The sequence below is a fragment of the Rahnella sp. RFA10(1/100) genome (genome assembly GCF_004195115.1).
GTDB lineage: Bacteria > Pseudomonadota > Gammaproteobacteria > Enterobacterales > Enterobacteriaceae > Rahnella > Rahnella perminowiae.
The window spans coordinates 1-112,868 of sequence record NZ_SEWR01000009.1 but is presented as its reverse complement, the minus strand read 5'-3'; the positions used below and the strand labels follow the sequence as shown (position 1 = coordinate 112,868).

113 protein-coding genes, 3 tRNA genes, 1 rRNA gene and 1 pseudogene (1 of these 118 running past the window's edge) are annotated in these 112,868 nt (G+C 53.9%); 39 read left to right on the top strand and 79 right to left on the bottom strand.

Going from position 1 to position 112,868, the window contains the following annotated elements; genetic code table 11:
- Positions 1-190, bottom strand: the start of a protein-coding gene (locus ETV65_RS21530; RefSeq protein ID WP_235173780.1) for a hypothetical protein. The gene continues 209 nt to the left of window position 1, outside the view; 190 of the gene's 399 nt are visible here — the first part of the coding sequence; it begins with the start codon at positions 188-190; its stop codon lies beyond the left edge, outside the window.
- Between the two features lie 193 nt (positions 191-383).
- Here ETV65_RS21530 and ETV65_RS21525 point away from each other — a divergent pair, with 193 nt between their 5' ends.
- The 3 genes from ETV65_RS21525 to ETV65_RS21515 all read left to right on the top strand — a co-directional run bounded on the left by ETV65_RS21525 (position 384) and on the right by ETV65_RS21515 (position 3,115).
- The gene (locus tag ETV65_RS21525) at positions 384-1,160 is read left to right on the top strand and encodes an alpha/beta hydrolase (protein ID WP_129955102.1); all 777 of its coding nucleotides are present in this window, start codon (positions 384-386) and stop codon (positions 1,158-1,160) included.
- 365 nt (positions 1,161-1,525) lie between these two features.
- Positions 1,526-2,776: an OFA family MFS transporter gene (locus ETV65_RS21520; RefSeq protein WP_129955101.1), complete on the top strand. Its 1,251-nt coding sequence runs from the start codon at positions 1,526-1,528 to the stop codon at positions 2,774-2,776.
- A 135-nt stretch (positions 2,777-2,911) separates the two neighbouring features.
- The gene (locus ETV65_RS21515) at positions 2,912-3,115 is read left to right on the top strand and encodes a hypothetical protein (RefSeq protein WP_129955100.1); all 204 of its coding nucleotides are present in this window, start codon (positions 2,912-2,914) and stop codon (positions 3,113-3,115) included.
- Between the two features lie 52 nt (positions 3,116-3,167).
- Here ETV65_RS21515 and ETV65_RS21510 read toward each other — a convergent pair whose 3' ends face one another.
- A complete protein-coding gene (locus tag ETV65_RS21510; RefSeq protein WP_129955099.1) occupies positions 3,168-4,514 on the bottom strand; it encodes an enolase C-terminal domain-like protein in 1,347 nt (448 codons plus the stop codon).
- Positions 4,507-5,844, bottom strand: a complete 1,338-nt coding sequence (locus tag ETV65_RS21505; RefSeq protein WP_129955098.1) for an MFS transporter — start codon at positions 5,842-5,844, stop codon at positions 4,507-4,509. The genes ETV65_RS21510 and ETV65_RS21505 overlap by 8 nt, the downstream gene beginning before the upstream one ends.
- A gap of 675 nt (positions 5,845-6,519) precedes the next feature.
- Between ETV65_RS21505 and ETV65_RS24960 the strand changes: the two genes are divergently transcribed.
- Positions 6,520-6,657, top strand: coding sequence for a hypothetical protein (locus ETV65_RS24960; RefSeq protein ID WP_165383765.1), 138 nt, complete (start codon positions 6,520-6,522; stop codon positions 6,655-6,657).
- Between the two features lie 643 nt (positions 6,658-7,300).
- Here ETV65_RS24960 and cspA read toward each other — a convergent pair.
- Positions 7,301-7,513: an RNA chaperone/antiterminator CspA gene (gene cspA, locus ETV65_RS21500; RefSeq protein WP_013574336.1), complete on the bottom strand. Its 213-nt coding sequence runs from the start codon at positions 7,511-7,513 to the stop codon at positions 7,301-7,303.
- A 352-nt stretch (positions 7,514-7,865) separates the two neighbouring features.
- Positions 7,866-8,921: a DUF1615 domain-containing protein gene (locus ETV65_RS21495; RefSeq protein WP_165383766.1), complete on the bottom strand. Its 1,056-nt coding sequence runs from the start codon at positions 8,919-8,921 to the stop codon at positions 7,866-7,868.
- Between the two features lie 182 nt (positions 8,922-9,103).
- Between ETV65_RS21495 and ETV65_RS21490 the strand changes: the two genes are divergently transcribed.
- Both ETV65_RS21490 and ETV65_RS21485 read left to right on the top strand, forming a co-directional pair.
- The gene (locus ETV65_RS21490; protein ID WP_238483361.1) at positions 9,104-9,829 is read left to right on the top strand and encodes a DUF3053 domain-containing protein; all 726 of its coding nucleotides are present in this window, start codon (positions 9,104-9,106) and stop codon (positions 9,827-9,829) included.
- Positions 9,830-9,919: 90 nt separating this feature from the next.
- Positions 9,920-10,192, top strand: coding sequence for a hypothetical protein (locus ETV65_RS21485; RefSeq protein ID WP_129955095.1), 273 nt, complete (start codon positions 9,920-9,922; stop codon positions 10,190-10,192).
- Positions 10,193-10,256: 64 nt separating this feature from the next.
- Here the strand turns inward: ETV65_RS21485 and ETV65_RS21480 are convergent, their stop codons facing one another.
- The 4 genes from ETV65_RS21480 to ETV65_RS21465 all read right to left on the bottom strand — a co-directional run bounded on the left by ETV65_RS21480 (position 10,257) and on the right by ETV65_RS21465 (position 13,972).
- Positions 10,257-11,819, bottom strand: coding sequence for a sensor domain-containing diguanylate cyclase (locus ETV65_RS21480; protein ID WP_129955094.1), 1,563 nt, complete (start codon positions 11,817-11,819; stop codon positions 10,257-10,259).
- A gap of 131 nt (positions 11,820-11,950) precedes the next feature.
- The gene (locus ETV65_RS21475) at positions 11,951-12,430 is read right to left on the bottom strand and encodes a 2TM domain-containing protein (RefSeq protein ID WP_129955093.1); all 480 of its coding nucleotides are present in this window, start codon (positions 12,428-12,430) and stop codon (positions 11,951-11,953) included.
- 114 nt (positions 12,431-12,544) lie between these two features.
- Positions 12,545-13,036, bottom strand: a complete 492-nt coding sequence (locus ETV65_RS21470) for a GNAT family N-acetyltransferase (RefSeq protein WP_129955092.1) — start codon at positions 13,034-13,036, stop codon at positions 12,545-12,547.
- A 27-nt stretch (positions 13,037-13,063) separates the two neighbouring features.
- On the bottom strand, positions 13,064-13,972 hold the full coding sequence (locus tag ETV65_RS21465; protein ID WP_129955091.1) for a LysR family transcriptional regulator: 909 nt from the start codon (positions 13,970-13,972) through the stop codon (positions 13,064-13,066).
- A 114-nt stretch (positions 13,973-14,086) separates the two neighbouring features.
- Between ETV65_RS21465 and ETV65_RS21460 the strand changes: the two genes are divergently transcribed.
- From ETV65_RS21460 to ETV65_RS21440, 5 genes are all read left to right on the top strand, one after another.
- Positions 14,087-15,238: a serine hydrolase domain-containing protein gene (locus ETV65_RS21460; RefSeq protein ID WP_129955090.1), complete on the top strand. Its 1,152-nt coding sequence runs from the start codon at positions 14,087-14,089 to the stop codon at positions 15,236-15,238.
- On the top strand, positions 15,235-16,479 hold the full coding sequence (locus ETV65_RS21455; protein WP_129955089.1) for an MFS transporter: 1,245 nt from the start codon (positions 15,235-15,237) through the stop codon (positions 16,477-16,479). The genes ETV65_RS21460 and ETV65_RS21455 overlap by 4 nt, the downstream gene beginning before the upstream one ends.
- Before the next feature lie 97 nt (positions 16,480-16,576).
- Positions 16,577-16,726: a hypothetical protein gene (locus ETV65_RS21450; RefSeq protein ID WP_217137925.1), complete on the top strand. Its 150-nt coding sequence runs from the start codon at positions 16,577-16,579 to the stop codon at positions 16,724-16,726.
- A 24-nt stretch (positions 16,727-16,750) separates the two neighbouring features.
- Positions 16,751-16,858: a small membrane protein YniD gene (yniD, locus tag ETV65_RS21445; RefSeq protein WP_013574326.1), complete on the top strand. Its 108-nt coding sequence runs from the start codon at positions 16,751-16,753 to the stop codon at positions 16,856-16,858.
- Between the two features lie 123 nt (positions 16,859-16,981).
- Positions 16,982-17,224 (top strand): hypothetical protein, encoded by a 243-nt coding sequence (locus ETV65_RS21440; protein WP_205951619.1) that lies wholly within the window; start codon positions 16,982-16,984, stop codon positions 17,222-17,224.
- A gap of 20 nt (positions 17,225-17,244) precedes the next feature.
- Here ETV65_RS21440 and recD read toward each other — a convergent pair whose 3' ends face one another.
- The 3 genes from recD to recC are packed head-to-tail and all read right to left on the bottom strand — an operon-like array spanning position 17,245 to position 26,470.
- Positions 17,245-19,299, bottom strand: a complete 2,055-nt coding sequence (gene recD / locus ETV65_RS21435; protein ID WP_129955087.1) for an exodeoxyribonuclease V subunit alpha — start codon at positions 19,297-19,299, stop codon at positions 17,245-17,247.
- Entirely contained in the window at positions 19,296-23,027 is a 3,732-nt protein-coding gene (recB, locus tag ETV65_RS21430; RefSeq protein WP_129955086.1) for an exodeoxyribonuclease V subunit beta, read from the bottom strand. The genes recD and recB overlap by 4 nt, the downstream gene beginning before the upstream one ends.
- Positions 23,024-26,470 carry an exodeoxyribonuclease V subunit gamma gene (gene recC / locus ETV65_RS21425; RefSeq protein ID WP_240782867.1) on the bottom strand — a complete coding sequence of 1,149 codons (3,447 nt, stop codon included), beginning with the start codon at positions 26,468-26,470 and terminating at the stop codon, positions 23,024-23,026. The genes recB and recC overlap by 4 nt, the downstream gene beginning before the upstream one ends.
- Positions 26,471-26,736: 266 nt before the next feature.
- On the opposite strand from recC, the gene ETV65_RS21420 reads away from it, so the two are divergent.
- Positions 26,737-27,042: a SelT/SelW/SelH family protein gene (locus ETV65_RS21420; RefSeq protein WP_129955084.1), complete on the top strand. Its 306-nt coding sequence runs from the start codon at positions 26,737-26,739 to the stop codon at positions 27,040-27,042.
- Positions 27,043-27,178: 136 nt separating this feature from the next.
- Complete coding sequence (locus tag ETV65_RS21415) at positions 27,179-28,966, top strand: methyl-accepting chemotaxis protein (protein ID WP_129955083.1); 1,788 nt, start codon at positions 27,179-27,181, stop codon at positions 28,964-28,966.
- 80 nt (positions 28,967-29,046) lie between these two features.
- Here the strand turns inward: ETV65_RS21415 and ETV65_RS21410 are convergent, their stop codons facing one another.
- The 3 genes from ETV65_RS21410 to ETV65_RS21400 all read right to left on the bottom strand — a co-directional run bounded on the left by ETV65_RS21410 (position 29,047) and on the right by ETV65_RS21400 (position 31,496).
- On the bottom strand, positions 29,047-30,204 hold the full coding sequence (locus tag ETV65_RS21410; protein WP_129955082.1) for a M20 aminoacylase family protein: 1,158 nt from the start codon (positions 30,202-30,204) through the stop codon (positions 29,047-29,049).
- A 191-nt stretch (positions 30,205-30,395) separates the two neighbouring features.
- Entirely contained in the window at positions 30,396-30,629 is a 234-nt protein-coding gene (locus tag ETV65_RS21405) for a DUF333 domain-containing protein (RefSeq protein ID WP_129955081.1), read from the bottom strand.
- Between the two features lie 120 nt (positions 30,630-30,749).
- Positions 30,750-31,496, bottom strand: coding sequence for an SDR family oxidoreductase (locus tag ETV65_RS21400; RefSeq protein WP_129955080.1), 747 nt, complete (start codon positions 31,494-31,496; stop codon positions 30,750-30,752).
- 96 nt (positions 31,497-31,592) lie between these two features.
- Here ETV65_RS21400 and ETV65_RS21395 point away from each other — a divergent pair, with 96 nt between their 5' ends.
- Together ETV65_RS21395 and ETV65_RS21390 are read left to right on the top strand one after the other, a co-directional pair.
- Positions 31,593-32,516: an AraC family transcriptional regulator gene (locus tag ETV65_RS21395; protein WP_129955079.1), complete on the top strand. Its 924-nt coding sequence runs from the start codon at positions 31,593-31,595 to the stop codon at positions 32,514-32,516.
- 65 nt (positions 32,517-32,581) lie between these two features.
- Complete coding sequence (locus ETV65_RS21390; protein WP_129955078.1) at positions 32,582-32,809, top strand: hypothetical protein; 228 nt, start codon at positions 32,582-32,584, stop codon at positions 32,807-32,809.
- 62 nt (positions 32,810-32,871) lie between these two features.
- Here the strand turns inward: ETV65_RS21390 and ETV65_RS21385 are convergent, their stop codons facing one another.
- On the bottom strand, positions 32,872-33,129 hold the full coding sequence (locus ETV65_RS21385) for a DUF1471 domain-containing protein (RefSeq protein ID WP_129955077.1): 258 nt from the start codon (positions 33,127-33,129) through the stop codon (positions 32,872-32,874).
- Between the two features lie 332 nt (positions 33,130-33,461).
- Here ETV65_RS21385 and paoA point away from each other — a divergent pair, with 332 nt between their 5' ends.
- Genes paoA through paoC form a run of 3 tightly spaced genes read left to right on the top strand, consistent with a single transcriptional unit; the run spans position 33,462 to position 37,159 of the window.
- Positions 33,462-34,010 carry an aldehyde dehydrogenase iron-sulfur subunit PaoA gene (gene paoA, locus ETV65_RS21380; RefSeq protein WP_129955076.1) on the top strand — a complete coding sequence of 183 codons (549 nt, stop codon included), beginning with the start codon at positions 33,462-33,464 and terminating at the stop codon, positions 34,008-34,010.
- A complete protein-coding gene (locus ETV65_RS21375) occupies positions 34,007-34,957 on the top strand; it encodes a xanthine dehydrogenase family protein subunit M (protein WP_129955075.1) in 951 nt (316 codons plus the stop codon). Before paoA ends, ETV65_RS21375 begins: the two co-directional genes overlap by 4 nt.
- Before the next feature lie 3 nt (positions 34,958-34,960).
- Positions 34,961-37,159, top strand: coding sequence for an aldehyde oxidoreductase molybdenum-binding subunit PaoC (gene paoC / locus ETV65_RS21370; protein WP_129955074.1), 2,199 nt, complete (start codon positions 34,961-34,963; stop codon positions 37,157-37,159).
- A gap of 174 nt (positions 37,160-37,333) precedes the next feature.
- On the opposite strand, the gene ETV65_RS21365 is transcribed toward paoC, so the two are convergent.
- The 6 genes from ETV65_RS21365 to ETV65_RS21340 form a co-directional block, all read right to left on the bottom strand.
- Positions 37,334-37,585, bottom strand: coding sequence for a colicin E3-like toxin immunity protein (locus tag ETV65_RS21365; RefSeq protein ID WP_113877978.1), 252 nt, complete (start codon positions 37,583-37,585; stop codon positions 37,334-37,336).
- Positions 37,586-37,593: 8 nt separating this feature from the next.
- Entirely contained in the window at positions 37,594-39,153 is a 1,560-nt protein-coding gene (locus tag ETV65_RS21360; protein WP_129955073.1) for a colicin E3/pyocin S6 family cytotoxin, read from the bottom strand.
- Between the two features lie 3 nt (positions 39,154-39,156).
- Complete coding sequence (locus ETV65_RS21355; RefSeq protein WP_240782866.1) at positions 39,157-39,348, bottom strand: hypothetical protein; 192 nt, start codon at positions 39,346-39,348, stop codon at positions 39,157-39,159.
- Positions 39,349-39,905: 557 nt separating this feature from the next.
- On the bottom strand, positions 39,906-40,160 hold the full coding sequence (locus ETV65_RS21350; protein WP_129955072.1) for a bacteriocin immunity protein: 255 nt from the start codon (positions 40,158-40,160) through the stop codon (positions 39,906-39,908).
- Positions 40,161-40,197: 37 nt separating this feature from the next.
- Positions 40,198-40,461 carry a colicin immunity domain-containing protein gene (locus tag ETV65_RS21345; protein WP_129955071.1) on the bottom strand — a complete coding sequence of 88 codons (264 nt, stop codon included), beginning with the start codon at positions 40,459-40,461 and terminating at the stop codon, positions 40,198-40,200.
- Between the two features lie 26 nt (positions 40,462-40,487).
- Positions 40,488-40,748, bottom strand: a complete 261-nt coding sequence (locus ETV65_RS21340; RefSeq protein WP_129955070.1) for a helix-turn-helix transcriptional regulator — start codon at positions 40,746-40,748, stop codon at positions 40,488-40,490.
- Positions 40,749-40,859: 111 nt separating this feature from the next.
- Here ETV65_RS21340 and ETV65_RS21335 point away from each other — a divergent pair.
- A pseudogene (locus ETV65_RS21335) lies at positions 40,860-41,119 on the top strand (helix-turn-helix transcriptional regulator).
- 32 nt (positions 41,120-41,151) lie between these two features.
- Here the strand turns inward: ETV65_RS21335 and ETV65_RS21330 are convergent.
- The 3 genes from ETV65_RS21330 to ETV65_RS21320 form a co-directional block, all read right to left on the bottom strand.
- Positions 41,152-41,227: transfer RNA gene (locus ETV65_RS21330), tRNA-Thr, on the bottom strand.
- A gap of 123 nt (positions 41,228-41,350) precedes the next feature.
- Positions 41,351-42,328, bottom strand: a complete 978-nt coding sequence (locus ETV65_RS21325; protein ID WP_129955069.1) for an alpha/beta fold hydrolase — start codon at positions 42,326-42,328, stop codon at positions 41,351-41,353.
- A 13-nt stretch (positions 42,329-42,341) separates the two neighbouring features.
- On the bottom strand, positions 42,342-43,220 hold the full coding sequence (locus tag ETV65_RS21320) for an MBL fold metallo-hydrolase (protein WP_129955068.1): 879 nt from the start codon (positions 43,218-43,220) through the stop codon (positions 42,342-42,344).
- 132 nt (positions 43,221-43,352) lie between these two features.
- On the opposite strand from ETV65_RS21320, the gene ETV65_RS21315 reads away from it, so the two are divergent.
- Positions 43,353-44,246 (top strand): LysR family transcriptional regulator, encoded by an 894-nt coding sequence (locus ETV65_RS21315; RefSeq protein WP_129955067.1) that lies wholly within the window; start codon positions 43,353-43,355, stop codon positions 44,244-44,246.
- Positions 44,247-44,310: 64 nt separating this feature from the next.
- Here the strand turns inward: ETV65_RS21315 and proA are convergent, their stop codons facing one another.
- The 5 genes from proA to gpt form a co-directional block, all read right to left on the bottom strand.
- On the bottom strand, positions 44,311-45,564 hold the full coding sequence (gene proA / locus ETV65_RS21310; protein ID WP_129955066.1) for a glutamate-5-semialdehyde dehydrogenase: 1,254 nt from the start codon (positions 45,562-45,564) through the stop codon (positions 44,311-44,313).
- 10 nt (positions 45,565-45,574) lie between these two features.
- Positions 45,575-46,678, bottom strand: a complete 1,104-nt coding sequence (gene proB / locus ETV65_RS21305; RefSeq protein WP_129955065.1) for a glutamate 5-kinase — start codon at positions 46,676-46,678, stop codon at positions 45,575-45,577.
- A 122-nt stretch (positions 46,679-46,800) separates the two neighbouring features.
- Positions 46,801-47,202, bottom strand: a complete 402-nt coding sequence (gene crl, locus ETV65_RS21300; protein WP_015696183.1) for a sigma factor-binding protein Crl — start codon at positions 47,200-47,202, stop codon at positions 46,801-46,803.
- Positions 47,203-47,265: 63 nt separating this feature from the next.
- Complete coding sequence (frsA, locus tag ETV65_RS21295; protein ID WP_129955064.1) at positions 47,266-48,516, bottom strand: esterase FrsA; 1,251 nt, start codon at positions 48,514-48,516, stop codon at positions 47,266-47,268.
- Positions 48,517-48,691: 175 nt separating this feature from the next.
- Entirely contained in the window at positions 48,692-49,150 is a 459-nt protein-coding gene (gene gpt / locus ETV65_RS21290) for a xanthine phosphoribosyltransferase (RefSeq protein WP_013574288.1), read from the bottom strand.
- 293 nt (positions 49,151-49,443) lie between these two features.
- On the opposite strand from gpt, the gene pepD reads away from it, so the two are divergent.
- The gene (gene pepD / locus ETV65_RS21285) at positions 49,444-50,904 is read left to right on the top strand and encodes a beta-Ala-His dipeptidase (RefSeq protein WP_129955063.1); all 1,461 of its coding nucleotides are present in this window, start codon (positions 49,444-49,446) and stop codon (positions 50,902-50,904) included.
- Positions 50,905-50,959: 55 nt separating this feature from the next.
- On the opposite strand, the gene dinB is transcribed toward pepD, so the two are convergent.
- A complete protein-coding gene (gene dinB, locus ETV65_RS21280) occupies positions 50,960-52,048 on the bottom strand; it encodes a DNA polymerase IV (RefSeq protein ID WP_129955062.1) in 1,089 nt (362 codons plus the stop codon).
- 281 nt (positions 52,049-52,329) lie between these two features.
- Between dinB and dpaA the strand changes: the two genes are divergently transcribed.
- Positions 52,330-53,055, top strand: coding sequence for a peptidoglycan meso-diaminopimelic acid protein amidase (gene dpaA, locus ETV65_RS21275; RefSeq protein WP_129955061.1), 726 nt, complete (start codon positions 52,330-52,332; stop codon positions 53,053-53,055).
- Here dpaA and ETV65_RS21270 read toward each other — a convergent pair.
- Positions 53,026-53,793, bottom strand: a complete 768-nt coding sequence (locus ETV65_RS21270; RefSeq protein WP_015696178.1) for a class II glutamine amidotransferase — start codon at positions 53,791-53,793, stop codon at positions 53,026-53,028. The genes dpaA and ETV65_RS21270 overlap by 30 nt on opposite strands.
- 141 nt (positions 53,794-53,934) lie before the next feature.
- A complete protein-coding gene (lpcA, locus tag ETV65_RS21265) occupies positions 53,935-54,513 on the bottom strand; it encodes a D-sedoheptulose 7-phosphate isomerase (RefSeq protein ID WP_129955060.1) in 579 nt (192 codons plus the stop codon).
- Between the two features lie 269 nt (positions 54,514-54,782).
- Here lpcA and fadE point away from each other — a divergent pair, with 269 nt between their 5' ends.
- The gene (fadE, locus tag ETV65_RS21260) at positions 54,783-57,251 is read left to right on the top strand and encodes an acyl-CoA dehydrogenase FadE (RefSeq protein WP_129955059.1); all 2,469 of its coding nucleotides are present in this window, start codon (positions 54,783-54,785) and stop codon (positions 57,249-57,251) included.
- A 264-nt stretch (positions 57,252-57,515) separates the two neighbouring features.
- Here fadE and ETV65_RS21255 read toward each other — a convergent pair whose 3' ends face one another.
- The 3 genes from ETV65_RS21255 to mtnK all read right to left on the bottom strand — a co-directional run bounded on the left by ETV65_RS21255 (position 57,516) and on the right by mtnK (position 60,975).
- Positions 57,516-58,913, bottom strand: a complete 1,398-nt coding sequence (locus tag ETV65_RS21255) for a carbohydrate porin (RefSeq protein WP_129955058.1) — start codon at positions 58,911-58,913, stop codon at positions 57,516-57,518.
- Positions 58,914-59,209: 296 nt separating this feature from the next.
- Positions 59,210-59,680: a DUF1456 family protein gene (locus ETV65_RS21250; RefSeq protein ID WP_015696175.1), complete on the bottom strand. Its 471-nt coding sequence runs from the start codon at positions 59,678-59,680 to the stop codon at positions 59,210-59,212.
- A 95-nt stretch (positions 59,681-59,775) separates the two neighbouring features.
- Entirely contained in the window at positions 59,776-60,975 is a 1,200-nt protein-coding gene (gene mtnK, locus ETV65_RS21245) for an S-methyl-5-thioribose kinase (RefSeq protein ID WP_129955057.1), read from the bottom strand.
- Positions 60,976-61,091: 116 nt separating this feature from the next.
- On the opposite strand from mtnK, the gene mtnA reads away from it, so the two are divergent.
- The 4 genes from mtnA (at position 61,092) to ETV65_RS21225 (ending at position 64,154) form a co-directional block, all read left to right on the top strand.
- Entirely contained in the window at positions 61,092-62,120 is a 1,029-nt protein-coding gene (gene mtnA / locus ETV65_RS21240) for an S-methyl-5-thioribose-1-phosphate isomerase (protein ID WP_129955056.1), read from the top strand.
- 307 nt (positions 62,121-62,427) lie between these two features.
- A complete protein-coding gene (locus ETV65_RS21235) occupies positions 62,428-63,099 on the top strand; it encodes a CsgG/HfaB family protein (protein ID WP_015696171.1) in 672 nt (223 codons plus the stop codon).
- 18 nt (positions 63,100-63,117) lie between these two features.
- Positions 63,118-63,495: a DUF4810 domain-containing protein gene (locus ETV65_RS21230; RefSeq protein ID WP_129955055.1), complete on the top strand. Its 378-nt coding sequence runs from the start codon at positions 63,118-63,120 to the stop codon at positions 63,493-63,495.
- Complete coding sequence (locus ETV65_RS21225) at positions 63,492-64,154, top strand: DUF799 domain-containing protein (RefSeq protein ID WP_129955054.1); 663 nt, start codon at positions 63,492-63,494, stop codon at positions 64,152-64,154. The genes ETV65_RS21230 and ETV65_RS21225 overlap by 4 nt, the downstream gene beginning before the upstream one ends.
- Before the next feature lie 485 nt (positions 64,155-64,639).
- Here the strand turns inward: ETV65_RS21225 and ETV65_RS21220 are convergent, their stop codons facing one another.
- From ETV65_RS21220 to ETV65_RS21210, 3 genes are read right to left on the bottom strand one after another with little or no spacing between them, the layout of a single operon-like run.
- Positions 64,640-65,185, bottom strand: a complete 546-nt coding sequence (locus ETV65_RS21220; RefSeq protein ID WP_129955053.1) for an acireductone dioxygenase — start codon at positions 65,183-65,185, stop codon at positions 64,640-64,642.
- An 11-nt stretch (positions 65,186-65,196) separates the two neighbouring features.
- Positions 65,197-65,883: an acireductone synthase gene (gene mtnC / locus ETV65_RS21215; protein WP_129955052.1), complete on the bottom strand. Its 687-nt coding sequence runs from the start codon at positions 65,881-65,883 to the stop codon at positions 65,197-65,199.
- A complete protein-coding gene (locus tag ETV65_RS21210; protein ID WP_129955051.1) occupies positions 65,880-66,494 on the bottom strand; it encodes a methylthioribulose 1-phosphate dehydratase in 615 nt (204 codons plus the stop codon). Before ETV65_RS21210 ends, mtnC begins: the two co-directional genes overlap by 4 nt.
- Positions 66,495-66,701: 207 nt before the next feature.
- On the opposite strand from ETV65_RS21210, the gene ETV65_RS21205 reads away from it, so the two are divergent.
- A complete protein-coding gene (locus ETV65_RS21205; protein ID WP_129955050.1) occupies positions 66,702-67,862 on the top strand; it encodes a pyridoxal phosphate-dependent aminotransferase in 1,161 nt (386 codons plus the stop codon).
- Entirely contained in the window at positions 67,850-68,623 is a 774-nt protein-coding gene (locus tag ETV65_RS21200; RefSeq protein ID WP_129955049.1) for an amidohydrolase, read from the top strand. Before ETV65_RS21205 ends, ETV65_RS21200 begins: the two co-directional genes overlap by 13 nt.
- Positions 68,624-68,721: 98 nt before the next feature.
- On the opposite strand, the gene ETV65_RS21195 is transcribed toward ETV65_RS21200, so the two are convergent.
- Entirely contained in the window at positions 68,722-69,228 is a 507-nt protein-coding gene (locus ETV65_RS21195; protein ID WP_129955048.1) for a DUF1993 domain-containing protein, read from the bottom strand.
- A gap of 223 nt (positions 69,229-69,451) precedes the next feature.
- Here ETV65_RS21195 and ETV65_RS21190 point away from each other — a divergent pair, with 223 nt between their 5' ends.
- Entirely contained in the window at positions 69,452-70,720 is a 1,269-nt protein-coding gene (locus ETV65_RS21190; protein ID WP_129955047.1) for a glutamine amidotransferase, read from the top strand.
- Between the two features lie 12 nt (positions 70,721-70,732).
- Here ETV65_RS21190 and uraH read toward each other — a convergent pair whose 3' ends face one another.
- The 9 genes from uraH to ETV65_RS21145 all read right to left on the bottom strand — a co-directional run bounded on the left by uraH (position 70,733) and on the right by ETV65_RS21145 (position 78,088).
- Complete coding sequence (gene uraH, locus ETV65_RS21185; RefSeq protein ID WP_129955046.1) at positions 70,733-71,083, bottom strand: hydroxyisourate hydrolase; 351 nt, start codon at positions 71,081-71,083, stop codon at positions 70,733-70,735.
- A complete protein-coding gene (uraD, locus tag ETV65_RS21180; RefSeq protein ID WP_129955045.1) occupies positions 71,080-71,577 on the bottom strand; it encodes a 2-oxo-4-hydroxy-4-carboxy-5-ureidoimidazoline decarboxylase in 498 nt (165 codons plus the stop codon). The genes uraH and uraD overlap by 4 nt, the downstream gene beginning before the upstream one ends.
- Positions 71,574-72,848, bottom strand: coding sequence for an allantoate amidohydrolase (hpxK, locus tag ETV65_RS21175; RefSeq protein WP_129955044.1), 1,275 nt, complete (start codon positions 72,846-72,848; stop codon positions 71,574-71,576). The genes uraD and hpxK overlap by 4 nt, the downstream gene beginning before the upstream one ends.
- Positions 72,848-74,086, bottom strand: coding sequence for an alanine--glyoxylate aminotransferase family protein (locus ETV65_RS21170; RefSeq protein WP_129955043.1), 1,239 nt, complete (start codon positions 74,084-74,086; stop codon positions 72,848-72,850). The genes hpxK and ETV65_RS21170 overlap by 1 nt, the downstream gene beginning before the upstream one ends.
- An 18-nt stretch (positions 74,087-74,104) precedes the next feature.
- Complete coding sequence (locus ETV65_RS21165) at positions 74,105-74,857, bottom strand: amino acid ABC transporter ATP-binding protein (protein ID WP_129955042.1); 753 nt, start codon at positions 74,855-74,857, stop codon at positions 74,105-74,107.
- Positions 74,857-75,510 (bottom strand): amino acid ABC transporter permease, encoded by a 654-nt coding sequence (locus ETV65_RS21160; protein ID WP_165383764.1) that lies wholly within the window; start codon positions 75,508-75,510, stop codon positions 74,857-74,859. Before ETV65_RS21160 ends, ETV65_RS21165 begins: the two co-directional genes overlap by 1 nt.
- Positions 75,507-76,175 (bottom strand): amino acid ABC transporter permease, encoded by a 669-nt coding sequence (locus ETV65_RS21155; protein ID WP_129955041.1) that lies wholly within the window; start codon positions 76,173-76,175, stop codon positions 75,507-75,509. Before ETV65_RS21155 ends, ETV65_RS21160 begins: the two co-directional genes overlap by 4 nt.
- Positions 76,176-76,198: 23 nt before the next feature.
- Complete coding sequence (locus tag ETV65_RS21150) at positions 76,199-76,990, bottom strand: transporter substrate-binding domain-containing protein (protein ID WP_129955040.1); 792 nt, start codon at positions 76,988-76,990, stop codon at positions 76,199-76,201.
- 258 nt (positions 76,991-77,248) lie between these two features.
- The gene (locus tag ETV65_RS21145) at positions 77,249-78,088 is read right to left on the bottom strand and encodes a MurR/RpiR family transcriptional regulator (protein ID WP_129955039.1); all 840 of its coding nucleotides are present in this window, start codon (positions 78,086-78,088) and stop codon (positions 77,249-77,251) included.
- A 191-nt stretch (positions 78,089-78,279) separates the two neighbouring features.
- Between ETV65_RS21145 and ETV65_RS21140 the strand changes: the two genes are divergently transcribed.
- From ETV65_RS21140 to hpxZ, 4 genes are read left to right on the top strand one after another with little or no spacing between them, the layout of a single operon-like run.
- Entirely contained in the window at positions 78,280-79,866 is a 1,587-nt protein-coding gene (locus ETV65_RS21140) for a gamma-glutamyltransferase (protein WP_129955038.1), read from the top strand.
- 36 nt (positions 79,867-79,902) lie between these two features.
- Positions 79,903-80,097, top strand: a complete 195-nt coding sequence (gene hpxX / locus ETV65_RS21135; protein ID WP_129955037.1) for an oxalurate catabolism protein HpxX — start codon at positions 79,903-79,905, stop codon at positions 80,095-80,097.
- Positions 80,094-81,497 carry an AtzE family amidohydrolase gene (locus ETV65_RS21130; RefSeq protein ID WP_129955036.1) on the top strand — a complete coding sequence of 468 codons (1,404 nt, stop codon included), beginning with the start codon at positions 80,094-80,096 and terminating at the stop codon, positions 81,495-81,497. Before hpxX ends, ETV65_RS21130 begins: the two co-directional genes overlap by 4 nt.
- A gap of 53 nt (positions 81,498-81,550) precedes the next feature.
- On the top strand, positions 81,551-81,934 hold the full coding sequence (hpxZ, locus tag ETV65_RS21125; RefSeq protein ID WP_129955035.1) for an oxalurate catabolism protein HpxZ: 384 nt from the start codon (positions 81,551-81,553) through the stop codon (positions 81,932-81,934).
- A gap of 647 nt (positions 81,935-82,581) precedes the next feature.
- Here hpxZ and puuE read toward each other — a convergent pair.
- From puuE to ETV65_RS21110, 3 genes are read right to left on the bottom strand one after another with little or no spacing between them, the layout of a single operon-like run.
- Positions 82,582-83,520 (bottom strand): allantoinase PuuE, encoded by a 939-nt coding sequence (puuE, locus tag ETV65_RS21120; RefSeq protein WP_129955034.1) that lies wholly within the window; start codon positions 83,518-83,520, stop codon positions 82,582-82,584.
- A complete protein-coding gene (locus ETV65_RS21115) occupies positions 83,513-84,271 on the bottom strand; it encodes an aspartate/glutamate racemase family protein (RefSeq protein WP_129955033.1) in 759 nt (252 codons plus the stop codon). The genes puuE and ETV65_RS21115 overlap by 8 nt, the downstream gene beginning before the upstream one ends.
- A complete protein-coding gene (locus tag ETV65_RS21110) occupies positions 84,271-85,005 on the bottom strand; it encodes a GntR family transcriptional regulator (RefSeq protein ID WP_129955032.1) in 735 nt (244 codons plus the stop codon). Before ETV65_RS21110 ends, ETV65_RS21115 begins: the two co-directional genes overlap by 1 nt.
- A 177-nt stretch (positions 85,006-85,182) precedes the next feature.
- On the opposite strand from ETV65_RS21110, the gene ETV65_RS21105 reads away from it, so the two are divergent.
- Positions 85,183-86,685, top strand: coding sequence for an NCS1 family nucleobase:cation symporter-1 (locus ETV65_RS21105; protein WP_129955031.1), 1,503 nt, complete (start codon positions 85,183-85,185; stop codon positions 86,683-86,685).
- An 87-nt stretch (positions 86,686-86,772) separates the two neighbouring features.
- On the opposite strand, the gene ETV65_RS21100 is transcribed toward ETV65_RS21105, so the two are convergent.
- The 4 genes from ETV65_RS21100 to aguB form a co-directional block, all read right to left on the bottom strand.
- Positions 86,773-86,849 (bottom strand) — tRNA-Asp (locus ETV65_RS21100).
- Between the two features lie 139 nt (positions 86,850-86,988).
- Positions 86,989-87,726, bottom strand: a complete 738-nt coding sequence (dnaQ, locus tag ETV65_RS21095) for a DNA polymerase III subunit epsilon (RefSeq protein WP_129955030.1) — start codon at positions 87,724-87,726, stop codon at positions 86,989-86,991.
- An 82-nt stretch (positions 87,727-87,808) separates the two neighbouring features.
- A complete protein-coding gene (gene aguA, locus ETV65_RS21090) occupies positions 87,809-88,894 on the bottom strand; it encodes an agmatine deiminase (protein WP_129955029.1) in 1,086 nt (361 codons plus the stop codon).
- Between the two features lie 3 nt (positions 88,895-88,897).
- Complete coding sequence (gene aguB / locus ETV65_RS21085; RefSeq protein ID WP_129955028.1) at positions 88,898-89,782, bottom strand: N-carbamoylputrescine amidase; 885 nt, start codon at positions 89,780-89,782, stop codon at positions 88,898-88,900.
- A gap of 271 nt (positions 89,783-90,053) precedes the next feature.
- Here aguB and rnhA point away from each other — a divergent pair, with 271 nt between their 5' ends.
- Positions 90,054-90,521 carry a ribonuclease HI gene (rnhA, locus tag ETV65_RS21080; protein WP_129955027.1) on the top strand — a complete coding sequence of 156 codons (468 nt, stop codon included), beginning with the start codon at positions 90,054-90,056 and terminating at the stop codon, positions 90,519-90,521.
- 141 nt (positions 90,522-90,662) lie between these two features.
- Here the strand turns inward: rnhA and ETV65_RS21075 are convergent, their stop codons facing one another.
- The gene (locus ETV65_RS21075) at positions 90,663-91,388 is read right to left on the bottom strand and encodes a class I SAM-dependent methyltransferase (protein WP_129955026.1); all 726 of its coding nucleotides are present in this window, start codon (positions 91,386-91,388) and stop codon (positions 90,663-90,665) included.
- 43 nt (positions 91,389-91,431) lie between these two features.
- On the opposite strand from ETV65_RS21075, the gene gloB reads away from it, so the two are divergent.
- Both gloB and mltD read left to right on the top strand, forming a co-directional pair.
- On the top strand, positions 91,432-92,187 hold the full coding sequence (gloB, locus tag ETV65_RS21070; RefSeq protein WP_129955025.1) for a hydroxyacylglutathione hydrolase: 756 nt from the start codon (positions 91,432-91,434) through the stop codon (positions 92,185-92,187).
- 69 nt (positions 92,188-92,256) lie between these two features.
- A complete protein-coding gene (gene mltD / locus ETV65_RS21065; protein ID WP_129955024.1) occupies positions 92,257-93,642 on the top strand; it encodes a murein transglycosylase D in 1,386 nt (461 codons plus the stop codon).
- An 86-nt stretch (positions 93,643-93,728) separates the two neighbouring features.
- On the opposite strand, the gene ETV65_RS21060 is transcribed toward mltD, so the two are convergent.
- Both ETV65_RS21060 and ETV65_RS21055 read right to left on the bottom strand, forming a co-directional pair.
- Positions 93,729-94,529 carry an endonuclease/exonuclease/phosphatase family protein gene (locus ETV65_RS21060; protein ID WP_129955023.1) on the bottom strand — a complete coding sequence of 267 codons (801 nt, stop codon included), beginning with the start codon at positions 94,527-94,529 and terminating at the stop codon, positions 93,729-93,731.
- A gap of 194 nt (positions 94,530-94,723) precedes the next feature.
- On the bottom strand, positions 94,724-95,899 hold the full coding sequence (locus ETV65_RS21055; RefSeq protein WP_129955022.1) for an MFS transporter: 1,176 nt from the start codon (positions 95,897-95,899) through the stop codon (positions 94,724-94,726).
- A gap of 106 nt (positions 95,900-96,005) precedes the next feature.
- Here ETV65_RS21055 and yafC point away from each other — a divergent pair, with 106 nt between their 5' ends.
- Positions 96,006-96,902: a DNA-binding transcriptional regulator YafC gene (gene yafC, locus ETV65_RS21050; RefSeq protein WP_129955021.1), complete on the top strand. Its 897-nt coding sequence runs from the start codon at positions 96,006-96,008 to the stop codon at positions 96,900-96,902.
- A gap of 41 nt (positions 96,903-96,943) precedes the next feature.
- Here the strand turns inward: yafC and dkgB are convergent, their stop codons facing one another.
- The 20 genes from dkgB to rrf all read right to left on the bottom strand — a co-directional run bounded on the left by dkgB (position 96,944) and on the right by rrf (position 112,864).
- Complete coding sequence (gene dkgB, locus ETV65_RS21045) at positions 96,944-97,747, bottom strand: 2,5-didehydrogluconate reductase DkgB (RefSeq protein WP_129955142.1); 804 nt, start codon at positions 97,745-97,747, stop codon at positions 96,944-96,946.
- 113 nt (positions 97,748-97,860) lie between these two features.
- Positions 97,861-98,547 (bottom strand): 4'-phosphopantetheinyl transferase superfamily protein, encoded by a 687-nt coding sequence (locus ETV65_RS21040; RefSeq protein ID WP_129955020.1) that lies wholly within the window; start codon positions 98,545-98,547, stop codon positions 97,861-97,863.
- A gap of 2 nt (positions 98,548-98,549) precedes the next feature.
- Positions 98,550-99,779, bottom strand: coding sequence for a beta-ketoacyl-ACP synthase (locus ETV65_RS21035; protein WP_129955019.1), 1,230 nt, complete (start codon positions 99,777-99,779; stop codon positions 98,550-98,552).
- Complete coding sequence (locus ETV65_RS21030; protein WP_129955018.1) at positions 99,776-100,507, bottom strand: 3-ketoacyl-ACP reductase FabG2; 732 nt, start codon at positions 100,505-100,507, stop codon at positions 99,776-99,778. The genes ETV65_RS21035 and ETV65_RS21030 overlap by 4 nt, the downstream gene beginning before the upstream one ends.
- On the bottom strand, positions 100,504-100,983 hold the full coding sequence (locus tag ETV65_RS21025; RefSeq protein WP_129955017.1) for a hotdog family protein: 480 nt from the start codon (positions 100,981-100,983) through the stop codon (positions 100,504-100,506). The genes ETV65_RS21030 and ETV65_RS21025 overlap by 4 nt, the downstream gene beginning before the upstream one ends.
- Positions 100,980-102,152, bottom strand: a complete 1,173-nt coding sequence (locus tag ETV65_RS21020) for a beta-ketoacyl-[acyl-carrier-protein] synthase family protein (protein ID WP_129955141.1) — start codon at positions 102,150-102,152, stop codon at positions 100,980-100,982. Before ETV65_RS21020 ends, ETV65_RS21025 begins: the two co-directional genes overlap by 4 nt.
- 1 nt (position 102,153) lies before the next feature.
- A complete protein-coding gene (locus ETV65_RS21015) occupies positions 102,154-102,729 on the bottom strand; it encodes a DUF3261 domain-containing protein (protein WP_129955016.1) in 576 nt (191 codons plus the stop codon).
- Positions 102,726-105,032: an MMPL family transporter gene (locus ETV65_RS21010; RefSeq protein ID WP_129955015.1), complete on the bottom strand. Its 2,307-nt coding sequence runs from the start codon at positions 105,030-105,032 to the stop codon at positions 102,726-102,728. Before ETV65_RS21010 ends, ETV65_RS21015 begins: the two co-directional genes overlap by 4 nt.
- Positions 105,022-105,627, bottom strand: a complete 606-nt coding sequence (locus tag ETV65_RS21005; protein WP_129955014.1) for an outer membrane lipoprotein carrier protein LolA — start codon at positions 105,625-105,627, stop codon at positions 105,022-105,024. Before ETV65_RS21005 ends, ETV65_RS21010 begins: the two co-directional genes overlap by 11 nt.
- The gene (locus ETV65_RS21000) at positions 105,624-106,067 is read right to left on the bottom strand and encodes a thioesterase family protein (RefSeq protein WP_129955013.1); all 444 of its coding nucleotides are present in this window, start codon (positions 106,065-106,067) and stop codon (positions 105,624-105,626) included. Before ETV65_RS21000 ends, ETV65_RS21005 begins: the two co-directional genes overlap by 4 nt.
- A gap of 1 nt (position 106,068) precedes the next feature.
- Positions 106,069-107,784 carry a glycosyltransferase family 2 protein gene (locus tag ETV65_RS20995; protein WP_129955140.1) on the bottom strand — a complete coding sequence of 572 codons (1,716 nt, stop codon included), beginning with the start codon at positions 107,782-107,784 and terminating at the stop codon, positions 106,069-106,071.
- Positions 107,781-108,125: a hydroxymyristoyl-ACP dehydratase gene (locus tag ETV65_RS20990; protein ID WP_129955012.1), complete on the bottom strand. Its 345-nt coding sequence runs from the start codon at positions 108,123-108,125 to the stop codon at positions 107,781-107,783. The genes ETV65_RS20995 and ETV65_RS20990 overlap by 4 nt, the downstream gene beginning before the upstream one ends.
- Positions 108,122-109,501 carry an AMP-binding protein gene (locus ETV65_RS20985; RefSeq protein WP_238486003.1) on the bottom strand — a complete coding sequence of 460 codons (1,380 nt, stop codon included), beginning with the start codon at positions 109,499-109,501 and terminating at the stop codon, positions 108,122-108,124. Before ETV65_RS20985 ends, ETV65_RS20990 begins: the two co-directional genes overlap by 4 nt.
- Positions 109,468-110,058: a hypothetical protein gene (locus ETV65_RS20980; RefSeq protein ID WP_129955011.1), complete on the bottom strand. Its 591-nt coding sequence runs from the start codon at positions 110,056-110,058 to the stop codon at positions 109,468-109,470. The genes ETV65_RS20985 and ETV65_RS20980 overlap by 34 nt, the downstream gene beginning before the upstream one ends.
- 20 nt (positions 110,059-110,078) lie before the next feature.
- The gene (locus tag ETV65_RS20975; RefSeq protein ID WP_129955010.1) at positions 110,079-110,333 is read right to left on the bottom strand and encodes an acyl carrier protein; all 255 of its coding nucleotides are present in this window, start codon (positions 110,331-110,333) and stop codon (positions 110,079-110,081) included.
- A 10-nt stretch (positions 110,334-110,343) separates the two neighbouring features.
- Positions 110,344-110,601, bottom strand: a complete 258-nt coding sequence (locus ETV65_RS20970) for a phosphopantetheine-binding protein (RefSeq protein WP_129955009.1) — start codon at positions 110,599-110,601, stop codon at positions 110,344-110,346.
- 3 nt (positions 110,602-110,604) lie between these two features.
- Positions 110,605-111,417 (bottom strand): lysophospholipid acyltransferase family protein, encoded by an 813-nt coding sequence (locus tag ETV65_RS20965; RefSeq protein WP_129955138.1) that lies wholly within the window; start codon positions 111,415-111,417, stop codon positions 110,605-110,607.
- Complete coding sequence (locus ETV65_RS20960; RefSeq protein ID WP_129955008.1) at positions 111,417-112,142, bottom strand: beta-ketoacyl synthase chain length factor; 726 nt, start codon at positions 112,140-112,142, stop codon at positions 111,417-111,419. Before ETV65_RS20960 ends, ETV65_RS20965 begins: the two co-directional genes overlap by 1 nt.
- A 431-nt stretch (positions 112,143-112,573) precedes the next feature.
- Positions 112,574-112,650: transfer RNA gene (locus ETV65_RS20955), tRNA-Asp, on the bottom strand.
- A 98-nt stretch (positions 112,651-112,748) separates the two neighbouring features.
- Positions 112,749-112,864: ribosomal RNA gene (rrf, locus tag ETV65_RS20950) — 5S ribosomal RNA — on the bottom strand.
- Between the last annotated feature and the right edge of the window lie 4 nt (positions 112,865-112,868).

Below are 112,868 nucleotides of genomic sequence, written 5' to 3'. Positions count from 1 at the left end.
CATAAACCTGTGCATTTTTATTGACGACCTCAGAAACATCGTTGCCATCATCGGACTGAGTATGATGCGTTAATACACATTGATACTGAGTGACAGCAGATGCTGAAAACGACGCCAGCACCAGGGAAACCGCCACATAACTGCCTAACCTGACCATCAGATAAATCCATAAAGTGAGCAAGAGTTCCATGCTATCACTTGTCTGACTGATAGAAAGCGCTCGCGAAAAAAATATTCGCAAGCTGAATGACTTAACTAAAATCCGCCATCATTTATGATAACCCCGTTCAGGGAAGCGCGTTTACTCGTTTTTTGTGCTGCCACCTGGAAAGATCCTGCCTATAATCCGCAGATTGCATTTAAGTTGTTAACAAAGGATTGAGATGAAATCGTTCAAAGTTCCCGGTACGGAAATGCATTTACGTTTCCATGAATTGTCAGGGCTGGGCGTCCCGCTGGTTTTCTTACACGGTCTGGGCTGTGCGGCCTCATGCGATTTCCCCCGGGTGGCGACAGATGCCTTCCTGCGTCCGCGACGCTCGCTGCTGTTGGATTTCGCCGGTTCAGGTTACAGCGATAAACCCGATAATTTCAGCTACAGCCTGCAGGCGCATACTGATTGTGTGATTGCCTGGCTGGAGAGTCTGAGTGTGCCGCAAGTCAATTTAATCGGTCACAGCATGGGCGGCAGCATCGCCATTATGGTGGCAGCGCAACGTCCTGATCTGATCCAGCGTCTGATTGTCGCCGAGCCAAATCTGGATGCCGGCGGTGGCACCTTCAGCCGCGCGGTTGCTCAGTACTCAGAAGAAGAGTATCTGCGCGAGGGCCATGCACACCTGATTAATGTCGCAGTACGCGGTAACGATCACATTTGGGCAGGGTGTATGGGCATCGCCTCGCCGCTGGCTATCCACCGTCAGGCAACCGGGCTGGTCAGAGGTGAAGCGGTATCATGGCGCGAACAGCTTTATCAGCTGGAAATGCCTGCGACGGTACTGTTTGGTGAATTTTCACTGCCTGAACCGGATGTCGCCGTTCTGCCGCAACAGGGTATTCAGACCGCCATTGTGCCGCAAGCCGGTCACTCAATGATGTGGGAAAACCCGACCGGCGTCGCGGCTGCGATTAATGCTGCGCTGAATGCCGGGGCATTGTAGGTCAAAGCGTAGAAACGAAAACGAGCCAAAACGGCTCGTTTTTACAGCGTAATGATTTAAATCTCCCGGGCCGGACATCTCCGACAGCACAACAATGCCTTCCAAAAAAGTTTGTTACCCTGCCCGAAAAAACTAAATGACGGATTAGTGATCCAGATCAACTAAAACCCGCGTCCCGCAAGGCCTGCAGCGGTGCTTTAAGTCCAATTTTGGGATGAATTTAGCCCGAAAATGGCGACTCATGCCGTCATGGATGCATTTCATTCCGCAACTCATGCATCTCACGCCACAAATCATCCGCATCCATTCAGCAGACTTATCATAGCCACAGTTAATTGAATCTACTTCGCTCGGGAGAACCCACTATGAGTGACAAATCTGGCATGCAGAACAACAACCGTACCCGCTGGCTCACACTGGCCGGTACTATTCTTACTCAGCTGGCGCTGGGTTCCGTTTATACCTGGAGTCTGTTTAACGGTCAGTTGTCTGAAAAACTCGGCGAACCGATCAGCCGCGTAGCGCTGACTTTCGGTATCCTGAGCCTGTGTCTGGCTCTCGCCTCTTCCGTTGCGGGTAAACTTCAGGAACGTTTTGGTGTGCGTACCGTCACCATCGCCGCCGGTTTACTGATGGCTGCCGGCTTCGCACTGACCGCGCATTCCGATAACGTCATCATGCTATACATCAGCGCAGGTGTGCTGGTCGGTCTGGCGGACGGTGCTGGTTATCTGCTGACCCTGACTAACTGTGTGAAATGGTTCCCTGAACGTAAGGGGATGATTTCAGCCTGTTCAATCGGTGCTTACGGCCTGGGCAGCCTGTTATTTAAATTTGTCTGCGGTCACCTGCTGGCGACAGAAGGTCTGCAAAACACCTTTATGATCTGGGGCGGTGTGGCGATGGTCATGGTGATTGCCGGCGCACTGATGATGAAAGATGCACCGAAACAAGAAACGGCCGCAGTAACCCGCGAAGAAAATAGTCTGAATGACAACAGCAACGACAGCCGTGATTTCACGCTGGCCGAAGCGATTCGTGCGCCGCAATACTGGATGCTGGCGCTGATGTTCCTGACCGCCTGCATGAGCGGTTTGTATGTGATTGGTGTGGCGAAAGATATCGGTCAGAGCCTGGTCAAACTGGATGCGCTGACGGCGGCTAACGCAGTGACCGTGATTGCGATTGCCAACCTGAGCGGTCGTCTGGTGCTGGGTGTATTGTCTGATAAAATGCAGCGTATCCGCGTTATCTCTATTGCACAGATTGTTTCACTGGCGGGTATGAGCATGATGCTGTTCACCCAGATGAACGAAATGATGTTCTTCCTCTCCGTGGCCTGTGTCGCTTTCAGCTTCGGCGGTACCATTACCGTTTATCCGTCACTGGTCAGCGATTTCTTCGGCCTGAACAACATGACCAAAAACTACGGCCTGCTGTATCTGGGCTTCGGTATCGGCAGCATCTTTGCTTCCCTGGTGGCTTCTCTGTTTGGTGGTTTCGCAGTGACCTTCAGCATCATCACCGCATTATTGATTGTGTCATTGGTTCTTTCTGCCACGATTCGCTTACCGAATAAGTCACAAGAAGCGCATAATACGCTCCAGCACGTGTAACACAGCAGCTGAGCGCAGCATAAATGATGAACGGGAGCACAATTTGCTCCCGTTTATTATGAATAAAGCATATAAAATCGGCCGCTGAATCACACCCCCTTATGACAAAATGTGAACAGACCGGACACCCGCAAAATGAAACGCACCACCCTCGCTCTTTTTGGCCTGATGATAGCCATGACCACTTTCAACAGTTTGGCTCAGGCTTATCCTTCCAGCGCACAGGAAGTGGCTTCTGAACTGAACCGTAAAGCCAGCGAAAGCGGCACCAGACCGTCCACGACGATCGATGCAGGCGCACATACCAAACTGAACGCCAGCACCGACTATCTGAAGTAATCTTTTTGAAAGCGAAAATACCGGCCGTAACCCCACGCCGGTCAGCCTGACGTCAGCGAACCAGTGTGGCGCGCTTGCCGTCAAACGCCCATCCGCGGATCAGATACTGCATGGCGATCGCATCATCGCGATCTTTGTGCCGCAGGTTGTTGTAACGCTGATGGGCAATGCCGACCGCATCCATATCCAGTTCAACGCCCAGCCCCGGCAGTTCATTCAGCGCCAGTTTACCGTCTTTAATCTGTAACGGATTTTTGGTCAGATGTTGACCTTCCTGCCAGATCCAGTGCGTATCGAATGGGGTGATTTCACCGGGCGCGGCGGCTCCGAGATGCGCCAGCATCGCCAGCGATACATCAAAATGATTATTCGAATGACAGCCAAGCGTCAGCCCCCACGCATTGCATAACGTACCGATAATATTCGCCCCGCGCATCGACCAGTAATGGGGATCAGCCAGCGGGATATCGATCGCATTCAGTTGCAGCGCATGGCTCATCTGCCGCCAGTCGTTAGCAATCATATTGGTCGCGACCGGTAATCCGGTGGCGCGCTTAAATTCCGCCAGCGTTTCGCGCCCGGAAAACCCCTGCTCTGCGCCGCACGGATCTTCCACGTAAGACAAAATCCCGTGCATGTCTTTGCACAGCGAAATCGCCTGATCCAGCGACCAGGACGCATTCGGATCCACCGTGATCCGTGCCTGCGGAAAGCGTTTTTTCAGCGCCCTTACCGTTTCAATTTCGACTTCGCCTGCCAGTACACCGCCCTTGAGTTTGAAATCTTTAAAGCCGTATTTATCCTGCGCCGCTTCCGCCAGTTGTACTACCTTGTCGTGGCTCATCGCCTCCTGATGGCGCAGGTGGTACCACGGATGCTGCCCCTCCTGCCGCTTTCCGTCCTGATATTCCAGATCGGTTTTCTGCCTGTCAGCGATATAAAACAGATAACCAAGCACCGGAACTTCATCGCGCTGTTTACCAGGCCCGAGCAGTTGCGCGACTGGCTGATTGAGAAACTGTCCCATCAGATCCAGCAGTGCGGTTTCCAGCACCGCGACAGCATTATGATGACGTTCGAGATCCCACGGACGGAAACCTGGCAACACAGGCTTCGGCTGGCGGTTTTCCTCCAGATCGCGTTTGTGTAACTCACTGACCAGCTGATTCATGATGCCAATTTCCTGCCCGACGATATGCGGGATGGCATCCGTGAGGATCTTCAGCACCACGCCGGTGGCGGGCGCTTCCCCCACGCCGGTATGCCCGGCATTGTCCTTGAGCACCAGCAAAATACGGGTGAAATAGCAGTGATGCGCACCGGCAATGTTCAGCAGCATACTGTCGTAACCGGCAACCGGAATGACCTGCATTTCGACAATTTTTGGCGTATCAGACATGATGTTTTGGCTCCATTCCCTGCGGGGCGTGATATTCGGGTTGAGTTGGCGTGCGATGAGTTTTGGTGAAGAACAGTGTGATAGCGGCAAAAACTGAAATCCCGCTGAGGATATACAAGCCCGCCGTGGTGCTGCCGGTGGTTTGTTGCAGATAGCCAAACACCGCCGGTGCGAAGAAACCGCCAAGATTGCCAAGAGAATTGATCAGCGCAATCCCCGGCGCCACGATCGATGACGGCAACTGGCTTTGCGGGATCGGCCAGAACAACACGGCACTGGATTTTGTCCCGATACACACCACACACAGTGCAAACAAGCCAAACCACGGACTGCCGACAGTGCACAGACAGGTGCCGACCGCCGCCACAATCAGCGCCAGTGCCAGAATGGTTTCACGACTGCCACGGAAACGGTCGCTGACGCGACCAAGAATATTGATAGCGATAATCGCACAAATCCACGGCACGGAATTCAGCATGCCAATCTGGAAAGGGGACAGCCCCGGAATACGTCCGATGATCTCCGGCTGCCAGAACACCAGCGTGTAACCGGTCATACACATCACAAAGAACAGAAAACACAGATACGCCATTTTCCCGTCAGTGATCAGCTTCCACCGCGACTGCCCCTGTGTATGTAAATCACGCGAACTGGATTCCGTGTTCAGCGCCGTACTCAGTGCCAGTTTTTCCTCGTCAGTCAGCCATTTTGCCTCTTCAGGTTTCGACACCAGAAAGAATGCCGCCACGATCCCGACCAGCACCGACAGTGCACCTTCAATAAACAGCACCCACTGCCAGCCGGGCAATCCCATAAAGTCATGCAGTTCCAGCAGGCCACCGGTAACCGGACCGGAAAGCAAATATGCCGCCGCCGAACCGGTGAGGATCAAAGCCGTGGCACGGCCGCGGTAAATATTTGGCACCCATTTACGAAAGTAAAACAGGATCCCCGGGAAGAAACCGGCTTCGGCGACGCCGAGCAAAAACCGCAGCACGTAGAATTGCATCGGTGTCGTGACAAAGCCCATGGCAAAAACTACCGCACCCCAGGTGATCATGATGCGTGTCAGCCAGACGCGCGCACCATACTTGTCCATCAGCATATTGCTGGGGATCTCAAACAGCGCGTAGCCGACGAAGAACAACCCGGCACCGAAACCAAACGCGGCGGTACTGATGCCCACGTCAGTTTCAAGGCTGTGTTTGATAAAGCCCACGTTGGTGCGGTCGATTTGATTAATGATCAACATCAGGATGAGCATAGGAATGGTGCGGGCAAAGAATTTGCGGTTTGCACTGCGTACCGCTTTGTTTTCATGACCGTTCATGGTGTTCCCTTAGCGTTGAAATTATGAACAACTGCAACACTAAGTAAGATGGGAACACCGGGATTTGCCATTGTGCAGCCGCCCAAGCTTTGATCACCAGCAAGGAATAACTCACACAGTTATTGCATATTATCAACGCATTAAACGATGTGCATAAGCACAACCCCCCGCTCAGCTTCATCATTGCTTTTAGACAGATTAGCGAGGAACTTCACAGTTCAGAAAGGGATTTCCAGACGGATTGCTTAAAATAAGAACACATATTTATCCATACGGATTATATGATTGTTATAATTTTATTCTCTGACAAATTGTTGGGACATACCGTCCCGCACAAGGAGTGTGACATGAAGGCAACTGCTTTTTGGCTAATGATGGCGGGAGGTTCCGTCGGCATCGGTTATGTGATGGCTTTGATGATGGAACTTCGCGGATGAAGCAGCATTGACGACGGATAAATAAGGACATTTCATGGCATTTTACAGCCCGAAGCGCATCATTCTCTATACTGCAGCCGCCATCGCGCTGCTGGTTATCGTTGGTCTGGTAACTTATTTCACCGTCGGCCATTTAGGCGCATAACATCTTTCCCTGCGTTTTCCCCTGCCTTGTGGCGATACCGTGAGTATCGTCGCATAATGCTGCCATTGATTGAGAAATGCGAAAGGGCAAGCCATGACATACAAAGGATTAATGATTGTTGCCGTCGTTATCGTGCTGGCAGGCATCGGTTCAGAGTCGTTGATACAGAAAGGAATTGCGCTGGCGGACGCCAAAATTGATCAGGTGATTACGCATTATGCGGACAAATAAGGCTTACATCTGCTGGATTAACCTTACCGGGTGATGACAAAACCATACACAAGGTTTGGTATCTTAAATCCATCAAATGTTGTGTGATGTCCCTGTGTAATACCCCTGTAGAACCCTGTTATTTTGCCCGCCGCGTGCGGGCTTTTTTTTGCCTGTTTTCCGGCAAAGGCATCAATGGGGATTTGGAATTTGGGAAGATGAGCGATTTGCTCTTATTCACGAATAATTCGAGTTGCAGGAAGGCGGCAAGAGAAGGAGTCCCGATGAGCTTACTTATGTAAGTGATTCGGGTGACTGAGTGCGGCCAACGCATCTGCGGCTTGAAGTATGAAGGGAAGAAGTGCCGGTGCTTTCCCGGCCGTCATATTATGGCGCAAGCGTCCATCGAACACTCCGACATTGCGCGGCCTGAGCACGACCTTTTCATAACAGAAAAAACGACTGGGGGGGAATAATAATTCAACCGGCTTTTCTGTTATGGCTCCGGAAATAAATTCAGAAGCTTAATAAATAATAAACCCCGGCGTTGGCCAGGGTTTATTTTTGTCATTAATAATGTCGATATTGAAACAATTATTCTGGCTGCTCCGGGTTTAACCCATCTTCGCTATTGCAGAGTGTTTGCCTTCAATATCAGGCGACATTACAGAACGACAACGTTACCCGCTGATGGGCCTTTCTGACCATTTTCGATGGTGAACTCAACGTTCTGACCTTCGTCCAGGGTTTTGAAATCATTGCTCTGGATTGCAGAGAAGTGAACGAACACGTCTTTGCTGCCGTCTGCAGGGGAGATGAAACCGAAACCTTTACCAGCGTCAAACCATTTTACTAAACCAGTCATTTTATTAGACATAGGAAATACCTTCTTCGTTTTTATTTTATGATGCCATAGGGCAATATAGGTCTGTTTTTATTTGAAATACTTATGGATGCATCAGAGAAGGAAATTCGTCGGAGAAAGGATTTGCTATATCACTTGAACCAGGAACTGCTTTACTAAAATGTCTTACATAAATAGGTCTTAACCACAAACCGTTGACGCTATTTACACACAGGCGGATTTATTAAGCAAGCTTTTATTTCAACACAATGATATTAGCGGTGTTTTTATTCCAGGGGAAAATAACGCTCAGGCCGCCCGTGACAACGGCTGTAGTCCGATTAAATAATGAGAAAGCCCACCCTGCTCCGGCAGGCTTTAAACCTTACCCTCCCGCTCTTTTCATACAATCTGCGCGGCGGCCGTCCACCCGTTTGGCAAACCAGGCGGTGGTCAGCTTGCGGGTAATCTTCGGACTTTCCAGCGTGATACCCGGCAGCATTTCGCGCGGCTGACGTTTGCCGGTGGTTTTATCTGCCAGCGCAAAGACCTGCTTATAGAGCCGGGTATCTTCAAACCCCAGTTGCTCTCCCTTCTCCAGGGCCTTACGGATGGCCGAATTGCTGATGTCCAGACGTTTGCTCAGTGTGCGTACCGCCAGCTCTGTGCCGCCCGGTTTATCCGTGCCGTAGTTAATCAGGTCACCGTCCAGTGCCAGCGGAATGCCCGATATTTTACTTACCGCGCTCTGAAACGCGGCGTTACGGCTGGCATACCAACCGGCATTGAAATCGGCAAAGCGGTACAGCGGTTGCGTGTAATTCGCCGGATATCCCAACAGGTGTCTGACGCCAAAATACACACCGCCACGGCGGCTGAACACTTCGTTACGGATCGAATCCTCGACTTTATACGGGTAGCCTTTGGCGTTTTGCTCGGCAAACGCGATGCTGACCTGCATCGGCCCGCCGGTATGCACCGGATTCAAATTACCGAACAGCTTCTGTCCCATCGGCACCATATCAATAAAATCATCAAAAATAGCGCTCAGCTGTTTCTCGGTTTTTACGTTATCCAGCCGCTCACTGTAGGATTTTCCGTTCGGGGATTTCAGCAACAGCGCTGTGTGCACCAGGAAATTAGGCACATGAACCGCATCGGCGCGCCGGTCAATCTCTTTCCAGGCAATTTTGCCTAATCCCGGCACCGGCGCATCGGCGTTGAAATTGGATTCCTGTTGCGCCACCGCCAGCACGGAACAGATGTTTTCGGTCGTCGCCGGGATGCCCTGCGTCGTAAAAGCGGCCGTAATATCAGTCGCCCAACCTTTTCTGTCAGGGGCCGATGCTGGCATCAGCCTCACAATATCCGCTTTCACATCATGCGGATTTTGCACCGGCGTTTCGCTTTTTTTCGTCGATGTACATCCGGCCAGGATCATTATGGCCAGCGCGGGCGCGAACTGTTTTATCGAAAATGACTTTTGCTTCAAAGTTATACATTCCCTGAATAAATGACTCTGAGGGTGACGTTAGCGAAGATAGCTATACCGATCTAGCAAAAAATTATCTTTATGCGTTAAGGTTAAGACTCTGATGATGGAGATAAAGGAACACGGAAATTATGCATTCAGCGCCCCGCTCTCAGGCTTTCCACCGCGTATTTTTGCTGCCTTTTATGTTGTTGCTGATGATGTTTGCCCTCAGCGGCTGCGGTGATAAAGAACCCGCGCAACGCAAAGCTTTTATAGATTTTCTTCAGTCGCGGATCCTCGATAAACCCGCACTGGCCGTCCCGCAACTGACCGAAGCGCAGAAAAAACAGTTTGGCGATTACACCCAAGATTACGCGATCATCACCGGTTTTCATCATCAGATGAATATCGAACTGGATTCTTCGCTGGTACCGGTTTTTGCCGGCATGAACGGCGTAAACAGCGTCAGTAATCTGCTGGAACAACGCGATGATCTGAAAAAAATGGCTGACAGCAGTGAAAAATGGAAAGAAAAAATTGTGCTGCTCAAAACCCAGGCCGATACCCGGCATGCGGCACTGAAACAGCCAGATGACCTGAAGAAGATTTATGATCAGGCCTACGAGAAAACCATCGTTAAACCGACACAAATCACGGAACAGGTATTCGATTTATTGCCGCAGGTGTTGAACCTGATTGTGGCGAAAGCCGACTTCATCAAAAATCAGGGTAAAAATGTCACCATCACCGGCAATCGTCTGCAATTCGCCAACCAGAAGCAGCTGGATAAATACAATGCCATTCAGCAACAGCTGGTGCCGCTGAATGCACAACTGATGCAACTCAGCCGTCAGATGCAGCAAATGGTGCGTTAATCCGTCAGGCAAAGCCTCCGCCACCGTAAGACGGTTTTTTCATGGCAGTGCTTTTGTTATGGTGTGCGGCAATTAAATAAGGAGACACCTATGAGTGATGAAACCCTGAACAAACGTGTTGACCAGCTTGAGCGCGTAAACCGTGAGCTCCTGGTGCAGATTTCCGCCATGCGTCTGCTGTTCGGCAGCGTGGGTAATGTGCTTAATGCCAGCCAGGAAAATGCCTTCACCCTCGCCGTCAATCAGGCGCTGGAAGCCAACCGTGCAGATGTCGCCAACCAGGCTGATCTGGATGACGCCTCACGAAAATTCCGCGAAGACGTCTTCAAATGCACGGAATCCCTGCTGCCGGGTTCCCGCTAAAAATAAGCTCAGGCACGGTGCCTGAGCCTTTTCTCCCCATTGAGCCTGATGCGTACAGTCGTACTTATAGATTTACCACGCGGTTACGCCCTTCATTTTTGGCCTGATACAGCGCTTTGTCTGCCGTTTTCAATGCCCCGTCAATATTGACTTTGCCAGGATAAAACAGCGTTACTCCGAGTGAAATCGTCACCTGACCGGCGCCCTCAAACTGCTGCACTTCAACCTGTTTACGCAAACGTTCAGCAAGCTGAATAGCCTGTGTCAGTGATGCATCAGGCAGCAGTAACAGAAACTCCTCGCCCCCCATGCGGCATAACAAATCGCCCTCCCGCGAATTACTCAGAATATGGCGCGCCAGCTGGGTGATCACCACATCGCCCACATCATGCCCGCAGGTATCGTTTATTTTTTTGAAGTGATCGATATCGAGTGTAATAACCGCGATGCGCGACGACTCCGTTAGCTGTTTATCCACGGCCTCATAAAAGCCGCGCCGGTTCAGCAGCCCGGTCATCGGGTCAGTATGGGCTTCGGCACTCAGTTGTTCGATGCGTTGATGCAACAGCCTGATCCCCTGCAACATCACCGTTTTCAGCTTCGACGCTTCATAATACCAGGCATTGATCTGCTGAATTTCCTCGGAAACATCGTGTGAATCCATGGTGTCAGCTTTCGAGGCCAGCTGTCGCAGCGGGCGTGAAATATAGCGCGTCAGCAGCCAGATGCAGATGAACACCAGAATGACAATCGGCAGCGTGTATAACAAAACCTGCATCATGACGTGATATAACAGCACCACATCATCTTTTGCCGGGTGCAGCACCAGTACCGTCCAGCCCGCCACTTCCATCGTGGAAAAACCGGCCAGGGATTCCTCGCCCTGCAGGTTATTCATACGTAAAAAACCCTGTTCCCGGCCGTCCAGCAATGCCTTGTTCACATGCCCCTGCGGCGCACTCTCGATCCAGCCTGACGCGGCGCGATACAACACGTCACCTTCACGGTCGATGACATAAATGTAGGCATCTTTGCGGTAATTGCGGGCATTAATCAGCGTATCCACAATACTGTTTTTACCCAGATCAATTTCAGTCGCCAGATACCCAAGATAGCCGCTTCGCGCATTACGGATGGGGGAGGAAAGCACAATTATGTGATTGTTCTGCGGGGTGCGAAAGGGCGAGCTGAGCACCGGATTGCGGGTTTTCAGTGCAACGGTATTGGCCTCAGACACCAGAGTTAAACCGACCATCGCCGCAGAGTTTCGTGAAGCCGCGCGCACAACGCCGGTTTTATCCACCACCAGCACCGAACTGAAGCGCTTACTTTGTACCTGCAAACGATCAGCTTCTTCGGTCAGCGCATCAACATTATTAAACCGGTCACCGAGTAAATCAGCGCTATAGGTAACCTGCTTCTGTGCCGCATTGAAAAACAAATCGGCCGTGAGCGACAGCCGGGTTGCAAACGACTGACTCGCCCGCAGGGAGGATTCGATGAGGAGTTTCTTCTCTACCTGGAAAATTGCCAGATAGCTGCTGAGCAAGGTGACAAGCGTACTCATCAGTGCAAGAAGCAATATCAGTCTTTTAAGATTAAATGCAAACCGCCACTGCTGATCCATTCTCTGTCCGTTGAGCTAATAACCCTGAATATTACAGAGGATAGCAGCATGTCAGGCAAGGGTTTTGATATGTCTCAGTCAGGGCGGTTTTGCTTGTGACTAATCATGGCGCTTTAGCTGAACGTCTCCCCTCAGGGCTTGCGTATTAATTTTTGTAAACGCGCCTTCTGCCAGCGCTCTAACGTTCCACGAAATACAAAGATGCGTAAACCACGTAATAATAAAATGCCACCCCAGATACACAGAGGCCAGACGAACCAGTTTGAATCCGGTGAGGTGTAATGGTTTAGCGCGAACAAACCTGCGTTGATCACCGCCCACAACAGAACGGAACGATAAAAACCGCTTTCTTCCACCACCTGATATCTGGCTTTTTCTATCTGTTCGTCAAGCGCCTGCCCCGGCGAACTGCCCGTTTGCACATCGTTTTCTGTCAGTTCAGACACCTTGATATCAAAGGCTGCCGCGATAGCGCCGAGAGTCTCAAGGCTGGCCTGCTCGCCATTTTCGATACGCTGTACCGTGCGCACGCTCAGTGACGAAAGTTCTGCCAGTTGCTCCTGAGACCATGCGCGGGAAATGCGAAGTTGCCTGATTTTGCTCTGATGCATAAGTTTTACCTGTAGAGTGAATGTTGAACACCCAATCAGCATGCAACGTAAGATTGGAAATCAACACGACAGCAACCTGACACGGACATGACAGCAACCTGACAGCCTTACAAATCAGAATGTTAGACGGTAAAACTTACTGTCTACCGCCATCAGCGGGAAAGCTGACGGGAGATCCGGCACCCTGATTTCCTTAAAACCGTTTTTTTCATAAAAACGATGCGCCGCCAGAAACTTGTCTGTCGTGCCGAGAAAAATATCTTTCACATTTTTCGTCTGCGCATGGTGCAGCAACGTGTTGAGTAACAATGCGGCGACGCCGTATTCCCTGCCACGAAAAGGTGCGCTGACAAACATTTTGCGCAGTGCCGTCTGCGCGTTGCCGATATCTTTCAGCCCCAGCGTGCCCACGACTTTCCCTTCATAGCGTGCCACCCAGAAATCCCCTGTGCCGCACTGATAAAATTGTGGGATATCATGCAGATCAGGCTGCTGCGCTTCGGTGATGGCAATACCAAATTCGTGATTCTGGATCGGTAGGATCACTTCAACCACACCGCGCTGATCGTCGGCACAAAAGCGTTCAATTAAGACAGAATGACTCATCACACACTCCCTCAGTTAAAGATAGGTTTAATTAGGACATCGCAGCGCCAGCTCAGGCTTTTCAGGGAAAACCCGTTCGCTGAGAAAATCAATCAGCACCCGTAACTTCGGTGTCATATAACCGCCGGACGGCCATAAAATATAAAAGTCACCGCTGCGCTTCACATAATCATCCAGCACGGTCACCAGTTGCCCGCGCGCCAGCTCTTTGCGGATACTGAAATCAGGCAGACAAGCGATGCCCAGCCCCTGCAGCGCAAAGCATTGGCGGGTTTCAATATTATTACAAACCATTGATACCGGTAGCGCCAAATCCTGATATTCCGGCAGCGGCCATATCTCAAGCTTGCCGCTGTTGGGAAAACGAAAATGCAGACAACAGTGATCAACCAGTTCCTGGGGCTTCGCAGGCGTACCGTGCTGTTCAAAATAGGCAGGCGCACCGACCAGTAAATGATGGAAAGTGCCCAGCTTACGCATCGACAATCGGGAGTCAGCCAGCTGGCCGGTGCGCACCACAGCGTCAAACCCCTCTTCCACCACATCAACAATCCGATCGGTGAAATCCAGATCCAGTTCGATATCGGGATAACGGCGCATAAACTCCCCCAGCACCGGCAAAAGTAATGTGCTGACCTGCGGCAAACTCAGCCGCAACCTGCCACGCGGGCATTCCGCCAGTTGCGACAGCTCGCTTTGCGCGGCTTCAAGTTCCGCCACAATCCTGCGGCAGCGTTCGAGAAACAGCGTCCCTTCGGCGGTCAGCGCCACGCTGCGGGTACTGCGGTGAAACAGCCGCACATTCAACTTGTTTTCCATGCGCGCAATACTTTTGCCCACCGCCGACGCCGACACGCCCAAAATCCGCCCTGCCGCGACAAAGCTTCGGGTTTCTGCCACATGGACGAACACATTCAGGCTACTGAGATTTTCCATTGTCGCTCCCGATTACGGACATCAGCGTCCGTATATTATGGAAATCTACCCTACTTTTTCCGCACTGAGGAGATCTCTATCGTGATTTAACACTTTCTGAAACTGAGATATCTCATGAATTCCTCTTCACTGAAATCCCGGCTTGATTGCGTTATCGCACAAGCCATTGACTCACAAAGACTGGTCGGTGCCGTTGCCCTGGTCGCCCTTCACGGTGAGATTGTTTATCACCAGGCTGCCGGTTTTGCCGACCGGGAAAGCCGCCAACCAATGACTGAAAACACGCTTTTTCGCCTGGCATCGGTCAGCAAGCCCATTGTGACGACCGCAGCAATGACGCTGATCACTCAGGGAAAGCTGGCGCTGGATGACAATATTGAAACCGTGTTGCCACAGTTTCGCCCTGTCCTGCCAGACGGACAACCGGCACGCATTACAGTACGGCAGTTATTAAGTCATACCGCCGGGCTGAGTTACCGCTTTTTTGAGCCGGACGAAAATGGCCCTTATGCACGTGCAGGCGTTTCTGACGGAATGGACAGCAGCGGTATTTCGCTGGCGGAAAATCTGCGGCGTTTATCGGGCGTGCCTTTGTTGTATACACCGGGCACGTCATGGGGTTATTCGCTGGCCGTCGATGTATTGGGCGCAGTGCTGGAACAGGTAGGCAAACGGCCTCTCCCTGAAGTGGTAGAAATGCAACTGACCGGCCCGCTGAACATGCATGACACCGGTTTTGTCGCCCGTGACCCGGCGCGGCTGGCTACGGCGTATGTCAGTGATGTGCCGCAACCCCACCGGCTGTGCGAAGGAGAAAAGGTCGCCGCTTTCGACAATACCGTGGGGATTGAATATTCTCCCTTACGCGCACTCAACGCTCAGGCTTATCCTTCCGGCGGCGCGGGTATGGTCAGCAACGCGGCTGACGTACTGAAGATGCTGGAAATGCTGCGTTGCGGCGGCGCTCCGTTAGTCTCAGCGGCGCTGGTCGATGAAATGGGACGGGATCAGACCCGTGGTGCCGAACTGCCGGAATCGCCGGGACTGGGCTTTGGATTAGGTTTTTCGGTATTACGGGATCCGCGGGCCGCCGCTTCACCGGAGTCGGCCGGCACATGGCGCTGGGGCGGGGCTTACGGCCATTCCTGGTTCGTTGACCGTAACGCCGGACTGAGCGTCGTCGCCTTCACCAATACTCTGTATGAGGGCATGTCAGGCCCGTTCGTTACACAACTGCGCGATGCTGTGTATGGAGTTCAATCATGAATTCCCCTGTATTGAAATCCCCTCTGCCGCTTTCGGCTTTACTGGCGATGGCGCTGACCGGTTTTATCGCCATCATGACGGAAACCCTTCCCGCCGGACTGTTGCCTCAGATCGCGGCCAGTCTCGATATTTCACAGGCGATGGCCGGGCAACTGGTGACGCTGTATGCCGCCGGTTCGCTGATGGCCGTCATCCCGCTGGCGGCTCTGACACGGGGCTGGAACCGCCGCACGGCGTTGCTGACGGCAATCTTTGGCTTTCTGATTTTTAATACCCTCACCACGTTTTCAACGAATTATTTCCTGACGCTCTTCGCCCGCTGGGTAGCCGGTGCGTCAGCCGGGCTGGCGTGGGGATTACTGGCCGGTTATGCACGGCGGCTGGTGCCGGTACATCAGCAAGGGCGCGCATTATCAGTGGCGATGGTCGGCACACCGCTGGCGCTGTCTGTCGGCGTCCCGCTGGGCACCTGGATGGGTTCCGCACTCGGATGGCGGATGGCGTTCGGCGTAATGTCTGTTATTACGGTGCTGCTGATTGTCTGGGTGGTGCGGAAAGTGCCGGACTATCCTGGCCAGTCCGCCGGTGAGCGCCAGCCTTTGAGGCAGGTGCTGATGTTGCCCGGCGTACGCAGTATTCTGATGGTGATCCTGTTGTGGATGCTGGCACATAATCTGCTTTATACCTACATCGTGCCATTCCTGCGCCTGTCCGGGCTCGACGCCAGTGCCGATCAGATATTGCTGGTTTTCGGCCTCGGTGCGCTGGCAGGCATTGGCATTACCGGCATGCTGGTGGATAAGCATTTGCGGCGCACCCTGCTGACCAGCCTGTTTATGTTTGCCCTGCTTTCCCTGATACTGGCGCTGAACCCCTCTTCTCCGCTGACGGTAGCGGTGTGTGTCGCGCTATGGGGGCTGACTTTTGGCGGCGCCGCCACTTTGCTGCAAACGGCAATTGCTGACGCCACCGGCGAGCATGCCGACATGGCGCAATCGATGGTGGTGGTAGCGTGGAATCTGGCGATTGCCGGTGGCGGGTTAACCGGAGGCATTGTGCTGGAAACCGCAGGCATTACTGTTTTTCCGTGGGCCATGCAGTTGCTGATCGTCGCCGGGCTGATGATTGCCATCTGCGCCCGAAAGAACGGTTTCCGCCCCGGAGCACGTCATGCAGAGACAGTACTCATCCCTGAAGAGCAGAAACAGGATCAAAGTTTCGGAACCGGCGAAAAGGTATAATTTATTAAATTTTTCCGGAACCGGAACATCGAAGCCGCGCAGGGTGCGGCTTATTCTGATAGAGTAAAAAACAGGCAATTCAGAACCAATGAGAATCATGGAAGCACGTCACAAAACCCTTATACTTTTGTCCGTTATTGCTGCGGCGGCCCTGCTGCTGATGGTGTTTGAATGGCTCGCCGATCAGGCCGTTCCTGAACTGAAAGAACATGTTGTTCACTATGTGAACCAGCACATGGCGGGCTAAAACGCCCGGATGGCAGGAGGAGAAATGGTAACTAAACGGATGATGACCAAGCACTGGAAAATGGTTGTGGTACTGCTGTGTATCTGTGGCGCACTGATGCTGTTACGCTGGGCGGCGATGATCTGGGGGTAAAGTTTTGCAAAGGATCCCGTTTAAAACCGCTTAAATAAGCATCAACCCGGCCAGGGGGTTGAAACCTTCCGCAACGCGAGCCAGAATATCCTGAGTGATTTTTAAGAGCCCGTTCGCCCGTTTATGAAAACACCGAAACCTCGTCGTCCACATGGACGATGGACTTATTACATCATGCATGAAGACATTCTGTGGCCCTGCCCGGTTCGCTGGGAGTGGGAGAATGGCTACGGCGGCTGGTTGCCTTTTTACTATTCACCGACGCTGGAATTTGTCGCCGGCGATCCGGACAAAGCCACAAAAGTGGCGGGCAGTAAATCCCGCACTTTGCGTAAACCCGTCAGGGTTCACGCGTACGAATACTGATTTCTGCCTTCAGACACGCCTTACGCACTTTCAATTAATCCGCTGGCACGTAACACCCGACGCTTCACCGCATCCGGTAACACAGCATTTATGCCGCCGACACATCCCAGACTGAACCAGTGACGCGCACGGGTAATGCCGGTATAAATCAGCTCGCGCGTCAGGATCGGGCTGAGATTCTCCGGCAACAGCAGCGCGGTATGGGTAAATTCAGATCCCTGCGATTTGTGCACCGTCATGGCAAATACCGTTTCCACCGCCTGCAAACGCCCCGGCATCACCCAGCGGATATCCTGCGTGCCGTCTCCGGCCGGAAATGCCACACGCAGGGTGGGCACTACAGTACCATCGGTAAGACGCTGCGGGATCTCCAGCGTAATGCCGATATCGCCGTTCATCAGGCGCTGACTGTAATCATTGCGGGTCACCAGTACCGGACGCCCCGGATACCAGCCGAGCGAGGCCTTAAGTAACCCTTCTTTTCGCAGGATGTCAGCGATACGCTGATTCAGCCCTTCCACGCCCCAGCGTCCGCCACGTAAGGCGCACAGCAGCTGGAACTGGCTGTAAGCAAGAAGTACGCGGGTCGCCCACCGGTTGAACGCTTCCGGCGGTTCATCGTCTGCCGGCCGTTCCCTGATCATTACGTTGAGGTAATGTTGATAGCCAGCCGGGGATTCCGCGCCCTCGCGTGTTGCCGATGCCGGGAAATGTTTCGCACCACCTTTCACCACCCAGTCACGCAGTCCGGCGTCATCATCTGCGCTCAATGTCAGTTGTGCCAGATCAGCGTATCCGTGTTGCCAGACCTGTTTCAGCGCTTTCACATCGCCGTCATTTACCGCTTCCGCCAGCTGACCGATCCCGCTTTGTGCATCAAACCGGTAACTGTGTCGCAGCATCACTACCGCCTGATCCATCGCCGTACCTTGGGGATCAACCAGCGCATCAGGGATCTGTTCGCCGGTCACACTTTGCAGCCAGTCGCGGGTTTGCGGCAGATAATGGCCGCTGCTGGCGCGCTGACATAACTCACTCAGCAAGGCACCCGCTTCCACCGACGCCAGCTGATCTTTATCACCAAGCAGGATCAGACGCGCCTGTTCCGGTAATGCCGCCAGCAATACGGCCATCATCTCCAGATCGACCATTGATGCCTCATCGACGACCAGCACATCCAGCATCAGCGGATTGCCCGGGTGATGGCGGAAATGCCGCGTATCCGGGCGGCTGCCGAGCAGACGGTGCAGCGTCACCACATCGGTGTTGATACTTTCGCGCACCGCATTGCCGTTGCTAAGGGCGCTGAGATCCAGCTTTGAGACCGCACCGGCAATGGATTCATTGAGCCGGGCTGCCGCCTTGCCGGTCGGCGCGGCCAGCCTGATACGCAGCGGCTGATTGCTTTCCTCCAGCGCCAGCGTCTGTAATAACGCCAGCAGTCGCACCACCGTGGTGGTTTTACCGGTGCCCGGTCCGCCGGTAATAATGCTGAACGCACTGCCCGCCGCCAGCGCGCAGGCCAGTTTCTGCCAGTTCGTGTGAGCGGATTGCCCCTCTGCCGGGAACAACGCAGTGAGCGGTGCACGCAGCGACGCCACCGGGAGCGTATGCAGCACGCTGCGTGCCAGACGTTGTTCAATTGCCGCCCGCACGTTCTGTTCGTACTGCCAGTAACGGCGCAAATACAGGCGCTGGCCGGTAAGCACCAGCGGCGAACATCCTTCTCCGTGCCCGACCAGCGTCGGGTGAGCCAGCGCCGCCAGCCATTCCTGCAAACTCAGATTATCCAGCACCGCAGCCGGGCGGATCACCGCACCGTCAGCATGATCGCCCTCCGGCGGCAGCGAAAGAGAAAAGGCGCAGTCATCAAGTGTGGCCTGTAAATCCAGACACACATGTCCCCGCCCGAGCTGATAACTGGTCAGCGCGGTAGCCAGTAATAACAACGGGTGGGCATCCGGCGTTGCTTTCGCCAGAAACGTTGCCAGCGCACGATCCAGTTCGCGCAACCAGCCACATTCCACCCAGCTCGCCAGCAGAGACTCAATGTCCTCACGGCTGTTGATTTTCATACGCGTTCCTCACTGCCGCTGAACAGAACGTCCAGTTGTTCAATCAGGGCTTTATCCGGCCGCTGAACGCAGATGCCGTTGCCCGGCGCATGGCTGCCGCGCAGAAAGAGATAGACCGCGCCGCCGATGTGTCGGTCGTAGTCATAATCCGGCAGGCGGGATTTCAGCAGGCGATGCAGCGCGAACAGATACAGCGTGAACTGTAAATCGTAGCGATGATCAAGCATCGACTGCATCATATTCTTTTGGTCATAACCGCTGGCATCATCACCAAGCCAGTTGGATTTGTAATCCAGCACGTAATAACGCCCGTTATGTTCAAACACCAGATCGATAAAACCTTTCAGCATGCCGTTGAGATCTTCCGGTAGCAGCGGCGCGCGCTCCGCGCCTTCCAGCGTGTATTGCTGAACCAGCATGTCGAGACGACGGGTCGGCACCTGTTTGAGTGAAAACCAGAATTCCATTTCGACCTGATAAGGTGGCAGTTCCGCCAGCATGAAGGCTTCGCCGTCCGGCAGGCCTAGCGGCTGCGTCAGTAGTGCTGTCAGCCAGCCGGTCAGCGGCACAATCCACTTTTCCCAGCCCCACCGGTTACAACGCCGGGCGATCTGATCGGCGATTTTCGCCGGATCGGCCGCCAGCGCCGCAAATCCTTCGTCACCCGCCCATTCCAGCAAACCGTGCAGAAAGTTTCCCGGCGCAGGACCGCGCGGGAACGCATACAAATTTTCACCGGTCATTGGTTGCAACAGAGCCGCCACCGGCTCTTTTTCTTCCACAAACACTTTTTGATCTTCTAAATAACTGTCCTGCGCCGCGCTTTCGATTTCACCAGGGAGTTCGCGGTTCAGAGACTCGCGGAGGAGCGTTTCCGGCAGGATATACGTACCCGCCGGGGCGATTTGCAGACCGGAGAAACTCGACACCCACCAGCGGGGGGCTTTGTGCGTACGCAGCGGCGGACGAGGCCCGAGCTCAGGCAACGTCTGTTCGCCACGATAGATTGCGCTATCAGCAACGGGCAGCGGCCAGGCGCGAATCGTGTCGGTTTCCAGCGCCTGCAAACTGGCAGGCAGTGTATCCGCAGCGATGGCCTCGCCGCCATGGAACAGATAGCCAGGTGCACTCTTTTCAAATTCTTTCAGCGGAGCCATTCCCAGCCACAATGCATAACGTGAACGTGTCAACGCGACGTAGAACTTACGCAGATCTTCCCCCAGACGTTCGCGGTCGGCCAGAGCCAGTTGCTCGTCGGAGGCACTGAGCCCCACTTTCAGCTCACCTTCCGGTGTATGCCATTTCAGCGGTGAGTCCTGTTTTTTCACTACGCGGAAAGCGCAGGCAAAAGGCAGGAACACCAGCGGATATTCCAGCCCTTTGGACTTATGCACCGTGACCACCTTCACCAGCGCAGCATCACTCTCAAGGCGCAGTTTACGCGCATCGCCCCCCTGATGTTCATCCTGACACTGTTGCGCCAGATAACGGATCAGCGCGTGCTCGCCGTCGAGCTGAACGCTGGCCTGTTGCAGCAGTTCGGAAAGATGCAGCAGATCGGTCAGCGCACGTTCGTCACCGCGCCCGAGCAGGCGGCGCGGTACGTCGAATTCCCACATCAGGCGACGCAGCATCGGTAAAATGCCCTGCCTGCGCCAGCAGGTGCGCAAATCCTGAAACTGTTTTACGTAGCGTTCCCACTCGCTTTCATCCTGGTTCAGCCTGTCGAGGGCTTCCCAACTCAGGTTCAGCGAAGGCGTACCGAGCGCAGCGCGCAGCAGACGATCGTTTTCCGGCGCGGCACAGGCCGCCAGCCAGTATTGTAATTCAGCCGCCTGGGCGCTTTTAAAAATTGATTCTTTATCAGACAGATACACGCTGCGCACACCACGTTTTGACAACGCAGCACGCATGGCCGACGCCTCACGGCCGGTATTCACCAGCACGGCAATATCGCCCGGCATCACCGGCTTTAGCGTTTCGCCGGGGATCCCAAAACCGGCAGCGCCCTGCTGACCAAGCTGCAGTAAGCGAACAATTTCCGTCGCACAGCCGTCCGCCATCAGCTGAATGTACTGCGTTTTCGGCAATGCTTCCGGCTGGTTTTCCGGATACCACAGCGTCAGCGCAGCGGCTTCGGCATGATCAATCACCAGCGTATCAGCACGTCCTTTGGCTTCCACCGGCAGGAACGGCACCTGATTCTCCATACCACGCCGGAACAGGAATGCGCCTTCACCGGCCAGACGTTTCTCGGCCAGTTCAAACACCTGATTCACCGCTGCCACCATCGCGCGGGTAGAACGGAAGTTGGTCGCCAGCGTGTAGTGGCGGCCACCGGTATCGCGGCGGGCACGCAGATAGGTATAAATATCGGCACCGCGGAAAGCGTAAATCGCCTGTTTCGGGTCACCGATCAGGATCAGCCCCTGCTCCGGCACGTTTTCCGCCACACGGTAAATGGCGTCGAAAATACGGTATTGCAGCGGATCGGTATCCTGAAATTCGTCGATCATCGCCACCGGGAATTGCGTGCGGATGATCTCCGCCAGCCGTTCGCCGTTATCGCTGCCCAGCGCAGCATCCAGGCGGATCAGTAAATCATTGAAGCCCATTTGTGCGCGCTTTTTCTGCTCGGCGTCAAAACGGTTTTTGATCCAGCGGCAGGCGTGTTGCAGCAACCCGCTGCGGGCATCCGGCAGGCTTTCCAGCCGGGCTTTCAGGGTTTCCATCGCAGTCAGCGCCGGGTGTACAGGCGGTTCACCCTGTTTCCAGCACTCTCTCAGACCGGCTGGCGTCAGGCGCGTCCAGCCGGTTTTCAGCTCAGGTATCACTTCGCCGGTTGTCGCCCAGAGATACAACTTTTCCAGCCACGGGTTGAAAAACCGGGCCTGAATTTTTTTGCCGTCAACCACTTTTGCCGCCACCGCGCCTTCCAGCAACGTACGCAGTTCCTCAGTCCATTGCGGCCAGTCTTGTTTGAGCGCCGCCAGTTCTGCCGCTTTCTGGTTATTCACCGTTTCGCACACATCGGCGGGCGTCTGATCTGAGCCCAGTTCTGCGGCATATTCCAGCAGCGGCATCACGCTGCGGTGCAGATCTTCAGGCGAACGCCACCATCCGCGCAGCGTACGGATTTCCTGTCCGCCAAGGGAGAAATAAAAACTGCGCCAGTAATCACGCACCACATTCATCAGCAGTTCGGTTTGATCGGTTTCCAGTGTCTGGGTGAACAGGCTGTCGCTGTCGAACGCGTGTTCGCCAAGCATACGGTTACACCAGCCGTGAATGGTCGAAACGGCCGATTCATCCATCCATTCTGCCGCCAGTTGCAGCTTACGGGCGCAGCCAGGCCACTGCTCCGGCGGATACTCCGCGCGCAAAGTTTGCAAAAATTCGTCGCAGGCAGACGGTGCCAGCGGATCGGTTAAGAAACACATCGCCGCAGTAGAAAGACGTTCGCGGATACGATCCCGCAGCTCTTTAGTGGCCGCATCGGTAAAGGTTACGACCAGAATTTCCGGCGGCGTCAGCGGGCGGCCGAAGGCATTGTTGCCGCCATGGCCGAGTACCAGCCGTACGTAAAGCGCCGCAATGGTGAAGGTTTTCCCCGTCCCGGCACTGGCTTCAATCAGACGACTGCCCGTCAGCGGAAAATTGAGCACATTCAGCGCTGATGGCACCACAGAAGGCACCGCTGATGCTGATGTTAAACATTGTTCCATCATTCCTTCGTTCCTTTTTTACTGCGGGAAAGATGATTTCTCAGCGGCGCCAGCAGCGTCTGCGCGAGGCGGGCAAATTCACCGTCAGACCAGAGTGCGCTGAAATCCGGCCAGGCGCGGGCCAGATAGCGATTACTGTCGCGCTCACCGAATTTCATGTTTGCCGGATCGTGATTTTCATAACTGTCACGGGCTGAAATCCAGGCGTCGCTGTCCGGTGGGTTGTTTTCTGTCCCTTCTTTTTTCAGCCAGACAAATGCAGTTTTCACCGCCAGCGGCAACGGACGCAACTGCCCCGCCTTCCAGGTTTCGATCAGTGTTTCCCACAGGGCACGCGCCTGTGCAATTTCCAGCGGCGGCAGTTCAGCCGTGCCATTCTTGCTGATAATGACGGTGTGCATAGGCTTGCCGCCAAGGTGACCGGCGAGATGCGCGACCCAATACGGCAGCAGCCGGTCGAAACGGTAGCTGCGTTCTTTGGTCATGATGCCGATGCTTTCCAGCACCACGCGCGCACGGTCACCCTGCGGGCTGGCGCGTAAATCCACCAGCCAGTCGGAGAAACTGACCTCGCCCGCATGCCATTCCAGCGCCTCATTCACCAGCGGCTGCGGCCATGCATCGAGGACCTGCTGATAACTGGCGAATAAGGTGTCCATCGGCTCAGCGAGATCTTCACTCAGTACGACGGCAAATTCGCCCGGTGCCAGCTCACCGCGTCGCTCAATGCGTTCGAGTTGCTGGCGCAACACCTCCTGACGCGAAACGCCCGCTTCCAGCGCCCGTTTTTGCGCACGGATCAGCTCGTCCTGCAACCGCCAGTTTACCAGCGCATTGATGTCGAACGGCTCCTGATCCTCACTGCCCGGATCTTCGAGCTCAAACCAGATGTTCAGCCGCTGGCGAAAGAAACTGCGCACCGGATCTGACAGGAAATCTGACAGCTGACGCAGCGTCAGTGCGCCTTCCTGCGCTACCGGTTGCAGCGGTTGTGTCGCCACGGCGGCGGCTTCAGCTTCCAGCCCCGCGCGCCATTCATGCGCATAACTGAACAGCGGACTGCCCTGACAGAAGTAGTCGCGGCTGAACGGTTGCAGACGATGTTCGGTGGTCAGTGCAGGCAATAATTTTTCGCCATTGTCTGCTTCCCAGCCTGCCGCCAGATGGTCGCGCAACTGGGCCACCAGCACGGATGGCGGGCGTTCGGTATTGTCATGAATGCTGCGGCCAACCCAGCTGATGTGTAAGCGCTCACGCGCAGAAAGCAGCGCTTCGAGGAACAAATACCGGTCGTCTTCGCGACGTGAACGGTCGCCCGGGCGGTAATCCCGCCCCATCAGGTCGAAATCCATCGGCACGCGGTTACGCGGATAATCGCCGTCGTTCATACCCAGCAGGTACACGTGGCGGAAAGGAATGGCACGCATCGGCATCAGCGTGGCGAACGTCACCGCGCCGCCGAAAAACGGCCGGGTCAGCCCCGACTGGTCAATCTGCGCCAGCCAGTGATCACGTACCACAGAAAGCGGCAGTTCGGCCTGTAAATCTACGCTTTCACAGGCTTCGAGCCAAAGTTCCAGTTCGCCGACAAGACGCACTAAAATAAAACCGTCTTCGTCGTCATCTTCGGCAAAATACCGGGAAAGGAGGGTACGCAGCCGCTCGCCCCACACCTGCGGTGCTGCGGGTTCACGTAACTGACGCCAGGTGTCATCGAGGCAGTTCAGCAGATGTGACAGCGGGCCAATCAGCGCCGCATCCAGCCCGCCGATTTCATCGAGTGGTTCGATATTTTTCCAGGCATCGCCGCTGCCTACGGCGTAACCCAGCAGCATGCGTTGCAGGCCAAAGAACCAGCTGTTTTGTTCCGGCGATAACGGCAGCTCAAGGCTCTGACGCTGTTCAGCATGCAGCCCCCAGCGTACATTGGCGGCTCTGAGCCAGCGGTGCAGCAGAGGCAGTTGTTGTTCTTCAATCCCGAAGCGCTGACGCACCGACGGTACGTCAAGTAAATCCAGCAAATCGCTGACTGCAAAACGCGACTGCGGCAGCGCCAGCAAGCTTTCCAGCGCACCGAGTAACGGGGTGTTCTGACGCGGCCCCTGATCGGCCACAGTGAACGGGATATAGCGCGGATCACTGCGCTCCGTCAGGCCAAATACCGCCTGAATGTGCGGCGCATAACCGTTGATATCAGGGACCATCACAATAATGTCGCGCGCTTTCAGCGTCGGGTCAGCGGCCAGTGCCGCCAGCAACCGGTCATGCAGCACTTCCACTTCGCGCTGAGCACTGTGGGTAATAAAGAAACGCAGGGAATCGTCATGCTGAACATCAACGGCCGGCCATTCATTGATTGTTTCGGCCAGAGGACGCAGTTGCAAAATGTCCTCCTGCAACTGATGCAACAGTGTATCGGTACCGTTTGAAGTAAAGAGGTCAATACGCGGGATCACCGGCGCCAGCTGTGACGCATAAGATTCGTGATTGTCATATTCATTCAGCAGGCCGATATAATCACGCCCCTGCTTGCCCCACGCCGCCAGCAGCGGATGTGCATGCTGATGGAGTTCATCTTCGGCTATCACCGGCGGCATTCCCGGTTTGCGTTGCTGACGTAGCCTTTGCGCGCGTAACAGATCTTTATCAGCGATGATATCGCTCCAGTCGTGTTCACACGGGTTATGTACGCACATAAAGATATGCGTCCAGCGGCCGAGGGCGGCCAGCACTTCAAAGGATTGTTGCGGCAGAGAGGAAATACCAAACACCACCAGCCGGGCAGGTAACCCGGCGGGACGCTGATCTTCAGGAATAGTTTGCGCGTGTTGCAGGAACCGCTGATGCAGCGCCGCACGGCTGGTGCCGCGTTCGCTTTCAGGGACATCCGCCAGTAATGCGCGCCATAACTGTGGCTGCCACAGCAGATTTTCGGGCAAAGGTTCGCTGCCTTTGCGGCTGGTGCGCAGAACATCCAGCCCGTTACCCCAGTCTTCCAGCCAGTCGGCGCGGTAAACCTGATATTGGTCAAACAAATCCGCCAGACGCTGCGCCAGCTGATGCAGTTTACGCATGTCGCCGTCATCTTTTAAAAAACGGGTCAGTGGCGCAAAAACCGGTTCGGTGAGCAGTTCGGGTAACAAGCGGATCAGCCGCCAGGTCAGCAGCGGACGGTCGAAAGGCGACGATTCCGGCACCTGGTCTTTGCCGAGCACCGCGCGGTATACCTGCCAGAAAAAGCGCGCCGGAAGGCTGATATCCAGCGCCGCTGCAATCCCGCAGCCCCCCTCGGCCACATCGCGTGCCAGCGCCAGTTTAAGCCACTGATTGATGCCGTTGCTCTGCACCAGAATCACTTCATTTTCCAGCGGCGACAGCGGATGCGCCGCCATCCACGTGACCAGCACGTCCCTCAGTGCTTCTGAGTGATTGCCATGTAATACCATCAAACCTGAATTCACGCCCGCATCTCTTATTATCGCCTGCCAGAATTGGGATTTTGCGTGGATTTGAAAAGGAATGAAAGGACAGAAGAAAAACAGGCAGAAAGCTTTTTCTGCCTGTACGCTAATTTGCTGATTTACGAGGATTATCAGCGGATACAACGTTCGGCCACATCTGCTGATGCAGAAAATCACATCGCATCATGCTATTTTCTGGGTTTTATCTGCTTTCTAAAAATTCGATAAAGCTGCGTTAAGAGGTTAATATCATGGAAAAACTTCCTGCCATCACCATCACTTACTGCTCACAATGCAACTGGCTGCTGCGCGCCGCATGGATGGCGCAGGAATTGCTCAACTCGTTCAGTACCGATCTGGCATCGGTGACGCTGATCCCCGGCACGGGCGGCATTTACGAGATTAAAGTCGATGACGAAGTCATCTGGGAACGCAAACGCGACGGTGGTTTTCCGGACGCCGCACCGCTTAAACAGCGTGTACGCGATATCTGTTTCCCGGAACGTTCACTGGGACATGCAGATAAGAAGAAAGCCGGCGGGGACGGTGAGGCGTAATGCTGCGCTAAACGCCAAAAAGGCAGGATATTCATCCTGACTTCGGACATTGATGCGAGATCGGGCAGGCGGAGGGTCAAGTTTTTTGCCCCTTTGCCGATACCTGAAACTTAAGATTCCTTCCAGGGAAACGCCCATGCTTAAGACTATCCGTTCGCGCATTATCACGGCCTGCATCGCCATCGTGGCCTGCTCACTGATTATCAATACCTTCCTGAGTTATACCGTTGCAAACAAGTACAACAGTCAGGCGACAGACAGCACGCTGAACGCCCTGACCATCAGCCAGACACAAGGGATCCGCGACTGGGTAAGTTCGAAAACAAGGATGATCGTTTCACTGCAACAGGTCGCAATGTCCGAAGATCCGATCCCGGTGCTCAAACAAATCGCCGGTGCGGGTGGGTTTACCAACGTGTACGTCGGTTACGCAAACCGCACCGCGAAGTTTTCCGATCCGGCCGGTGTGCCCGCAGATTACGACCCGACCGGCCGCCCGTGGTACAGGCAGGCTGAAGCCGCCGGCCATCCGGTGGCCACACCGCCCTATATCGACGCAGGCACAGGTAAACTGGTGGTCACTTTCGCCGTACCTGTGATGGAAGCAGGCACTCTGAAAGCGGTTGTGGCAGGCGATGTATCGATGGACAGCGTCGTTAACAACGTTAATACCCTTCATCCGACGCCGGGCAGTTTTGGCATGCTGGTGGATAAATCCGGCGTAATTATCGCCCATCCGGACGCCAGTCTGGCGCTGAAGCCGTTTACCGCACTGGCAGAAGGGGTGAATTTGCAGGATGTGTTTACCGCGAATGCGCCGGTGGATATTCGTCTGAATGGCGCGATCAAACGCGTCCGTGCAATGCCGGTGGCAGGCACGGAATGGTTCACGCTGGTGGCGCAGGATAAGAAGGAGTCCACAGCCGGAATGCGATCGCTGCTGACTTCATCGGTCGTTACCCTGCTGGTGATTGTGCTGATTTCAGCCACCGTCATCGGGCTGATAATCAGCAAATCGTTCCACCGCCTGTCGGTGGTGCGCGATACGCTCAATGCGATCAGTTCGGGCGAGGATGATCTGACGCAGCGCCTGCCGGTTGACGGACATGATGAAGTGACGCAAATCGCGCATGCCTTCAACACTTTCGTCGATAAACTCAGTAAGGTGATGTCGGAAATCCGCACCACCAGTGAATCCGTTAAAATCGCTGCCGATGAAATCGCCGCCGGGAATAACGATCTGTCCGGCCGTACGGAATCTGCCGCGGCCAGTCTGCAACAAACGGCTGCCTCACTTGAGCAGATCACGGCGACGGTTTCTCAGTCAGCCAGTTCAGCTAAGCAGGCATCCGATACTGCGAAAGCCGCTTCCGAAGCAGCCACACGCGGTGACGAAGTGGTGACCAAAGTGATAACAACGATGGAAAGCATCGAAAGTGCTTCGTCAAAAATCGGGGATATTACCGGTGTGATCGACGGTATTGCTTTCCAGACCAACATTCTGGCGCTGAACGCCGCCGTCGAGGCCGCGCGCGCAGGTGAACAGGGACGCGGTTTTGCGGTGGTCGCCAGCGAAGTCCGCAGCCTCGCACAGCGCAGCGCGCAGGCGGCGAAAGAGATCAAAGTGCTTATCGAATCGACAGTCAGCAGCGTGGCGTCCGGCTCAGCGCAGGTACGTCTCGCCAGCGACAGCATGAGCGAAATCGTCAGCAATGTGTCGAACGTCAGCAGTGTCATGCTGGAAATCACTCATGCGTCTGAAGAGCAGATGCTGAGTATTCACGAAATTAACCGTGCCATCACCCAGCTCGACGGCATGGTGCAGCAGAACGCGGCGATGGTTCAGGAATCCACCGGGGCGGCTGGCGCATTGCAGCAACAAGCCACCGGACTGGCCGTCGCAGTCGGACACTTCCGGGTGTAACTCATCCGACAGGCCGTTTGGTCCGTTAACAAAAAACCAGACACGGTAAAGCGTCTGGTTTTTTCCGACAGAGCGTCACATTACGCTTTCAGTTCGCGTTCCACCAGTGACGTCAGTACACCAATGCCGAGCGGAATAATGTCATCATTAAAGTCATAGCGCGGGCTATGCAGCGAGTCCGAAGGCGTGGCGCCATCGGCCCCCAGCCAGAAATAGGCGCCGGGACACGCTTCCAGCAGATAAGCAAAATCCTCTGCAGCCATCGACGGCGCATTGTTGAAATGCACTTTCTCAATGCCCGGCGTGTTTTTCGCCGCATCGCGCACAATTTCCGCCTGCACCGCATGGTTCTGCGTAACCGGATAGCCTAATTCCCAGCGCACTTCCCCTTTCACGCCATACGGCAACGGCACCGCATTGACGTATTCTTCAATCAGCCGCCAGCAGGTTTCACGGGTATGACTACTCAGGCAGCGCAGCGTACCCGACATATGCAGCGTTTCAGGAATAACATTGATGGCTTCGCCCGCCTGAAGCTGGGTCAGGCTGATTACCGTTTGTTCCAGCGGTGACAAACGGCGCGAAATCAGGCTTTGCAATGATAAAATCAGCTGCGCACCGGCAACCACAGGATCAGCTCCCCGTTCCGGCATCGCCGCGTGACAACCTTTGCCGGTCAGCGTGATATAGAAATTGTCCTGCGACGCCATCATCGGCCCCTGACTGACCGCCACCTCACCAACCGGCAGCCCCGGCCAGTTATGCAGCGCGTAAACTGCCTGCATCGGAAAACGCTCGAACAGCCCTTCTTTCACCATCATTTCACCGCCGCCGATGTTTTCCTCAGCAGGCTGGAAAATGAAATGGACAGTGCCACGAAAATGGCGATTCTCACTCAGATGTTTTGCCGTGCCCAGCAAAATGGAGGTATGGCCGTCGTGCCCGCAGGCATGCATCAGGCCCGGGTTTTGTGACCGGTGAGTAAAATCATTGAGTTCATGAATGGGTAATGCATCGATATCCGCACGCAGACCGATCGCGGGGCCTTCGCCATTTCGCAATGTGGCAACAATGCCAGTCACAGCAATGCCGGTGTGCACGTCAAGACCAAAAGACAATAACAGTTCGCTGATTATTTTTGCGGTGCCATGCTCATTCAGGCCAAGTTCAGGTCGCCTGTGAAAGTCGCGACGCCACTGCTTCGCCTGCTCGATAATCTGTCCGGAAATGACCGCCATAAACCCTCTGTGCTGTTCTGAATTCAACACGGTGAGAGATTCCCACCGGCACGATACTGTTCCAAAGTATCACATCCCGCCGTGAACCGATAAACGGGAAATCCACACATAATGGCTCACGGATAACGGGTGATTAAAAAAGGCTTTCCTCTTGCGGGGAAAGCCTGATTTTCAGCCTGCGGACAGCAGATTTACTGATGATCCCGGCGGTATAACTCCCATTCATCAATACCGCGGCCGTCAGGGAATACGCAGTCTGCACGAACGCCGTGAGGCGTTTGCACACTCACTGATCTCCCGCCTCTTTCATGACAATACACAGCGGCAGGATTCGCCATCCCGGTCTGGTGTCTTTCGGCTTTATGGTGATAACCCGCGCAACCCGCCAGCGCTGAAACCATGACAATGAGGAAGAGTTTTTTCATTCTGAGCCTTCGTAATGAGAGTAAAACGACGGGCAATTCTATTCCCCGCCGCCTGGCGTTATCTACTCCCGTATTCTTAAAAAGCGCCTTCTTTTTGCTTCGTTTATCAGGCGTTAAACTTTAGGAAAGGACCACCGCATCGGCTCCGGCTGGAATTCGCATCGGCGCATCAGGATCGGTGACCGCTGCCCAAACCGCATCGGCGACATCCTGTGAATAAGTCACCGGCGTGCTGGTGTCCTGCAACGAAGAAAAGACCGTGTTCCTGAATTCCTCATAGGCTTCGGGAAGGGTATCGGCAATCAGATGTCGGGCATTAGCGCCAAAGCGGGTGCCCGGCGCACGCCCCGGCAAAACCAGCCGCACGCGGATGTTAAACAGCGCCAGCTCCAGTGCGAGGGATTCAGTGAAAGCATTCACCGCCGCTTTGCTGGCGGTGTAAACCGAGAGCAGCGGCAGCGATTTCAGCGTCACACTCGACGTCACATTCACAATCACCCCGGACCGGCGCGCCCTGAACTGCGGCAATACCGCCTGCGTCATGGCAATCGTGGCGAAGGTGTTGGTTTCGAAAATCTGACGCACGCTGCTGAATTTTTCCCCTTCCAGCGGACCAATCAGGCCGATACCGGCATTATTGACCAGTGCATCTATTGGCCCGGCGTCTTCAAAACAGCGACGGATACTTTCGGGGTCGGTGACGTCAAGCGGAAGAATGCGCAATGCGTCGGATCCCGGCAACAGATCGTTTTTGGGTGTACGCATCGTGGCGATCACCCGCCAGCCTTTGTCAAGAAAATGACGCGCAATGTCGAGACCGAAACCTGAAGAACAACCGGTGATCAGTATGGTTGATGGTGATGACATGGGAAACTCCGTAACAGTGGACAAGATCTTTAAGATAGGCGACTCTTTCCGGGATCCCTATGTTCAGATATCCATCTTTTTGTCGAGATCGTCCAAATGGTAGATCCTTTAGCAGACGTTATTTCGTTACTTCAGCCTGGCGCTCCGTTCTCAAAACTGGTGGCTGCCTCCGCACCGTGGGCGGTTCAGCGCGCTGAAACAGGACGCCCTTTCTACTTCGCGGTGCTGGAGGGATCCTGTTACCTGACAATAGAAAACGATGATCATCGTGAAACGCTTCTGCTCAGCGAAGGCGATTTTGTGCTGATCCCGGAAGCAAAGCGTTTTTCAACCTCCAGCCTTGACCGCCAGCCGCCCGTTACCGGGGAAACAATCACCACACCCATCACACCTATGCCCGGTGGCGCACGTGTCGGTAACCCTGACAGCGTGGTGGATATGCGGATGCTGGTCGGAAATTGCGTTTTCGGTTCGCCGGATTCAGCGCTGCTGGTGTCGTTGCTGCCACAATGGCTGCATGTCCGCGGGGAAAAGCGTTTATCGACGCTGGTGCAGATGGTCGGTGAGGAATATCGCGCGGATAAACCCGCGCGGGAAATGGTGATGACCCGCCTGCTGGAAGTATTGCTGATAGAAGCGTTCCGCTCAGCGGCTGTGACCGCGGCGTCACCGGGCCTGGTGCGCGGATTATCGGACCCGAAACTGGCCATCACGTTGCGTTGTATGCACGGTTCGCCCGCAGCGGGCTGGACAATCGCACAACTGGCACGGGCAGCGGCGATGTCGCGATCCGGCTGGTGCGAGCGCTTCAACCGCGCCGTCGGCATGCCGCCGATGGCGTATCTGATGGCCTTACGAATGGCGATCGCCAAACGGCTGCTGAGAGAAGGCGAACTGCCCCTTGCCGATATTGCCGAACGCACCGGTTACCGTTCGGTCAGCGCTTTCGGTGTGGCATTTACCCGCTACACAGGGATGCCGCCGGGACGTTTTGCCAAAAAAGCTTTCTTACTCACATAACCTGCAAAAATTTATAGCTATTATTATTCAGGTCGTGAATGGCTTCATCAATCAGGAAGGGGAATATGGAAAAGTACCAAAACCGGGGGGGCAATTCGGGTATCATCGCTTTCACGACGACGGAAGATTCAATTACCGTAAAGTTCAAAGACGGCTGGCATTACATCTATAATACCATCCGCCCGGGGGTAACGGACGTTGACCACATGATCGCCATGGCAAAAGCCGGCAGCGGCCTGCATGGTTATATCAACCGGAAAATCCGCAATAACCACTTCCATAAATTCCGCTAATCGCAGACACGAAAAAGGCGGCAACCGCCGCCTCTTCTGCTTACTGCTTGTTACTGCTCAGCTTATTTATACATTTCTGCGGTACCGTAAAGCTGATTATTACCGGATGCACCGATAATACGGTATGAACTTGCGCCCGCCTGGGTGGCTTTAGCATTCAGTTCTGATTGCAGGCCTGACAGTGAACCGGTGGTTGACGCCCCGACGACACCCAGGGATTGCTGACCTGCAGGAGCTGACTGCACTTCAGTTGCTGCCAGGGTGGAGAAAGAAGCAGTTGCCAGTGTCAGAGCGGCGAGGGTCATTGCGATAGTTTTCATGATGTTAATTCCTGTTCTTCGAATTTTGATGGGATAGCCTGTTTCAGGTGTCCCGGTTTCAGGTCAACGTTATTTATTAATTAACGTTCGATAAGTAAATACTAAGCGCCTGCGAGAGGTTGCGCAAGCAATTTATTTAATGATCGTTAACTAAATGTGCGATCACAAGATGCAGGACGAAAAGAGGAACACACCGGAGAAACCGGACTTCAGGATTAATCCCAACGCCATCGCCGACTATGCTTAAAGCTTCGTGATAAAAAATTCCGGAAAAAAACCCGCGAGTACATCTCCCTTTTCCGATTTAATTTTTGTAATACCGGAGGTCTGGTATGAGCAACCATGACAACGATGGCAACGAAATACATCAGTCCCACCTGAAACTGAAAGTGAACGGTCAGATCCGCCAGCTGGTCGTTGATACACGTACCACCCTGCTGGATGCGCTGCGGGAGAATCTGCAACTGACCGGCACCAAAAAAGGCTGCGACCATGGTCAGTGCGGCGCCTGTACCGTTATTGTTGATGGCCGCCGCATCAATGCCTGTCTGACGCTGGCGGTTATGCATCAGGATGCCGATGTCACCACCATTGAAGGTCTCGGCACACCTGACAATCTGCACCCGATGCAGGCTGCGTTTATCAGACACGACGGCTACCAGTGCGGTTACTGCACGCCGGGGCAGATCTGCTCCTCAGTAGCGGTGTTGCAGGAAATCGAGGCAGGGATCCCGAGCCACGTCACGCCGGATCTGGTCTCACCGCCAGGGCGAACCGCAGAAGAGATCCGCGAACGCATGAGTGGCAATATCTGCCGCTGCGGCGCGTATTCCAACATCCTTGCCGCCATTGAAGACGTCGCCGGGGGGCAAAAACCATGAAAGCTTTTACCTATGAACGGGTGCAAACGCCCGCCGACGCCGCAGGCAGCGCACAACAACATCCGGGCGCAAAATTTATTGCAGGCGGCACCAACCTGCTGGACCTGATGAAACTGGAGATTGAGCAACCCTCTCACCTGATCGACGTCAACGGGCTGGCGCTGGATACCATTGAACCCGACGGTAACGGTGGCTTGCGGATCGGCGCGCTGGTGCGCAATACCGATCTGGCGGCAGATTTACGTATCCGCCGCGACTATGCCGTGCTGTCGCGGGCCCTGCTGGCCGGTGCCTCCGGCCAGTTACGCAATCAGGCCACGACGGCCGGTAACCTGCTTCAGCGCACCCGCTGTCCGTATTTTTACGACACCCATCAGCCGTGCAATAAACGCCAGCCCGGCAGTGGCTGCGCGGCCCTGAAAGGCTTCAGTCGTCAGCATGCAGTGGTCGGCGCAAGTACGGCCTGCATTGCCACCCATCCGAGCGACATGGCCGTTGCGATGCAGTTGCTCGATGCTGTGGTCGAAACCGTCAACCCTGACGGTGCGGTGCGCCGTATTCCGCTTGCCGGTTTCTACCGCGCACCGGGCGACACGCCGCATCTGGAAACCGTGCTGGCTGCGGGAGAACTGATCACCGCCGTCACCCTGCCGCCACCCGCCGGCGGCACCCATATTTACCGTAAAGTGCGTGACCGCGCCTCTTATGCCTTTGCGCTGGTGTCTGTCGCCGCCATCGTTCAGCCCGATGGCACGGGCCGTGTTGCGCTGGGCGGCGTCGCACATAAACCCTGGCGGCTGGCAGAAGCGGATGCGCAGGTGCCGCAAGGCGCGGGGGAAGTTTACGCGCGGTTATTCGCCGATGCGCAACCGACACCTGAGAATGCGTTCAAGCTGATACTGGCAAAGCGAACGCTCACCTCCGTGCTGACTGAAGCGAGGGCATAACAGATGAAATTCGATACGCCTGCAACAGACAATCCGATCGACCAGATGAAAGTGGTGGGCAAACCGCATGACCGTATCGACGGTCCGTTAAAAACCACCGGTACCGCGCCCTACGCCTATGAATGGCAGAATGACGTGCCGGGTGCCGCGTACGGTTATGTGGTCGGTTCCGCCATTGCCAAAGGCCGGATCACTGCCATGGATTTACATGATGCCGAAACCGCGCCCGGCGTGCTGGCGATTGTCACCGCTGACAACGCCGGTAAGCTGGGCAAAGGCGACATGAATGCTGCGACCCTGCTCGGCGGCCCGCAAATTGAACACTATCATCAGGCGATCGCCGTGGTGGTCGCGGAGACCTTCGAACAGGCGCGCGCTGCGGCATCACTGATAAAAGTGGATTACCTGCGCGGGAAAGGCGCGTACAGCCTTGCGGAGCAAAAGCCTGCTGTCACTACGCCACCGGAAGATACGCCGGATAAAACCGCTGGCGATTTTGGCCGTGCCTTCGCGGCCTCAGCGGTGCAGCATGATGCCCTGTACACCACGCCGGATCAGAGCCATATGGCGATGGAGCCGCATGCTTCGCTGGCCGTCTGGGAAGGGAATAAACTGATCCTGCGCACCTCGAACCAGATGATCGCCTGGTGTCGCAGCGAGCTTTCTAAAACGCTCAATATCCCTGAAGAGAACGTGCGGGTGATATCGCCGTACATCGGCGGTGGTTTCGGCGGCAAACTGTTCCTGCGCAGTGATGCCGTACTGGCTGCGCTGGCGGCCCGTGCCGCCAACCGGCCGGTCAAAGTCATGCTGCCGCGCCCCCTGATCCCCAACAACACCACGCACCGTCCGGCCACTATTCAGCACATCCGCATCGGCACGGATGAAAAAGGCCGGATCACTGCCATCGCCCATGAAAGCTGGTCCGGTAACCTGCCCGGCGGCACACCTGAGACGGCGGTGCAGCAAAGTGAGCTGCTCTATGCGGGCAAAAACCGTCTGACCGGACTGCGGCTGGCTCAATTAGATCTGCCGGAAGGCAATGCCATGCGCGCACCTGGCGAAGCGCCCGGCCTGATGGCACTGGAAATCGCTATCGATGAGGTGGCGGAAAAAGCCGGAGTCGATCCGGTGGCGTTTCGCATCCTTAACGACACGCAGGTCGATCCGCTCAATACTGAACGCTTCTTTTCACGCCGCCAGTTGATCGAATGTCTGCGCACCGGCGCGGAGAAATTTGGCTGGCACCGCCGTAATGCCATTCCGGCGCAGGTTCGCGACGGACGCTGGCTGGTGGGTATCGGCGTCGCGGCGGGATTTCGTAACAATCTGCTGGAGAAATCCGGCGCACGGGTGCATCTCGACGCCCGGGGCACCGTGACCGTCGAAACCGACATGACCGATATCGGTACCGGCAGTTACACCATCATCGCCCAGACTGCCGCCGAGATGCTGGGCATACCGCTGGAAAAAGTGGGGGTACGGCTGGGGGATTCCGACTTCCCGGTCTCCGCCGGATCGGGCGGGCAATGGGGGGCCAATACCTCCACCGCCGGTGTGTATGCCGCCTGCATAAAATTGCGCCAGGCCATCGCTGAAAAACTCGGTTTTGATGCGGATAAAGCGGTGTTTACCGACGGACTGATTTGTCAGGACGCCCGCTCCGCTCCGCTCGCACAGGCTGCTGCCAGCGGAACCCTCACCGTGGAAGACACCATAGAATTCGGCGGACTGGACAAGACATTCCAGCAATCCACTTTCGCCGCGCACTTTGCGGAAGTCGGCGTGGATATCGCAACGGGCGAAACCCGTGTCCGCCGGATGCTTGCCGTCTGCGCTGCGGGCCGGATACTTAACCCGAAAACAGCACGCAGCCAGGTGATCGGTGCCATGACCATGGGCATCGGCGCGGCGCTGACGGAAGAGCTGAATGTCGATACGAATCTGGGATATTTCGTGAATCACGATCTGGCAGCCTATGAAGTGCCGGTTCACGCCGACATCCCTGATCAGGAAGTGATTTTCCTCGACGACACCGACCCGATTTCTTCACCCATGAAAGCCAAAGGCGTCGGCGAACTGGGCCTGTGTGGCGTCAGCGCCGCCATCGCCAATGCCATTTATAACGCAACGGGCGTCAGGGTGCGGGATTATCCGGTCACGCTGGACAAACTGATTGAGGGGCTGCCGGAACTGGGTTGACAAGAAGCAATTGCTGAAAATTCAAAAGCCCTAATATGATGGATTAGGGCTAGTTATCTTTAGTCTGAGATTATTCATGATTTGAGGACCTGGAGATCTTAATCTCCAAATCTCATTACCGCCTTCTCATAGAAAGCTACTGTTTACAATAAGGGCATCAGCATTCACTACTTATTAACTATCTGTTCTTTTGAAAACCAACTGATAATCATATCGACTGAAATCAATTCTGTGCTGAAATAATGGCTGTAAATCACTCCTCCACGCCTGTAACACATCAAATCCACCATCGTAAATCCTTCCATTAAAAGGCAGGGAAAATTTCTTTATAAGGCTGCCATCATTGCCCAGGTCGACAGATACTTCTTTACCAACTAACAATTCATCAGCTTTATCAAACCATTCAAGTTTCAGAGCTAATCCCATCTCAAGCCTCACAGATACCGTTTAATATTTCGACCTTTAACAGCGGGTTTCAGCTGTTGTCCTGTTTTGTGATCTACGGAACCAAGATGTTCACCATCACTCGCTCGATATTCCTCAAGTTCACCATGCTGTGAATCCCACTCATAAATTCGGCGCCCTTTGCTATCAACCCAGCGCTCTCTTAATCCACCACCACTTTGCTTTGGTGTTTTCTTTTTGGATTGTCTCAATCCTGAAAGACCTGAGATTTCTTCTGTTTCAGGAGCCGGATGGTAATCGTAATCTTTATTAGGTATACCCGACCGGCTCTGGCTAAGATAAATATAAACCGGCGGCATGCCGTACGGCAGATTGACCAGGATGTAATCATCAAATGAGGATTCATCCGGGATCGGCAGCGAGGTTGAGGTACTGCCCATTTCTTCCGCGCCGGGTAACGGTAATACGGTGATGGTCGAAGGTAAATACGGCTCGTCACGATTACCGGTATTAGTGGGCGCTTTGAACTCCAGCTCGTCGGGTGTCCAGATGATGGTGGGCTTTTCCGCACCATCCGCCCAGAACTCATAGTTACCCGTGAATGTGTTCCGCTCCATCGGGCGCACGCGAACCTGATCCAGACCGCTGTCAGCGCCGGTGTGATAAGCCACGGGAATTAACCGCCCATATTTATCCTTCGTCCACTGAAAGCGGATCCGCGTCGGGGCGGACTTTCCGGCCAGTGCCGCAAGCTGGCTGTCGCTTAAAATATCTTTCTCACCAGCGTTCAGCTCGTTCGAATAAAAGGTTCCGATAACACCGACGGTTACCGGATTCACGAACAGGCTGCCGAGGCGGACTGACGTCACCCCGTGCAGTGCACTCATGCCCGACGCGATTAGCTGAGTGCTGCCCCCCGTTGCCACGGGGAGTGCCAGCGGCATGCCGGATTGCGCGGGCGCATCAGCCTTCGCGCCAAATATTTTTTTGTACCACGGCGTTTTATCACCGGCTGGCTTCTTACGCTTCGCCGCCTGCGCGTGCTGCTCAACTTCGGGCTTTATGCCTGCGACCGGCGTCGGTACGCCGTAAGACATCCGCCCGAAGTTATGATGTTGCTCCTCACAGGTTCGCGCTTCGGTATTCCCTGCGCCACATTCCGCGGATTTCGCAAACACCGGCATTGAGCGTCTGGCCTGTTCTGCCGCTTCTTTCTCAGCCTGAACCTGTAATACTGCGGCCCGCTCTGCCTCCCACTTTTCCTGTGCGAGTTTAGAAGGGGATTTACCTTTTCCCATCCACTGTCCGAGCGGTGCGATAACCCGGTTCGTCCCCGGCGGGCAACCACATAAAACATCTGAACCGTCCACGGCAGAAGCGAGGCCGTCAAAGGTGGAATGCGGTTCTCCGCTGGTGATTTTTCCGGTGAGGCCGCATTTCGGGCAGGCGGTCGTGACATCACCGATGCGGATCACGCCAAGCCCGTGTTCCGTCGCATTGGGCAGAGAGGTCAGACACACCGCGCCCGTCGTGGTTTTGTCGCCGTGCAGCGCCTGCCCGCGACCATAACAATTTGAGCGATACCCCATCCGTTATGCTCCGATGCCCGGAACCGCCAGCCGGTAAATCGCAATCACAGGATGCTGGCGGGCAAACGCGGTCTGTTCCTCAACCACCGCCCGCGCGCTATCATCCATTTCAGCCAGCTGTTCAGCGGTGAAAGGTGAGGCGTTGATGGCATCCAGTAATTCCTGATTCAGTTCATTAGTGAATTGCATTTCCATATTTATTTTTCGTCCATTGAGGTGAGTTTCACCGGTATGATAAGCAGCTAAAATAAACACCCACAACGAACAATATATATAAACCCATAAAGATTGAGCTAAATCATAAGAGATAAATCGCTTAGATTACCCGGTTCATTCATATAAAAAGATAAGAAAAAAAAGACCCATCATTACTAATAAGGGGTTATGGTAAATGTATATAAAATATTTATGGCACAAATACCCTTACAGGTTTCTTCATGTAAGATTACGTTCAACATTAAAATGCAGTCAGCGCATAAAATAACACATGATAATTGATGGATATAAAATGAAAATTGTCGTAACTGTTCTGTCACTCGCTCTCATTTCTGGCACTACTTCGATTCTACACTGGATACGGATGACCTGAATCAGATCATTACGCTGTCATCTGAATCCTGTCCCGCTGAAAGACAGGATTTATGCAGCAAAATTATTGCTGCTGCGAAAAGTGCAGAGAAATAACATTCGTGATAAATCACAGGCAACAGAAATATGATCTGCTGCCTGAATTCGGATGACATAGAGATTCATCAGATTCTAAACAATGCTTTCCCGACAGAAGTCCGCCACTGTTTAATTTCGTTAACTACACTCTCTGGAGTTACTGTTTTATCGCCTTCAGGATAAAAAATTAAATCAGTACCTGAAGGATGCCCGGTAACCCGGCTGAAATTTTCCAGTAAACTGTCCTGATATGACTCGCTGCCATGCACATCGAAAATATCTTTCACCAGCGCAATAAATTCGGTTTCCGAGTATTCTTCAAACGTATCTTTGAGCTGCATATTTTTCTCTTATCTGGATTCAGTTGAAACCTGAGGATCATTCGTTATCCAAAACGGCCCGAACCCGCGCTTTAAGTTCATCAGCATCAAATTCATCTTTCTCACGATCATTGTCAGGATTGAATTGATCTGCGAGACAAAAAATGGTCGAACATTTTTCGCTGTCCTGATAGGGATCTTTCAGCAAATCACCATTTTCACCCTCAGTTTTCCATAACATCTGATAGGGGTCGGCGAAATCTTCGGCTGAGATCTCGCCATTAATAAATGATCTGGCGAAGGTTAAAAGTTTCTGACTCATTTTTTGGCTCCCTGAGCTTGAAAACACTAAACTGACTGCTTTCTATTTTCATGAAATACAATAATCAGCGCAGCAAGGTCGTCTTCTTCGGCATAGAGATAAGCCACAGGCACATCCAATACTTTCGCAATTCGCTTCACCGTTTCCAGATCCGGCTGATGTTTACCTTTTTCATATTGATTCATCCGTGCGCTCGACGATGCCTCATCAACACCCGCCAGAACGCCTAACTTGTATTGAGAAAGCCCAGCACGCAAACGCGCTTCCTTGAGTCTCTTGATCAACATGATGCCGGAGCCAACCTTTTACTAAGTTATTCTTAGTTTTCTATTGTGTTATTTTTAAGCGCCACACATGCTAAGGATAACTTAGTATTCACCATTAACAGGGAGTCTTATATGACAGGTTCAAAAGATTGGCACACTGCAGATATCATCCGGCAATCAGAAAGAAAGGGACAACAATGGCAGCTGTTTCGAGGGACGCGGGGTTGAGTTCATCCACCCTTTCCAATTCGCTGGCAAGACCGTGGCCGAAAGGTGAAATGATTATTGCAAAGACGATTGGGGTTGAAGCTAGAGAGATCTGGCCGAGTCGGTATTTTGATGGGAATACAGGAACAAAAATAGACAGAAAGCTGAGGTGCCATCCTACATGAATTTTTGATAATCAACGAGTTTAAAGCTGAAATGGTGCCGACTACCGGAATCGAACTGGTGACCTACTGATTACAAGTCAGTTGCTCTACCTACTGAGCTAAGTCGGCATTTTGAAGTGTTACCGGGGAACTACGGGGCATAAAATATTGAAATCTTCGACGTCCGTCAAGCCCCCGGTGGTGCGTATGCTGCTTTTCTCATCAGCATACGCATTTTGACGATCTGACTGCTTAAGCTTTCGCCAGCGGTTCGCGGAAGAAACTGATCAGGGCGTTGTAAACCTGGTAGCGGTTTTTCTCCAGCACCATCATGTGCGTGGCTTCGCCGATTTCCAGCCAGCGTTTATCCGGTGAGCCGGTGGCGCGCAGGAACCATGCCTGTGCCAGTTCGACGGGCACATCAATATCCCATTCGCCATGGATTAACATCAGCGGTACGTCGATATCGGCCGGATCGTAAAACGGTTTTCCCACCGCCCAGTAATCGCGGATATCCTGAATCGGACCGTTGCTGGCGCGGATTGATTGCTGTGCCCGAAGTGTATCATCCGGCTCGTCGCTGACAGTTTTCTCCAGCCATGCCTCAAACCCCCCTTCCGGGATCAGCCCTTCGCGCTTGCACTGTGGCGCTCCGCGAATCCAGCGCTCACGCGCTGCACCGGCATTGACGATGCGCCAGGCGTTAAGTTCGCCACCGGGGTCGAGCGACAACGGTTTATCGCTGACCCATTGCGGAGCAATCAACCCTAATCGCCTGACTTTGTGGCCGTTCTGCGTGGCGTATGTGCCAGTGACGCTGCCGCCCCACGACATCCCGATCACGTTAACCTGTGAAAGCCCGTTGGTTCTGAGCACAAAATTGACGGCGCTGCTGAAATCGCGCACGGCGACATCCGTTCTCACCGCAGGCGCGTTGAGGGTGGCGGCCTGAAGCATTTCCACCGGACGGGTCGAGCCACCATAACCGCGTACATCGACGGCGTACACATCAAAACCGGCGCGGGCGAGTACATCGGTAAAAGAGGCGCCTTCCAGCGGCGTGTCGAACAGGCTGCCGGAGGAATACGTCGCGCCGTGCATCATGACAATGGTGTTGGCTTCACCGAATTTTTGCTCCCCTTTGCGGTGCTTGTGCAAAAGATGCAACTGGATGCCGTCGGTGTCAGAGGGGATCAAAAAGCTTTCGCTGAAAATATCGGGATTACTCATCGGGTTTTCCTTCTCAGAGTGGCTGCCAGCTCAGGCCACGGGCGTCCTGACGGATTTTGCCCGCAGAGGAACCGGCGAAATGGGTGGTGAAAACGGTGGCCTGATGGTTCAGGGCAAACTCAATCGCTTTGTGGCGTGAGGCTGTCGCCCGTTGCGGTTCTTCGCAGAACACCGAATCCCAGTCAGGGCGCGCGAGCTGCAGCGGATGGTGCATCACATCGCCCCAGAAAAAGGCGGTTTCACCTTGGGAGGTAAAAGCGAAAGAGAAATGATCATGGCTGTGGCCGGGCGTGCGGATGATGGCAAAACCCGGAATGGTCATGGTGTCGTCAGCATGTATCCGCTGATCGAGACCGGCTGCCACGACCGGCTCAACGCTGTCGGCAAAAATGCCGTCGCTCGGATCCCGGACGTTTTTCGGGTCGGCGTAAAACCGGTATTCAGCTTCAGAAAACAGATAACGCGCATTCGGGAAAGTCGGCACCCAGCGGCCATTCTCCAGCCGCGTATTCCAGCCAACGTGGTCAACGTGCAGGTGTGAAAGCAGCACCACATCAACCTCTTCTGGTTCGATGCCCGTCGCCCGCAGGTTGTCCAGCCAGCCCGTCTTCAGTTGATTGAACAACAGGTTCAGCGGTCGTTGTTTATCGTTGCCGGATGCGGTATCAATCAGCACCGTCTGTGTGCCGGTCTGCACCAGCCAGCTGTGGGTGCTGAGCATCAGCTCTGAGGCATCTGCCCCGAAAAAGTCTGCCGGTAATGTTTTCGCGGCATCCTCAATAGCCTCCGTATTCCATTGCGGAAAAAGCGATGTTCCGGGATCTCTCAGTGTCATCTCGGGGATTTTAGTGATTCTGGCGCTGCCGATCTGGTAAGTTTCTGGCACACTCATTTTATGACCCTATCTGGTGATAACCTTCTGGTGTGGCGTCATCCTCACTGTTTCAGCGCGGGCGAACAAGACGGCAATCCCGAATGCAGGGTTGCTGATATTGCAACGATAAAAATAAATCAAAGGGCCGGAATGGATAAGCTGGAGAATATGCGTACGTTCGTGCAGGTGGTGGATTCAGGGTCATTCAGCCGCGCGGCAGAACTGATGGATTTACCGAAATCCACGGTAACGCGGCAGGTGCAGGCGCTGGAAAGCGAACTGGGCGTAAAGCTGCTGCACCGGACATCGCGTCGTTTAAGCATGACGGAACAGGGCGAAGCCTATTATCACGGAGCGATACTGCTGCTCTCTCAGATGGAGATTCTCGACAGCAATGTGCAGGCGGCAGCACAGGCTCCGCGCGGCAAAATTCGCGTTGAGATGCCGAATGCCATTGCCTATCGTCGGGTGATCCCCGCCCTGCCCGGTTTCCTGATACATTATCCCGACGTTCAGGTTGAGGTGAGCGTCGGCAACCGCACCGCCGATCTGATTGCGCAAAACATCGATTGTGTGATCCGCATCGGGGAGTTGCACAACGATGCGCTGATCGCCCGGTCGCTTGGCGTCCTGCCGATGATCACCTGTGCCGCGCCGGCGTATCTGCAAAAACACGGCAAGCCTGAACATCCGCAAGATCTTATCCGTGACCATACGCTGGTGCAGATCGCTTCGCCGCAAACTGGCCGCGTATTTGAACATCAGGTATTTAAGGATCAGCAACTTGTGACCGTTCGCGGGCGCTGGCAGTTCTCAGTTAACGACTCCACCGCGGCGCTGACCGGTGCCATTGCCGGGCTTGGCGTGCTGACGACATATCGCTTTCTGGCACAGGAAGCGCTGGATAACGGCACGCTGGTGCCGCTGTTTCCTGAATGGGCGGATGAACAGGTGCCGGTGCATGTTGCCTGGCCGGAAAACCGGCATTTGCCGTCAAAGGTGCGGTATTTTATCGAATGGGTCAGGGCGTTGTTTCAGGAATGAGGGGGTTCAGGAGGGATAAACGATTGCACCGGCTTCATCATGCTGAATCCACCGGTGCCACGGGTTAAGGACGGACTAAATCGTCGCCGTAACCAATCCATTTGTAAGTCGTCAGGGCTTCTAATCCCATCGGGCCGCGGGCGTGCAGTTTTTGTGTGCTGACCGCCACTTCTGCGCCTAAACCGAACTGGCCGCCGTCGGTGAAACGGGTGCTGGCGTTGACGTAAACCGCAGAGGAATCCACTTCGCGCACGAACCTGTCCGCGCTGCTGATGGAACGGGTGAGGATCGCATCGGAATGTTCGGTGCCGTAGGTGCGGATATGCGCCACGGCGGCATCCAGATCAGCCACCACCGTTACGTTCAGATCCAGTGACAACCATTCATCTGAATAATCTTCTTCGGTCACCGCCAGCACTTTCGCCGGGCCGTTTTGCAGATACGGCATCGCGGATTCGCTGGCGTGCAACGTAACGCCTGCGCGGTGCATGTTGTCGCTCAGTTCCGGCAGGAAACGGGCGGCAATCGCCTGATGCACCAGTACGGTTTCAAGGCTGTTACAGGCGCTCGGACGCTGCACTTTGGCGCTTTCCAGCACGGTCAGCGCTTTGTCGAAATCGACGCTTTCATCCACAAACGTATGACACACGCCGATTCCGCCGGTGATCACCGGAATGGTGGATTGTTCGCGGCACAGTTTGTGCAGCGCCGCGCCACCGCGCGGGATCAGCATGTCGACGTATTTATCCAGGCGCAGCAGTTCTGCGACCAGTGCGCGATCCGGGCTTTCAATCGCCTGAACCGCAGCTTTCGGCAATCCGCATTCTTCCAGCGCCATCTGAATGACGTTAACCGTCGCCTGATTGGTGTGGTGCGTTTCTTTACCGCCACGCAGGATCACGGCGTTGCCGGTTTTCAGGCACAGGCTGGCGACGTCGATGGTGACGTTCGGACGCGCTTCGTAAATCACGCCGATCACGCCGAGCGGCACGCGGCGGCGTTCAAGACGCAAACCGCTGTCCTGCTGTGAACCGTCAATCACCTGCCCGACCGGATCGCTCAGGCGGCAGACATCGCGCACGTCGCTGGCAATTGCCGATAAACGCGCGGGCGTCAGCAGCAGGCGGTCTAATAACGCTTCGCTCATGCCGCTTTCGCGGGCGGCGGCCATGTCGAGTTCGTTGGCAAGAATAATGCTCTGGCTGTTGGCCTCGAGCATGTCGGCCATCAGCATCAGCGCACGGTTTTTCTGCGCGGTGCTGAGGGTGGAGAGCTGCCAGGACGCGGCTTTCGCGGCCTTTCCCATCTCGTTAAGCATCTGTAGCTCCTTAACTGACAATCATGTCGTCACGGTGAACGGCAACCGGGCCGTATTCGTAACCGAGAATTTCGCTGATCTGCTGAGAATGATGACCGGCAATCATGCGCATCGCATCGCTGTTATAGCGGCTGACGCCGTGCGCGAGGTCACGCCCGTTCAGGTTGCGGATGCGGATCACTTCGCCACGCGAGAAATCGCCTTTCACTTCGCGGATCCCCTTTGGCAGCAGCGAACTGCCGCGCTCCATCATGGCAGAAACCGCGCCGTCGTCGATGGTGATTTCACCGGCTGGCGGTGCGCCGAAGATCCAGCGCTTACGGTTTTCCAGCGGGGTTTCCATCGCGTGAAAACGTGTGCCGACCGAAATACCGTTAATGACATCGCCAATCACGCCCGGCAGGCTGCCCGCAGCAATAATGGTATCGACGCCCGCACGGCACGCGACATCCGCCGCCTGCAGTTTGGTGGCCATGCCGCCGGTGCCGAGACCGGAAACACTGTCACCCGCCACGCCGCGCAGTTCATCATCAATGGTCATGACTTCGCGGATAAGCTCTGCCTGCGGGTCGGTACGCGGATCGGCAGTAAACAGACCGCGCTGATCGGTCAGAAGCAGCAATTTATCAGCACCCGCCAGAATAGCGGCCAGCGCGGAGAGATTATCGTTATCGCCGACTTTAATTTCAGCGGTGGCCACCGCATCGTTTTCGTTAATGACCGGCACGATATGGTTATCAAGCAGCGCGTGCATCGTGTCGCGGGCGTTCAGGAACCGCTCGCGGTCTTCCATATCGGCACGCGTCAGCAGCATCTGACCAATGTGGATGCCATAAATCGAGAACAATTGCTCCCACAGCTGGATCAAACGGCTTTGCCCGACGGCAGCCAGCAGTTGTTTGGAAGCAATGGTGGCGGGGAGTTCGGGGTAGCCAAGATGTTCGCGCCCGGCGGCAATCGCGCCCGACGTGACAATCACAATCCGGTGCCCTGCCGCATGTTGCTGCGCGCACTGGCGGACAAGCTCAACAATGTGAGCACGGTTGAGGCGGCGTGAGCCGCCAGTGAGCACGCTGGTGCCCAGTTTTACAACCAGTGTCTGACTACCACTCATAATCGTTCCATTAATGTGAAAAAGAAGGGCTTCTTTGTCTTTGTAACCAGTGAGAAGCGTTATGCCAACCGGCATAACGCTATAATAGCAGTATTCATCGTGGGAATGGGTAGTACAGAAAGTCAGGCGGAGAGCTTCACCGGTTCCTCGCTGAAATCATCAGCAGGTTCCAGTCTGAGGGACATCTCTTCGATCATGGCATTCAGGTTTTTGTGGAACCCTTTTAATGTCGTCTCAAGTTTTTCCCGCACTTCAGCATCTTTAATGTTTTGCGCTTTCCAGATGCCGTCTTTATCAAACAATCCGAAGTGATAAACATAGGTAAAACGTTCGGCTTCGGCCTGTAATTCAATCCACCAGCCCCAGAATTCACGCTTCTCCGGCGCGGGCTTAACGTTCACGCAGACAGCTAAACAGTCAAAGAAAAAGCGGTCGTTTTCGCATTTCCCTTCTCTGATGTACGGTCCCAGTGTACCGAAACGTTTCATTAGCCTGCTTTTAGGATGACCGCTTGGTAACGTCATAGTACAACCTCCATAGAAAGACGATCCTTTTTAACAAACCGTTAGGAATTAGCAACTGTTAAGTTAACGCATATGGTTTTGCAGCCAGCTGCAAATCTCATGTAAAGCGCTGTCAAAATGTCCGTAAAGCGGCTCGCTGCGGATAGGCAACAGCTTGCCGTCAGCGGAAGAATCCGCAATCAGCTTAGCTTCGCTCTTAGGACTGAAAATATCGTTCTCCCAGTATGCAGCCAGCATGGGCGTCGGCGTTCTCCGCCCGAGCAGCCCCTGCGTTTTCAGAGAATAACGATTAAGTTCGGTTTTCAATGCCGAATCAGACGCACTCGACATGCCAATACGACTCGCCAGCACATCCATATACATGTCCGGCACTTGTTCCTGGCATTTCGGGTCGCTCAGCAGTGTATGCGCCAGCGCCCCCAGAGTGGCGACTGCACGCACGCGGCGCGGTTCGAGATACGCCAGCCGCACGGCAACGTTGGCACCAAAACGGTAGCCGAGCAAACTGACGCGGCTGGCATCAACCCATGGCACATCCGAAAGCTGCATCAGCACCTGCTGATGCAGGAAGCTGGTGTCCTGGGTCAGTTTCCACTTCGACGAAAAACCGATCGACGGCATGTCAATGGTCAGCATGGCAATGCCCATCGGCGCAAGATACGAACGGAACAGGCGCTGATGGTCACTCTGCAAGGTATCGAGACCGCCACACACCATCACCGTCGGGAACGGCGCTTTGCCTGCGTCCGGCAGGTGCAGGAAACCGGTGATCGGCGTGCCGCCGGAGATCTTAAATTCCAGCTCTTTCAGTTCATAAGGCGAATGTTCCGAGGATTTTTCAAAGGCTTTATTGGCCAGCGCCTGCGCCTGTTCCGCCAGCGTATCGCCTTTCAGATGCGGATAACTGGCAATACTGTAAAGGTTGGCGGCTTTCAGCCAGTAGTCGCTCGCCACATCCGGGTCTTTTTCTTCGGCGGCTTTTTGCTGCCAGTGCATCGCCTGTTTTGACCATTCGTAGATCCAGTTGCCATTACGGTAACCAATTACAGTATCAAGCAGCAACGGATCACTGTGTTCCGCCTGGGAGACAGCAATGCGCGACAGCACTTCTTCCACTTCCAGCGGATCGACCCCGCGCCACATCCACATCAAACGGTTAATCGTACGGTACCAGCAATGGACCGTGTCGCCTTCCAGTGCAGAGTGCATCGGCGGGTGCGTATTATGGTGATGAACGCGGTGAACCAGCGTCGATGTTTCCGGGTATTTGAACGAAGGTTTAAACAGTTTTTCCGTAAGATTGGCTGGAGCCATGATGCAAGATCCTCCGTTAGCAAGCAGCAGGTCGCCCGCAGGCGATCATTTAGACGGGATTATAACCCGCCCACGTTGCGACAAGTGAGGTATGAGGTCAAGCGGAAAGGATTTCAAGTCAACAAAAGCAAAACGCCCGGCAATGAGCCAGGCGTTTATCAACAGTAAGGGAAAATTACTTACCCACTAACGGAGGCACAAAGACAACCCCCATATCCCACGGCTGTTCGATCCAGGTGTTCTGCGGGATGTCGATCACGTAGTCATCGACCAGCGGAGCACCGGCTGGTTTTGCGAAGATGGTGATGAAATGCGCCTTCGGGTACATTTCGCGGATCGCTTTCGCGGTGCCGCCGGTATCCACCAGATCGTCGATCACGATGAAGCCTTCACCGTCGCCTTCTGCGCGTTTCAGCACCTGCATTTCGCGCTGATTATCATGGTCGTAGCTGGAGATACAGACGGTATCCACATGGCGAATGCACAGCTCGCGAGCCAGCAACGCTGCCGGAACCAGGCCACCGCGGCTGACGGCAATAATGCCTTTCCATTGTTCTGCCGGCAGCAGGCGTTTAGCCATGGTGCGGGCGTGGATTTGCAGCATGTCCCAGGTTACAACGTATTTTTCGCTCATAAAGGTGTCCCAGCCAGTGAATTAACGGCTTCTAAAAAAGTAGTGGGGGGAAAAAAGGTTGCGCGAGATTATAGTGAGTCCGGCTCACAAAAACCAGCGATTATCGGGTCCCTGCGCCCCAAAAATCCCGGAATTTCTCCCCGTGCCCGCGCACAGGTTAAGATTAAGTGATATTCTGTCAGGCCACTCGCCACACAGTCTGGCGGGGATTACTTAACCTTAAACCTACAGCATCTCAGTCAGTTCCCCTGCAAACGGAGCCTGAATGAGCTGACTGTTACAGGAGACTTATAGTGTCTGAACTGTCTCAGCTTTCGCCACAACCGTTGTGGGATATTTTTGCCAAAATTTGTTCTATTCCGCACCCTTCTTATCACGAAGAAGCGCTGGCAAAACACATCGTTGAATGGGCACAGGAAAAGGGTATCCACGCTGAGCGTGATGAAGTTGGCAATATTTTGCTGCGCAAACCGGCCACCCCGGGCATGGAAAACCGCAAAGCCGTTGCCCTGCAGGCTCACCTCGATATGGTGCCGCAGAAAAACAACGATACTGTTCATGATTTCACTAAAGATCCGATCCAGCCATTTATTGAAGACGGTTGGGTAAAAGCCCGCGGCACCACGCTGGGTTCTGACAACGGTATCGGTATGGCATCCGCGCTGGCGGTTCTGGCTGATGACAGCGTAGAACACGGCCCGCTGGAAGTGCTGCTGACCATGACCGAAGAAACCGGCATGGCGGGCGCATTCGGCCTGCAACCGAACTGGTTACAGTCTGAAATTCTGATCAACACCGATTCTGAAACCGAAGGCGAAATCTACATGGGGTGCGCCGGCGGGATTGATTTTACCGCCACACTGCCGCTGAGCCGTGAAGCGGTTCCGGCCGGTTTCAGCGTGCTGAAACTGACCCTGAAAGGCCTGAAAGGCGGCCACTCCGGCGCTGAAATTCACTTAGGTCTGGGCAACGCCAGCAAACTGCTGGCACGTTTCCTGGCAGACAACGCGGGGACCCTGGGTCTGCGCCTGCTGGACTTTACCGGCGGCACGCTGCGTAACGCCATCCCGCGTGAAGCCATTGCGACTCTGGCGGTTGCCGCCGATAAAGCGGACGCACTGAAAGCGGCAGCACAGGAATTCCTGGCGACGATTCAGTTTGAACTGTCAGCCGTTGAGAAGAAGATCGTTTTTGTCGCGGAAACGGCTGTAAGCAACGCCAGGGCACTGAGCCAGGACAGTCAGGATAAGTTCCTTGCGCTGCTGAACGCGACGCCTAACGGCGTGATCCGCATGAGTGATGATGTGAAAGGTGTGGTCGAAACATCGCTCAACGTCGGTGTTGTCACGATGAAAGATGACGAAGTGGCGATCAACAGCCTGATCCGTTCGCTTATCGACAGCGGTAAAGAATATGTGGTCAGCATGCTGAGCTCACTGAGTGAACTGGCTGGTGCAAAAAGTCTGGCAAAAGGCAGCTACCCTGGCTGGAAACCTGAGCCAAGCTCGCCGGTGATGACGCTGGTGCGTGAAACTTACCAGTCACTGTTCAGCAAAACCCCGAACATCATGGTGATCCACGCCGGTCTGGAATGCGGTCTGTTCAAAAAACCGTATCCGGACATGGACATGGTTTCCATCGGGCCAACTATCACCGGCCCGCATTCGCCGGATGAACAGGTTGAAATCGCCAGCGTCGGGCTGTACTGGCAACTGCTGACAGCCCTGCTGAAAGCAATTCCTGAAAAGAAATGATATTTTGGCTCCCTCCCCTGTGAACTGAACCCCGAATGTTGGACTTTTTAAACCTTCATTCGGAGTTCAGTTCATCACAGGGGGAGGAGCTCAAATCCAAAAGAAGCTGCCGCTCTATCTGCGGATCCTGCAACGTCACGTGTAATCCCACCAGCCTGACGCCCCGTCCGCCACGCCGTTTCTCCCATGCCTCCCGCGCCACTTTCAGTAAATCTTCTTTATTGAGCACCGGCCAGACGTGTTCCTGCGTGGTCTGCTGAAAATCATGGAATTTGAGTTTTACCCCCTGACGGGCGATGCGCAGATCCGGACTGACACGGCTCAGGCGTATGTGCAGTTCCGGATATAAACGTTCGATCAGTGCCACGCATTCTTCCCAGTTGTGAATATCTTCTGCCAGCGTGCGTTCCACACCGACCGATTTGCGCAACCGCTCGGGGGATATTTCACGTTCATCAATACCCTGACAGCGCTCCCACAGTACCCGGCCAAACTTGCCAAATCGTTTGAGCAGTGTCGCCAGATCATAGCGCTGTACATCGCCGCAGGTGTTCAGCCCCAGCGCCTGCAAACGCTGGGCTGTGACTTTGCCGACGCCGGGGATTTTACCCAGCGGAAGATCCTGTAAAAACGCATCGACTTTATCCGGCGTGATCACAAACTGGCCGTTAGGCTTGTTCAGGTCCGAGGCGATTTTTGCCAGAAATTTTATCGGCGCAATGCCGGCAGAGGCCGTCAGCCTGATTTCATCGAAAATGGCCTGACGGATTTCTGCAGCAATAAGCGTCGCAGAGCCGTTGCATTGCGTTGCGTCGGAAACATCCAGATAAGCTTCGTCAAGTGACAGCGGTTCGATCAATGGGGTATAACGCGCAAAGATTTCACGGATGTGGTTTGAAGCTTCTTTATAAGCCTCCATTCGGCCGGGGATGACTTTCAGGTGCGGGCAAAGTTTCAGTGCCATACCGGTCGGCATCGCACTGTGCACGCCGAATTTGCGCGCAGGATAATTGGCGGTGCTGATGACGCCACGGCGGTCACGGCTGCCGCCAATGGCAATAGGAATGTCGCGCAGGGAAGGATCATCGCGCATCTCGACGGCCGCGAAAAAGCAGTCCATATCAACGTGAATGATTTTACGCATAGCCCTCCCCTGATAACTGTATAAGTATACAGTGGGATGGCGTAATTTCAAACACACAAAATCCGGGTTAATTTGGCTTAATGAATCACCAGAAATGGCATCGTAATAAATTTCCTATTTCGAAAGTCATTATTCATTATTTGGTGATTGCTAAAAATTTAATCAGTATTAATATGGCATCGTTTCAGACAGGCAGTACATAAGAAGAAAATCAGTGGCGGTCTTACAGGCAGTTCAGCTGTAGACAACATAATCAAAATTATTACCGAGCAGGACTTAGAATGATCAGAATCGCGCTGTTTCTTGCGATGCTCCTCAGTTTGCCTTTATTTACAGCAAATTACGCCGTGGCCAGCGATGCTGTCCCGGTCAACGCGACACTTAAAAAACAATTACTGGGCGCACCGGTTTATATTCAGATCTTCAAACAAGAACGTAAACTCGAATTGTATGCCCAGCTCGACGGCGAATTTCGCCTGATTGGCAGTTATGGCATCTGCGATTTTTCCGGCGGTTTGGGAAATAAACGTCGCGAAGGCGATTTTAAAAGTCCGGAAGGTTTCTACAACGTGGATATTCACCACCTGAAGCCTGACAGCCGCTTTTATCGTGCCATCAACATCGGTTTCCCGAATGCTTACGATATCTCGCAGGGTTATTCAGGTAAGTATCTGATGATTCACGGTAACTGTAAGTCTATCGGTTGCTATGCCATGACCGACGGCTATATGGACGAAATCTTTACGTACGTACAGGCGGCATTCCAGTTCGGGCAACGCAGTTTAAAGATTAGCATTTATCCGTTCAGGATGACCGATGCCAACATGAAGGCGCATAAAAACTCCAGCTACTACAGTTTCTGGAACCAGTTGCAGCCAGGATATGCGTACTTTGAAAAACACCATCAGCCACCGAATGTCGTGGTCACTGACGGTAAATATGAAGTGCTGCAACCGTTGTCCAACACCCCGCTGCCTTCACAGCTGGCGTTCGCCCCGATGAAATAATGCGAATTCACCTGGAGCAATTTTGTTCCAGGTTTCGTTCGCCGTCAGCGGTTGCGTGGCAATCACAGTGACGACATCATCCGGTGTCGTCTGCTGCTGAAAATCAATTTCCACATCCTGATCCAACAACGTTGCCTTGCCAAAAGGCGCACGCCGCGTGATCCAGTGTAAATTCGTCGAGCAATAAGCCATCACAAAATTGCCATCCGACAGCAACATGTTAAACACCCCTTTCTGCCTTAACTCATCAGCCAGCGACGCAATATAGCGAAACACCGGCGGCCAGCTTGCAGGGCGGCGCGGATAACGTTGAGTGAGTTTGTGCAATAACCAGCAGAACGCGTATTCGCTGTCGGTCTGCCCCACCGGGCGCAGGGTACCGGTATCCAGCTGGCGATAGCCGCGAAGCTGACCGTTGTGTGCGTAAGTCCAGTTGCGTCCCCACAGCTCGCGGGTAAACGGATGGGTGTTTTCCAGTGCCACTTCGCCACGGTTTGCCTGGCGGATATGAGAAATCACCGCGCAGGATTTGATCGGGTATTCCTGAACAAGGCGGGCAATGGGCGAATTAAAGCTTGGCGTCGGATCTTTAAAAGTACGACAGCCATTGCCTTCATAAAAGGTGATGCCCCAGCCGTCTTTATGCGGGCCGGTTCCGCCACCGCGCTGCACTAATCCGCTGAAACTGAAACAAATATCAGTAGGAACGTTAGCGCTCATCCCGAGCAATTCGCACATCACCAGCCCCCTTTTTATTATTTTAATAATGCGCTGCACTATGGTGAAACAAAGCGGGATCCGGCGAAGAAGCGGAGTTTACACAGAGTAAATGAGCATTCTGAGCCAGATTTCAACGCCGTATTACCAACGTGCGGCAAATTATTTCGCCATTTCTTTTTCGATTAAGAGAATCAGGATATGGATCACTTTAATGTGAATTTCCTGCACGCGGTCAGCGAAACCAAAGTGCGGAACGCGGATTTCCACGTCGGCTGAACCGTCCATTTTCCCGCCGTCTTTACCGGTCAGGGTGATGACTTTCATGCCTTTGGCGCGCGCGGCTTCGATGGCTTTGATCACATTACCGGAATTACCGGAAGTGGAGATACCCAGAAGCACATCGCCCTTCTGACCCACGGCTTCCAGATAACGGGAAAAGATATATTCGTAACCGAAATCGTTACCGACGCATGAGATGTGGCTGACGTCGGAAATCGCAATGGCCGGATAACCCGGACGGTTTTCGCGATAGCGGCCTGTCAGTTCTTCTGCAAAATGCATGGCATCGCAGTGTGAACCCCCGTTACCGCAGGAAATCACTTTCCCACCCGCTTTGAATGAATCCGCCAGCAGCACTGCTGCACGTTGAATAGACTCAATATTTGACGGATCGCTGATGAATTTATTCAGCGTATCAGCAGCTTCGTTCAGTTCAGTACGGATAATATCCAGATACATAGCAGCCTCTTTTATGTCCATTTACAGCCGGTTTCAGCACGGCCGATAGCAATAAAACGTTCCGCTGTGCAGTTTAACGGAAAGCCGAAACAGCGAGAAGCAGTGAAGCGGTAATGATTCCGATAGTTTCTGTTTTTGACGCTTCGTGCGACCGGTTTGTGAGCTGCGTTGTAATTAATATGTAAACACATTGATAAAGAAATGAGCATGAACTACAACCATTGTATCCCTACAACAGGTCAGACCTCCTACGACTCAGGAGCTTTACTATGATGGTTCTTAGCATTGTTGCATTTATCGTGATCCTTGGTGCGTTGTTCTATCACAAGGTCAACCTTGCCCTTAGCAGCCTGATTTTGCTGGCGTTTACAGCGGCCATGGGCGCCATTCATCTGTGGACGCTGTGGTTGTTATTGCCGCTGGCGATCATTCTTCTGCCTTTCAATATTCCTGCCCTGCGTCGCGCCTTATTCTCCGGCCCCGCGCTGCGTACCTTCCGTAAAGTGATGCCTGCTATGTCCCGTACGGAAAAAGAAGCGATTGAAGCGGGCACTACCTGGTGGGAAGGCGACCTGTTTGGTGGCAAACCGGACTGGGAGAAATTACAGAATTACCCTGAGCAGCAACTGACAGAAGAAGAACAGCGTTTTATTGACGGACCGGTTGAAGAAGCCTGCCGCATGGCTAATGATTTTCAGATCACCCACGAACTGGCTGATTTGCCGCCGGAACTGTGGGCATATCTGAAAGAGCACCGCTTCTTCGCGATGATCATTAAGAAAGAATACGGTGGCCTGGAATTCTCAGCTTACGCACAGGCGCGTGTGCTGCAAAAGCTGGCCGGTGTGTCGGGCATTCTGGCGATCACCGTCGGTGTACCGAACTCCCTCGGGCCGGGCGAACTGCTGCAACATTACGGTACCGAAGAGCAGAAAGATCACTATCTGCCACGTCTGGCCGCCGGTCTGGAAATCCCGTGTTTCGCCCTGACCAGCCCGGAAGCAGGTTCTGATGCCGGAGCCATTCCTGATTTCGGTATCGTGTGCAAAGGCCAGTGGCAGGGCAAAGAAGTGCTCGGCATGCGCCTGACCTGGAACAAGCGTTACATCACGCTGGCACCTATCGCCACCGTACTGGGCCTGGCGTTTAAACTGAAAGATCCCGATCACCTGCTCGGCAGCGAAACTGATTTAGGCATTACCTGTGCACTGATCCCAACCGACACCGCCGGTGTGGAAATTGGTCACCGTCACTTCCCGCTGAATGTGCCCTTCCAGAACGGTCCGACACGTGGCAGCGATATCTTTGTCCCGATCGATTACATCATTGGCGGCCCGAAAATGGCCGGTCAGGGCTGGCGGATGCTGGTGGAATGTCTTTCTGTGGGCCGGGGCATCACGCTGCCCTCTAACTCGACCGGCAGCCTGAAATCTCTGGCGCTGGCGACCGGTGCTTATGCTTATATCCGCCGTCAGTTCAAACTGCCGATCGGTAAAATGGAAGGTATTGAAGAACCACTGGCACGCATTGCCGGTAATGCTTATGTGATGGATGCCGCCGCGACGCTTATCACTAACGGTATTATGCTGGGTGAAAAACCGGCGGTGCTGTCCGCTATCGTGAAATACCACTGTACACACCGCGGCCAGCGCGCCGTGATGGATGCGATGGATATCACCGGCGGTAAAGGCATTATGCTCGGCACCAGTAACTTCGTGGCCCGCTCTTATCAGGGCGCGCCGATTGCAATTACCGTGGAAGGTGCCAACATTCTGACCCGCAGCATGATCATCTTCGGTCAGGGTGCGATCCGCTGCCATCCTTATGTGCTTCGTGAAATGGCGGCGGCGGAGAAAAATGATCTGGATGATTTCGACCGCGCGCTGTTCGGACATATCGGCCACGTGGGTAGCAACCAAATGCGCAGTTTCTGGCTTGGCCTGACTGACGGTCGTACCAGCGATACGCCGGTCAATGATAAAACTGCCCGTTATTACCAGCACATCAACCGTCTGAGCGCCAATCTGGCCCTGCTGGCTGACGTGTCGATGGGGGTGCTGGGTGGCAGCCTGAAACGTCGCGAACGTATTTCCGCCCGCCTCGGTGATATCCTCAGCCAGATGTATCTGGCCACGGCGACGCTAAAACGCTATGACGAAGAAGGCTGTAACGAAGCGGATTTACCGCTGGTGCACTGGGGCGTGCAGGATTGTCTGCACCAGGCTGAAGTGGCTATCGACGACCTGCTGCGTAACTTCCCGAACCGTTTTGTGGCCGGTGTGATGCGGGTGGTGATTTTCCCGCTGGGCCGTTCGCATTCCGCCCCGTCAGATCGTCTGGATCACGAACTGGCGCGTATTCTTCAGGTGCCTTCGGCCACGCGTAGCCGCATCGGCCGCGGTCAGTATCTGACGCCAAGCGAGCACAACCCGGTTGGCCTGCTGGAAGAAGCATTGCAGGATATTCTGGCGGCAGAGCCGGTACATAAACATTTATGTGAGGCGATGGGTAAAAAACTGCCATTTACCCGTCTGGATATGCTGGCGCAAAAAGGTCTGGATGCCGGTCATCTGAGTGCTGATGACGCCCGTATTCTCAGCCGTGCAGAAGAAAGCCGTCTGCGTTCGATTAACGTTGATGAGTTCGAGCCGGATGCCCTGGCCGCGCAAAAACCAGCCGCGGAGAAAAACGACGCAAAAAAGGATGAGGCGAAACCCCGCCACACCGAAGCTGCCTGAGTGAACCGTTAGCCGATAAAAAAGCCTGAGTGTTACGCACTCAGGCTTTTTGTTATTTGTGAAGATACATACCTATTACCCTAACGAGTTCGTGTCCCAGGACAAAGGCTTTAGCCTTTGAACAGCGCTCAAGCTGGCCCCGAAGGGGCGAGGCTTTGACGAGTAACGCGGCAGACAAGCGAGTCCCGATGAGCTTACTCAGGTAAGTGATTCGGGCGAGCATGTGCAGCCAACGCACCTGTGACGCGAAATATAACGGGTAATTTAGAAGTAGTATTTAAAGCGCACGCGCGCACCGTAACGCTCATCACTGTCATCATCGGCACTGTCAGCTTTATCTGCTTCCAGCATTGAGACGTAGGCACCCAGGTACACGTTAAAGTTTTCCATGTTCATGACGTTCGGGATCAGATAACTGGCGTGAATGGTATGAATGTCATAGCTGCCCGGCTCATCGAACCAGTCATCGTCGTAATCGGATGCACGAACGCCATTAATGTTGAAATCTTCAATTTTGTTATGCGCATAGATATAGCCCAGTTCGAAGCGTTTCCACAACGCATTGGCGCCGACGGTAAAATCTTTCTCATCCGATGCATCCATGTAGGCAGTGCTCAGGTTAGCCACCACGCCATTTTCAGGGTCAGCTTTCTGCCCGTCCCAGGTCATGGTCATGCCGTAACCATTACGTTTGGACTGGTCAACGAAATCGCCTTTATCGTTGGTGTAACCGTAAGCATTATTCACCACATTGGTTTCCATTGCGGCCGCCACCGAGAATGCATCACCTTTCCAGGCAATAATCGGGCGCAGATACGCAACGTTTTTATCATTTTCAAGCTCATTGCCATGGTAATTTTGCTCGGCAAACAGCGCGGAACCATCTTCCAGTAAGGTATTGAGCTCGAAATACCAGTTGCCGATGTTTTTATTCAACATGATGTTGCCGCCGCTGTCACTGCGCCCGCGCCCTTCTTTCATCATATAGACATAGCCGTAGCCGTCAGCGTACAGATCATTGGCGGTATTACCGGAGTACTCGACGAAAGTATCCTGATTAAGCGGGAACATATCATAAGCTTCGAAACGGCCGATTTTTGCCATCCAGTCTTTTTCTTCGCCGAAGAAGAAGGCGGCATCATCAAGCGTCATTGAACCGTTCAGGTCAGCCGTCGGCTGTACAGAAAATCCAGAGAATTGCCCGTTATCATTACGACGATAACCATCCAGCCCGATTAATAACCGTCCGTTAACATCCCAGCGTTCATGGGTTCCCGGTTTCCAGTTTTTATTATCCTGCGTTCTGACAGAGGTTAATTGACCGCTACGGCTTGCACCGTCGACATTAAATTCCACATCGCCGTATAGTTTTAAATTATCAAATCCATTAAGTGTTAACAATTTGTCTTTCGATATTCCATCTTGTTTAACTTCTACCGGCGTGGCTTCTTTCACGCTGGCTATTTGCTGCTCACGTTTCACATCCTGCTTCGTCAGTTGCTGGATCTGTTTTTCCGCCGTTTCCGCGCGCGCTTCTGCCTGCTGAAGACGTTGTTCAAGCTGCGCCATACGGGCTTCCAGACTGGCTGATGAACTCGCTGCCAGTGCGGGAGCAGACACAGCCAGCCCGACTAATAAAGCCAAAGTTGTAATCTTTCTCATAATTAAGATGTCCTTTCAATACAAATTAAATTCGCCATTTTAAAATAAACGGTGTTATTTCATTTTTATTAAAATAATGCCCGGAGGTTTCATAATGAGAACAGAAGATAGTTTTCGAAGGAATAATCTGTCAAAAATAAAAGCGGGGAAACGTGAAGTAAAACTGTAATAACGAAATTACATCACTGAAAAACCAATAAACGTAAAACGGGGCGCTTTTTTCATAAAAGCACCCCGCTTATTATTATTTATAATACACACCATCAGATATATTAAGCTGGCGAATATTTTATATCTTAGCCTTTTTTAGGACGAACTTTCGCCGTCAGCCCTTTCAGGAAATAACGCATCACCTGATCGCCACACGGACGGTAATTTTTGTGGCCTTCTTTACGGAAGAACGCGCTCAGTTCGCCTTCAGACACTTTGAAATCAGCCGCGGTCAGGACAGAAATCATATCTTCGGTTTTCAGCTCAAACGCCACACGCAGCTTTTTCAGCATAATGTTGTTGGTCAGGCGTTTTTCCACTTCCGGTGCCGGGAAGCGATCGTCTTTGCCGCGTTTAAAAGTGATCAGACCATTAAGGAAGTTTGCCATCACTTCGTCCGGCACTTCCATGTAACCTTCTTCGTCTTCTTTTTTCAGATAACGCGACATCACGTCGGGGCTGACAGGCGTACCGGTGGTTTTAAGGATCTCGATCAGCTGGCCTTCACTTAAATCCAACATGTAGCGCACGCTGCGTAAGACATGGTTATGCATCATAATTCTGTATTCCTGTTAAAAGTAAACCGAGGAAATGCCACCGGGTTTACCCCTACGCACCTCGAAGGCGGGCATTATACAAGAAACTTACAGGATTAGCTGAACTGACGGATCCGTGCAATAAGTGACTCCACATCGCCGATTTGTTGCGCAGTGAGGATCAGTTTTTGCCCGAGGCTCAGCGCATGGCGCTGGCAATCAGCGCGCATGGCATCATCTTTAATGGTATCGAGATCAGCAACATGCGCCAGGCCGACCGTACGGCGAATCAACTCCGCGCCGCAGTAACCGACCGCGTCGTGCCAGACCTCCTGCAGGAAGAGTTCTGCATAACCCGGCTCCGCCAGCGTCGGATCTTGGGATTTATCCCGCGCCAGTTGCAGAAAACGCGCTGAGAAACTCAGCCACAGTTCGCGCACATCTTGCAGGCGCTGCTCGCGGCCATCCGCCGCTTCACGCACCCCAACCAGCCCCGGCAGACCACAATAGTTCAGTAGCAGGTTGCCGAGAGCCGAACCGGGATCAAAGCCCATCGGGCCGTAATAACCGAACTCCGCGTCGATGGCTTTCAGTTTGCCTTCGGCAACGAAAATCGAACCGCTGTGGATATCACCATGCAGCAGCGCCTGCGCCTTGCTCAGGAAACGGTGTTTCAGCGCGGCGACGGCCAGACGCAGCGGTTTATCCTGACGCAGCGCCTCCACCGCCGGCTGCAATACCGGCTCAAAATTATTGCGCTCATGATCAACATACGGATCGGTGAAGAACAGATCTTCGGTGATCTGACATAATTCAGGGTTAGTAAAACGGGAGACTTCGGCTTTTTTGGCCTGCGCCTTCTGGTAGAAATCGGAAGTATGGAACAGCGTCTGAGCCAGATATTCGCCCAACTGGGTTGCTGCCTGCGGGTAATGTTTTCCCAGCACCAGTTCACTGCGCCAGATATGATGATCCGACAAATCTTCCTGCACCATCACGGCCAGTTCAGCGTCGTGATGCAACACGTTAACCGTGTGCTGTGGGCAATACTGACCGTGGATGATCAGGGTTTCGGCTTCAATGCGCGCACGATCTAACGTCAGCGGCCAGGATTCCCCCACACACCGCACATAAGGGAGAGCCTGTTTCACAATCACCCGGCTTTTTCCCGCCGTATCGCGGATCTTAAACACCAGGTTCAGGTTTCCGTCACCGATTTCATCGGCCGTGACCAGAGATTGCGGATCCGCCACGCCACCAAACTGACGGGCATATTCAACGGCATCTTGGGCGGTAAAGGTGTAGTAACGTGACATCCTGACCTCTCGAATTCTTTTTTAGCCTTTAAAGCGTTTAGACGTCTATACATCCGTGAAGCATGTTGGCAGAATAAGTGAACAGATGCAACCGGGCAACAAGGATTTAACCAACAATGCAAAGCCTCACAACCACCAGTTTACGTATTCGTGAAAACCAGCTGTGGATCCTCGACCAGCAAGCTCTGCCGCAACGTTCAGACTGGCGCGAATGCCGCGACGTCAGTGAACTGGTGGATCACATCCGGACCCTGCGCGTGCGTGGTGCGCCGCTGATTGGTTTGTCCGCCAGCCTGCTGCTGGCATTGCTGGCTGAACAGGGCATGGCGCAGGATGAATTGCATCACGCGCTGGAAACCTTGCGTGCTTCGCGTCCGACGGCAGTGAATCTGATGAACAATCTTGACCGCATGAAGGCTGCATTGCAGCAGGCGGATTACGTGAAAGCGCTGACTGAAGAAGCTCTCCGTCTGGTGGATGAAGACAAAGCATTGTGTGACAGCATTGCCACACACGGCGCGACGCTGGTGACGCCCGGCAGTCGTCTGCTCACCCATTGCAACACCGGCGGTCTGGCAACGGCAGGCATCGGCACAGCCATCGGGGTGATCCGCCGTGCCCATGAACAGGGCAATGTGGAACAGGTATGGGTGGATGAAACCCGTCCGCTGTTACAGGGCGGCCGCCTCACTGCCTGGGAACTTGGCGAACTTAACATTCCGTATCAGCTGATTTGTGATTCGATGACCGCCAGCCTGATGGCACAAAAACGCGTCGATGCTATCTGGGTTGGCGCTGACCGCATTGCCGCCAATGGCGATGTCGCGAACAAAATTGGCACTTACAGCCTGGCGGTACTGGCGAAATATCACGGCATTCCGTTCTACGTTGCCGCGCCGCATACCACACATGATCCGCAGTGCCGGAACGGTGCCGCCATCCCGATCGAACAACGGGCAGCGACTGAAGTCACCGGCGTTTCCGGCAGTTTCGGGGCCGTGCAATGGGCACCGTTCAACGCGCAGGTTTATAACCCGGCATTTGATGTCACACCGGCAGAATTGATCAGCGGCTGGGTGCTGGATGTGGGGGTGGTGACGCCGGATCAGGTACAGGATGGTATCTTCCGTCAGGCATTAGGTTAAAACAGCTTGCCTGCAATACAGCGCCTGCGGGCGCTGTTTTTTTAAGCTACTGATAAGAAAAACTCACAAATGTAAGGAAATCGAAAACCAATATCTGTTAGGATTATTCTTAGCCAATTTAAATTTATCCCTTTTCTGCACCGGTTTTCGATGCCGTAAATAGAAAATCTGGCTATTGAGATAATTCGCGCCTTTAAGTGAAATATCAATTTCATCATATTGAGATGACATTAAGTCAAATTATTTTAATTTGGAACGGGCAGCTATTACCCGTTAATAAGACGTTAAATGGACAAGGAATAGTAACATGAGGAAATCAGTTTTCGTTTTGTCGGCAATTATTGCGGCAGGCACATTATCAGGGTGCGCAACAGAATCATCACGCACGGTAGAAGTTCAGAAAGTGGCTTCTTATAACACGCAATATAATGGTCCGCGCAGCCCGATTTCTGTCGGTAAATTCGATAACCGCTCCAGTTATATGAGTGGCATTTTCTCCGATGGTGTCGATCGTCTGGGCAATCAGTCTAAAACCATTCTGGTCACTGACCTGCAACAAACGGGTCGCTTCAATGTATTAGACCGCACGAATATGGCGGAAATTAAAGAAGAAGCGGGTATCAAAGGCCAGGCACAAACTCTGAAAGGCGCGAACTATGTCATCACCGGCGATGTCACTGAGTTTGGCCGCAAAGAAGTCGGCGATAACCAGCTGTGGGGCATCCTGGGACGCGGCAAGCAACAAATCGCTTACGCTAAAGTCAGTCTGAATGTTGTTAATGTACAGACCTCAGAAGTGGTGTACTCCTCACAAGGTGCGGGCGAATATTCCCTGTCTAACCGCGAAATTATTGGTTTCGGCGGCACCGCCAGTTATGACTCAACCTTAAACGGTAAAGTGCTGGATTTAGCTATCCGCGAAGCGGTGAATAATCTGGTCAATGGAATCGAAAGCGGCGCATGGCGTCCGGCTAATTAATAATACGGATATTATAAAATGACAATATGTAAAAACCAAAGCGCCCTGATAAAGGGTGGCCTTATTACCTTAACGTTATTATTAGCGGGCTGTGCAAAGCAGGCGGATAAGTCACTTTATAATTGGGACAAATACCAGTCTACGGTATACCAGTATTATCAGGGTGACAAAGTGGGTCCTGAAGAACAAATCGCGTCATTAAAAGAATCGATTGAAAAATCCCGCGCCACCAATAAAGCCGTACCACCTGGCCTGCACGCGCAGCTGGGATTGCTTTATGCCAATACGGGCCACACCGACCTGGCATTTCAGGAATTCAATACTGAGAAAAGTTTATTTCCGGAGTCAGCAACCTATATGGATTTCCTGCTGAAAAATAAAGGGAGTGTTAAATGAAACGTTTATTCCTGCTGACCGGCGTAGTGCTGACGTTACTGCTGACGGGTTGTGCGAAAAAAGCGTCCTACGATTACACCGCGTTTAAAGAGAGCAAACCGAGATCGATTCTGGTGCTCCCGCCGGTGAACCATTCTCCGGATGTGAATGCCAGTCACAGCATGCTTTCTACCGTCACCGCACCGCTGGCTGAAGACGGCTTCTATGTCTTCCCGGTGGCCGTCGTTGAGGAAACTTTCAAGCAGAACGGCATAACCGGTGCGGAAGATATTCGTGCCGTCAGCGCCGCCAAACTGCGTGAAATTTTCGGTGCGGATGCCGCGCTTTACATTGATATAACCCGCTACGGCAGCACTTACATGGTGGTTTCCAGCGAAACCCGTGTGACCGCTAATGCCAAACTGGTGGATTTACGCAATGGCAAAGTGTTGTGGACCGGTAACGCCACCGCTTCTGACAGCGAAAATGACAACAACAATAACGGTGGGATCATCGGCATGTTGGTTCAGGCTGCCGTGAAGCAAATCTCCAGCACGATTTCCGACAAAGGTCATGATATCGCCGGGCTCACCAGCGACCGTCTGCTGAGTGCATCTCAGACCGATGGCCTGCTGTATGGCCCGCGCTCACCGAATTACGCTAAGCAGGCAATGCGATAAAGGCCTAAAGAAAGCCGCCCCTTACGAGACGGCTTTCTGGCTTACTTGCCCGATGCGTCAATTGTTACAGAGAGAGAATTATTGGAGATACTCCAACTTCCTTTGCCCTGAAACATTGCCGCTCCGGTGACAACGATAAAGATACAGATGTACCGTTTCATTGTGCGGTCCTTGCAAAGACCGCTTCACGTCAACACCACCGGTGATATCTCCGTGAAAACAAGCGCTGGGTTGCGCCTGCGTTGACGGTCATTGGACATCCTTTTCTGAAACCGGTGCCCGTTTGCTAAGACGGCGTAAAGGGCCGCCATAATCATACACTTGTTGTCGACCAACTTGACAAAATTGTTCAGAAAGCAGACTATGTTGTGGCTGGGTTGCGCTTGCGTTACATCAGTAACGAAGCCCGCTGGAAAGGCCGCTAACCTGACCAGCACAAAAAAACCACCTTCTGGTGGTTTTTTTGTTTCTGCAGTACGCAAATCTTATTCACCCATTCTCGGGTACGCATCGGCAATCTTATCGCCGGTAAAATGCGCCACCCACCCTTCGGGATTATCGAAAACGCGGATTGCCGTGAACGACGGAGAGCCGCCCATATCGAACCAGTGGCGGGTATTGGCCGGTACGGAAATCAGATCGTTTTTCTCGCACAGGATTTGGAAAATTTTGCCGTTCAGATGCAGGCAGAACAACCCTGCACCTTCGACAAAAAAACGCACTTCATCTTCACCGTGCGTATGCTCGGAAAGAAATTTAGTACGCAGCACCTCACGCTGTTCGTTGTCCGGCCGCATGCTGATCACGTCCCAGCTCTGATACCCCTTCTCTTCGACCAGTTTGTCAATTTCATGCTGATAAGCGGCAATCACGTCCTGCGGCTGCGGGTTTGCGCCTAAATCGCGGTCAGCCTGCCAGCGTTCGAAACGTACATCAATTTTGCTCAGTTCGGCGGCGATCGCGTCTCCGTCTCGGCTTTCCCACAACGGTGCGGAAGGATCCTGGTCACTAAAAATCGTTAATGCACTCATGGTCAACCCTCTTATAAGAATGTTTCTAAGGCTATCTGATCAAAACGATTAACCTGCAGATGATCGCTGAGTTCATCAGCGTCATCGCGGATCAGCTGACAGGTATTCCAGCCCGCTAAACGCGCGGCGTCCAGCTCCTGACGAATGTCTGATAAAAAGAGTAAATCCTGCGGCGGCAATATCAGTTGTTCAGCGATGTTCTGATACGATTCCGTTTCACGCTTGGCACCGACGCGGGTATCGAAATATCTGCTGAACAGCGGCGTTAAATCACCGGCATCACTGTAGCCAAACAATAACTTTTGCGCGTCTACCGAACCTGAGGAATACACGCAAAGTTGCAGCCCCTCCGCTTTCCACGCTTCCAGCTGCGGCGCGACATCGGCATACAGATGTCCGCGAAAATCACCGTTTTCATAGCCGGTACGCCAGATGATGCCCTGCAATACTTTCAGCGACGTCGATTTCACGTCGTTATCCATATACGTAAAGAGCTGTTCGATCAGCGCCTCGACGCTGGCCTGTGGCCGGTCGATTTCAGCGCGTAAAGCGTCCAGGGCAGCGGCGACGTCCGGCTGTTCATGCTCATGGCGCAGGAAGTCGGCGAGACGCTGCCGGGCATAGGGGAATAACACCTGGTGTACAAAACGGATATCCGTGGTGGTGCCTTCAATATCAGTGACAATAGCGCGGATCATTTAGCCTCCAGCAGGCGACGTTGCAGTTCACACTGGAATAAAAACTCCAGCCCCTCCAGATGGCGGCGCGCTTCGGCCACATCCCGCCCCCAGCACGTCAGCCCATGGCCACGCAGCAAAAAACCATACTGCAACGGTGTGTGCTCCGCTGACGTCATGATCTTCTGCGCCAGCGCAGCAATATCCTGGCTGTTGTCGAAAATCGGGATCACCACCTGATCAAGGTGCGAGGTCTGGCCGCTGAGCGATTTCTGCATCTCATAACCTTCCAGCACCAGCACACCACTGCGTTCTGCCCGGGATAACACCGTCGAATTGACCGAATGGGTATGCAGCACCGCGCCTGTTTCAGGATAGCGGGAATACAGCATGGTGTGCAGCCCGGTTTCCGCTGAAGGACGACGTCCGCCGGGTGCCAGGCCACTGTCGAGTTCCACCCGCAGGAAATCTTCTGCGGTCAGTGATCCCTTGTCTTTTCCCGATTCAGTGATCAGGCAATGGGCATCGCCTTCGCGCACGGACATATTGCCGCCCGTCGCCGGGCTCCAGCCCTTCTGTCCAATCCAGTGACAGGCCGCCAGCAGCGCGCCCAGTTGCAAATTCTCTGTCATCGTATTCCTGAAAAGCTGTGGGTTGAGGGACGAAGTTCGGGATGAAACTGACGATATATTCAATGTTATGCGGCTTAGACCGAATTGGCATTTAGCCATCTAAGCGTCTCGATTGCCAAATATTAACATCGTGTTATATTGTGAGCAACATCGCTATTTGCACACCTGACGCCTGTCAGGTCAACGGTCCAGGAGTACTGACCCGCCATGAGCACAGCAGCACTGATCCCCGAAAGTAAACTTCCTGCTTTAGGCACTACCATTTTTACCCAAATGAGTGCGCTGGCGCAGAAACACAATGCCATTAACCTGTCGCAGGGTTTCCCTGATTTCGACGGCCCCGAATACCTGAAAAACCGTCTGGCTTATCACGTCAGCCAGGGCGCGAACCAGTACGCCCCGATGACCGGCACGGCACAGCTGCGTGAGGCAATTGCCACCAAAACCGAACAGATTTACGGCTATGCACCGGATGCCACCACCGACATCACCATCACGGCGGGTGCGACAGAATCGCTGTATATCGCCATCACCGCGCTGGTATCGGAAGGTGACGAAGTGATTGCTTTCGATCCGAGCTATGACTGCTATGCTCCGGCGGTAGAACTGGCGGGCGGCGTAATGAAACGTATTCAGTTGCAGCCACCGGAATTCAAAGTTAACTGGGCGGAATTCGCGGATCACATCACTGATCGCACAAAGCTTGTGATCATCAACACGCCGCATAATCCGTCGGCCACCGTCTGGAGCCACAGCGACATTGAGCAGCTCTGGCAGAGCATTGCGGATAAGCACATTTTCGTGCTGAGCGATGAAGTGTATGAGCACATCTGTTTTGCGCCGGAAGGTCACGCCAGTGTGCTGCGTCATCCGGAACTGCGTCAGCGCGCCATTGCAGTCTCGTCGTTCGGTAAGACGTATCACATGACCGGCTGGCGTGTGGGCTATTGCGTGGCACCGGCGATAATCAGCGCTGAACTGCGCAAGGTTCACCAGTACCTCACCTTCTCCATCACCACGCCGGTTCAGCTGGCGCTGGCGGATATGCTGCGTGAAGCGCCGGAACACTGGCAGGAATTACCGGCCTTTTATCAGGCTAAACGTGACCGTCTCGCGCAGGGGCTGGCTAACAGCCGTCTGAAGGTCTTGCCGGGTCAGGGCACCTATTTCCTGCTGGCCGATTACAGTGACGTTTCCGATTTAGATGATGTTGCATTCTGCCACTGGCTGACTGAACATGCCGGTGTGGCGGCCATTCCGATGTCGGTTTTCTGCGCCGCGCCTTTCCCACATAAACTGATCCGGCTGTGCTTCGCCAAACAGGAAGCTACACTGGACGCGGCTTCGGAGCGCCTGTGTCAACTTTAAAACTGTCCGTATTGCAACAGCCATTGGTGTGGCTGGACGGCGAGGCTAACCTCGCACACTTCGACGGCCTGCTCGGTGCCCTGACCGCACGTGACCTGATTGTCTTGCCGGAAATGTTCACCACCGGTTTCGCCATGCAGGCACCGGGCAGCGCATTGCCTGAATCGCGTGTCGTGCAATGGCTGCAACAGTGGGCGAAACAGCTCGGTGCAATGATCGGAGGCAGCGTGGCATTGAGCACCACGGAAGGCGCAGTGAATCGTTTTCTGCTGGTCGAACCGCAGGGTAAAGTGCATTTTTACGATAAACGCCACCTGTTCCGTATGGCGGGTGAACACAATTATTATGTGCCGGGAAAACGTCGTGAAATCGTGGAATGGCGCGGCTGGCGTATTCTGCCGCAAGTCTGCTATGACCTGCGTTTCCCGGTGTATTCACGCAACCGGCAGGATTACGATCTGGCACTTTACGTCGCCAACTGGCCGGCACCGCGCAGCCGCCACTGGCAGACATTGCTTGCCGCCCGTGCGATTGAAAATCAGGCTTATGTTGCCGGTTGCAACCGTGTCGGCCACGATGACAACGGCCATTACTACAGCGGTGACAGCCTGATTTTTAATCCGCAGGGTGAAGAACTGGCGCGTGCTGAGCCGGGCTCAGCGATGATTATCGATGCCGAGTTGTCGCTTGAAGCGCTACAGGATTACCGCGAAACCTTCCCGGCCTGGCGTGATGCCGATACTTTTTTGCTTCATGATTAAGAAGGTTTAGCGCTTAAACAGCCTTCACAAAAAAATGCCCCGGACGTCTCTGCCGGGGCATTTTTACTTTATACCGTTCTGTTGGGTGGCCGCCGCGGTTAATTTCCGCCGATAAAGTCCGCTTTACCAATATTCACGCCCAGATGGCGCAGAATGTTATACGCCGTGGTGATATGGAAATAAAAGTTAGGTATGGCAAATACTGTCACGTAGCTGTGTGCAGTAAATTTCATTTCACGGTTTCTGCCTTTCACCACGATCTCACGGGATTCATCGCCTTCCAGTTGCTGTGCGTCCACGCTTTCGATAAAACGCAGTGTGTTGGCGATACGTTCCTGCAATTGGGCAAACGTCACTTCGTTGTCTTCCATCGCCGGCGCGGTAATACCAGCCAGACGGGCAACCGCGCCTTTCGACATATCACTGGTGATCTGCACCTGACGCGCCAGCGGATACATATCTTCTGCCAGACGGGTATTCAGGACTTCTTCTTCTGATTTGCCGTTTTCCTTTGCCCATGCCTCGCCCTTTTCCAGTAATGCTGAAAGATTCTGTAAACCACGAACAAACTGTGCCGCTGTACTGCCATAAAGCGATGCTGACATGATGCTTCCTCAGTGAATAACGGGTTAGAACAACTTAGAACAACCGGCGCTACCTTAGCGCGTTCCGGTCTGAACAGCGTGACGTTTTATAGCAGTGAAGGATGGCGGAACGTCAGGTTTGCGACGTGCGCCGCTCTTTTTGTCAGCGCATGTAAAAACAACCCCCGGTGGATCAATTCTTGCATTTCCTACTCCCGCAAAAACATCTGACAGAGGACCCCTGATGACCATCACCTTTATTGCACACTCTACGCCCGAACCCGCGTTGTACGGCGCGATGGCAGCGATACTTGCTGAGCTACGCGCTTTGCCGCTGTGTCATTTTCCCGTCAGTCATGATGCGCAACGTTACCCGAATGCGCGCCAGCACGTGACGGCGCAGGGACAGGCAATAACCAGCGGGCTGGTGTGGCTGGAGCGCCTGACCGGGCGTGATGCGGGTGAGGAATCCGGCATTGAATCCCTGATTTATCGGGCACTTAAAGAAGATATCGTCGTGCCCTTGCGTGAACCGTTATCCGCAGAGTTGAACGCATTCATTACAGCACAGGGCATTGAAACTGAATCATTAACCGTGGTGCGCAATCAGGATAAATTCCAGCTGGAAGACTGCATCACCGGCAAAATTCGCAGTAACGGCTGGGGACGCGATGCCTTTGGCCGCTGGGCATTAGGTTCGGTTTCACAGCCGGTCATGCGGGCAGGAAAAACCCTGCGCGTGGCACTGGTGGGGGATGTTAGCGAGCAGCGCGACAGTTATCCGGCAATGCTCGCTGCACTGGGAGACGCCGCCGATGCACTGGCAATGAACATTGATGTTGTCTATGTGACATCCACGTTACTGGGCAGCCAGCTTGATTGCACACTGGCTGACGTCGACGGCATTATCTTCCCGGGCGCAACGATCACCCGCAGCGATGCGCAGGCCGGACCGCTGGCAACCGCCACCTGGGCACTGGAAAACCAGACCCCGGTGTTAGGGATTAATCAGGGCATGCATCAGATGATCACTGCGCTGGGGCAGAAAGTGCTCGGACAGGAACGTGTAGTCATGCACGGGCCGTCAACGCTCGGCAGCCTGCAAACCGGTTTACCGCTGGCCGAACACACCCAGCCCCGTCTGGGAAATCACCCGGTCATCACCCGCCGCGGCACCCTGCTGGCCAATAAAACGGGCAATGAATTTTTGCTGCGCTACAACCAGCGCCGCTATCTGAATCCGCATTTACTGGCGGAGCTTGAAAGCGCGGGGCTGAACGTTTCAGGGTATGACGAAAGTGGTGAACAGGCGCAGGCTGTTGAGCTGAACAATCATCCGTTCTTTATAGGCGTTCAGGGGCAACCGGAGCTGACGTCACGACGCGAGCGGCCCAATCCGCTGCTGATGGCGTTTCTGCAACAGGTGCGTCAGTGCAACCGTGACCGCGATGTCAGTCACGCCGCACTGACCAAAAGCGTGCGTTTAAAACATCCGCACAGGCTGATGGGCTGATGACGACGCCGTCTAACTGCCGCGATAGGTGGAGCAGGAATAAGGGCTGATCAGGAGCGGCAGATGGTAATGATCCTGTTCACCGGCGATCACCACATCAATGATCGCCGAGTGATAAAGCGTCTCACGACCGGTGGCGGCAAAATACGCGCCGATATCCGCACACAAGCGGTAATGCCCTGAGGCGACCGGTTCCGGTGTTAATTTTGCGGCACGACCATCGGCATCCGTTTGGGTTTCGCTGACAAGCGTGATGTTGTGCCCTTCCACCCTTTCCAGCCAGACGCGCACATTGGCCGCAGGCTGCCCTGACGACGTATCGAGAATATGGGTGGTGACTTTCGTTTTAGAAACAGAGGTCATGACTGAAATATCTCCTTTAAACGCAGCAAGGTAATTTCTTTGAGTTGTTGCGCCGTTTCGCGATCTTCATCGTCCGGTAAATTCTGTAGCCGCCGTTGCAGATTATCCAGAATCTGCTCTGCGCTGCGCCCTTTGGCGCGGATCAAAAATACCCGTCCGAAACGCTGTTCATAACGCAGATTACCGTCATGCAACGCATCAATCACTGCCTGCTGGCTGATATTGAGCGTCGCCTGTTCGCCACGGGAAAGCTGCGCTTCTTTGCCGGTGCCGCTGGCCCGTTCACCGATGCGCGGATGCGCAGACAGCGCGCGGGCAATGTCTTCCTGCGTCCAGTTGTCACAGGCCGCTTCGGCACAGCGCAGCACATCTTCCACAGAAGAATAAGGCCGCGCCTCACTGACCGTTTTCGCCCAGGCCGGAATACCGACCAGCGGGCGCAACAGGGAAACGGCTTCGGTTTCGGATAACGCATTGAACGCTTCCGGTGTCATAAATGTCCCTCACCAAAACTCAGCACAGTATTAATATATGCCTGCACCGCGAATGCCACGTCACCGGAGGTAACAGACTCATCGGGATGATGGCTGATGCCGTCTTTGCAGCGCACAAACAACATGCCGACCGGCCAGCATTCGGCGATAGCAATCGCGTCGTGCCCTGCGCCGCTTGGCAGCGACATCGCCTGTCCCTGCAAGTGTAAAACGCTCTGGCTGAGACGATGCTGTAAGCCGGCGTGACATTCCGTCGCGCTGATGGCGTAAAACTGTTCGGCGGTAAACGTCAGCCCGCGACGTACAGCGATATCACGGCCCTTCGCCAGCAGCGTTTCCAGCAGTGCCGATAAATCATCATCACGCGGTCCACGCACATCCAGCGACAATTTCACCTGCCCCGGAATGACATTCACCGCGCCCGGCAGACATTCCAGCGTACCCACGGTTGCCACCGTATTGCGACCGGTGGCGGTGGTGATGCTTTCGATGGCCAGTGTCCATTCGGCTGCCGCAGTCAGCGCGTCCTGACGCTGCCCCATTGGTACGGTGCCGGCATGACCCGCATGACCGGTGAATTCACAATTAAGGCGACGCGCGCCATTAATCGCCGTGACCACGCCGAGCGGCACGTCCGCCGTTTGCAGGCACGGGCCCTGCTCAATATGCAATTCCAGATAGGCGCAAAAATCGCTGACCGCACGCTGTGATGCGCCGATATTCAGCGGATCCAGCCCGACGTGACGCATCGCCTGAGCAACCGTAATACCCTGCGCGTCCTGACGTTCCAGCCAGTCGGCGGGCCAGGTGCCGGTCAGTCCGCGACTGCCAAGCAGCGTGATGCCAAAACGTGTGCCCTCCTCATCGCAGAACCCGACGATTTCCACCGCCATCGGTAAACGGATGGCGTTCTGATGCAAATGCGCCACCACTTCCAGCGCGGTCAGCACGCCGAGCGGGCCGTCATAACGGCCGGCATTACGCACGCTGTCAAGATGTGATCCCAACAAAATAGCCGGTGCCGACGCATCCAGCCCTTCATAACGCCCGCAGATATTGCCGACGCTGTCCTGCCAGACGCGCATCCCGGCGGCGCTCATCCATTCGCCCACCAGACGGTTGGCTTGCAAATGCTCCGGCGAAAGATACACGCGGGTCAGTTGCCCCGGCGTTTCGCTGATGGCGGCCAGTGCGTCGCAACGCGCCATCACCCTTTCAGCGGCAAGCTTTGCGCTTTCTGAAACCGCAGCCAGCGTAAAGGCTTCAGCCATTACTGACCTCCTGCGTAATGATCCCAGGCGGCCTGCGCCCCTGCGCCGTATTTCGACGCAAAGCCCAGACGGTTAAGCACCGCTTCCAGCGCCACCAGCGTCTGCAGCACACAGTCTTTACGGGCGTTGTAGCCCATGGTGCCGATGCGCCAGATTTTTCCGGCCAGCGGGCCAAATGACGTACCGATTTCAATGCCGAAGTCATTAAGCATGATCTGGCGAACCTGTTCGCCATGAACGCCCGGCGGAATGACCACGCCGAGCACGTTGCTCATGCGGTTATTCAGGTCACCGAACACTTCCAGTCCCATGCCCTGAATGCCGGCCAGTAATGCGCCACCGTGCAACTTGTGGCGTGCGATACCGGTATCCAGCCCCTCTTCCAGAATAATGCGTGCGCATTCGCGGGCTGCGAACAACATGCTGGTGGCTTCGGTATGGTGATTCAGACGCTCCGGCCCCCAGTAATCCATGATCATGCCCAGATCGAAATAGTTGGAGTAAATCATCTCTTCGTCACCGTCAGCGTGATCCGCCGTACGGATGCCCTGCTCGACGCATTTACGGCGGCGAATTTGTTCTTCAAAGCGCGGGCTGATGGTGACCGGTGAGCTGCCTGACGGGCCGCCGAGGCATTTTTGCAAACCGGCAGAAACGGCGTCCAGCCCCCAGGCATCGGTTTCCAGCGGATTGCCGCCAAAAGACGCCGTGGCATCGGAGTAGAACAGGACGCCGTGACGGCGGCAGATTTCCCCCAGTTGCTCCAGAGGCTGCAACATGGTGGTGGAGGTGTCGCCCTGCACGGTCAGCAGCCAGCGCGGTTTCACCGATTTAATCGCATCTTCGATTTGCTGCGGGTCAAACACTTCGCCCCACGGCGCTTCGAGGGTGTGCACTTCGGCGCGGCAGCGGCGGGCAATCTCGCACAGCAAATGACCGAAGCGGCCAAATACCGGCACCAGTACTTTGTCGCCCGGACGGATACCGGAAAGCAGCACGGCTTCAATACCGGCGCGTGAGGTGCCGTCGATCAGGAACGTCCACTGATTGTCGGTTTTATACAGCGCACGGTACAGCGCCATAACTTCGTTCATGTAGCCGGTCATCACCGGATCATATTGCCCGACCAGCTGGCTCGCCATCGCCCGCAGCACGCGCGGATCGGCATTGATGGGCCCCGGCCCCATCAGCAGACGGGTTGGCGGGTTGATTTGTCCGGGAGTAATGAAATCTGACATAGTTAATCCTTTACAATGTTAGCTTGCTGCAGCCTCATTTAAGCCGCGTACGGATGCGATAAATTGTCTCAGCTCGGGGGTTTGCGGATTGGCAAACAACGTCCGGCTTTCGCCCTGTTCCCACACGGTGCCCTGATGCATAAACACCACGCGGTCGCCCACTTCACGGGCAAAATTCATTTCGTGCGTCACCAGTACCAGCGTCATGCCTTCTTTCGCCAGTTGCTCGAGCACTTTCAATACTTCGCCGACTAATTCCGGATCCAGCGCTGAGGTGATTTCATCACACAACAGCACTTTCGGGTTCATGGCCAGCGCACGCGCAATCGCCACGCGTTGCTGCTGACCGCCGGAAAGGCTGGATGGGTAATAATCCATGCGATCCGCGAGGCCCACTTTCGCCAGCATCTGTGCGGCCAGTTCACGGCACTCGGCAGCAGACTTTTTCAGCACCCGGCGTGGTGCCAGCATGACGTTTTCCAGCGCGGTCATGTGCGGGAAAAGATTAAAACTCTGGAACACCATGCCAACGGAACGGCTGATATCACGCGCCTGGGAATCGCGGTCGGTAATGGTCATTCCGCCCAGTTTAATGCTGCCTTCCTGATAACCTTCGAGCCCGTTCATGCAGCGCAACAACGTGCTTTTCCCTGAACCGCTGCGACCGATGATCGAAATCACTTCGCCGCTGTCGATATCCAGATCCACGCCTTTCAGTACGTGGTTCTGGCCGTAAAATTTCTGAACCTGATTGATGGTGATCAGCGGCATTACTGTTTCTCTCCACGCAATGATTTTTCTAAATGCTGGCTGTAACGGGACAGCGGATAGCACATCAGGAAGTAGCCCAGCGCCACTAATCCAAACACTTTGAACGGCTGATAGGTCACGTTATTGAGCATGGTTCCGGCTTTGGTCAGTTCGACAAAACCGATAATCGAAGCCAGCGCGGTACCTTTCACCACCTGCACGGAAAATCCGACCGTCGGCGCAATAGCAATACGCAGCGCCTGCGGGGTGATCACCCGCCATAGCGTCTGGCCGAAATTCAACCCGAGACAGCGCGACGCTTCCCACTGGCCTTTCGGCAACGCCGCAATACTGCCGCTCCAGATATCCACCAGATAAGCGCTGGTATACAGCGTCAGCGCCAGCGCGGCAGCAGTCCACGGGCTGACGTTGATCCCGAACAGACCCAGCCCGAAGAAAGCCAGGAACAACTGCATCAGCAACGGCGTGCCCTGAAACAGCTCGGCATAAAGACGCACAAACCTTCCGGGCCAGCGGCGTTTGGTGAGACGCAGTAGCAACAACGGCAACGTCACCAGCGTGCCGCCAATAAAGGCAGTCAGCGACAGCAACAATGTCCAGCGCGCCGCCAGCAGGAGATTGCGCACAATGTCCCAGTCGGTAAAGGTCATCATGAGTTTTCACTCCCAAAGACACGGCGTCCGGCCAGCAGCAGCAACTGACGCATTGCGACGGACAGCATCAAATAGAACAACGTGGTGACCAGATACACTTCAAAACTGAGGAATGTACGCGACTGAATTAAGTTTGCGGCAAACGTCAGTTCTTCATAGGACACCTGCGAGACCACAGAAGACCCGAGCATCACGATAATGCACTGGCTGACCAGCGACGGATAAATGCGTTTCAGCGACGGCGGCAGCACGATACGCAGGAACGTCTGGCTGCGGGTTAATCCCAGCACACGTCCGGCTTCCCACTGGCCTTTCGGCGTCACCTGAATACCGGCGCGGATAATCTCCGTGCTGTACGCACCGAGGTTAATCAGCATCGCCAGCAGTGCCGCTTCACCGGCGGTCATTTTCAGGCCGATAGCCGGCAGGCCAAAGACAATGAAAAATAACTGCACCACAAACGGCGTATTACGGATGGCTTCGACATACACGCCCCATACCGCACGCAGGGTTTTATGGTTGCCGCAGCGGATGGCCGCGCCGCAAATGCCGATTGCGACACCGCCAACCGTTGCCATTACCGTCAGCTCAATGGTGGTCCATAAACCGGCCAGCAGTTCCGGCATATAAGGCCATAGCGCGCTAAAGTTAAGCTGATAGGTCATGAAAGATCTCCGTCAAACCCTGATTACGCGCCGATGGAAGCAGGCAGCGGTGCCTTCATCCATTTTTCAGACAGCGTATTCAGCGTCTTGTCTTTGATGCCTTCGGCGATCAGTGCATTCACTTTGTCTTTCAGCGCAGGTTCGTCTTTACGCAGACCCACGTAGCACGGCGAATCTTTCAGCATCACTTTGGAAACCGGTGCCTTGGCCGGATTCATGCGGGCAATGGCTGCCACCACCAGGTTACCGGTGGCGATGTATTCCACCTGACCGGACAGGTATGCAGACAGCGTAGTGTTGTTGTCTTCATAGCGCTGAATTTTGGCATCTTTCGGCGCCACGTCTGTCAGTGCCAGATCTTCCACTGCACCACGGGTCACGCCGATGGTTTTACCGGACAGCGCTTTCAGGTCGGACAGTTTGTCCCCCTGCGCACCAAACACGCCGAGGAAGAACGGTGCGTAGGCATTGCTGAAATCGATGACTTTTTCGCGCTCAGGATTTTTACCCAGGCTTGAAATCACCAGATCGACTTTATCCGTTTGCAGATAAGGTACGCGGTTGGCGCTGGTGACCGGCACCAGTTGCAACTTAAGTTTCATCTTATCGGCCAGATAATGTGCCATATCGATGTCATACCCTTCCGGCTGCAAGTCCTTGCTCACCGAACCAAACGGTGGGAAATCCTGAGGAACGGCCACGCGCAGTACGCCGCGTTTCTGAATATCCTGTAACTGATCGGCCATGACGGCAGATGCCTGAAGCACCAACATTGCCGCACCTGCCCACATCAACAGCCGTTTGTTCATGTTCATAGATTATCTCCGGTGAAAGGTTTTTGAAACGATAGATTCTTATATTTATAACTCTGCAACGAATGTGCCAAAACCAGCACAGCGAAAAAAATGCGGACAAAATCACGGTACCACAAGGAATTAGAAAATTGAGGATACGATCAGGAGGGATTTTTTTGCCCTGAATCAGGGCAAAAGGACTGAAAATAAGAAAATCATGACGCACTAAAAATGTGCAAAGGCACCAGAAAAGCGCTCAGTTTGTTCTGCAAACGGGAATCAGCGCTGCTCAAGCTCATCCAGATCGTTATACAAATCGCTTATCTGATGAATGCGCTGCCGGCCTGAGGTGAGCATCTCGTGCAGCAATGCGTTGCTGAGTAAATTCGCCAGACTCATGGCGGAAGAATAGCTGTCAAACGCCGATACGCTGTCGAGAGGCGCGGCCAGATGCCAGGTTGCCAGTGGGATCAGCGTCTGGGCCTGCGGCTCGCAGATCAACAACACCGGCACGCCCATCGTCTGTAATTGCGTGAGAACTGCCTTCGCCATGCGCGGCCTGCGGCGGAAGGCAACGAAAATCACCACATCCTGCACAGTCAGATCCACCAGTTCTTCAGCCAGCGTCTGGCCCGGTTGCGGCATCATCATCACGCCAGTGCGTACCTGAATCAGTTGCTGACGCAAATGCAGCGCCACCGGATAACTGTTGCGAAAGCCCAGCAGGCGCACCTGCCGCGCCTGACTGAGGGCGGCGATCAGCGCGCCAAACTGTACGCCATCAATCTGATTAATCCACTGCGTCAGGTTGGCCATTTCCTGCTTATAATGCCGCGATAACAAAGTGTTGCCCTGCACCGCATCGCGACTGTCCGTCAGCGGCATACCGCTCTGGCGCAGGGTGCGCATTTCATCGCGCATGTCACGGTAACTCGGATATCCCAGGCGCTTGAACAGCCGGCTGACCGTGGCTTTCGACACGCCGCTCAGCCGTGCCAGTTCGGCGCTGTTATAACTCATCAGGTCGTCAATACTGGCAAAAATAAAGTCGGCCACCCGCTGTTCCTGCGGCGTCAGCTCTGCGTAATGGTCACGCAGACGTTCATCAATCTGTTTCATCCCCGTCCCTTTTGTAACCAATGTTTCAGCGGAACATACCATGCACTATGCTTGCCAATGCAAGCTAAATTATGAGTGAAAGCGTGAAGATTCTGCCGATGTGGAACACCTCTTGCTTAACTTTATCCCTACGCGCCCACATCCCTGCATGCGCGGGCAGCATAAAAAAAGCGTTTCAAAAAGGACATCGCATGATTAACAGTAACAGCGCGCCGCTGGGCATGGCGGTCACACCCCATCATCTGGCGAGCCAGAGTGCGCTTGCAGTATTGCGCGAAGGCGGCAATGCCATCGAGGCGATGGTGGCGGCGGCCGCGACAATTGCCGTGGTCTATCCGCACATGAACGGTCTGGGCGGCGATGGCTTCTGGCTGATTGTGCCACCGCAGGGAAACCCGGTGGCAATAGATGCCAGCGGTGCCGCAGGCTCCCTCGCCACTCTCGATTTCTATGCCGGTGAAACGCATATTCCGCATCGGGGACCGAAAGCCGCGCTGACAGTCGCAGGCACTGTCGGCGGCTGGCAGGAAGCGCTGAATGTGTCGGCTGAATTTGGCGGCGAGCAAAAACCGCTCTCCCGCCTGCTGCGTGATGCCATTCGTTACGCTGCTGACGGCATTCCGGTAACGGCCTCGCAGGAAGCTGCGACCCGTGCCAAACAACACGAACTTGAAAATTTCAGCACCTTCGCCGACGTTTTTCTGCCTAATGGCGATGTCCCCCGCGCCGGAAATCGCTTTACCCAGCCGCAGCTGGCGCAGACATTATCGATGCTGTGCGAGGACGGGCTGAACAGTTTCTATCGTGGTGAGCTGGCCGACAATATGGCCGCCGACATGGAAAAGCTCGGCATGCCGGTCACCCGCGCTGATCTCGCGGCTTACAAGCCTCAGCGTCGTGTGCCGCTGCGGCTCAAACACAGTAAAGGCGAAATATACAACCTGACACCGCCGACGCAGGGGCTGGTTTCACTGGCGATCCTCGGCCTGACTGACCGCCTGCCGCTGGAAACCCTGGATGAAAGTGCGACGATTCATAGCATTGTTGAGGCCACCAAACTGGCGTTCGGCCTGCGTGACCGTTTTATCACCGATCCGCGCATGATGACGCAGGATGCCCAGAGCCTGTTGGATCCCCAATATCTGGATGCCCTCGCCACACGCATCAAACCCCACAGCGCTGCCGACTGGGGCAAAGGTAAAGGACCGGGCGATACCGTCTGGATGGGTGTGATGGACAGCAGCGGACTGGCTGTTTCTTTTATCCAGAGTATTTATCACGAGTTCGGCAGTGGCGTGGTGCTGCCGGGCAGCGGCGTGTTGTGGCAAAACCGTGGCGCGTCCTTCAGCCTCGATGCAGGGCATTTACTGGCGCTGGCGCCGGGCAAACAACCGTTCCATACCCTTAATCCTGCCGCCGCACGCTTATATGACGGGCGCACGATGGTTTACGGCTCAATGGGGGGAGACGGACAGCCGCAGACGCAGGCCGCCGTGTTTATCCGCCATGTGGTCCAGGGACAATCGTTACAGCAGGCGATCAGCGGCCCGCGCTGGCTGCTTGGCCGTACCTGGGGCGAGAGTTCGGATTCACTGAAACTGGAAAGCCGTTTTGCCTATCCGACGCTGGCGGGCCTGAGACAGCGTGGTCACGACGTCGAACTGTTGCCAGATTTCAGCGAAGCCGTCGGCCACGCTGGCGCGATCGTCCGCCATACCAACGGCATGTTTGAAGGGGCCTCCGACCCGCGCAGCAACGGCAGCGCAGCCGGATTTTGATCAGAGTTCGCTCATGAAAATTGATAAGGAAGCAGCATGAAAGAGACATCCGCAGCGACCAGCTGGGCCGCCTATATCTGCCAGATGGAATCCGTTCTGGCGCTGGAACTCGACGACGCACGTCGTCAGGAATTGCTGGTGCAGTTCAGCCGCATCGCCCAAATGGCGCAACCCCTGATGGATTTACCGCTCGATGCCCGACTGGAGATTGCCGGGGTATATCGCGCATGAAATCGCTTGATCACTTTACGATAAGCCAGTTACATCGGGCACTTGCGCAGGGGGATATCTCCGCCAGAGAAATAGCCACTTTCGCGCTTGATGCCATTGAACAGGCGAATCCGGTCATCAATGCTTATACGCATATCACCCGTGAACGCATGCTGAGTGAAGCTGCAAAAGTTGATAAAATCCGGGCCAGCGGCGCAACATTGCCTCCGCTGGCGGGTATTCCTTATGCAGTGAAAAACCTGCTGGACGTGGCCGGGGAAGTGACGCTGGCAGGCGCAAGCCTTAACAGCAACAATGCCGCCGCACGTCAGGACGCCTGGACGGTTTCACGCCTGACCTCACAGGGTGCAATGCTTTCCGGCATGCTGAATATGGATGCTTACGCGTACGGCTTCACCACGGAAAACAGCCATTATGGCACCACCCGTAACCCGCGGGATCTGTCGCGTGTGGCCGGAGGCTCTTCCGGCGGTTCAGCCGCTGCCGTCGCTGCCGGGCTGGTACATTTCAGCCTCGGCAGCGATACCAACGGTTCGATCCGCGTGCCGTCCTCGTTAAGCGGTATTCTGGGCCTGAAGCCCACCTTCGGGCGGATTTCACGTCGCGGCAGCCAGCCGTTTGTTGCCAGCCTCGATCACATCGGGCCGATGGCCCGTTGCAGCGAAGATTTGTCGCAGGTTTATGATGCCATTCAGGGCACGGATCCGCAGGATCACTTCCAGGCCGATAAGCCTGTGACCGGGACATTTTCACTGCTTAAACGCGGGCAGGAAGGTTTGCGCAGTGCCGTTTTGGGCGGATATTTTTCCACCTGGTGCGATGATCACGCCAAAGTAGCCGTAAGTCAGGTCGCGCAGGCACTGGGAGCGCAGGAAGAAATTGAAATGCCACAGGCCGAACTGGCGCGTTCCGCTGCGTTTATTATCAGTGCGTCGGAGGGCGGCAATCAGTATTTGCCAAAACTGCGCAGCATACCGGAACAGTTTGAGCCGCTGTCGCGCGAGCGCTTACTGGCGGGGGCGATGATCCCGGCGGCATGGTATGTTCAGGCACAGCGTTTCCGTCAGCAGTTTCAACAGCAAATCTTGTCCTTGTTCGATCATTGGGACATTCTGATCGCGCCTGCCACACCGTGTCCGGCGACCCTCATTGGTCAGGAAACCTTTCACATCAACGGTCAGGATCTGCCAACGCGCGCCAGTATGGGTATGCTGACGCAGCCGATTTCGTTCCTCGGCCTGCCGGTGGTAACGGTGCCGGTCACCACATCAACCGGTCTGCCGATAGGATTACAACTGATAGCGCCACCGTGGCGCGAAGACCTTTGCCTGCGCGCTGCCCGGGCGCTTGAGCAGCAGGGGATCGTGAAAGTGAGCAGTTCTCCGGTGATGCCCGCCTGACAGCCTGCATCTCCGTTTTCCAGGGTGAAGTGAAAAGAGTAAAGAGAGTCACTATGAAAACTGAACATATCGACCGCCCGGCGATCCTTGCCGAAATGAACGCGGCATTTTATCGCTATGAACAGGCGCTGATCACTAACGATACCGCCGTCCTCGACGAACTGTTCTGGCACGACCCGCGTACCGTGCGCTACGGCGCGGGAGAAAATCTTTACGGCATTGACGCCATCCGCGCATTCCGCATAGCACGATCGTCACAAGGGTTAGACCGGGAACTGGTCAATACCACCATCACCACTTTTGGCGACGACATGGCGGTCGCCAGTACGGAATTCCGCCGGGAAGGCAGCGACAAGATTGGCCGTCAGCAGCAAACGTGGGTGAAGATGCCAAGTGGATGGAAGATTGTGGCGGCCCATGTGAGTCTGATGGTTTGACCGAACCATTGGGCGGTTCAGCTTTGGAAAGCTGAGGAAACTTTTTTCCGGTTTCACCGAAGGGGAGTTTTGGTTACCACCGAGGGGAAATCTGAACGGTGATAATTTCGGTTTCTCAATAATAGCGATCACTTATCGCGCTGCGCCGAAACCGCCCAAAAGGGGAAAGTGCTTTTCCCCTTTTGGATTTCCCTACGCTTTTTCAACACGCGCTTCGCTCGCTGGCTATGTTCCAGTTACCACCGTGACAGGCTGGAAATCTTGCCGCTCTGCGGTTCCTTCTCTCGGTCTTCGAGCCATAGGTCTCGAAGCCGCTCCGTTCAGCAAGATTTCTGAATCGCCCGTGGGCTTTTTAAAAAAATATAGTGAGGTTGTGAAGTTGAAGCCTGAGGCCGGTTCCAAAATCGCGCCGGAGGAGAGGTGGAAAACCGCGCGTCTTTTTGCGCGGGTTGTAACCCGAACGGAGGGCACCGCGGAGCGGCGGGATTTTGCGGCTATCGCTATGGCTTATGAAACATAGCCAACGAGCAGAGCGCGCAGTGAAAGAGCCTGGGATTCTTAAGGGGTGCGGCGATAGGCGCCCCTTAAGGCCAGTTTGGGCGGCGAGCCCAAGGTTTTGAATTTGAATTTGAATTTGAATTTCGGGATTAAACACCGAAATGTTTAACCCAGTGATCCGCAATGTCCTGCCGTTTACACACCCATACCTTCTCATGTGACCCGATGTAATCGAGAAACCGCTGTAAAGCCCGAAACCGCCCCGGGCGGCCCAATATCCGGCAGTGCATCCCGACCGACATCATTTTCGGCGAGGTTTCGCCTTCTTCGTACAACACGTCAAACGTGTCTTTCAGATAAGTGTAAAACTGCTCACCCGTGTTGAACCCCTGCGGGGAGGCAAAACGCATGTCGTTGGTTTCCAGCGTGTAGGGGATCACCAGATGCTGTTTCGTTTCACCATTTTCCAGTTTGACCGGCGTCCAGAACGGCAGATCATCGCCGTAATAATCGCTGTCATACTGGAACCCACCCGACTCTACCACCAGCTGGCGCGTATTCGGGCTGTCGCGTCCGGTATACCAGCCGGACGGTGCTTTGCCGAACAAATCGCGCAGAACGGTAATCGCTTTTTGCATGTGCTCCGCCTCCCCGGCTTTGCTCATGTCCTGATAATGGATCCAGCGCCAGCCATGGCTGACGACGTCGTAATCCGCCGCCTTGATCGCGCTGACGATTTCCGGATTGCGTGCCAGTGCCATCGCCACGCCGAAAACGGTCAGCGGTAAGCCGCGTTTCTGAAACTCATTGTGGATGCGCCAGAAACCGGCACGCGAGCCGTATTCGTACAGCGAATCCATCGACATGTGGCGGTCAGGGAAACTGGCGGCACCGATGATGTCCGATAAAAATTGTTCGGAACCTGCATCACCATGCAAAACGTTGTTCTCGGCACCCTCTTCATAATTGAGAACAAACTGCACCGCAATGCGGGCGTTGCCCGGCCAGTTGGCATGCGGCGGGCGTCCGGCGTAACCGATTAAATCGCGCGGATAGGCATCCGTAAAACCGTACTCAAAATCAGACATAATTATCTCTCAGATTCAGCCCGGCAAAGCGGCCAGACAAGGGTTTTTCAAGGGGATAATCCAGATCACCATGTTTACCGGTCGTCAGACGCAGAGCAGCCAGTGACTCGACCATTTTGACCGCCGCGCTGACGCCGTCGATTACCGGCATATTCAGCTCGAGTGTCAGTTCCTGCGCCAGATCAGCCATTCCGCCACAACCGAGGACAATCGCTCCGCTGCCGTCAGATTTTTTCGCCGCGATACACTGCCTGCGGACTTTTTCCTGCGCCAGCCCGCTGCCGTCTTCCAGCGATAGCACCGGCAGATCGATAGCGTGTAAAGCCGCGCAATGGCGTTCGAATCCATATTGATGCAACAAATGCCGGGCGATTGTCAGCGTACGCGGCAAAGTGGTCACGATAGAAAATCGCGTCGCCAGCATCGTTGCCAGATGCATCGCCGCTTCGGCAATACCGATCACCGGTGCACGCGCCAGCTCGCGGGCGGCCAGTAATCCCGGGTCACCGAAACAGGCAATAATATGCCCGTCGACACCGGCATCGCGCCCCGCTTTTATCTGCTGTAATACGCCGAGCACGGCAATCGCTTCATCGAAATGCCCTTCAATTGACGGTGCACCTTCTTCAGGGCAAACGGCCAGAATGTTTGTTTCCGGCGCCGCAACCGAACGGGCTGTTTGTGCCATGATCCCGGTCATCGCCTGGCTGGTATTCGGGTTGATCAGTTGTATACAAAGTGATTTGACCATCAGCCTGATTCCTTGCCGGTAACGGGTTTGTGCGTGGCAAAAATCTGCGCAAAATCGGGTGTCTGCCCGCTGTGCTGCTCAAAGTGCAGGCTGGCCACGATGCTGTCGAAATGGTGTGCCATGCTCGCGGTCAGCCCGGCAACATCGCGTTTTTTCAGCAGTTCAATAAGGTCATCATGGTCATGACAACGGCAACCCTGCTGCCACGGTGCACCCCAGGCGGCAATTGCCAGCGAGGAACGCAGGGTCAGTTGCGAGACAGACTCAGTAAGTACTTTATTACCGGAAATGGCCTGAAGCTGAACGTGGAACGCGGCGGAAAGGCGGATCGCAGCGGCACCATTACGTTCATCGTGAGCACGCTTTTCTTCCTGCACCAGTTTTTTCAGCGCCACCAGATGTGGCGACTGGCAATGAGCAATGACCAGCGGCAGGTTGGCGCACTCCAGGATTTTACGGGTCGCGAACACATCGCGCGATTCTTCCGCATCCGGGGTGGTGACATGCGCACCACGCTTGGGCAATAACGTCACCAGTTGCACTGCGGCAAGGCGCTGCAGGACACGGCGGATCCCCGTGCGGCTGACTGAAAACACCTCTGCCAGCGCTTCTTCCGGCAATTTGCTGCCCGGTAAAAGCTGGTGTTCCACGATAGATTTCACCAGCGCGTTATAAATATGGTCGTCCTTATCCTCGGTAAAATAGGCCGTATTCAGCCCGTTCCAACTGGTCATTGCCGTTACTCCGTATACCGTTCGAGAGATTAATCGTATACATGAAAGTGATTTTTTGTATACAAAAAATGAAATTTGGCCTGATTCATGCAGTGCTCCTGTGACTGCTTTTTAACTTTGGACAGCCGGCAGCCGGCTTCCGACTTTCACATGTTGTTTATGACAGGAGCACGATTTATGCCAAATCAGGAAATCACCTCCGCCACGGCGCCATCTGAACAGAGCGCCGGGATCATCAAACCTTATTACAGCCCGAAGCTGTGTAACGATGATTTAGCACCGACGCGTGACCAAAACTGGAGCTGGTACAACATATTTTCTTTCTGGATGTCCGATGTACACAGTATGGGCGGCTATGTTGTAGCCGCGAGCTTCTTTACGCTCGGCCTGACCAGCTGGCAGGTTTTGCTGTGTTTGCTGTGCGGGATTTGTATCGTGCAGATTTGTGCCAATCTGGTGGCGAAACCAAGCCAGCAGGCCGGTGTACCTTACGCGGTGATTTGCCGTCAGGCATTTGGCGTGTTCGGGGCGAATATTCCGGCAGTGATCCGCGGGCTGATCGCTTTCGCCTGGTACGGCATTCAGACCTATCTGGCGGCTAACGCGTTAATGCTGGTATTGCTGAAGTTCTTCCCGTCGCTGACGCCAATGACCCTCCCGCACTGGCTGGGATTGTCGGCGCTGGGATGGGTATGTTTCGGCATCATGTGGGTATTGCAGGCGATGGTGTTCTGGCACGGGATGAGCGCAATTAAGCGTTTTATCGATGTGGCAGGCCCGGCGGTGTATGTCGTTATGCTGCTGCTGGCGGGTTGGATCCTGTATAAAACCGGCCTGAGCAATATCTCTTTCACGCTGTCGACTAAAACCCTGACCGCCGGCCAGCAAGGCTGGGAGATGCTGACCGCCACAGCGCTGGTGGTGTCTTACTTCTCCGGTCCGTTGCTGAACTTCGGCGACTTCTCACGTTACGGCAAAAGCATGGGCGAAATCCGCCGCGGTAACCGCTGGGGCCTGCCGTTTAACTTCCTGCTGTTCTCGATTGTGACCGTCGTGATCGTTTCAGGGACACAATCCCTGTTCGGGCAGATGATCACCGATCCTATCGAAACCGTCAGTCGTGTTGGCAACAGCGTTGCGGTGGCACTTGGCCTGCTGACGATGATTATCGCGACCATCGGTATCAATATCGTGGCGAACTTTGTTTCACCGGCATTCGACTTCTCTAACTGCTCACCGCAGAAAATCAGTTTCCGTACCGGCGGGATGATCGCTGCTGTCGGTTCTGTTCTGCTGACACCGTGGAACCTGTTTCAGTCACCGGAAATCATTCACTACACGCTGGATGTACTGGGATCGTTCATCGGACCCTTGTTCGGGATTTTACTGGCCGATTATTACCTGATTAAGCGCGGGCATATGGATGTGGATGCGCTGTTTAATGCCACGCCTTCGGGTCGTTATTGGTATCGCAACGGATTCAACCCGAAAGCGATTGCCGCGCTGGTGCCCGCCGTGGTGATCGGTCTGATTATCAGCTTTACGCCAGGCCTGCATCAGGTCGCGAATTTTAGCTGGTTTATCGGTGCGTTTCTGGCCGGTGGCTTTTACCGTTATATCGCCCGTCATGACCGTGCAACCAGCGGCGAAATGCGCTTTATGAAGACTGAGGTGGAATAAATAAATCGGTACGACAGGGAAGAAAAAAGCCAGGATGGCTGAAACGACGAAGCCCTGAGTGATTTCTCACTCAGGGCTTCTGAATAGTGGCGGAACGGACGGGGCTCGAACCCGCGACCCCCTGCGTGACAGGCAGGTATTCTAACCAACTGAACTACCGCTCCGCGCTGTGTTCTGGTTAAGAACGGAGCGGATATTAAGGAATGGCTGCCTTTACGTCAATGCTTTTCCTGATATTTTCAATCAACCGCACAGTTTTTCCGCAGTCTGGTGCGTTTCAATCCGAAAGACCGGATAAGCGGCTTACGAACGCCATAAACAGTTACCGCCCTTTTTAACCACTAAATCTAAACGTTCTTCATGCCACGCCAGTTCCTGCTCTGTGGCAGCGATAACTTTCAATCCGGAGGCTGGCCGCGCCACGCGCTGGATCCCTAATCCGTCCGCGCCGGTATTTTGCTCGCCTTCGTGGCTGAATTTAATGCTGGTCTGGCCGCCGGTCATCATCAGATAAACTTCGGCAAGAATTTCGGAGTCAAGCAACGCGCCGTGCAGCGTACGCTTGCTGTTGTCGATCAGGTAGCGATCACTCAGCGCATCGAGATTGTTACGCTTACCGGGGAACAGCTTACGCGCCATCGCCAGGCTGTCGGTAATTTTACAGAACGTTTCGGTTTTCGGCAGGTCACGGCCGAGCATGTCGAACTCGTAATCCATAAAGCCGATATCAAACGTTGCGTTATGAATGACTAATTCGCCGCCGCGAATGTATTCAATAAAATCGTCAGCGATGTCGGCAAACGTCGGTTTATCGGCGAGGAATTCATCACTGATGCCATGAACGCCAAAAGCCTCCGGATCCACCAGACGATCGGGTTTGAGATAAACATGGAAATTACGCCCTGTCAGGCGACGGTTAATCACTTCAACAGCACCGATTTCGATAATCCGGTGCCCTTCATAGTGGACGCCGAGTTTATTCATACCGGTAGTTTCGGTATCGAGGACGACGATCCTGTTAGAGGTGTTTTGTAAATCCATGGCTCATTATCCAACGCTGACAGTCAGTTGCAGAAACGATCTGCCCGGCACGAAAATAAAATCTCGCGCCAGGCACTTTAGCTTACGCAGGGATTTGCTGTGTAATGCAGTGGATGTTACCACCGCCCAGCAAAATTTCACGGGCAGGAACGCCGGTGATTTTGTACTCAGGGTACATTTCAGCCAGTAAATTCCCGGCCTGCTGATCCGTTGTCGCATCCAGCAGCGGGAAGATGATGTGGTTATTGCTGATCAGGTAATTGACGTAAGACGCCGCAAGCCGGTTGCCTTCCACACGCTCAATGGCCGTGCCCGGCAACACGCCGACAGTTTCTTCCGCAGTAGCATGCATGACAGGAGGTGAGGGCATTTTCCAGATTTTCAGGCTGCGACCTTGAGCATCTTTCGCCGCTTCCAGCACTTTCAACGCCGCCGCAGAACGCGCGTATTGCGGATCTTGCTCGTCGTCAGTCCAGTGCAGCGCCACTTCGCCCGGACGAACAAAGCAGCACATGTTGTCGATGTGCCCGTCAGTTTCGTCATTGAACACGCCGTCTTCCAGCCAGATAAATTGCTTCACGCCGAGGTATTTCTGCAACTGCGCTTCTATTTCAGCTTTCGAAAGATGAGGATTACGGTTCGGATTGAGCAGGCATTCTGCGGTGGTCAACAAGGTGCCTTCGCCGTCAACATGAATGGACCCCCCTTCCAGCACCAGGTCTGTCGACACATAGGGAATGTGCTGATAGTTCGCCACCTGACGGGCAACCCGTTGATCGCGTTCCCAGCTCGAATACAGACCGCCGTTGAAGCCGCCCCAGGCATTGAATGTCCAGTCGATAGCCAGACGCTCGCCTTGCGGATTGACCACAATCGTCGGGCCGGTATCACGCATCCAGGCATCGTCGCTTTCCATTTCCACCAGGGTAATCTGCGCCGGCATCACTTCGCGTGCGTTGGCCATTTCTGCTGCCGGAACCGCCATAAATACTGGCGTTTGAGTCGCAATCGCTGCCGCCACATTGGCGAAAGCCAGCTGTGCCGGACGTCCGTTGGAGCGCCAGTTATCGGTGCGGTAAGGCCAGATCATCCAGACAGCCTGCTGCGCGGCCCATTCAGCGGGCATCACAAAACCTTCAGCCTGAGGATTGATATCAATAGAAGACATCAGTTATTTCCTTGTTGAACCGTCGGATGTCGCGATGGCGCCATACATTTCAGGACGGCGGTCGCGGAACAGACCCCACGATGCGCGTTGTGCAGCGATAGCATCCAGATCAAAGGTATGAACCAGCACAGCTTCGTCGGTTTTGTTGGCTTGTTCAACCAGCGCACCGGTTTGATCAGCAATGAAGGAAGAGCCGTAGAAGGTCATTTCATAATCAGGAATAAATTTGCTTTTTTCCGTGCCGATACGGTTAGAGGCAATCACCGGCACAAGGTTAGCCGCAGCGTGGCCCTGCTGAACACGGGTCCAGTGTGGCTGGCTGTCGATTTCCGGATACGCCGGTTCAGAACCAATCGCCGTCGGATAGAAGATGATTTCCGCACCCTGCAATGCCAGGCAACGTGCGGTTTCCGGGAACCATTGATCCCAGCAGATGCCTACGCCGATTTTCGCATAGCGGGTGTTCCACACTTTGAAACCGGTATCGCCCGGAATGAAAAATTGTTTTTCCTGATAGGCCGGTCCGTTAGGAATATGCGTTTTGCGATAGACATCCAGCACACTGCCGTCAGCATCAATCATGACCAGCGAGTTGTAATAAGCATTATTGCACTTCTCAAAGAAGCTCAGAGGAAGCACCACTTCCAGTTCTTTTGCCAGTGCGGAGAAATGACGAATGAGCGGGCTGTCAGTCAGTTCTTGCGCCAGACTGTAATGCTCAGGGCTCTGATCAATACAGAAGTAAGGCGCAGCAAAAAGTTCCTGAATCAGAATAACTTGCGCACCCTGGTTATGGGCCTGGCGAACCAGCTTTTCGGCGTTAACAATATTCTTTTCCAGATCCCAGCTGCAGCTCATTTGTGTTGCAGAAACCGTTACATTTCTCATCAGACATCCTTAAAGCATTGAAAAATTGGCAGTGAAAAAACCATGAAAGGCTCGACTCGCTCAGAGTTTTGAACTGGCACTCTGCATTTTCCTATTATATTGCAAATGACAGCGCTCTCCAGCCAAAAGAGTGGTGAATGCCTGTATAACCTGCACCAAAGGCACCTCTTCGTCTCTCTTTCAGACAGTTATACCCCAAGATAGTGCTGTGCCCGGTACGCCGGTTTATGTCAAACTTGGCGTTTACTTTTGATGACAGAGCCTGCCAGAAATGACCAAACAGGTAGAGATTTTCACCGATGGCTCCTGCCTGGGTAACCCGGGCCCCGGCGGTTTTGGTGCGATTTTACGCTACAAGCAACACGAAAAAGAGTTCAGTGCGGGTTTCCGTCTGACCACTAATAACCGTATGGAAATGATGGCGGCGATTGTGGCGCTTGAAGCGCTGACGTCGCCGTGTGAAGTGACATTGAGCACCGACAGCCAGTATGTACGCCAGGGGATCACGTCGTGGATCCACAACTGGAAAAAACGTGGCTGGAAAACCGCGGATAAGAAACCGGTAAAAAACGTCGATTTATGGAAGCGTCTCGATGCCGCGATCCAGACACATGAACTAAAATGGATGTGGGTGAAAGGTCACGCAGGACACCCTGAAAATGAACGCTGTGATGTACTGGCTAAAGAAGCAGCGGGAAATCCGACCCTGGATGATGTGGGCTATCAGGCGGAGAATTAAACGGCTGCGCGCTGGCTATTCTGCGATGAAAAAGGACGGTTGAAAACGGTGATAAAATGCATACCTACCGGGTATAAGCTGCGTTTTTTCGTCCGTTTTCGTCTTGTCTGACCTCAGCTTGTTCGTTAATTCCTGCCTCAGTCAGTCCCGGTGTTCTTTGCGGTAACTCTTCGTCGCGCCCACAGCCTGCGGGATTTTTTGCTTTTGCGCCGTGACTTTTTTCGCTGTCGGTGTCAGCGGGAAGGTCCGTTTGCGGGCAATAATCAGCGTCATGCAACCCAGTGCAGGAAGGTGCGTACTCAGTAATTTACCGCCATTCTTTTTCCACGGCAGAACATGAAAACGCCGGTGCACTATCACTTCATAATTAAGTAGCGAAAGCCAGTCAAGCAGACGCATTTGGGTAAACAGGCGACTGCTGTACGGCTGACGCTTACGAAAGAGCGGCATCAGTTTGCCTATCCCCAGCAGACTGAGCGGATTAAAGCTGCTGAGTACCATCCAGCCATCATCAATCAGTACGCGATCGACTTCACGCAGAATACGGTGCGGGTCGTCCGCGTAGGCCAGCGTATGGCTGAGCAGGCAGGCATCCACGGATTTTGCCGCGAAAGGCAAATAGTAGGGATCCCCCCGCACATGCAGCCCCTCGCCTTCGGGCGCGAAGTTCACCTGATGCGAGATTGGACAAGCCTGCGTATCGATTCCGGCACTTAATGCGCCGATTTTCAACAGGTGGAAACCGTAGAGTTTCCCCCACCAGGGTTGCAGTTGTTGCTCAAGCGCGGCACGGTAGTAGTCGCCGCACGGGATCTCATCCCAGCAAGCCGGAGCAACAATGGTCTTACGGGCGCGGGCTGGTCGCATAGTTTGTTATCTTCTTTCAAGCAGTTGCCAAAGAGAGGTTGCCATGAATCTTATCAGTATTCCTGCGTTGCAGGACAATTACATTTGGATGCTCGATGACCAGCAAGGACATTGCGTGATTGTTGATCCCGGAGAAGCTGCCCCTGTTTTAACCGCACTGAAAAAGGCGAATTTAACCCCGACAGCTATCCTTCTGACACATCACCATCACGACCATGTGGGAGGCGTTGATGAGATTTCGAGCCATTTTCCGGGTCTGAAAGTGTACGGACCTCACGAAACTGAGAATAAATTTCGTCAGATTAGTCTTAAAAACGGTGATAAATGTGTTATTGGCGGTGTGGAATGGCAGATCTTTGCTACGCCAGGTCATACGCTTGGTCATATTTCATACTATAGCGCGCCTTATCTTTTTTGTGGAGACACGATGTTTTCCGCCGGATGTGGCCGTTTGTTCGAAGGGACGCCAGAGCAAATGTACCAGTCGTTTCAACGGCTAGCGGCGTTGCCCGATGAAACATTAATCTGCGCTGCGCACGAGTACACTCTCTCAAATCTTAAGTTTGCGCGTGCTATTTTACCTGAGGATGATGATATCCATTCTCATGAGCACAAAGTGCAACAAATGCGTGAAAAGGGACAATCTTCCCTGCCTTCAACCCTCGGTCTTGAGCGTAAAATTAATCTCTTTTTACGATGTGATGACGTTGATTTACAAAACAAATTAAACCTTAACGATCCCTTAAAACCTGACTGGCAGGTTTTTGCCCGATTAAGGGCACTCAAAGATAGCTTTTAGCCCCAAAGGTTGTGTTTTTTTCCGAAGCAAAGTATTATCGCTCGTCTTTTAAGCAACTATGACACACACATGAAGGCAAACGCGATCTTAATAATCGCCTCCATGTTGCTCACAGGTTGCCAGGCGTCCAGGCAGGGCGTGAAGGTACCGGAACAACATGCACAGAGTTTGTCTTCAGCAAGTCAAAGTGAAGCAGGACAGTACACAGATGATGGCCGTGCGGCCTCGGGGGGATGGCTGGATGGAAACGACGCCGTCTCCCAACAAAATTTGTGGAACTTCATAGGCGACGAGCTGAAGATGAAGGTTCCGGATAATCCCCGGATCCGCGAACAAAGAGTTAAATATTTAAAAAATAAGAGCTATCTCCACGATGTAACATTACGGGCAGAGCCGTACATGTACTGGATCACCGAGCAGATTAAGAAACGTAATATGCCGATGGAACTGGTACTGCTACCCATAGTGGAGAGCGCTTTTGACCCCAAAGCAACCTCATCAGCTAACGCTGCAGGGTTGTGGCAGATTGTGCCGCAAACGGGTCGAAACTATGGTTTGAAACAAAACCAGTGGTATGACGGACGCCGCGATGTTGTGGCTTCGACGACTGCTGCGCTTGATATGATGCAACGTCTGAACAAGATGTTTGGTGGCGACTGGTTATTGACCGTTGCTGCGTACAACAGCGGTGAAGGCCGTGTCATGCAAGCGGTGAAAGCGAACAAAGCCAAGGGACGTTCAACGGATTTCTGGGCGCTGGCGCTGCCACGTGAAACATCGATTTATGTGCCGAAAATGTTAGCCCTTAGCGATATTCTCAAGCACAGCAAGAAATACGGTATCAGCTTGCCGAAACCGAGTGAAGACCGTGCCCTGGCGCGTGTTGAAGTCGGACAACAGATGCAACTGACACAGGCGGCCGAGATGGCGGGCATGTCCCTGACCAAGCTCAAGTCGTTTAACACCGGCTATAAGAAAAATGTGACCGCGCCGAATGGCCCGCATTACATTGTTCTGCCGAAGGCGCATGCCGACCAGTTAAAAGACTCACTGGCTGATGGGGATATCGCCGCAGTCCAGGAAACCAAACTGGCCAGCAACACTCCGTCAGGTGCAAAACAGTATAAGGTTCGCTCCGGCGACAGCTTATCTGGCATTGCAGCCCGGCTGAATGTGAAGACCCGTGATTTACAGCGTTGGAACAATTTGCGCTCAGCAGGCGCGTTAAAAGTTGGGCAAACACTGCAAGTGGCGGATAACAGCGTCAGCGATACCAGTGTCAATGGCGGCAGTATCACTTATCAGGTACGTAAAGGTGATTCATTGTCGAGCATTGCCAGGCGTCACGGCGTCAACATCAAGGATGTGATGCGCTGGAATACGAATGCCGACAACCTGCAACCGGGCAACAAGTTAACGTTGTTCCTGAGCAACAAAATGAGCCCTGATACCTGATCGTGAAAGGTCGCGGCAATAAAAAAGCACCCTGAATATGCCGGGTGCTTTTTTTTGTCTGCATTTTTTAACCAGCGAAATAAGCGTTACTGTACCAGAGGCTGCCCTGCCAGGAATTCAACCCGCAGCGGATTATGGTCCGAGGCGCGCGTTTCCATCACAGACGCGCTGGTGACGCTGAGGTCACGGTAGAAGATAAAGTCCAGCGGCCTGCCGAACGCCCGCTTGCGGTAATCAGCAGGAAAACGAACCTCCTCCAGATGGATATTTCCCGCAAAGCCAAACAGGGCATTGATACGCTGTTTGCTCCACGCATTGAAATCCCCGGCCATGATCACCGGCCCTTTGTGGTTCGCAATCTGCTCGCCAATCGGATCCAGCTGTTTGCTGTAGACGTCGATTCCGATACTGAAATTCACCGCATGAATATTCACTACCATCAGTAAACGGCCATCGATAAGCGGATACACCGTGACTAAAGCCGATTTAGACAGCCTGAGAAGCGGCTCACGCTCACGCAGCGGACAACAGTAAACCGGATGCGCTGCAGAGAGTGTCATCACGCCAGAGGGGTGCTGAGGCAGCATAAATGCCGGTACCTGATCGGCGGCCAGATAATTGGAAGTCGCAAAACGAATCAGCTCAGGGGTGGTTTGGGCTTCCTGAAGCAAAACCAGTTGCGCATCTTTGCCGTAATCACGCAGAACTGACAACCAGTCAGCACGCTGTTGTTTAAAGATATTCCACACCATCACGCGCAAAATATTCGAATTGGGCAGCGCAGCACCCGGTGGCAAATCTGGCCCCAAATGAGCGAGGACTCCTGGAAAGATTTGCTCTGCGGGCTGACCTGCGACATACCTCATTGCATATGTTTTTTTCCGCACGCTAATCGCCTGTTTACCCGTTATATCGTTGCTTTATGAGAGAGATTCCCACGCGAAAGTTCAGTATACGCCCGCAGACGCTCAGACCAAATCTGTTTACATTGGTATACATCCTGGTCACATCTACAGGCTAGCATAACTCATAAAAACGGCCCGCCAGAGGCGAGCCGTGCAGACACAGAATGTAAGAAAAATCAGGCCAGCGAAGTCGTAGGTTTGCGGTCCAGACGCCCGCTCAGGCGGGTAAACAGCAATGCACCCGCCACGATGATTGCACCGATCCACGGCGTTTGCGCCAGGCCAAGGGTAGAAACCACCTGCCCGCCAATCACTGACCCCAGGGCGATACCGACGTTAAAGGCCGCAATATTCAGTCCGGAAGCCACATCGACGGCATTTGGCGTCACCTCTTCGGCCTTCTGCACCACGTAAACCTGCAATCCCGGTACGTTGCCGAAGGCGAAAACCCCCATCACCAGCAGCGTGATCAGCGCCGGAATACCGAAACCTGAAGTGAACTGGAAAATCAGCAACAGCACGGTGAGGGCGGCAAAAATAATCGTCAGCGCTTTAACGGCACCATGACGGTCAGCCAGTTTGCCGCCCCAGATATTGCCGATGGCCACTGACACACCATACGCCAGCAGGATCCAACTCACCATGCTGGCTGAGAACCCAGCCTGTTCCTGCATCATCGGTGCAAGGAATGTAAAGGTGGTGAATACACCGCCGTACCCCAGCGCGGTAATCGTGTAAATTAGCAACAGACGCGGATTCATCAACACTTTTACCTGATCAGCAATACGCGCCGCCGGTTTGTTTTTGATGTTATTCGGTACCAGGATCGCGCTGGCGATAATGGCGATAACCCCAATCAGCGACACCGCGAGGAAGGTTTCGCGCCAGCCAAAATGCTGGCCGATGAATGTCCCCAGTGGCACACCGGTCACCAGCGCAACAGTAAGACCGCCAAACATCAGCGCAATCGCAGAAGCGGCTTTTTCTTTTGCCACCAGACTGGTGGCAATGGTCGAGCCAATTGAGAAGAAAACGCCATGCGCCAGGCCGGTCAGCAGGCGGGCTATCACCAGCGTGCTGTAATTCGGTGACTGCCACGCCAGCAGGTTGCCCAGCGTAAACAGCACCATCAGGCCTATCAGTAACGCTTTACGCGGCACGCGGGCAGTCAGCGCGGTCAGAACCGGTGCGCCAGTCGCCACGCCGAGAGCATAAATGGACACCAGCAAACCGGCGGACGGGACAGAAACGCCCAGTTGCTGCGCGATAGTCGGCACCAGCCCGACAATAACAAACTCTGTTGTTCCTATAGCAAATGCACTGATGGTCAGTGCTAATAATGCAAGCGGCATAACCTTTACTCCACATGAATGTCGATTTGATGGCGGCTATTATCGGCTTGTGCTTAAATGACATAAATAACCAAAGTATCAATTTATTTATGCCGGAGTAACAACAATGCGAGCCAGTTCTGAAGAGCTGATTACGTTTGTGACCGTGGTAGAAAGTGGCAGTTTCAGCCGTGCCGCAGAACAACTGGGGCAGGATAATTCCGTGGTCAGCCGGACGCTGAAACGGCTGGAGCAAAAACTGGGCATTACCCTGCTCAACCGCACCACACGTCAGATCAGCCTGACACATGAAGGCGAGCGCTATTTTGTCCGGGTACAAAAAATCCTGCATGAAATGGCGGCGGCTGAAGATGATTTACTGGAGAACCGCGACGATCCTCAGGGGCTGTTGCGCATCGATGCCGCAACACCGGTCATTTTACATGTCATTTCGCCGCTGGTGGCGGAATTTACCGAACGTTTCCCGAAGATGTCACTGGCACTGTTCTCGTCGGAGAGCAATATCAATCTGATCGATCATAAAGTGGATGTGGCGATCCGCGTCGGTGAGCTTGAAGATTCCAGCCTGCGGGCCCGCAAACTGATGCTGAGTTATCGCAGCGTGCTGGCTTCGCCGGCATATCTGAAAAAATGGGGAACACCGCAAAGCGCCGATGATTTGCTGGATCACCGTTGCCTGGGCTTTAACGAAGTGATAGCGCTGAATAAATGGCCGCTGCTGTGCGCCGATGGTCAGCAACTGACGGTCACCCCCTTTATCAGTTCAGGAAGCGGGGAAACGCTGCGCAGGCTGTGTTTGCAAGGTAATGGCATTGCCTGTCTGTCGGATTTTATGACCGATGAAGATGTGGCGCGAGGTGACCTGGTGAAACTGCTGGTGCCGGACATTATGCGCATCGCCATGCCGCTGCATGCGGTGTATTACAGCGATCAAACCGTCAGCACGCGGATCCGGTGCTTTATTGATTTTCTCAGTGAAAAGCTGGGAACCCGCGGGGTTTAAACATTGGCTCCCTCCCCGGTGAAGGAAAAGGAGCAAAGACATCAATCCCACGCAGGCGCCAGACCCTCAGGGCTGACCAGTCGGCCATTGCGTTCAAGCGCCGCAATTTGCTGCATATCGGCCTCTGTCAGCGTCAGTTGTTGTGCCAGCAGGTTGCTTTGCAGGTTTTCGCGTCGGGTCGACGAGGGGATCACCGCGTAACCCAGTTGCAATGCCCAGGCCAGAACGATCTGAGCAGGCGTTGCGTGATGTCGGGCGGCAATCTCGATAATCGTCGTATCTTTTAACGCATCGCCATAAGCCAGCGTCATATAAGATGTCACGGCGATACCGTTCCGGCGGGCGTAATCTGCCACGGTCTGGTTTTGCAGAAACGGCGACAGTTCGATCTGGTTGGTCGCAATCTGATCCGCGCCCACCGCGTCGATCGCTTCCTGCATCAGCGCCACGGTAAAGTTGGAAATACCGATCTCACGTGTCAGTCCCCTCTTTTTCGCCTCAACCAGCGCGTGCATCGTTTCTGCTACGCTGACGGCCTGATTCGGGGACGGCCAGTGGATCAGGGTCAGGTCAACATAATCCGTTTTCAGTTTGCGCAGGCTTTCTTGCAGACTGTCGATGAGTTTGTCAGCAGCGAGATTTTCAATCCAGATTTTGGTGGTGATATAGAGCGCTTCACGCGCAACGCCACTTTCAGCCAGTGCCTCACCCACCGCAGCTTCGTTGTCATAAATCTGCGCGGTATCAATGGCGCGATAACCCAGTTCAACGGCGGTGGCAACAGACGCTTTTACCACTTCATCTTTCAGGCGGAATGTCCCCAAACCGAAGGCAGGAATACTCATCATGTTCTCTCTTTAAATTTTTCTGGAGGATAAATCGTGGAGAGAGTATGGACTGCGCATTCATGGATAAAAACGACCGTATCGCCAGAAGACTTTTGACCAGAGTGCAATAATCAGGAGGGGGAAAAGCGGGCCCAGGGCAGTGAAACCTGCCGGAGAAAACCGCCGGAAGCAGCATCAACCTTGTATTCCTCTACCTCAGAAACGCCCGCAGGCAACGCCAGCGCCCGCATCACGTTTCCATCCGCAGCGAACCATAAACGGCAGTCCGCTGAAGATTCAGCAGTAAAACGCTGATGGCCCGGTTCGAGGCGGATCCGGCCCATCTGCCACACACTTCCACCCTGCTGTTTGAGCCATGCCTCACGCAGACACCACAACTGCCAGAACGCCGTCTGCGGGTCGGCCTGTTCCACCAGCCACTGACATTCGATATCACTGAATGCTGCGCGTGCCACGTCAAGATAACGCCGGCGCGGGCGAATTTGCTCCACATCGCCGCCGTCTTCGCCCGCCGGACACAGCAGCAGTTGCAGATGATGTTTACTGTGGCTGAGAGAAAAGTGTGGCAGGGAGGCGTCCGCAAAATACGGTTTTCCCTGCGCGGAAATCTGCATGGCGGGTAAGTTGTCACAACCACTGAAAACTGACAGCGCTTCGGCCAGAAGCGCCCGGCCCGCGCACCATTGCTGGCGGCGGGCAGGATTCATTCCTTCACTTTTCATTAGCCATTGCGCGGGCACACGTGACAATGAAAAGTTGTCATCCAGCGACGCCGTAATGAGCTGCGCCCGGTTCATCGTTAAGGCCAGCGACGGAAAACTAAAGAGGTATTAATTCCGCCGAAGGCAAAGTTATTCGACTGAATAAATTCAGTCTGAATATGGCGCGATTCGCCCATCACGTAGTCGAGTTCACCGCAAAGCGGATCCGGTTGCGTCAGATTTATGGTCGGTACGAAGCGGTCTTCGCGCATCATTTCGAGCGACATCCACGCTTCCAGCGCGCCGCAGGCACCGAGCGTATGGCCAAAGTAGCTTTTCAGCGACGAAATAGGTGTCTGATTGCCAAACACCGCAGCAGTCGCATGGCTTTCCGCAATATCACCGCGATCGGTGGCCGTACCATGCGCACTGATATACCCGATTTCGGAAGCAGGAATACCGGCATTTTTCAGCGCTTTTTCAATACAAATCTGCATCGTTGATTGCTGCGGCTGAGTGATATGCGCCGCATCGCAGTTGGTAGCAAAACCCACAATCTCGGCGTAAATCTTCGCGCCGCGCGCCTGTGCATGCTCCAGTGACTCGAGGATCAACGCCCCGGCACCTTCGCCGATCACCAGGCCATCACGCTGCATATCAAACGGGCGCGGCGACAGTTCAGGGTGTTCGTTTTGCTGACTGGTGGCAAACAGCGTATCAAACACGGCAGCTTCTGACGGGCAAAGTTCTTCCGCACCGCCAGCCACCATCACCGTCTGATAACCGTGTTTAATGGCCTCATAGGCATAACCGATGGCCTGGCTGCCCGACGTACAGGCGCTGGACGTCGGGATCACGCGCCCTTTCAGGCCGAAGAACAGGCCTGCATTCACCGCCGTGGTGTGCGGCATCATCTGTACGTAAGTCGTACCGGTAATGTTGTTGGTATGCTTTTCCGTCAGCATGGTTGCAAATTCGCTGACCGGGCCGGTGCTGCCGGTCGATGAACCGAAGGCAATACCGGTTTCGCCGTCAGTAAGAATCGTGTCTTCCAGCAGACCGGCCTGCTCCAGCGCCAGCTCCACCGCACGGGTTGACAGCAAGGACACGCGCCCCATTGAACGGATGCGCTTGCGGGTGTAATGCGCCGGGATAACAAAATCATCCACCGGTGCGCCCAGATGTGTGTTCAGCCCCTGATAAATCAGCCATTCATCCATGTGGCGGACAGCGTTTTTACCCTGTTGAAGGCGGACGGAAATCTCGTCCCAATGGTTACCGAACGCTGTTATGCCTTTCATGCCGGTAATGACTACACGCCGGGTCATATCAGGCCTCCGTTGATGGAGATCACCTGACGGGTCACATAACCGGCGATATCTGACATCAGATAGCTTGCCAGTCCGGCGACTTCTTCCGCCCGGCCCATCCGCCTGAGCGGAATCATGCTCATTGCGGCATCGAGCGCCGGTTTTTCCATGTCAGGCATGCCGGTGTCGATCAAGCCCGGCGCAATGCAGTTTACGGTGATTTTGCGTTTCGCCAGTTCCAGTGACAATGCTTTGCAGGCACCGATAATACCGGCTTTGGCCGCACTGTAGTTAACCTGTCCACGATTCCCCGTAATGCCGGAAACCGAGGAAAGCGCGATAATACGCCCGCCCTGACGCAAGCCGATCATCGGCATCACACAGGGCTGTAAGACATTGTAGAAACTGTCGAGATTAGTGTGGATCACACCGTCCCAGTCCTCGTCGGTCAGTGCCGGGAATGCCGCGTCACGGGTGATCCCGGCATTATTGATCACGCCGTAGTACGCGCCATGCGCCTCAATATCAGCGTCAATCACGTCCCGACACTGCTGGCGGTTGCTGATATCAAACTGCACAATTCGCCCCCTGCCGCCGTTGTCAGTGATGTTTTGCAGGGTATTTTCTGCCCCTGCTTTATCGCTGTGGTAATGAATGACAACAAAAAAACCATCAGCGGCTAACTGACTCGCAATGGCTTTGCCGATCCCTTTGCTGGCACCGGTCACTAATACCGAACGCATCATTCCTGTTTCCCCTGTATTAATTTAATGAGTTCGTCCTTGTCTGGCTGGTAGGTATTCAGCCTTCCTTTTGCAACCTGCAGGTTATCTTTTTCTTGTTTAATGCAGATCACGCCTTCGAAGCTGGCGAGTTTTTCATCGCACAACACCATTAAGACGCTGATGAATAATTCACTGCCTGCCGCGAATTCCGGCACGCTGGTTTTCAAAGCCCTGCCGCCCAACAACATGCCCACCTGCGGCGGTTCGCCACTTTGCGCGCCGTGCCAGCCGCTCCAGACACCGACAGTTTGCGCGATCAGTTCGATCGCATACCACGCGGGCAATGCGCCCCGCTCATTAAGAAACGGTGCCAGCACACTGTTTTCGGACACCACAACGCTGCACAGCGCGGTCTCTGCTGTGACACTAATGACCTTATCCAGTAAGACCATGGGTGATTCATGCGGCAGATATTGGCCCGCGCTGAGCATGCTCATGACGGCCTCCCGATCAGAATGCAGGCATTATTCCCGCCAAAGGCAAACGAGTTTGAAAGGATAACGGGCTTCGCCAGCGCTTCGTCTTTTTGTACCAGCCGTATATCCGGCAAACGGCTATCGCGTGGTGTAAGGCTGAAATCCTGTGACGGCAGTTTGAGATTTTGTGTCAGGATCAGCCAGCCCAGCGCCGCCTCTGTCGCGCCAGCCGCACCCAGCGTATGGCCGGTGAGATGCTTGGTCGAACTGCACGGTGTCTGGTTGCCAAATAACCGATGTATGACGGCGGCTTCCGCCTGATCGTTAAGAGGTGTCGCGGTACCGTGGGCGTTAATATAACCGATGTCTGCCGCACTCAGCCCGGCCTGCGCCAGTGCCATATGAATTGCCCGTTCAGCCCCGAGGCCTTCCGGATGCGGTGCAGACATATGCCACGCATCGGACGACTCGCCCGTGCCCAGTAAAGCGACGTCTGCGGGCTCACGGGTCAGCAGGATCAGCGCCGAGGCTTCACCAATATTAATGCCATCCCGGTCTTGCCCGAACGGCGTACAGCGCCCGCGGGATAAAGATTCCAGGCTGTTGAAGCCGTTCACTGGCATCCGGCACAGGCTGTCAGCGCCACCCACCAGGGCGGCGTCGGCCAGCCCGGCGTCGATCAGGCGCTTCCCGCTGATAATCGCTCTCGCGCTGGATGAGCAGGCCGTGGATAAGGTATAAGCCGGACCACTGAGATCCAGCAGTTCCGCCATAAACTGTGAAGGATCGCCCAGCTCCTGTTGCTGGTAATCGTAGCCCTGCGGGAATTTCCCATGCCGGTGAAGATGACGCACCGCGTTTTCGCCTTCAGCAATGCCCGATGTACTGGTACCCATAATGACCGCGACGCGATCGCGTCCGTACCGGCTGACAGCCGCCTGCACCTGGGGGTCAATCTGCGCCAGCGCAGCCAACAGCAACTGGTTGTTGCGGCTGTGGTGCGCTGACAAAGAGCCGGAGATCGCAGGCAGTTCGCCGGTCACCGCACCGAGCCAGACGGGCCGTTCCTCTGTCAGCCAGCCTTCCTGCAACGACATTCCCGGCGCAAAGCCTGATTTCAGGCTGGCAGCGATTTGCGCATTGTTGTTTCCCAGCGCGTTCACCATGCCGACGGCCGAAAAGTAAATCATGTTAGTCACCCACATTCCGGATAGTTATCTGATAGTGAAACGCCATCTGCGTGATCGACACCGGCCGACGTCCGCGGCCCTGTGGCAGATAGTCAATGCGGGTGATCGTGTTGCCTTCGTTATCCAGTAACGTGCGGCGCAGCGGCTGATCGTCAAGTTTCCAGCCTGCTGGCAACAGGGGTTGCCATCTCTGCGCCGGCCAGTAGCTCAACATAATATCGGCAAGAACCTGATTTGCTGGAGGTAAACCATCAATTTTCATCGTCTGTTCAGTGTGGATCCCTGTCTGATCGTAGACCACTTTGAACAGCCGGATCCCCAGAGGAGAAAGCCCGGCAAGCTGTAACGATTTTCCGTCAGCATTGAGCAGGACCAGCAAGGACTGTTGTTTACCTTTCACCGTGGCCGTCAGTAACTGCTGCTGACTGACCGGTTTATCCAGGGTGGGTGCGGGTAATTTCACCTGCACGCCGCGTTTCAGCCAGGCTTGTGGCTGTGTATCTGAAGGGGGATTTGTCACACACCCGCCCAGCATAAAAATCAACAGGGCCAGCGCAGGCAGCCTAAACCGGGTCATTTTTTACGTCCTCGTTTTTTGGCCGGCAGAGTCAGGGGTGACAACAGAAATGCCGTTAATATGCCAAAGCTTAGTACTATGCCGAAACTACTGATGGCTTGTGTTGAACTGAAAACCAGCATACCGAAAGTCAGCTGCGTGGTAACGGCGGCCATAAAAATGGCAAACATGGACGTCGTCGGTGTGCCGCGTGGATTGGTGAAAAACAGGGTGTAATTGATGCCGATCCCCAGAACCAGAATCAGTGCCAGCAGGGAGAACAGATTAAGATTATGGCCACTAAAGCCCAGCGCCGCGACACCCATCCCGAGGGAAAGTAAGGTCGGAATCAGACAAATAAACCCGTGGGGCAGGCGAAAACGCCAGAGATAAATGATCGCAATGACCGCCACGGCGAGGGCCAGCAACCCGGTCAGATAAATACGGTACTGAGAGAAGAGACCGCTGAATTCAGTTTTGCGATCGATCCAGCCGGTTCCCGGTACAGACGCCGACAGCGCCACCATGGCGGCGCTGTCATGCACACCATTCACCGGAATAAGGGTGGCGCTGCGCCCGTCCGGTAAGGACAACCACAATAAACGCCAGCCTTCACTGACTGTGCTATTAAGCCATTCCGGCACATCAACCGTCTGCGCACTGAGATCCGGTTCCGCCACCGTGATCCCCGCCTGCTGCAACTGTGCAATAATTTGCGGCGCACGCAGGCGTAGCAGAGATAAATCCCGCTGCTGCCGGGCTTGCGAAGACAGGTTTATCGCCCGGAAACCGTCAATTACGCCTTTATCTCTCGCCTGGATGAGCGCGGGCCGCAATGTTTCAAGTCGTTGCAGCGTCTGCTCGGCGCTGTCACCGTAGACCACCAGCCATTTCTGATCGTTAGTTTGTCCGGTCAGTGCAGCAATCTGCTGTTCCTGCTGTTGTAAACCGGCCGGAAGAGATTGAAGATCCGCAATGTCATCGTTGATTTTCAGCCGTGAAATTCCGGCCGCTACCAGCACTAATATCAGTAATGGCAGACCGATGCGTACCGCTTTGCGGCTGCGCCATGCCAGCAACCAGCGCATGATAATCGCCAGCCCAGGTGCGGGGCCGACCGGTAAACGCTTCGACAGATACGGATACCAGCACATCACGGTGATACAGGCGGCGCTCAACCCGGCAGCGGCAAAAACTGCCAGCTGTTGCAAACCCGGAAATGGTGCAATCAGTAACATCAGATAGGCCACCACCGTGGTAAGCAGCGCCATTGATAATGCAGGGAACAGTTTTTTCAGACTTTCCAGCGGTGTGCAGGAGTCGCCATGCACCCGACGTTCGGTCAGGAAGTAAAGTGTGTAGTCTGCAGAAATACCGACAATGCTGGTGCTGAGCACCAGTGTCATCACGTGGATTTCACCAAATACCCACAGGGTCAATACCGTGCCTGACAGTGCGCCGATGGCGATTGAAAGTAAACTGAGCAGCATCGGCAGAACCGAACGGAACATCAGTAAGATCAGTATAAACACGCCGGTGACTGACGCCGCACCAATCGTGGAAAGATCGTGCTCAGCCTGCTGGCTGGCATAATTGCTGTAGAAAATCGTGCCGCGCTCAAGCACTTTTGCACCCGGCCAGCGTGCTTCAAAAGCCTCTTTCGCCGCACCAAGAGCCGCCACGGTTTGTTTAGCCGACGTGATGTCATAGGAAGATGCTTTCAGCTCGCCATGTACCATGAACCAGTTGCGGCCATGTTGATCGCGGGCCATCAGCCAACCTTGTTCCAGCATCATGCCGCCGCTGTTCTGCTGCTGTGCCATCTGCGAGGCACGGACCAGCAATAACGGATCATTCGCCAGCTCTTTGCCGCTGACGCCGGAAAAGGCGGAATACACCTGACCGAGGATCCACTGACTTTGTGTCTCCGCGCCTGCCGTCAGACGCTGACGGGTGGCATCATCAAGCAAGGCGTTACGATGCCTGAAGAAGAAAGTGCCCCACTCCTGCTGACGCTGAACGTCCATCGGTCCCTGCACCTGACTCAGTTCTGGCAGCGCCTGCAACTGCTTCAGCCAGTCAGCGGCGGGCTGAATACCGGCACCCGGCGGAGGGCTGACCAGCCACATCAGCTGGCGATCCAGCCGCTGAGTAAAGCCGTCAGACAATGCCTGTGGAATAGGGGTTTCCTGTTGCTGCGGCAACAGCGCCAGCACGCTGCTGTTAATCTGGCTGCGTGGTAACAACCAGAACAGCGCTGCAACCAGCAGCGCAATAATCAGCAGCCAGCTTTGCGCCAGTTTTCGATGAAGATCAGGAGGCAAAATGGCGTTTCTCTGCATCAGTCAGCGTGGCGGGTGTGGTCTTCTGATTGAAGAAACGAATATGCGTGGCATCGCCCTGCATATCATTAATATCGATATTGTTCAGGAAGGTTTCGCCACTGAGCGTAATGCTGCGGAACAGACGGTTCAGCGGTGAGACCTTTGGTGTCAGAACAAGCGTCCAGGCGCCTTTACCCAGATCAGTAAAATTAAGCGAGAAGTTCTGTCCGAGCGCCCGTTGGTCAGCGTGAAACAGTGCGCTAAGCAATGAATTAAACTGGAACATCTGCGGATTGGTGTCCGCCGTAACCACCTGCGGAGATTGCCCCGCCATGATTTGCACCATGCGGTTTTCAGTCAGCAATAATGTCAGGGTGAACGGTTTTTCCTGTTGCCACCACAGCCCTTGCTGCCGGGCAATCAGCAGATTCCCGCTGGAATTGAGCGGTTGTGCCATCCCGCTGATGGTTCTTTGCTGCGCAAACTCAGCACGGAGTACCGGCACCTGGCTGAAGCGCTGTTGTAATTCCTCCAGCGTCACAGCGTTAGCTGTGACGCTGAAAATCGTCAGAGCCAGTAGCAGTAAGACCTTCACAGGCTGACTCCTGTTTTATCGAAAAGAACCTGCGGCGAGACAAAACACATTTCTTTGGAGACAGCGTCCACTGCGACCTGCAACGTATAGCCTGTCGTTGTACGTTTACCGCTTTCGATATCGTAAATCTGATAGCCGATGCGCAGACGGTTTTCGATTTCCTCCAGCTGTGCATGAACGGCAATACGCTGTTCAAAGAGCAGCGGCGCAATATATTTCACGCGGGTATCAACAATCGGCCAGACATAACCTGATGCTTGCATCTGACGATAACCGTAATCAAATTGCTTGAGTAGCTGCTCGCGCGCAATTTCCAGATAACGGAAATAGTTGCCATGCCAGACCACGCCCATGGCATCTGCGTCGTGGAAAGGAACCGTGATTTCAACGCAGGTAGAAAATCGCGGATCGTTAAAACGCGGATCAAGTTTGGAAGTCATATCATTCAGGTTTCCTGTCAGAGGCGACATCTGCGGGATGCTGCCAGAAATCATAAAAATTGAACCAGTCGTGAGGTGCCAGCAGGCTGTAATGCTCAAGCCGTGCGGCATAATGATCGACTGCGGCCTGTAACGCAGGCAGGCGGTTGGCACGCGGCAGGATCAGAGGATCGGCAAAAGACTCACAATAAATATGCAACCGCTTTTGCTGCATGATGCCAAACATCAGCATAACGGGTGCGCGTAGCGCAGCAGCCAGAATAAAGGGTCCCTGCGGGAATGCGGCAGTTTTGCCCATAAACTCGCTGTAAATCATGCGGGAATGTTCACCACGCTGATGATGACTGGCAGAGGTGCGGTCGCCGACAATCGCCACCCACTCACCGGCATCAAGTTTTTCCTGCAATAAAATCGCGGTCTCCGGCCCCATCTGGTTAACCTGGATCAGATTCACCACGGCCTGCGGATTAATCTCTTTCATTACCTGATTGAACCGCTCGGCATGTTCTGTAAAGACCAGCGCATTTACGGTGATGCGATGACTGAGTGAACCTATTGCCCGACATGATTCGATGTCACCTAAATGTGAGGCAAGGATCAGCGTGCCTCGCCCGGAGGTAATATGAGATTCGCAAATGTCGGGATTGACCAGTACCGCATCAGTCAGTGTTTTATCGCCCTGCCAGCTCGCCAGTTTGCTCAGCATAGATTCACCAAACCGCATGAAATGCCGGAAAGTGCTCAGCGGATAAGGCAGGGGAATATGGCGATGTGCAGCCGTCACGCGCACACGCTCCAGCCAGCGGGCAGAGGCATTGCGCTGTTTGTGGCCGGTGAGCCAAAAATAGGTGATGACCGGATAAAGCAACAGACGAAAGGCGTTGTATCCCAGCGTCCGGTAAACCGATAACATCAGGCGAATGCCCCACAACCCTTTACGTTCCTGCGTCGAGGACCAGTGTTCGGGACGATTTTTCCGCTGCTTCAGCAAATAAGGAATGCGTCGCAACATGCCAAAAAACAGCCGCGTGTGCATCCACGAAATCTGCAGGTTGTCCTTCACGGCATCAAAATGCGAGAGGCCATCTTCAGGATAAGTCACCCGCGTGGGCAGGAAGCGGCTGCGTGTGCCTTGCCAGTAAAGACGCACCATAATTTCCGTATCGAAATCCATCCGCAAACCCAGGTTTTTTTTTGCCATCAGTTGCAGGCAGGGTCTGAGGGGATAGACGCGGAATCCACACATACTGTCTTTTACTGAAAATGACAGTGTCTCGATCCACACCCAGAAATGGGTGATATAGCGGCCATAAAGGCGTGATTTCGGCACACTGTCATCGTAAACCGGCTGTCCGGAGATCAGGCAATCCGGATAACTTCTGGCTTCAGCCAGCATCGCAGGAACGTCTGAAAGCTGATGCTGTCCGTCGGCATCCACCTGTAAGGCGTGCGTAAACCCCTTTCCGGCGGCCAGCCGCAGCGCCGCCATCACAGCCCCGCCTTTCCCCTGGTTTACAGTGAGCCGCGTCAGGCTCATCCACGGCGTCAGACTCTCCAGATGCTGCAACTCTTCTGCTGTCTGCAGGTCACTGCCGTCATCAACCACAATGCAGGGCAAACCGAATGGCCGGAGACTTTCCAGCACACCCGCCATCATCGGTCCATGGTTGTAACAGGGAATAATCAGACAGGGAGAAAAAGAGGCTGACGGCGTCATGGACATAAGGTGATTTTCCCGCTGCTGGCGATCGCCTGACCCACACTGTAACGAAATACCAGCCGTTGTTTTTCTTTAAGCCAGTCGATCTGCAAATTCACAATTTCTTCAGGCAACAGCGGTCGCTGGAATTTCACCACTTCCATGCCGGAAAATGCTTTATCCAGACTAAGAAGTTCTTCAGCGTAACCCATGACCCAATTGACCTGTGTCACGCCAGGCAAAATCGGAGACGACGGGAAATGGCCTTTGAACCAGAATAAATCCGCAGGTAACCGGAGCGTGAGAAGCAGACTGGTGTCGCTGGCGCGTTGCCGATGCAGCATGTCAGGCAGGATCATAAAAACATTTCCTGTAATTCAGCAGTCGCGCGTTTGCCTTGCTGGTTAAGAGGAATCGCAGGTGCAAAGCGCCAGTATCGCGGCATAGAAACCGGAGATAGCCAGTCACGCAAGATCCCGCGGATCTGCCCAAGCAGTACGGCCTGCCCCTGCACCTGGAATAACTGCTCGCCGACCTGACTTAAAACCAGCACGGCTGCAACATAAAGTCGCCCCTGTTTTTCAAGCGTCAGTACGCTGGCGTCGCTTAACAGATCCATCGCACACAAACGTTGCTCAATTTCAGTCAGTGAGATCCGCTGCTCTGCAATTTTAACGATCCGATCCTTACGGCCTAAAAGAAGAAACTGACGTTGATCGGCATTCAACAGCTGAATTTTATCACTGAGGATCATGCCATCCGGTTGCGGGATCAGCGGAGAAATCAGGGCGATATTGCCATCAGCCAGTGGTGAGAATTCGAGATTATCAAAAAGAGTCCAGGCTGCTTCCGGCTGATGTTGCGTACGGAAGGCGACGATGCCGCTTTCAGTCGTGCCATAGATTTCAGTCGGCCGGCAGCCACAAATATTTTCCACCCGTAACGCGGTGTCATGACTCAGCGGGCCTCCGGCAGAAAAGACATGCCGGAGATTTGCGGGCTCCAAAGCCATATCAAGTCGTTTAAGAAAGGCCGGGCTGCTGGTCAGAACCAAGGCATTCTCTCTGGCAAGCGAGTGTAACTGTTCGTGATACTCCACCCTTTTCGCCGCAAAAGGTCGCCCAAGAGTCAGGGGCAACATGAAAGCGAAACTGAGACCATACATATGATGCGGCGCCACGGTGGCGACAAAGCGTGCATCTGCGCATTGCTCCCCCCAGTGTGTGCAAAGCCACTGACTCTCCAGTTCCAGACAAGAAACCGGCTTGATTATTTTTTGCGATTTACCGGTCGAACCGGAGGTGAATAAAATCAGTACGGCGTTTTCCGGCCATTCGGGCAAAGCTGTTAACGGTTGATCTGCTGAGAAGGGAAAACGAAGAATAGGGCAATCAATCTGCAAAGGAAGATCGGTGATTAACGCATCGAACTCATCACGTTGCCCGGCCAGAACAGCGGGCCGAAAATGACCGGGTAAAACGGGTGTATGACCGCTGTAAAGCACCGCCAGCAGTGCCACGGCAAATGAATAGTTATCTTCAAGGCACAATGCCCAGCGGGAATGCGATGTCGCGCTGATATGAGTCAGCAGAGATAAGACATCATGCCGGAAATCACGCTGACACCACTCCCGGCTTTCGCTCCAGGCAACCAGATGTTCGTCTGCTCTTCCCGCGCTTAGCCATTCGCACATTCGCTGCGTCATGGGTGTCGCAGACGCTTTCTGACTATCCATTCAATACCCATTAATAAGCCAATCAGCAGATAACTGATCCCGCCGTTATAAAGAGCCCATAAAGCCATATCGCCTTTCAGGCAGGTATATAAAGCCAATGCTCCGTTACACACAAAGAAAATGCACCAGGCCTGGGTCACACGACGTGTGTAAACCACCCCTTCCGGCGGTAAATCGGGTTCATCCAGCCGTGCAATACGCTCAACCAGCGTTTGGCTGGCGCGTAATGAACTGAAAAATAATCCGAGCAATAAAAGATTTACCGCGACGGGGTAATACAACAGCATCGATGTTTCGCGTAATAAAATGCTGGTGCCGACCAGTACAATCCCTGCAACTGCAATCGCTTTTCCGAAAAAAGTTAACTGGGATAACTTCCCGCGAAAAGTCAGTAAACGCAGAATAAAGATCGCCATCAGTACGGGCGCCAGGATGCGAATTCCCCACGTTTTTAAACCGCACCATACAACCAGCGGATAAGCAATCACCGCCACTGGCATCGCCCAACTGGCCATCTTCGTAACCAGAGGAAATGAGAAGCGCCGGGTTTTATCCATAAAAAAGATATCCGCCCATATTAGGAAGCGGGGGAATTAAGTAATTCATCTATGGCATCAACGACATCCTGAACGGTACGAACAGATTTAAACATTTCAGGCTTAATTTTTCTGCCAGTGATTTTCTGCAAGTGAACCACCAGATCAACAGCATCAATGCTGTCTAATTCCAGATCCTCGTAGAGCTTTGCATCCGGCCGGATATCATCTTCATTGATTTCAAATAGCTTGATTAATAACGCGCTAATCTGCTGGTAAATTTCTTGCTTCTGCATAGGAATCTCTTTAACCACGCTGTGCTGATATAAATCTGGCCAGACTTTCAACAGAATAAAAATGCTCACGCATTTCCTGACTTTCCGCCGAAAGGATCACACCGTATTGCTTCTTTAACGCCAGACCAAGCTCTAGGGCATCAATAGAATCCAGCCCTAATCCGTCACCAAAAAGCGGAGCCTGTGTCTCTATCTCATCTGGCGCCATCCCCTCCAGATTTAGCGTCTCAATGATAAGTACTTTTATGTCGTTACTTAATGAATCCATGACTTATTTCTCGTTATTTTGCGTATTACTGCGCATCAACTCAGTGCACAAATGCTGTGTCAATCGCCGTGCAGCCAGGGCAGGTGAAAGATCGCTTTCATCTAAAAAGTCTTCAGCCTTTACCTTATCGGCAACGGTAATCACAAACTGAGGTTTTACCCGGGGAATTTCGTACCATTTCCCCTTTTTTGTCAGCATTGGCGGCTGACATGAAATATGGACAATTCTGACATCACATCCTGCCCTCAGCGCAATGTTAGCGGCACCACGCTGCAGTATCATCGGTTTTCCAGGCAAGGAACGTGTCCCTTCCGGGAAAACTAACAGCGTACCGCCTGCTTGCAAACGGGTTTCACAGGCCTGCAACAAAGCATCAGAGCCAGTGTTAATCAGGTAACCCGCCGCTTTTATCACTCCGCTTAAGAATGGGTTTTGCAGCAAAGCTTGTTTGACGATGCAGTCACAACGAGGCATACGCGACGCCAGAATCACATAATCAAGCAGACTGGGATGATTCGCCACTATCAGACAGCCGGCATCTTGCTGAAATTTCTCATCACCGATAAACCGGTAATCCATCACTCCCACCCTCCGTAATCCACTCAGGAAGAACCTGAAACTATTACGAATGCTGTTGAGTGTCATTCTGTGCAATCTTTCAGGTTGCCGGATGATAAGTCGCAACAGATTAAACCAGATAATAGAAAGCAACAGCCCGCCAATTCCGAAAAGTGCGAAAAAGAATCCGGTTGCTAACCACCGCCAGATACAATTAGCTGCGGAAGACTTTTCTTCGGGCACTAACGTTTCTCTCATCACAGATTACGAACCCACTGCCAGCTATGGCGATTATCTACACTGATATGGAATAAAGGAGAGGAGGAAAGATAGCCACGCAGAAATTGCAAACTCTGCGGAAGTTCTGGATTCATATCCTCACCCGACAACGAAATACGCTGACACTTCAAGGTATCGCCAGCAGTTAATATTATTGCTACGGCGTAAGGGAGAAACTCAGAATTTACCGATTCGTTGTATATATCAGGAATTTCACCATCAAAATCAACCAACATAACGCGGGAAGCCCCCGTTGCCAGCATTGACTGAGCTTCCAGCATTCCCTGATGAAAGCTGTCTTTACCGGCCGTTAACGAGGTTACCGGCAACGGATTTTTGCTAATAATGGTAAGCCAACCCGCGGCGGTATTATGTACTGACATGGAGAATTCAGTCGGAGATAAAGCCTCTCCCCCGGCCAGGGAATGCAAAATTCGCCCCGTTTTCTCCAGTTCACCATGACGACTGGTAAAAATTGCAGCATCTACGTTGTTATTGACGAGCAACGCAAGCCCGGAATCCACAGCAAAACGACTGCCGATACTCATTCGTCGTGCAGACATCATGGGAATTTGCTGGCTTTTAGGGTTTGCGCCGGAAAATGTATTTATGTCTGAGCACCGAGCCCACTGGATCCAGTGCTCACAACTATCGACTCCCGGAGCCACAGCCCGCCAGTCCACTATATCCAGTGAGAATTTCATAATGATTATCTTAGTGATTCTGCCAAATTGAGACTTTATGATATTTTATTGAAACTTGCATCTGTAATCTGACAACTTAGTAAACTTCATTAAGAATTTTAGTGCTGGTTTATTATGAGTTTTTTGGATACATGGAGAGTTATCTGAAAAGCGAAATTTTTCAAGTTGATACGAAGTATTTTTTCGATATCCGGCCAGCCTTATTTCCTGTCGGATTCAAACAATCAGTCATCATATTAAGTAAAATATAATACTTCTAATATTAATTACTCTCTCAGAATTAAATCCTGAAAGGAGCGCAGATCAGATAAACGTGAATCCGTGAGATAATAAAATATATCCCAGAAAGATAAGAGGTTTTATTGGCATTTTCACCAGGATACAAATGCAAAAAGTCCCTGAACCTTTCGATTCAGGGACTATGCAATAATTGGCGGAACGGACGGGGCTCGAACCCGCGACCCCCTGCGTGACAGGCAGGTATTCTAACCAACTGAACTACCGCTCCACCGGTTCTTTCACACGCATCAGCAACCGGCTGATGCCTGTTTGTTCCTGTTATTTTCCTTGTCAGGGGAAAAGGAACACGTTCTTTACTAATTTGATGCCTGGCAGTTCCCTACTCTCGCATGGGGAGACCCCACACTACCATCGGCGCTACGGCGTTTCACTTCTGAGTTCGGCATGGGGTCAGGTGGGACCACCGCGCTAGTGCCGCCAGGCAAA

What these genes read in the sequence shown, in the direction of transcription:
- uraH (WP_129955046.1), bottom strand. Translation starts at nt 71,083, where the DNA reads ATGACCTCTGTTTCTAAAACGAAAGTCACCACCCATATTCTCGATACG.
- ETV65_RS21165 (WP_129955042.1), bottom strand. Translation starts at nt 74,857, where the DNA reads ATGCCGCTGATCACCATCAATCAGGTTCAGAAATTTTACGGCCAGAAC.
- ETV65_RS21055 (WP_129955022.1), bottom strand. Translation starts at nt 95,899, where the DNA reads ATGCCGCTTGCATTATTAGCACTGACCATCAGTGCATTTGCTATAGGA.
- ETV65_RS21520 (WP_129955101.1), top strand. Translation starts at nt 1,526, where the DNA reads ATGAGTGACAAATCTGGCATGCAGAACAACAACCGTACCCGCTGGCTC.
- ETV65_RS21030 (WP_129955018.1), bottom strand. Translation starts at nt 100,507, where the DNA reads ATGATGCGTTCGGTATTAGTGACCGGTGCCAGCAAAGGGATCGGCAAA.
- ETV65_RS21210 (WP_129955051.1), bottom strand. Translation starts at nt 66,494, where the DNA reads ATGACAGAGAATTTGCAACTGGGCGCGCTGCTGGCGGCCTGTCACTGG.
- ETV65_RS21320 (WP_129955068.1), bottom strand. Translation starts at nt 43,220, where the DNA reads ATGAGTGTGCCAGAAACTTACCAGATCGGCAGCGCCAGAATCACTAAA.
- ETV65_RS21525 (WP_129955102.1), top strand. Translation starts at nt 384, where the DNA reads ATGAAATCGTTCAAAGTTCCCGGTACGGAAATGCATTTACGTTTCCAT.
- yafC (WP_129955021.1), top strand. Translation starts at nt 96,006, where the DNA reads ATGCGAGCCAGTTCTGAAGAGCTGATTACGTTTGTGACCGTGGTAGAA.
- hpxK (WP_129955044.1), bottom strand. Translation starts at nt 72,848, where the DNA reads ATGGCTGAAGCCTTTACGCTGGCTGCGGTTTCAGAAAGCGCAAAGCTT.
- ETV65_RS21340 (WP_129955070.1), bottom strand. Translation starts at nt 40,748, where the DNA reads ATGTTGATCAAGAGACTCAAGGAAGCGCGTTTGCGTGCTGGGCTTTCT.
- fadE (WP_129955059.1), top strand. Translation starts at nt 54,783, where the DNA reads ATGATGGTTCTTAGCATTGTTGCATTTATCGTGATCCTTGGTGCGTTG.
- mtnA (WP_129955056.1), top strand. Translation starts at nt 61,092, where the DNA reads ATGCAAAGCCTCACAACCACCAGTTTACGTATTCGTGAAAACCAGCTG.
- lpcA (WP_129955060.1), bottom strand. Translation starts at nt 54,513, where the DNA reads ATGTATCTGGATATTATCCGTACTGAACTGAACGAAGCTGCTGATACG.
- ETV65_RS21385 (WP_129955077.1), bottom strand. Translation starts at nt 33,129, where the DNA reads ATGAAAACTATCGCAATGACCCTCGCCGCTCTGACACTGGCAACTGCT.
- hpxZ (WP_129955035.1), top strand. Translation starts at nt 81,551, where the DNA reads ATGAAAACTGAACATATCGACCGCCCGGCGATCCTTGCCGAAATGAAC.
- ETV65_RS21075 (WP_129955026.1), bottom strand. Translation starts at nt 91,388, where the DNA reads ATGCGACCAGCCCGCGCCCGTAAGACCATTGTTGCTCCGGCTTGCTGG.
- ETV65_RS21355 (WP_240782866.1), bottom strand. Translation starts at nt 39,348, where the DNA reads ATGGAAATGCAATTCACTAATGAACTGAATCAGGAATTACTGGATGCC.
- ETV65_RS21235 (WP_015696171.1), top strand. Translation starts at nt 62,428, where the DNA reads ATGAGGAAATCAGTTTTCGTTTTGTCGGCAATTATTGCGGCAGGCACA.
- ETV65_RS21455 (WP_129955089.1), top strand. Translation starts at nt 15,235, where the DNA reads ATGAATTCCCCTGTATTGAAATCCCCTCTGCCGCTTTCGGCTTTACTG.
- ETV65_RS21225 (WP_129955054.1), top strand. Translation starts at nt 63,492, where the DNA reads ATGAAACGTTTATTCCTGCTGACCGGCGTAGTGCTGACGTTACTGCTG.
- ETV65_RS21015 (WP_129955016.1), bottom strand. Translation starts at nt 102,729, where the DNA reads ATGACCCGGTTTAGGCTGCCTGCGCTGGCCCTGTTGATTTTTATGCTG.
- ETV65_RS21205 (WP_129955050.1), top strand. Translation starts at nt 66,702, where the DNA reads ATGAGCACAGCAGCACTGATCCCCGAAAGTAAACTTCCTGCTTTAGGC.
- ETV65_RS21270 (WP_015696178.1), bottom strand. Translation starts at nt 53,793, where the DNA reads ATGTGCGAATTGCTCGGGATGAGCGCTAACGTTCCTACTGATATTTGT.
- ETV65_RS21490 (WP_238483361.1), top strand. Translation starts at nt 9,104, where the DNA reads ATGCATTCAGCGCCCCGCTCTCAGGCTTTCCACCGCGTATTTTTGCTG.
- mtnK (WP_129955057.1), bottom strand. Translation starts at nt 60,975, where the DNA reads ATGTCACGTTACTACACCTTTACCGCCCAAGATGCCGTTGAATATGCC.
- ETV65_RS21190 (WP_129955047.1), top strand. Translation starts at nt 69,452, where the DNA reads ATGACCATCACCTTTATTGCACACTCTACGCCCGAACCCGCGTTGTAC.
- paoC (WP_129955074.1), top strand. Translation starts at nt 34,961, where the DNA reads ATGAAATTCGATACGCCTGCAACAGACAATCCGATCGACCAGATGAAA.
- gpt (WP_013574288.1), bottom strand. Translation starts at nt 49,150, where the DNA reads ATGAGCGAAAAATACGTTGTAACCTGGGACATGCTGCAAATCCACGCC.
- ETV65_RS21160 (WP_165383764.1), bottom strand. Translation starts at nt 75,510, where the DNA reads ATGATGACCTTTACCGACTGGGACATTGTGCGCAATCTCCTGCTGGCG.
- proB (WP_129955065.1), bottom strand. Translation starts at nt 46,678, where the DNA reads ATGAGTGGTAGTCAGACACTGGTTGTAAAACTGGGCACCAGCGTGCTC.
- ETV65_RS21140 (WP_129955038.1), top strand. Translation starts at nt 78,280, where the DNA reads ATGATTAACAGTAACAGCGCGCCGCTGGGCATGGCGGTCACACCCCAT.
- ETV65_RS21475 (WP_129955093.1), bottom strand. Translation starts at nt 12,430, where the DNA reads ATGCATCAGAGCAAAATCAGGCAACTTCGCATTTCCCGCGCATGGTCT.
- ETV65_RS21505 (WP_129955098.1), bottom strand. Translation starts at nt 5,844, where the DNA reads ATGAACGGTCATGAAAACAAAGCGGTACGCAGTGCAAACCGCAAATTC.
- recB (WP_129955086.1), bottom strand. Translation starts at nt 23,027, where the DNA reads ATGATGGAACAATGTTTAACATCAGCATCAGCGGTGCCTTCTGTGGTG.
- ETV65_RS20980 (WP_129955011.1), bottom strand. Translation starts at nt 110,058, where the DNA reads ATGGATAAAACCCGGCGCTTCTCATTTCCTCTGGTTACGAAGATGGCC.
- ETV65_RS21315 (WP_129955067.1), top strand. Translation starts at nt 43,353, where the DNA reads ATGGATAAGCTGGAGAATATGCGTACGTTCGTGCAGGTGGTGGATTCA.
- ETV65_RS21170 (WP_129955043.1), bottom strand. Translation starts at nt 74,086, where the DNA reads ATGTCAGATTTCATTACTCCCGGACAAATCAACCCGCCAACCCGTCTG.
- ETV65_RS20975 (WP_129955010.1), bottom strand. Translation starts at nt 110,333, where the DNA reads ATGCAGAAGCAAGAAATTTACCAGCAGATTAGCGCGTTATTAATCAAG.
- ETV65_RS21150 (WP_129955040.1), bottom strand. Translation starts at nt 76,990, where the DNA reads ATGAACATGAACAAACGGCTGTTGATGTGGGCAGGTGCGGCAATGTTG.
- ETV65_RS21470 (WP_129955092.1), bottom strand. Translation starts at nt 13,036, where the DNA reads ATGAGTCATTCTGTCTTAATTGAACGCTTTTGTGCCGACGATCAGCGC.
- ETV65_RS21155 (WP_129955041.1), bottom strand. Translation starts at nt 76,175, where the DNA reads ATGACCTATCAGCTTAACTTTAGCGCGCTATGGCCTTATATGCCGGAA.
- ETV65_RS21365 (WP_113877978.1), bottom strand. Translation starts at nt 37,585, where the DNA reads ATGGGATTAGCTCTGAAACTTGAATGGTTTGATAAAGCTGATGAATTG.
- ETV65_RS21395 (WP_129955079.1), top strand. Translation starts at nt 31,593, where the DNA reads ATGGTAGATCCTTTAGCAGACGTTATTTCGTTACTTCAGCCTGGCGCT.
- ETV65_RS21195 (WP_129955048.1), bottom strand. Translation starts at nt 69,228, where the DNA reads ATGTCAGCATCGCTTTATGGCAGTACAGCGGCACAGTTTGTTCGTGGT.
- ETV65_RS21480 (WP_129955094.1), bottom strand. Translation starts at nt 11,819, where the DNA reads ATGGATCAGCAGTGGCGGTTTGCATTTAATCTTAAAAGACTGATATTG.
- ETV65_RS21405 (WP_129955081.1), bottom strand. Translation starts at nt 30,629, where the DNA reads ATGAAAAAACTCTTCCTCATTGTCATGGTTTCAGCGCTGGCGGGTTGC.
- ETV65_RS21255 (WP_129955058.1), bottom strand. Translation starts at nt 58,913, where the DNA reads ATGAGAAAGATTACAACTTTGGCTTTATTAGTCGGGCTGGCTGTGTCT.
- rnhA (WP_129955027.1), top strand. Translation starts at nt 90,054, where the DNA reads ATGACCAAACAGGTAGAGATTTTCACCGATGGCTCCTGCCTGGGTAAC.
- ETV65_RS21250 (WP_015696175.1), bottom strand. Translation starts at nt 59,680, where the DNA reads ATGATGCATAACCATGTCTTACGCAGCGTGCGCTACATGTTGGATTTA.
- ETV65_RS21510 (WP_129955099.1), bottom strand. Translation starts at nt 4,514, where the DNA reads ATGTCTGATACGCCAAAAATTGTCGAAATGCAGGTCATTCCGGTTGCC.
- ETV65_RS20995 (WP_129955140.1), bottom strand. Translation starts at nt 107,784, where the DNA reads ATGACGCCGTCAGCCTCTTTTTCTCCCTGTCTGATTATTCCCTGTTAC.
- hpxX (WP_129955037.1), top strand. Translation starts at nt 79,903, where the DNA reads ATGAAAGAGACATCCGCAGCGACCAGCTGGGCCGCCTATATCTGCCAG.
- ETV65_RS21450 (WP_217137925.1), top strand. Translation starts at nt 16,577, where the DNA reads ATGGAAGCACGTCACAAAACCCTTATACTTTTGTCCGTTATTGCTGCG.
- ETV65_RS24960 (WP_165383765.1), top strand. Translation starts at nt 6,520, where the DNA reads ATGACATACAAAGGATTAATGATTGTTGCCGTCGTTATCGTGCTGGCA.
- paoA (WP_129955076.1), top strand. Translation starts at nt 33,462, where the DNA reads ATGAGCAACCATGACAACGATGGCAACGAAATACATCAGTCCCACCTG.
- dnaQ (WP_129955030.1), bottom strand. Translation starts at nt 87,726, where the DNA reads ATGGATTTACAAAACACCTCTAACAGGATCGTCGTCCTCGATACCGAA.
- ETV65_RS21440 (WP_205951619.1), top strand. Translation starts at nt 16,982, where the DNA reads ATGAAAACACCGAAACCTCGTCGTCCACATGGACGATGGACTTATTAC.
- ETV65_RS21400 (WP_129955080.1), bottom strand. Translation starts at nt 31,496, where the DNA reads ATGTCATCACCATCAACCATACTGATCACCGGTTGTTCTTCAGGTTTC.
- ETV65_RS21130 (WP_129955036.1), top strand. Translation starts at nt 80,094, where the DNA reads ATGAAATCGCTTGATCACTTTACGATAAGCCAGTTACATCGGGCACTT.
- frsA (WP_129955064.1), bottom strand. Translation starts at nt 48,516, where the DNA reads ATGGCTCCAGCCAATCTTACGGAAAAACTGTTTAAACCTTCGTTCAAA.
- ETV65_RS21000 (WP_129955013.1), bottom strand. Translation starts at nt 106,067, where the DNA reads ATGACTTCCAAACTTGATCCGCGTTTTAACGATCCGCGATTTTCTACC.
- ETV65_RS20990 (WP_129955012.1), bottom strand. Translation starts at nt 108,125, where the DNA reads ATGATCCTGCCTGACATGCTGCATCGGCAACGCGCCAGCGACACCAGT.
- ETV65_RS21495 (WP_165383766.1), bottom strand. Translation starts at nt 8,921, where the DNA reads ATGATCCTGGCCGGATGTACATCGACGAAAAAAAGCGAAACGCCGGTG.
- ETV65_RS21350 (WP_129955072.1), bottom strand. Translation starts at nt 40,160, where the DNA reads ATGCAGCTCAAAGATACGTTTGAAGAATACTCGGAAACCGAATTTATT.
- ETV65_RS21325 (WP_129955069.1), bottom strand. Translation starts at nt 42,328, where the DNA reads ATGAGTAATCCCGATATTTTCAGCGAAAGCTTTTTGATCCCCTCTGAC.
- dpaA (WP_129955061.1), top strand. Translation starts at nt 52,330, where the DNA reads ATGATCAGAATCGCGCTGTTTCTTGCGATGCTCCTCAGTTTGCCTTTA.
- ETV65_RS21415 (WP_129955083.1), top strand. Translation starts at nt 27,179, where the DNA reads ATGCTTAAGACTATCCGTTCGCGCATTATCACGGCCTGCATCGCCATC.
- aguB (WP_129955028.1), bottom strand. Translation starts at nt 89,782, where the DNA reads ATGAGAAATGTAACGGTTTCTGCAACACAAATGAGCTGCAGCTGGGAT.
- mtnC (WP_129955052.1), bottom strand. Translation starts at nt 65,883, where the DNA reads ATGATCCGCGCTATTGTCACTGATATTGAAGGCACCACCACGGATATC.
- ETV65_RS20970 (WP_129955009.1), bottom strand. Translation starts at nt 110,601, where the DNA reads ATGGATTCATTAAGTAACGACATAAAAGTACTTATCATTGAGACGCTA.
- ETV65_RS21115 (WP_129955033.1), bottom strand. Translation starts at nt 84,271, where the DNA reads ATGGTCAAATCACTTTGTATACAACTGATCAACCCGAATACCAGCCAG.
- ETV65_RS21220 (WP_129955053.1), bottom strand. Translation starts at nt 65,185, where the DNA reads ATGAGTGCATTAACGATTTTTAGTGACCAGGATCCTTCCGCACCGTTG.
- ETV65_RS21390 (WP_129955078.1), top strand. Translation starts at nt 32,582, where the DNA reads ATGGAAAAGTACCAAAACCGGGGGGGCAATTCGGGTATCATCGCTTTC.
- ETV65_RS21105 (WP_129955031.1), top strand. Translation starts at nt 85,183, where the DNA reads ATGCCAAATCAGGAAATCACCTCCGCCACGGCGCCATCTGAACAGAGC.
- ETV65_RS21410 (WP_129955082.1), bottom strand. Translation starts at nt 30,204, where the DNA reads ATGGCGGTCATTTCCGGACAGATTATCGAGCAGGCGAAGCAGTGGCGT.
- ETV65_RS21460 (WP_129955090.1), top strand. Translation starts at nt 14,087, where the DNA reads ATGAATTCCTCTTCACTGAAATCCCGGCTTGATTGCGTTATCGCACAA.
- ETV65_RS21020 (WP_129955141.1), bottom strand. Translation starts at nt 102,152, where the DNA reads ATGATTTACTTTTCGGCCGTCGGCATGGTGAACGCGCTGGGAAACAAC.
- ETV65_RS20960 (WP_129955008.1), bottom strand. Translation starts at nt 112,142, where the DNA reads ATGAAATTCTCACTGGATATAGTGGACTGGCGGGCTGTGGCTCCGGGA.
- mltD (WP_129955024.1), top strand. Translation starts at nt 92,257, where the DNA reads ATGAAGGCAAACGCGATCTTAATAATCGCCTCCATGTTGCTCACAGGT.
- proA (WP_129955066.1), bottom strand. Translation starts at nt 45,564, where the DNA reads ATGCTTAACGAGATGGGAAAGGCCGCGAAAGCCGCGTCCTGGCAGCTC.
- ETV65_RS21485 (WP_129955095.1), top strand. Translation starts at nt 9,920, where the DNA reads ATGAGTGATGAAACCCTGAACAAACGTGTTGACCAGCTTGAGCGCGTA.
- ETV65_RS20965 (WP_129955138.1), bottom strand. Translation starts at nt 111,417, where the DNA reads ATGAGAGAAACGTTAGTGCCCGAAGAAAAGTCTTCCGCAGCTAATTGT.
- yniD (WP_013574326.1), top strand. Translation starts at nt 16,751, where the DNA reads ATGGTAACTAAACGGATGATGACCAAGCACTGGAAAATGGTTGTGGTA.
- ETV65_RS21360 (WP_129955073.1), bottom strand. Translation starts at nt 39,153, where the DNA reads ATGGGGTATCGCTCAAATTGTTATGGTCGCGGGCAGGCGCTGCACGGC.
- ETV65_RS20985 (WP_238486003.1), bottom strand. Translation starts at nt 109,501, where the DNA reads ATGGATAGTCAGAAAGCGTCTGCGACACCCATGACGCAGCGAATGTGC.
- ETV65_RS21465 (WP_129955091.1), bottom strand. Translation starts at nt 13,972, where the DNA reads ATGGAAAATCTCAGTAGCCTGAATGTGTTCGTCCATGTGGCAGAAACC.
- dinB (WP_129955062.1), bottom strand. Translation starts at nt 52,048, where the DNA reads ATGCGTAAAATCATTCACGTTGATATGGACTGCTTTTTCGCGGCCGTC.
- recC (WP_240782867.1), bottom strand. Translation starts at nt 26,470, where the DNA reads ATGGTATTACATGGCAATCACTCAGAAGCACTGAGGGACGTGCTGGTC.
- uraD (WP_129955045.1), bottom strand. Translation starts at nt 71,577, where the DNA reads ATGACACCGGAAGCGTTCAATGCGTTATCCGAAACCGAAGCCGTTTCC.
- gloB (WP_129955025.1), top strand. Translation starts at nt 91,432, where the DNA reads ATGAATCTTATCAGTATTCCTGCGTTGCAGGACAATTACATTTGGATG.
- cspA (WP_013574336.1), bottom strand. Translation starts at nt 7,513, where the DNA reads ATGTCTAATAAAATGACTGGTTTAGTAAAATGGTTTGACGCTGGTAAA.
- puuE (WP_129955034.1), bottom strand. Translation starts at nt 83,520, where the DNA reads ATGTCTGATTTTGAGTACGGTTTTACGGATGCCTATCCGCGCGATTTA.
- ETV65_RS21230 (WP_129955055.1), top strand. Translation starts at nt 63,118, where the DNA reads ATGACAATATGTAAAAACCAAAGCGCCCTGATAAAGGGTGGCCTTATT.
- ETV65_RS21145 (WP_129955039.1), bottom strand. Translation starts at nt 78,088, where the DNA reads ATGAAACAGATTGATGAACGTCTGCGTGACCATTACGCAGAGCTGACG.
- ETV65_RS21025 (WP_129955017.1), bottom strand. Translation starts at nt 100,983, where the DNA reads ATGAGCATGCTCAGCGCGGGCCAATATCTGCCGCATGAATCACCCATG.
- ETV65_RS21420 (WP_129955084.1), top strand. Translation starts at nt 26,737, where the DNA reads ATGGAAAAACTTCCTGCCATCACCATCACTTACTGCTCACAATGCAAC.
- ETV65_RS21110 (WP_129955032.1), bottom strand. Translation starts at nt 85,005, where the DNA reads ATGACCAGTTGGAACGGGCTGAATACGGCCTATTTTACCGAGGATAAG.
- aguA (WP_129955029.1), bottom strand. Translation starts at nt 88,894, where the DNA reads ATGTCTTCTATTGATATCAATCCTCAGGCTGAAGGTTTTGTGATGCCC.
- ETV65_RS21375 (WP_129955075.1), top strand. Translation starts at nt 34,007, where the DNA reads ATGAAAGCTTTTACCTATGAACGGGTGCAAACGCCCGCCGACGCCGCA.
- dkgB (WP_129955142.1), bottom strand. Translation starts at nt 97,747, where the DNA reads ATGAGTATTCCTGCCTTCGGTTTGGGGACATTCCGCCTGAAAGATGAA.
- ETV65_RS21040 (WP_129955020.1), bottom strand. Translation starts at nt 98,547, where the DNA reads ATGAACCGGGCGCAGCTCATTACGGCGTCGCTGGATGACAACTTTTCA.
- ETV65_RS21345 (WP_129955071.1), bottom strand. Translation starts at nt 40,461, where the DNA reads ATGAGTCAGAAACTTTTAACCTTCGCCAGATCATTTATTAATGGCGAG.
- recD (WP_129955087.1), bottom strand. Translation starts at nt 19,299, where the DNA reads ATGAAAATCAACAGCCGTGAGGACATTGAGTCTCTGCTGGCGAGCTGG.
- crl (WP_015696183.1), bottom strand. Translation starts at nt 47,202, where the DNA reads ATGACGTTACCAAGCGGTCATCCTAAAAGCAGGCTAATGAAACGTTTC.
- ETV65_RS21515 (WP_129955100.1), top strand. Translation starts at nt 2,912, where the DNA reads ATGAAACGCACCACCCTCGCTCTTTTTGGCCTGATGATAGCCATGACC.
- ETV65_RS21035 (WP_129955019.1), bottom strand. Translation starts at nt 99,779, where the DNA reads ATGACCCGGCGTGTAGTCATTACCGGCATGAAAGGCATAACAGCGTTC.